This window comes from Polaribacter sp. Asnod1-A03 (assembly GCF_045063585.1).
Taxonomy (GTDB): Bacteria; Bacteroidota; Bacteroidia; order Flavobacteriales; family Flavobacteriaceae; genus Polaribacter.
This window is the reverse complement of sequence record NZ_JBEFOE010000009.1, coordinates 519,044-634,386: the sequence shown is the minus strand read 5'-3', so window position 1 is coordinate 634,386 and position 115,343 is coordinate 519,044. Positions and strand designations below refer to the sequence as shown.

The 115,343-nt window shown below is 28.2% G+C and carries 112 protein-coding genes and 1 tRNA gene (2 of these 113 running past the window's edge); 67 read left to right on the top strand and 46 right to left on the bottom strand.

Translation table 11 applies throughout. The annotated features are described in order from the left end of the window. The 5 genes from moeB to ACJJVY_RS03215 all read left to right on the top strand — a co-directional run. Positions 1 to 264, top strand: the 3' end of a protein-coding gene (gene moeB / locus ACJJVY_RS03235) for a molybdopterin-synthase adenylyltransferase MoeB (protein ID WP_405605079.1). The gene continues 792 nt to the left of window position 1, outside the view; only the last 264 of its 1,056 coding nucleotides appear in the window; its start codon lies beyond the left edge, outside the window; it ends in the stop codon at positions 262 to 264. Positions 265 to 388: 124 nt separating this feature from the next. Then, positions 389 to 2,158 carry a translational GTPase TypA gene (typA, locus tag ACJJVY_RS03230; RefSeq protein WP_405605077.1) on the top strand — a complete coding sequence of 590 codons (1,770 nt, stop codon included), beginning with the start codon at positions 389 to 391 and terminating at the stop codon, positions 2,156 to 2,158. A gap of 118 nt (positions 2,159 to 2,276) precedes the next feature. Continuing rightward, positions 2,277 to 3,053: a zinc-dependent peptidase gene (locus ACJJVY_RS03225; protein ID WP_405605075.1), complete on the top strand. Its 777-nt coding sequence runs from the start codon at positions 2,277 to 2,279 to the stop codon at positions 3,051 to 3,053. 38 nt (positions 3,054 to 3,091) lie between these two features. Further along, positions 3,092 to 3,469, top strand: coding sequence for a hypothetical protein (locus tag ACJJVY_RS03220; RefSeq protein ID WP_405605073.1), 378 nt, complete (start codon positions 3,092 to 3,094; stop codon positions 3,467 to 3,469). A gap of 208 nt (positions 3,470 to 3,677) precedes the next feature. Further along, positions 3,678 to 4,484 (top strand): SHOCT domain-containing protein, encoded by an 807-nt coding sequence (locus tag ACJJVY_RS03215; protein ID WP_405605071.1) that lies wholly within the window; start codon positions 3,678 to 3,680, stop codon positions 4,482 to 4,484. Between the two features lie 110 nt (positions 4,485 to 4,594). On the opposite strand, the gene eutB is transcribed toward ACJJVY_RS03215, so the two are convergent. The 8 genes from eutB to ACJJVY_RS03175 form a co-directional block, all read right to left on the bottom strand. Next, entirely contained in the window at positions 4,595 to 6,928 is a 2,334-nt protein-coding gene (gene eutB, locus ACJJVY_RS03210) for an ethanolamine ammonia-lyase subunit EutB (RefSeq protein WP_405605069.1), read from the bottom strand. Positions 6,929 to 7,037: 109 nt separating this feature from the next. Continuing rightward, positions 7,038 to 10,691 (bottom strand): AAA family ATPase, encoded by a 3,654-nt coding sequence (locus ACJJVY_RS03205; protein ID WP_405605066.1) that lies wholly within the window; start codon positions 10,689 to 10,691, stop codon positions 7,038 to 7,040. Positions 10,692 to 10,702: 11 nt separating this feature from the next. Continuing rightward, the gene (locus tag ACJJVY_RS03200; protein ID WP_405605064.1) at positions 10,703 to 11,905 is read right to left on the bottom strand and encodes an exonuclease SbcCD subunit D C-terminal domain-containing protein; all 1,203 of its coding nucleotides are present in this window, start codon (positions 11,903 to 11,905) and stop codon (positions 10,703 to 10,705) included. Between the two features lie 205 nt (positions 11,906 to 12,110). Further along, positions 12,111 to 13,211 (bottom strand): YHYH protein, encoded by a 1,101-nt coding sequence (locus tag ACJJVY_RS03195; protein ID WP_405605062.1) that lies wholly within the window; start codon positions 13,209 to 13,211, stop codon positions 12,111 to 12,113. Positions 13,212 to 13,298: 87 nt separating this feature from the next. Then, positions 13,299 to 13,877 (bottom strand): hypothetical protein, encoded by a 579-nt coding sequence (locus ACJJVY_RS03190; protein WP_405605060.1) that lies wholly within the window; start codon positions 13,875 to 13,877, stop codon positions 13,299 to 13,301. Between the two features lie 43 nt (positions 13,878 to 13,920). Then, positions 13,921 to 14,904 (bottom strand): YHYH protein, encoded by a 984-nt coding sequence (locus tag ACJJVY_RS03185; RefSeq protein WP_405605058.1) that lies wholly within the window; start codon positions 14,902 to 14,904, stop codon positions 13,921 to 13,923. A 90-nt stretch (positions 14,905 to 14,994) separates the two neighbouring features. After that, complete coding sequence (locus tag ACJJVY_RS03180) at positions 14,995 to 15,867, bottom strand: YkgJ family cysteine cluster protein (protein WP_405605056.1); 873 nt, start codon at positions 15,865 to 15,867, stop codon at positions 14,995 to 14,997. A gap of 125 nt (positions 15,868 to 15,992) precedes the next feature. After that, a complete protein-coding gene (locus tag ACJJVY_RS03175; RefSeq protein ID WP_405605054.1) occupies positions 15,993 to 16,379 on the bottom strand; it encodes a (deoxy)nucleoside triphosphate pyrophosphohydrolase in 387 nt (128 codons plus the stop codon). A 324-nt stretch (positions 16,380 to 16,703) separates the two neighbouring features. Here ACJJVY_RS03175 and ACJJVY_RS03170 point away from each other — a divergent pair, with 324 nt between their 5' ends. Beyond that, a complete protein-coding gene (locus ACJJVY_RS03170; RefSeq protein WP_405605051.1) occupies positions 16,704 to 17,132 on the top strand; it encodes a peptidylprolyl isomerase in 429 nt (142 codons plus the stop codon). 85 nt (positions 17,133 to 17,217) lie between these two features. Here the strand turns inward: ACJJVY_RS03170 and ACJJVY_RS03165 are convergent, their stop codons facing one another. From ACJJVY_RS03165 to ACJJVY_RS03110, 12 genes are all read right to left on the bottom strand, one after another. Then, positions 17,218 to 17,904, bottom strand: a complete 687-nt coding sequence (locus ACJJVY_RS03165; RefSeq protein ID WP_405605049.1) for a haloacid dehalogenase type II — start codon at positions 17,902 to 17,904, stop codon at positions 17,218 to 17,220. An 84-nt stretch (positions 17,905 to 17,988) separates the two neighbouring features. After that, positions 17,989 to 20,364: a PAS domain S-box protein gene (locus tag ACJJVY_RS03160; protein WP_405605047.1), complete on the bottom strand. Its 2,376-nt coding sequence runs from the start codon at positions 20,362 to 20,364 to the stop codon at positions 17,989 to 17,991. A 229-nt stretch (positions 20,365 to 20,593) separates the two neighbouring features. Beyond that, on the bottom strand, positions 20,594 to 21,136 hold the full coding sequence (locus ACJJVY_RS03155) for an ATP-binding protein (protein WP_405605045.1): 543 nt from the start codon (positions 21,134 to 21,136) through the stop codon (positions 20,594 to 20,596). Positions 21,137 to 21,231: 95 nt separating this feature from the next. After that, positions 21,232 to 21,888, bottom strand: a complete 657-nt coding sequence (locus ACJJVY_RS03150; protein ID WP_405605043.1) for a peroxiredoxin family protein — start codon at positions 21,886 to 21,888, stop codon at positions 21,232 to 21,234. Positions 21,889 to 21,919: 31 nt separating this feature from the next. Next, on the bottom strand, positions 21,920 to 22,576 hold the full coding sequence (locus tag ACJJVY_RS03145) for a DsbA family oxidoreductase (protein WP_405605041.1): 657 nt from the start codon (positions 22,574 to 22,576) through the stop codon (positions 21,920 to 21,922). 114 nt (positions 22,577 to 22,690) lie between these two features. Then, positions 22,691 to 23,242, bottom strand: a complete 552-nt coding sequence (locus tag ACJJVY_RS03140; protein ID WP_405605039.1) for a carboxymuconolactone decarboxylase family protein — start codon at positions 23,240 to 23,242, stop codon at positions 22,691 to 22,693. 69 nt (positions 23,243 to 23,311) lie between these two features. Then, on the bottom strand, positions 23,312 to 23,875 hold the full coding sequence (locus ACJJVY_RS03135; protein ID WP_405605037.1) for a TetR/AcrR family transcriptional regulator: 564 nt from the start codon (positions 23,873 to 23,875) through the stop codon (positions 23,312 to 23,314). Positions 23,876 to 23,966: 91 nt separating this feature from the next. Beyond that, on the bottom strand, positions 23,967 to 24,764 hold the full coding sequence (gene ttcA / locus ACJJVY_RS03130; protein WP_405605035.1) for a tRNA 2-thiocytidine(32) synthetase TtcA: 798 nt from the start codon (positions 24,762 to 24,764) through the stop codon (positions 23,967 to 23,969). 135 nt (positions 24,765 to 24,899) lie between these two features. After that, complete coding sequence (locus tag ACJJVY_RS03125) at positions 24,900 to 25,136, bottom strand: thioredoxin family protein (protein ID WP_405605033.1); 237 nt, start codon at positions 25,134 to 25,136, stop codon at positions 24,900 to 24,902. 118 nt (positions 25,137 to 25,254) lie between these two features. After that, positions 25,255 to 26,169 carry a helix-turn-helix domain-containing protein gene (locus tag ACJJVY_RS03120; RefSeq protein WP_405605031.1) on the bottom strand — a complete coding sequence of 305 codons (915 nt, stop codon included), beginning with the start codon at positions 26,167 to 26,169 and terminating at the stop codon, positions 25,255 to 25,257. A gap of 16 nt (positions 26,170 to 26,185) precedes the next feature. Continuing rightward, positions 26,186 to 27,292: an MBL fold metallo-hydrolase gene (locus ACJJVY_RS03115; protein ID WP_405605029.1), complete on the bottom strand. Its 1,107-nt coding sequence runs from the start codon at positions 27,290 to 27,292 to the stop codon at positions 26,186 to 26,188. Between the two features lie 28 nt (positions 27,293 to 27,320). Next, positions 27,321 to 28,139, bottom strand: coding sequence for an oxidoreductase (locus ACJJVY_RS03110; protein WP_405605027.1), 819 nt, complete (start codon positions 28,137 to 28,139; stop codon positions 27,321 to 27,323). A 429-nt stretch (positions 28,140 to 28,568) separates the two neighbouring features. Here ACJJVY_RS03110 and hisG point away from each other — a divergent pair, with 429 nt between their 5' ends. The 8 genes from hisG (at position 28,569) to hisIE (ending at position 36,144) form a co-directional block, all read left to right on the top strand. Continuing rightward, entirely contained in the window at positions 28,569 to 29,426 is an 858-nt protein-coding gene (gene hisG / locus ACJJVY_RS03105) for an ATP phosphoribosyltransferase (protein ID WP_405605025.1), read from the top strand. A 124-nt stretch (positions 29,427 to 29,550) separates the two neighbouring features. Beyond that, positions 29,551 to 30,831, top strand: a complete 1,281-nt coding sequence (hisD, locus tag ACJJVY_RS03100) for a histidinol dehydrogenase (protein ID WP_405605023.1) — start codon at positions 29,551 to 29,553, stop codon at positions 30,829 to 30,831. 35 nt (positions 30,832 to 30,866) lie between these two features. Further along, the gene (gene hisC / locus ACJJVY_RS03095) at positions 30,867 to 31,922 is read left to right on the top strand and encodes a histidinol-phosphate transaminase (RefSeq protein WP_405605021.1); all 1,056 of its coding nucleotides are present in this window, start codon (positions 30,867 to 30,869) and stop codon (positions 31,920 to 31,922) included. Positions 31,923 to 31,976: 54 nt separating this feature from the next. Beyond that, positions 31,977 to 33,116, top strand: a complete 1,140-nt coding sequence (gene hisB / locus ACJJVY_RS03090) for a bifunctional histidinol-phosphatase/imidazoleglycerol-phosphate dehydratase HisB (protein ID WP_405605019.1) — start codon at positions 31,977 to 31,979, stop codon at positions 33,114 to 33,116. Positions 33,117 to 33,190: 74 nt separating this feature from the next. After that, positions 33,191 to 33,772, top strand: a complete 582-nt coding sequence (gene hisH, locus ACJJVY_RS03085) for an imidazole glycerol phosphate synthase subunit HisH (protein ID WP_405605016.1) — start codon at positions 33,191 to 33,193, stop codon at positions 33,770 to 33,772. 129 nt (positions 33,773 to 33,901) lie between these two features. Beyond that, positions 33,902 to 34,639 (top strand): 1-(5-phosphoribosyl)-5-[(5-phosphoribosylamino)methylideneamino]imidazole-4-carboxamide isomerase, encoded by a 738-nt coding sequence (gene hisA / locus ACJJVY_RS03080; RefSeq protein WP_405605014.1) that lies wholly within the window; start codon positions 33,902 to 33,904, stop codon positions 34,637 to 34,639. A 65-nt stretch (positions 34,640 to 34,704) separates the two neighbouring features. After that, on the top strand, positions 34,705 to 35,460 hold the full coding sequence (gene hisF, locus ACJJVY_RS03075; protein ID WP_405605012.1) for an imidazole glycerol phosphate synthase subunit HisF: 756 nt from the start codon (positions 34,705 to 34,707) through the stop codon (positions 35,458 to 35,460). An 84-nt stretch (positions 35,461 to 35,544) separates the two neighbouring features. Then, on the top strand, positions 35,545 to 36,144 hold the full coding sequence (hisIE, locus tag ACJJVY_RS03070; protein WP_405605010.1) for a bifunctional phosphoribosyl-AMP cyclohydrolase/phosphoribosyl-ATP diphosphatase HisIE: 600 nt from the start codon (positions 35,545 to 35,547) through the stop codon (positions 36,142 to 36,144). A 1-nt stretch (position 36,145) separates the two neighbouring features. On the opposite strand, the gene ACJJVY_RS03065 is transcribed toward hisIE, so the two are convergent. From ACJJVY_RS03065 to ACJJVY_RS03050, 4 genes are all read right to left on the bottom strand, one after another. Next, a complete protein-coding gene (locus ACJJVY_RS03065) occupies positions 36,146 to 36,640 on the bottom strand; it encodes a hypothetical protein (RefSeq protein ID WP_405605008.1) in 495 nt (164 codons plus the stop codon). Between the two features lie 197 nt (positions 36,641 to 36,837). Then, positions 36,838 to 36,975, bottom strand: a complete 138-nt coding sequence (locus ACJJVY_RS03060) for a hypothetical protein (protein WP_405605006.1) — start codon at positions 36,973 to 36,975, stop codon at positions 36,838 to 36,840. 1 nt (position 36,976) lies between these two features. After that, a complete protein-coding gene (locus tag ACJJVY_RS03055) occupies positions 36,977 to 37,270 on the bottom strand; it encodes a hypothetical protein (protein WP_405605004.1) in 294 nt (97 codons plus the stop codon). Between the two features lie 7 nt (positions 37,271 to 37,277). Further along, a complete protein-coding gene (locus ACJJVY_RS03050) occupies positions 37,278 to 37,433 on the bottom strand; it encodes a YqaE/Pmp3 family membrane protein (RefSeq protein WP_405605002.1) in 156 nt (51 codons plus the stop codon). Between the two features lie 245 nt (positions 37,434 to 37,678). Here ACJJVY_RS03050 and ACJJVY_RS03045 point away from each other — a divergent pair, with 245 nt between their 5' ends. Both ACJJVY_RS03045 and ACJJVY_RS03040 read left to right on the top strand, forming a co-directional pair. Further along, entirely contained in the window at positions 37,679 to 38,560 is an 882-nt protein-coding gene (locus tag ACJJVY_RS03045) for a polysaccharide lyase family 7 protein (protein ID WP_405605000.1), read from the top strand. Positions 38,561 to 38,779: 219 nt separating this feature from the next. Next, on the top strand, positions 38,780 to 38,923 hold the full coding sequence (locus tag ACJJVY_RS03040) for a hypothetical protein (protein ID WP_405604998.1): 144 nt from the start codon (positions 38,780 to 38,782) through the stop codon (positions 38,921 to 38,923). A gap of 218 nt (positions 38,924 to 39,141) precedes the next feature. Here ACJJVY_RS03040 and ACJJVY_RS03035 read toward each other — a convergent pair whose 3' ends face one another. Next, positions 39,142 to 40,638 carry a hypothetical protein gene (locus ACJJVY_RS03035; protein WP_405604996.1) on the bottom strand — a complete coding sequence of 499 codons (1,497 nt, stop codon included), beginning with the start codon at positions 40,636 to 40,638 and terminating at the stop codon, positions 39,142 to 39,144. A 150-nt stretch (positions 40,639 to 40,788) separates the two neighbouring features. Here ACJJVY_RS03035 and yiaA point away from each other — a divergent pair, with 150 nt between their 5' ends. Next, positions 40,789 to 41,274, top strand: coding sequence for an inner membrane protein YiaA (gene yiaA / locus ACJJVY_RS03030; RefSeq protein ID WP_405604994.1), 486 nt, complete (start codon positions 40,789 to 40,791; stop codon positions 41,272 to 41,274). A 118-nt stretch (positions 41,275 to 41,392) separates the two neighbouring features. On the opposite strand, the gene ACJJVY_RS03025 is transcribed toward yiaA, so the two are convergent. Together ACJJVY_RS03025 and ACJJVY_RS03020 are read right to left on the bottom strand one after the other, a co-directional pair. Further along, entirely contained in the window at positions 41,393 to 42,625 is a 1,233-nt protein-coding gene (locus ACJJVY_RS03025) for a S41 family peptidase (RefSeq protein WP_405604992.1), read from the bottom strand. 96 nt (positions 42,626 to 42,721) lie between these two features. Further along, positions 42,722 to 43,525 carry a LytTR family DNA-binding domain-containing protein gene (locus ACJJVY_RS03020; protein WP_405604990.1) on the bottom strand — a complete coding sequence of 268 codons (804 nt, stop codon included), beginning with the start codon at positions 43,523 to 43,525 and terminating at the stop codon, positions 42,722 to 42,724. Positions 43,526 to 43,646: 121 nt separating this feature from the next. On the opposite strand from ACJJVY_RS03020, the gene ACJJVY_RS03015 reads away from it, so the two are divergent. The 4 genes from ACJJVY_RS03015 to ACJJVY_RS03000 all read left to right on the top strand — a co-directional run bounded on the left by ACJJVY_RS03015 (position 43,647) and on the right by ACJJVY_RS03000 (position 46,620). After that, on the top strand, positions 43,647 to 44,534 hold the full coding sequence (locus ACJJVY_RS03015; protein WP_405604988.1) for an EamA family transporter: 888 nt from the start codon (positions 43,647 to 43,649) through the stop codon (positions 44,532 to 44,534). 115 nt (positions 44,535 to 44,649) lie between these two features. After that, positions 44,650 to 44,952 carry a ribosome hibernation-promoting factor, HPF/YfiA family gene (gene hpf, locus ACJJVY_RS03010; protein WP_405604986.1) on the top strand — a complete coding sequence of 101 codons (303 nt, stop codon included), beginning with the start codon at positions 44,650 to 44,652 and terminating at the stop codon, positions 44,950 to 44,952. A 38-nt stretch (positions 44,953 to 44,990) separates the two neighbouring features. Further along, entirely contained in the window at positions 44,991 to 46,097 is a 1,107-nt protein-coding gene (locus tag ACJJVY_RS03005) for an alkene reductase (protein ID WP_405604984.1), read from the top strand. 13 nt (positions 46,098 to 46,110) lie between these two features. Beyond that, the gene (locus tag ACJJVY_RS03000) at positions 46,111 to 46,620 is read left to right on the top strand and encodes a redoxin domain-containing protein (RefSeq protein ID WP_405604982.1); all 510 of its coding nucleotides are present in this window, start codon (positions 46,111 to 46,113) and stop codon (positions 46,618 to 46,620) included. 161 nt (positions 46,621 to 46,781) lie between these two features. Here ACJJVY_RS03000 and ACJJVY_RS02995 read toward each other — a convergent pair whose 3' ends face one another. Genes ACJJVY_RS02995 through ACJJVY_RS02985 form a run of 3 tightly spaced genes read right to left on the bottom strand, consistent with a single transcriptional unit; the run spans position 46,782 to position 53,574 of the window. Then, positions 46,782 to 47,675 (bottom strand): transglutaminase domain-containing protein, encoded by an 894-nt coding sequence (locus tag ACJJVY_RS02995; protein WP_405604980.1) that lies wholly within the window; start codon positions 47,673 to 47,675, stop codon positions 46,782 to 46,784. Beyond that, entirely contained in the window at positions 47,675 to 50,212 is a 2,538-nt protein-coding gene (locus ACJJVY_RS02990) for a circularly permuted type 2 ATP-grasp protein (RefSeq protein ID WP_405604978.1), read from the bottom strand. Before ACJJVY_RS02990 ends, ACJJVY_RS02995 begins: the two co-directional genes overlap by 1 nt. 14 nt (positions 50,213 to 50,226) lie before the next feature. After that, a complete protein-coding gene (locus ACJJVY_RS02985; RefSeq protein WP_405604976.1) occupies positions 50,227 to 53,574 on the bottom strand; it encodes a DUF2126 domain-containing protein in 3,348 nt (1,115 codons plus the stop codon). Between the two features lie 317 nt (positions 53,575 to 53,891). Between ACJJVY_RS02985 and ACJJVY_RS02980 the strand changes: the two genes are divergently transcribed. The 7 genes from ACJJVY_RS02980 to ACJJVY_RS02950 all read left to right on the top strand — a co-directional run bounded on the left by ACJJVY_RS02980 (position 53,892) and on the right by ACJJVY_RS02950 (position 61,544). Further along, positions 53,892 to 55,358: a circularly permuted type 2 ATP-grasp protein gene (locus ACJJVY_RS02980; RefSeq protein WP_405604974.1), complete on the top strand. Its 1,467-nt coding sequence runs from the start codon at positions 53,892 to 53,894 to the stop codon at positions 55,356 to 55,358. A 9-nt stretch (positions 55,359 to 55,367) separates the two neighbouring features. Further along, entirely contained in the window at positions 55,368 to 56,318 is a 951-nt protein-coding gene (locus ACJJVY_RS02975) for an alpha-E domain-containing protein (protein WP_405604972.1), read from the top strand. A 291-nt stretch (positions 56,319 to 56,609) separates the two neighbouring features. Then, positions 56,610 to 58,481, top strand: a complete 1,872-nt coding sequence (locus ACJJVY_RS02970; RefSeq protein WP_405604970.1) for a VWA domain-containing protein — start codon at positions 56,610 to 56,612, stop codon at positions 58,479 to 58,481. 18 nt (positions 58,482 to 58,499) lie between these two features. Beyond that, complete coding sequence (locus ACJJVY_RS02965; protein ID WP_405604968.1) at positions 58,500 to 58,889, top strand: acyl-CoA thioesterase; 390 nt, start codon at positions 58,500 to 58,502, stop codon at positions 58,887 to 58,889. 161 nt (positions 58,890 to 59,050) lie between these two features. After that, a complete protein-coding gene (locus tag ACJJVY_RS02960) occupies positions 59,051 to 59,605 on the top strand; it encodes a hypothetical protein (RefSeq protein WP_405604966.1) in 555 nt (184 codons plus the stop codon). A 166-nt stretch (positions 59,606 to 59,771) separates the two neighbouring features. Then, a complete protein-coding gene (locus tag ACJJVY_RS02955; RefSeq protein WP_405604964.1) occupies positions 59,772 to 60,671 on the top strand; it encodes a cation diffusion facilitator family transporter in 900 nt (299 codons plus the stop codon). Positions 60,672 to 60,713: 42 nt separating this feature from the next. Next, complete coding sequence (locus ACJJVY_RS02950; protein ID WP_405604962.1) at positions 60,714 to 61,544, top strand: prohibitin family protein; 831 nt, start codon at positions 60,714 to 60,716, stop codon at positions 61,542 to 61,544. A 260-nt stretch (positions 61,545 to 61,804) separates the two neighbouring features. On the opposite strand, the gene ACJJVY_RS02945 is transcribed toward ACJJVY_RS02950, so the two are convergent. Both ACJJVY_RS02945 and ACJJVY_RS02940 read right to left on the bottom strand, forming a co-directional pair. After that, positions 61,805 to 62,608, bottom strand: coding sequence for a carboxypeptidase-like regulatory domain-containing protein (locus ACJJVY_RS02945; protein ID WP_405604960.1), 804 nt, complete (start codon positions 62,606 to 62,608; stop codon positions 61,805 to 61,807). Between the two features lie 233 nt (positions 62,609 to 62,841). Continuing rightward, entirely contained in the window at positions 62,842 to 63,696 is an 855-nt protein-coding gene (locus ACJJVY_RS02940) for a hypothetical protein (RefSeq protein ID WP_405604958.1), read from the bottom strand. Positions 63,697 to 63,886: 190 nt separating this feature from the next. Between ACJJVY_RS02940 and ACJJVY_RS02935 the strand changes: the two genes are divergently transcribed. After that, positions 63,887 to 64,897: an LLM class flavin-dependent oxidoreductase gene (locus ACJJVY_RS02935; RefSeq protein ID WP_405604956.1), complete on the top strand. Its 1,011-nt coding sequence runs from the start codon at positions 63,887 to 63,889 to the stop codon at positions 64,895 to 64,897. Positions 64,898 to 65,014: 117 nt separating this feature from the next. Here the strand turns inward: ACJJVY_RS02935 and ACJJVY_RS02930 are convergent, their stop codons facing one another. The 7 genes from ACJJVY_RS02930 to ACJJVY_RS02900 all read right to left on the bottom strand — a co-directional run bounded on the left by ACJJVY_RS02930 (position 65,015) and on the right by ACJJVY_RS02900 (position 69,770). Next, entirely contained in the window at positions 65,015 to 66,502 is a 1,488-nt protein-coding gene (locus ACJJVY_RS02930) for a cryptochrome/photolyase family protein (RefSeq protein ID WP_405604954.1), read from the bottom strand. A 2-nt stretch (positions 66,503 to 66,504) separates the two neighbouring features. Continuing rightward, the gene (locus ACJJVY_RS02925) at positions 66,505 to 66,630 is read right to left on the bottom strand and encodes a DUF2256 domain-containing protein (protein WP_405611575.1); all 126 of its coding nucleotides are present in this window, start codon (positions 66,628 to 66,630) and stop codon (positions 66,505 to 66,507) included. Continuing rightward, positions 66,611 to 68,077, bottom strand: coding sequence for a deoxyribodipyrimidine photo-lyase/cryptochrome family protein (locus ACJJVY_RS02920; protein ID WP_405604952.1), 1,467 nt, complete (start codon positions 68,075 to 68,077; stop codon positions 66,611 to 66,613). Before ACJJVY_RS02920 ends, ACJJVY_RS02925 begins: the two co-directional genes overlap by 20 nt. A 72-nt stretch (positions 68,078 to 68,149) precedes the next feature. After that, positions 68,150 to 68,440 (bottom strand): TIGR03643 family protein, encoded by a 291-nt coding sequence (locus ACJJVY_RS02915; protein WP_405604950.1) that lies wholly within the window; start codon positions 68,438 to 68,440, stop codon positions 68,150 to 68,152. A 1-nt stretch (position 68,441) separates the two neighbouring features. After that, positions 68,442 to 68,843, bottom strand: a complete 402-nt coding sequence (locus ACJJVY_RS02910; protein WP_405604948.1) for a DUF2452 domain-containing protein — start codon at positions 68,841 to 68,843, stop codon at positions 68,442 to 68,444. 17 nt (positions 68,844 to 68,860) lie between these two features. Further along, positions 68,861 to 69,022 (bottom strand): Lacal_2735 family protein, encoded by a 162-nt coding sequence (locus ACJJVY_RS02905; RefSeq protein ID WP_405604946.1) that lies wholly within the window; start codon positions 69,020 to 69,022, stop codon positions 68,861 to 68,863. 364 nt (positions 69,023 to 69,386) lie between these two features. Continuing rightward, positions 69,387 to 69,770, bottom strand: a complete 384-nt coding sequence (locus ACJJVY_RS02900) for a Fur family transcriptional regulator (RefSeq protein WP_405604944.1) — start codon at positions 69,768 to 69,770, stop codon at positions 69,387 to 69,389. Between the two features lie 81 nt (positions 69,771 to 69,851). Between ACJJVY_RS02900 and ACJJVY_RS02895 the strand changes: the two genes are divergently transcribed. The 22 genes from ACJJVY_RS02895 (at position 69,852) to ACJJVY_RS02790 (ending at position 95,329) form a co-directional block, all read left to right on the top strand. Next, a complete protein-coding gene (locus ACJJVY_RS02895) occupies positions 69,852 to 70,256 on the top strand; it encodes a MerC domain-containing protein (protein ID WP_405604942.1) in 405 nt (134 codons plus the stop codon). Beyond that, the gene (gene folE, locus ACJJVY_RS02890; RefSeq protein ID WP_405604940.1) at positions 70,246 to 70,911 is read left to right on the top strand and encodes a GTP cyclohydrolase I FolE; all 666 of its coding nucleotides are present in this window, start codon (positions 70,246 to 70,248) and stop codon (positions 70,909 to 70,911) included. The genes ACJJVY_RS02895 and folE overlap by 11 nt, the downstream gene beginning before the upstream one ends. Positions 70,912 to 70,952: 41 nt before the next feature. Continuing rightward, positions 70,953 to 72,626 (top strand): PhoX family protein, encoded by a 1,674-nt coding sequence (locus ACJJVY_RS02885; RefSeq protein ID WP_405604938.1) that lies wholly within the window; start codon positions 70,953 to 70,955, stop codon positions 72,624 to 72,626. A 23-nt stretch (positions 72,627 to 72,649) separates the two neighbouring features. Beyond that, positions 72,650 to 72,733, top strand: a complete 84-nt coding sequence (locus ACJJVY_RS02880) for a GTP-binding protein (protein WP_405611572.1) — start codon at positions 72,650 to 72,652, stop codon at positions 72,731 to 72,733. 49 nt (positions 72,734 to 72,782) lie between these two features. Then, positions 72,783 to 73,544, top strand: a complete 762-nt coding sequence (locus ACJJVY_RS02875; protein ID WP_405604936.1) for a GTP-binding protein — start codon at positions 72,783 to 72,785, stop codon at positions 73,542 to 73,544. Between the two features lie 238 nt (positions 73,545 to 73,782). Continuing rightward, positions 73,783 to 74,025, top strand: a complete 243-nt coding sequence (locus tag ACJJVY_RS02870) for a hypothetical protein (protein WP_405604934.1) — start codon at positions 73,783 to 73,785, stop codon at positions 74,023 to 74,025. A gap of 210 nt (positions 74,026 to 74,235) precedes the next feature. Next, positions 74,236 to 76,608 carry a TonB-dependent receptor gene (locus ACJJVY_RS02865; protein ID WP_405604932.1) on the top strand — a complete coding sequence of 791 codons (2,373 nt, stop codon included), beginning with the start codon at positions 74,236 to 74,238 and terminating at the stop codon, positions 76,606 to 76,608. 46 nt (positions 76,609 to 76,654) lie between these two features. Then, positions 76,655 to 77,470 (top strand): DUF4625 domain-containing protein, encoded by an 816-nt coding sequence (locus ACJJVY_RS02860; protein WP_405604930.1) that lies wholly within the window; start codon positions 76,655 to 76,657, stop codon positions 77,468 to 77,470. A 58-nt stretch (positions 77,471 to 77,528) separates the two neighbouring features. Continuing rightward, the gene (locus ACJJVY_RS02855) at positions 77,529 to 78,008 is read left to right on the top strand and encodes a DUF4625 domain-containing protein (protein ID WP_405604928.1); all 480 of its coding nucleotides are present in this window, start codon (positions 77,529 to 77,531) and stop codon (positions 78,006 to 78,008) included. A 142-nt stretch (positions 78,009 to 78,150) separates the two neighbouring features. Then, on the top strand, positions 78,151 to 79,119 hold the full coding sequence (locus tag ACJJVY_RS02850) for a DUF4625 domain-containing protein (RefSeq protein WP_405604926.1): 969 nt from the start codon (positions 78,151 to 78,153) through the stop codon (positions 79,117 to 79,119). Between the two features lie 105 nt (positions 79,120 to 79,224). Next, positions 79,225 to 80,424, top strand: coding sequence for a GTP-binding protein (locus tag ACJJVY_RS02845; RefSeq protein ID WP_405604924.1), 1,200 nt, complete (start codon positions 79,225 to 79,227; stop codon positions 80,422 to 80,424). Positions 80,425 to 80,451: 27 nt separating this feature from the next. After that, entirely contained in the window at positions 80,452 to 81,171 is a 720-nt protein-coding gene (locus ACJJVY_RS02840) for an ABC transporter ATP-binding protein (protein ID WP_405604922.1), read from the top strand. Then, entirely contained in the window at positions 81,164 to 82,573 is a 1,410-nt protein-coding gene (locus ACJJVY_RS02835; RefSeq protein ID WP_405604920.1) for an ABC transporter permease subunit, read from the top strand. Before ACJJVY_RS02840 ends, ACJJVY_RS02835 begins: the two co-directional genes overlap by 8 nt. 6 nt (positions 82,574 to 82,579) lie before the next feature. Beyond that, complete coding sequence (locus ACJJVY_RS02830) at positions 82,580 to 84,007, top strand: DUF3526 domain-containing protein (protein ID WP_405604918.1); 1,428 nt, start codon at positions 82,580 to 82,582, stop codon at positions 84,005 to 84,007. A gap of 57 nt (positions 84,008 to 84,064) precedes the next feature. After that, positions 84,065 to 84,694, top strand: coding sequence for an ABC transporter ATP-binding protein (locus ACJJVY_RS02825; protein ID WP_405604915.1), 630 nt, complete (start codon positions 84,065 to 84,067; stop codon positions 84,692 to 84,694). Further along, complete coding sequence (locus tag ACJJVY_RS02820) at positions 84,691 to 85,902, top strand: ABC transporter permease (protein WP_405604912.1); 1,212 nt, start codon at positions 84,691 to 84,693, stop codon at positions 85,900 to 85,902. Before ACJJVY_RS02825 ends, ACJJVY_RS02820 begins: the two co-directional genes overlap by 4 nt. Continuing rightward, a complete protein-coding gene (locus ACJJVY_RS02815) occupies positions 85,892 to 86,329 on the top strand; it encodes a hypothetical protein (protein ID WP_405604910.1) in 438 nt (145 codons plus the stop codon). The genes ACJJVY_RS02820 and ACJJVY_RS02815 overlap by 11 nt, the downstream gene beginning before the upstream one ends. Before the next feature lie 51 nt (positions 86,330 to 86,380). Then, entirely contained in the window at positions 86,381 to 87,127 is a 747-nt protein-coding gene (locus ACJJVY_RS02810) for a 5'-nucleotidase C-terminal domain-containing protein (protein WP_405604908.1), read from the top strand. Position 87,128: 1 nt separating this feature from the next. Then, complete coding sequence (locus tag ACJJVY_RS02805; RefSeq protein WP_405604906.1) at positions 87,129 to 88,046, top strand: bifunctional metallophosphatase/5'-nucleotidase; 918 nt, start codon at positions 87,129 to 87,131, stop codon at positions 88,044 to 88,046. 139 nt (positions 88,047 to 88,185) lie between these two features. Then, positions 88,186 to 88,689, top strand: a complete 504-nt coding sequence (locus ACJJVY_RS02800; RefSeq protein ID WP_405604904.1) for a dual specificity protein phosphatase family protein — start codon at positions 88,186 to 88,188, stop codon at positions 88,687 to 88,689. A gap of 848 nt (positions 88,690 to 89,537) precedes the next feature. Beyond that, entirely contained in the window at positions 89,538 to 92,339 is a 2,802-nt protein-coding gene (locus ACJJVY_RS02795) for an alpha/beta hydrolase family protein (protein ID WP_405604902.1), read from the top strand. A gap of 8 nt (positions 92,340 to 92,347) precedes the next feature. Beyond that, on the top strand, positions 92,348 to 95,329 hold the full coding sequence (locus tag ACJJVY_RS02790; RefSeq protein WP_405604900.1) for a WD40/YVTN/BNR-like repeat-containing protein: 2,982 nt from the start codon (positions 92,348 to 92,350) through the stop codon (positions 95,327 to 95,329). A 141-nt stretch (positions 95,330 to 95,470) separates the two neighbouring features. Here the strand turns inward: ACJJVY_RS02790 and ACJJVY_RS02785 are convergent, their stop codons facing one another. Genes ACJJVY_RS02785 through ACJJVY_RS02775 form a run of 3 tightly spaced genes read right to left on the bottom strand, consistent with a single transcriptional unit; the run spans position 95,471 to position 97,447 of the window. After that, positions 95,471 to 96,136 carry an SCO family protein gene (locus ACJJVY_RS02785; RefSeq protein ID WP_405604898.1) on the bottom strand — a complete coding sequence of 222 codons (666 nt, stop codon included), beginning with the start codon at positions 96,134 to 96,136 and terminating at the stop codon, positions 95,471 to 95,473. Beyond that, positions 96,105 to 96,692 carry a toxin-antitoxin system YwqK family antitoxin gene (locus ACJJVY_RS02780; RefSeq protein WP_405604896.1) on the bottom strand — a complete coding sequence of 196 codons (588 nt, stop codon included), beginning with the start codon at positions 96,690 to 96,692 and terminating at the stop codon, positions 96,105 to 96,107. Before ACJJVY_RS02780 ends, ACJJVY_RS02785 begins: the two co-directional genes overlap by 32 nt. Beyond that, entirely contained in the window at positions 96,692 to 97,447 is a 756-nt protein-coding gene (locus ACJJVY_RS02775; protein WP_405604894.1) for a YHYH protein, read from the bottom strand. Before ACJJVY_RS02775 ends, ACJJVY_RS02780 begins: the two co-directional genes overlap by 1 nt. A 142-nt stretch (positions 97,448 to 97,589) precedes the next feature. Between ACJJVY_RS02775 and ACJJVY_RS02770 the strand changes: the two genes are divergently transcribed. Then, positions 97,590 to 97,766 carry an adenylosuccinate synthetase gene (locus tag ACJJVY_RS02770; protein WP_405604892.1) on the top strand — a complete coding sequence of 59 codons (177 nt, stop codon included), beginning with the start codon at positions 97,590 to 97,592 and terminating at the stop codon, positions 97,764 to 97,766. Positions 97,767 to 97,768: 2 nt separating this feature from the next. Here the strand turns inward: ACJJVY_RS02770 and ACJJVY_RS02765 are convergent, their stop codons facing one another. Next, complete coding sequence (locus ACJJVY_RS02765) at positions 97,769 to 97,987, bottom strand: hypothetical protein (protein WP_405604890.1); 219 nt, start codon at positions 97,985 to 97,987, stop codon at positions 97,769 to 97,771. A 363-nt stretch (positions 97,988 to 98,350) separates the two neighbouring features. Between ACJJVY_RS02765 and ACJJVY_RS02760 the strand changes: the two genes are divergently transcribed. The 4 genes from ACJJVY_RS02760 to ACJJVY_RS02745 all read left to right on the top strand — a co-directional run bounded on the left by ACJJVY_RS02760 (position 98,351) and on the right by ACJJVY_RS02745 (position 103,155). Further along, positions 98,351 to 98,432: transfer RNA gene (locus tag ACJJVY_RS02760), tRNA-Tyr, on the top strand. Positions 98,433 to 98,999: 567 nt separating this feature from the next. Continuing rightward, positions 99,000 to 100,433, top strand: coding sequence for an antiviral reverse transcriptase Drt3a (drt3a, locus tag ACJJVY_RS02755; RefSeq protein WP_405604888.1), 1,434 nt, complete (start codon positions 99,000 to 99,002; stop codon positions 100,431 to 100,433). Position 100,434: 1 nt separating this feature from the next. After that, complete coding sequence (gene drt3b, locus ACJJVY_RS02750; RefSeq protein WP_405604886.1) at positions 100,435 to 102,666, top strand: antiviral reverse transcriptase Drt3b; 2,232 nt, start codon at positions 100,435 to 100,437, stop codon at positions 102,664 to 102,666. 246 nt (positions 102,667 to 102,912) lie between these two features. Next, a complete protein-coding gene (locus ACJJVY_RS02745) occupies positions 102,913 to 103,155 on the top strand; it encodes a hypothetical protein (RefSeq protein ID WP_405604884.1) in 243 nt (80 codons plus the stop codon). A gap of 92 nt (positions 103,156 to 103,247) precedes the next feature. On the opposite strand, the gene ACJJVY_RS02740 is transcribed toward ACJJVY_RS02745, so the two are convergent. Next, on the bottom strand, positions 103,248 to 104,060 hold the full coding sequence (locus ACJJVY_RS02740) for an RDD family protein (RefSeq protein ID WP_405604882.1): 813 nt from the start codon (positions 104,058 to 104,060) through the stop codon (positions 103,248 to 103,250). A 22-nt stretch (positions 104,061 to 104,082) separates the two neighbouring features. Between ACJJVY_RS02740 and ACJJVY_RS02735 the strand changes: the two genes are divergently transcribed. From ACJJVY_RS02735 to ACJJVY_RS02700, 8 genes are all read left to right on the top strand, one after another. Then, complete coding sequence (locus ACJJVY_RS02735; protein ID WP_405604880.1) at positions 104,083 to 105,048, top strand: stage II sporulation protein M; 966 nt, start codon at positions 104,083 to 104,085, stop codon at positions 105,046 to 105,048. Continuing rightward, positions 105,048 to 105,761, top strand: a complete 714-nt coding sequence (locus ACJJVY_RS02730; protein ID WP_405604878.1) for a hypothetical protein — start codon at positions 105,048 to 105,050, stop codon at positions 105,759 to 105,761. The genes ACJJVY_RS02735 and ACJJVY_RS02730 overlap by 1 nt, the downstream gene beginning before the upstream one ends. An 11-nt stretch (positions 105,762 to 105,772) precedes the next feature. Further along, positions 105,773 to 106,969, top strand: a complete 1,197-nt coding sequence (locus ACJJVY_RS02725; RefSeq protein WP_405604876.1) for a hypothetical protein — start codon at positions 105,773 to 105,775, stop codon at positions 106,967 to 106,969. A gap of 7 nt (positions 106,970 to 106,976) precedes the next feature. Then, the gene (locus tag ACJJVY_RS02720; RefSeq protein ID WP_405604874.1) at positions 106,977 to 107,981 is read left to right on the top strand and encodes an AAA family ATPase; all 1,005 of its coding nucleotides are present in this window, start codon (positions 106,977 to 106,979) and stop codon (positions 107,979 to 107,981) included. A 148-nt stretch (positions 107,982 to 108,129) separates the two neighbouring features. After that, a complete protein-coding gene (locus tag ACJJVY_RS02715; RefSeq protein WP_405604872.1) occupies positions 108,130 to 109,464 on the top strand; it encodes a DUF58 domain-containing protein in 1,335 nt (444 codons plus the stop codon). A 40-nt stretch (positions 109,465 to 109,504) separates the two neighbouring features. Next, entirely contained in the window at positions 109,505 to 109,897 is a 393-nt protein-coding gene (locus ACJJVY_RS02710; RefSeq protein ID WP_405604870.1) for a DUF805 domain-containing protein, read from the top strand. A gap of 106 nt (positions 109,898 to 110,003) precedes the next feature. After that, the gene (locus ACJJVY_RS02705) at positions 110,004 to 111,239 is read left to right on the top strand and encodes a multidrug effflux MFS transporter (RefSeq protein WP_405604869.1); all 1,236 of its coding nucleotides are present in this window, start codon (positions 110,004 to 110,006) and stop codon (positions 111,237 to 111,239) included. Between the two features lie 4 nt (positions 111,240 to 111,243). Continuing rightward, positions 111,244 to 111,948, top strand: a complete 705-nt coding sequence (locus ACJJVY_RS02700) for a pseudouridine synthase (RefSeq protein WP_405604867.1) — start codon at positions 111,244 to 111,246, stop codon at positions 111,946 to 111,948. Positions 111,949 to 112,022: 74 nt separating this feature from the next. Here ACJJVY_RS02700 and ACJJVY_RS02695 read toward each other — a convergent pair whose 3' ends face one another. Further along, on the bottom strand, positions 112,023 to 112,502 hold the full coding sequence (locus tag ACJJVY_RS02695) for an Lrp/AsnC family transcriptional regulator (RefSeq protein WP_405604865.1): 480 nt from the start codon (positions 112,500 to 112,502) through the stop codon (positions 112,023 to 112,025). An 88-nt stretch (positions 112,503 to 112,590) separates the two neighbouring features. Further along, positions 112,591 to 113,637, bottom strand: coding sequence for a M14 family zinc carboxypeptidase (locus ACJJVY_RS02690; protein ID WP_405604863.1), 1,047 nt, complete (start codon positions 113,635 to 113,637; stop codon positions 112,591 to 112,593). A 430-nt stretch (positions 113,638 to 114,067) separates the two neighbouring features. On the opposite strand from ACJJVY_RS02690, the gene ACJJVY_RS02685 reads away from it, so the two are divergent. The 3 genes in view from ACJJVY_RS02685 to ACJJVY_RS02675 are tightly spaced (at most 55 nt apart) and all read left to right on the top strand, a layout consistent with a single transcriptional unit that may run on beyond the window. Beyond that, the gene (locus ACJJVY_RS02685) at positions 114,068 to 114,388 is read left to right on the top strand and encodes a helix-turn-helix domain-containing protein (RefSeq protein WP_405604861.1); all 321 of its coding nucleotides are present in this window, start codon (positions 114,068 to 114,070) and stop codon (positions 114,386 to 114,388) included. Between the two features lie 55 nt (positions 114,389 to 114,443). Then, complete coding sequence (locus ACJJVY_RS02680; protein ID WP_405604859.1) at positions 114,444 to 115,223, top strand: HipA family kinase; 780 nt, start codon at positions 114,444 to 114,446, stop codon at positions 115,221 to 115,223. Beyond that, on the top strand, positions 115,213 to 115,343 hold the beginning of the coding sequence (locus tag ACJJVY_RS02675) for a DUF3037 domain-containing protein (RefSeq protein WP_405604857.1). Its footprint extends 253 nt past the window's final position; 131 of the gene's 384 nt are visible here — the first part of the coding sequence; its start codon is at positions 115,213 to 115,215; its stop codon lies off the right edge, out of view. Before ACJJVY_RS02680 ends, ACJJVY_RS02675 begins: the two co-directional genes overlap by 11 nt.

Below are 115,343 nucleotides of genomic sequence, written 5' to 3'. Positions count from 1 at the left end.
GAAATTACTTTAGATGAGGTTGAAAAAAATATAGAATCATATAGTTTATTAGATGTTCGAGAAATATATGAACATGAAGATTATAATATTGGAGGAAAAAATATTCCTTTAGATGAATTAGAAAATCGATTGCATGAGGTAGATTTTTCTAAGCCACTGGTAGTGTATTGTGCTTCTGGTATTAGAAGCAAAAAAGCAATTGATATTTTAATAAAAAATAAGACTAAAACTAAATTATTAAACTTAAAAGGAGGTTGTTTTTAAATTTTTGTGTAATCATTTGCTACTATTTTTAAGAATAAAGTGATAACAACATAAAAATAACATGTAGAATAGTAATAAATTACATTTAATCAACTACTTTTGCACGAAATTTAAGAAATTAAGCATGCAAATCAGAAACATCGCTATTATAGCTCACGTTGATCACGGTAAGACAACATTAGTAGATAAAATTATAGATCAAGCAAAAATTCTTGACGAACGTAAAGAACGTACAGACTTATTGTTAGATAATAATGACTTAGAACGTGAAAGAGGAATTACAATTCTTTCTAAGAATGTTTCCGTTCAATATAAAGGAACAAAAATTAACGTAATTGATACTCCTGGTCACGCCGATTTTGGTGGAGAAGTAGAGCGTGTATTAAAAATGGCTGATGGTGTTTTATTATTAGTGGATGCATTTGAAGGGCCAATGCCACAAACTCGTTTTGTATTAGGTAAAGCCTTAGAATTAGGATTAACTCCTATCGTTGTAGTAAACAAAGTAGATAAAGAAAACTGTACTCCTGATATCGTTCATGAAAAAGTTTTTGACTTAATGTTTGCTTTAGAAGCTACAGAAGAGCAATTAGACTTTACTACAATTTATGGTTCTGCAAAGAACAACTGGATGTCTACAGATTGGCAAAACCAAACGGAAGATATTGTTCCTTTATTAGATGCTGTATTAGAATCTATTCCTGCTACTAAATACAATGAAGGTACTGCACAAATGCAAATTACTTCTTTAGATTTTTCTAAATTTACAGGAAGAATTGCAATTGGACGTATTTTTAGAGGAGATTTAGAAGTTGGTAAAGATTACATGTTGTGTAAAGCTGACGGTTCTACTAAAAAAGTAAGAATTAAAGAATTACACGTATTCGAAGGAATGGGTAAAGTTCAAGTAGAAAAAGTACCTTGTGGAGATATTTGTGCAATTACAGGTGTTGAAGGTTTTGAAATTGGTGATACAATTGCTGATTTAGAAAACCCAGAAGCATTACCAAGAACAGAAATAGATCAACCTACAATGAGTATGTTGTTTACAATTAACAACTCTCCTTTCTTTGGTAAAGAAGGTAAATTTGTAACATCTCGTCACTTAAGAGATCGTTTATTTAAAGAATTAGAAAAAAACCTTGCATTAAAAGTAGAAACTACGGACAGTGAAGATAAATTTAACGTTTTTGGACGTGGAGTTTTACACTTATCTGTATTGATTGAAACAATGCGTAGAGAAGGTTATGAGTTACAAGTGGGAAGACCACAAGTAATTATTAAAGAAATAGATGGTAAAAAACATGAGCCAATGGAAACATTGTCTATTGATGTACCAGAAGAAATGGCTTCTAAAGCAATTAACTTAGTTTCTCTTAGAAAAGGAGATATGTTAGTGATGGAACCAAAAGGAGATTTACAACATTTAGAATTTTCAATTCCTTCTAGAGGTTTAATTGGTTTAAGAAATAAAATTTTAACTGCTACTGGTGGTACAGCTATTATTAACCATAGATTTAGTGAATATGGTCCTTATAAAGGAGACTTTACTGAAGAAGTAAAAGGAGCAATTGTTTCTTCTGCAGCTGGTAAAGCAACAGCTTATGCATTAAACCGTTTACAAGATAGAGGTGTTTTCTTTATTGATATCAACCAAGAAATTTATGTTGGTCAGGTTATTGGAGAAAACTCTAAATCAGACGATATGGCTGTAAACTTAATTAAAGGAAAGCAATTAACAAACATGCGTAAATCTGGTACAGATGATGCTATGAAAATTGCTCCGAAAGTAGATTTCTCTTTAGAAGAAAATATGGAATACATTAAAGCTGATGAGTATTTAGAAGTTACTCCAGAAAGCTTACGTATGCGTAAAATTACTTTTAAAGCATAATTATAAATTCTGAACTTGGTTTCGGTATTTTAATTAATAATATTTTAAAAAGCTCAAGTTTATAAACTTGAGTTTTTTTTATGTTTAAAATGCATAATTTTCACTTTTAAAAATAAGAATGATTCATATTATTTTAACAGTTTTAATTCTCGTTGTTTTATATTTCATTTTAAAACCAAAAAGAAAAACTAAAGCATCAATATTAGAAAAAGCCATAATTCCAGAACATTGGCATAATTTACTAATAGAAAATGTATTATTTTATAAAAAACTAACAGTAAGAGAGCAAAAGGTTTTTTGTGATAAAATGTCTGCTTTTTTAAGCAGAACAACTATTAAAGCCATTCATTTTGATTTAGAAGAATTAGATATACTTTTAATTGCCTCTAGCGCTGTAATTCCTGTTTTTAGATTTACTAATTGGCATTATACAAACTTATCAACTGTTTTAATTTATCCAGATTATTTTGATAAAGATTTACAGTTTGATAAAAAAACAAAAAATAGAAATATTGCTGGATTAGTTGGTTCTGGAAGATTCGAAAATCAAATGATTTTATCAAGAAAAGCGTTACATCATGGTTTTAACAATAAAACAGATAAAGGTAATACAGCAATTCATGAATTTATTCACCTATTAGACAAAGCAGATGGAGTTGTTGATGGAATTCCGTCTGCGTTACTAGATAAACAATATATTATCCCTTGGTTACAATTAATGCATCAAAAAATAGAAGAGATTAACAATAATAAATCGGATATTAGAAGTTATGGAGGAACATCAGAAATTGAGTTTTTAGCAGTTGCTGGTGAATATTTTTTTGAAAGACCAAAATTATTTAAAAGAAAGCATCCAGAATTATATAAAATGTTACAAGCATGTTTTGTTAAGTAATTTTACGTTTAATAATTTGTTATTTCTATTTTTGCAGTATGAGCGATTTTAAAGTCCTTTTTGAAACATTACAAGAGAGTTTAGTAAATGATGATTTTGTAAAGTTAACACTAAGTAAACCTATGCGAAAAAGTGAAGGTTTATTAAATGTTTATGCACGTTTATTTAAAATTGATGGTAAAAATATTTTTGAATTAAAATATCGTTTTACAGAAGAAAATGAGTTTAAGCAATTTTCTTTTGATGAATTAACTTTAGAACTAGAAAAATTACTAATAGAAACTTTTAGAACCGGAACTTTGTTTACTCTAAATGAAGATTTAATCGTATTAGTTTCTAAAAAGAAGTTAGTTTCTTACAGAGATAATGCACCTAGTTTTAAAAATAAATTACCAGAAATCCCTTTACAATCATAATTTCATATTGATTCTTCTGTTTTACTACATTATCTGCTTTAAAGTGTATTTTTGAGAGTTAACATATTTATTGTCATATAAATAACTATTTTTTATTAATAAAAATTTCATATAAAAAAGTGATTTTTAGAAATACTATAGTCTACCTTTGTACAAAAATTTTAAGTTAAATATCTTTATTAAATTAAAGAATTAAAACATAAATAAAATGAATGCAATATTCACAGATGCAAGTTTTCAAAACATGCTAAACGTTGCAAATAGATACGGAATAAGTTCAAATGCTGTTACAGATTTAACGCATTGTCTTATGAATAGTAATGGATCTATGGCACAATTTAATATTCCAGAATTAGGTGGTGGTGGCCAATGGATGTTAGGTGGAATGACTATGGTTGGAGACATGTTTAACAACCAACTTAAATACACTGTTGATGGACTTTGTAATGATTTATCTAACTTAATTCAGCAAGGTGCTATCCAATACAAACCATTACCACAATTAAAAAATCAACAAGGTGGTTTTTCTACTAATTGGTGGGGAGATTTAGGTTTTCCTAATTCTACTGGAAGTCAAAACGGAACAAGCTATGCTATTTTTAATAATATAAATCGTTTGGCGATTCAAGAAAATGGTAAAGTAACTATTTTTGATACTTTAGATAATAATATAGGTGGAGTAGGGCAACAGCAAGGAGGGAATTATTCTGTAACTTTTACAAGCCAATACGGAACGGTAAACTTAAATTCTTTACCTATTGTTTCTGGTGGAGAAAATAACCAACCTCAAGAAATAGTTCCTCAACAACAAGGTTTTCAAAATACTATTGTAGAGGAAGCTCCTTTTGCACCAGTAATTAATAATGAACCTGTACAAGAGTTTGTAGAACAGACAAGTGCTGTAGAAGAAGATATTTTTGCTAAAATAGAAAAATTAGCAGGTTTAAAAGATAAAGGAATTCTTTCTAATGTAGAATTTGATAATAAAAAAACAGATTTATTAAGCAGATTGTAAGTTTTTAGAATCATGTCCTAATAGTAAAAAAGCTCTTGTATATATACTTGAGCTTTTTTTATTATGACAGTTTTTATTCTAATATAATTTTTTCTCTGTTTGAGGAATTTTTATGCTATAATGTTATCATGATTTAGATTCATTAAGAAAAGCTCTTTTAAAATAGTTGATGTATCTGTAATTGCATCTTTAAGATTTAGAGAAGTATCAGAAATACCTGAAACAACTCTAGAAATATCATGATCTACATTGCCTTTTTTACTCCATGTAGAAGAATTAGCTACTGTTAAATAAGCTGAAAAATTATGATGACCAGATCCAGGACGTTCTCCTATTATATGTATAATAGCATGGTTAGATGAAGTTGTGTTTTGTCCAAAAAGAATTTCTCCACATTCATAGCCAGCTCTTACACGACCATTTTTTATAACAATATGTTGATTACTTGTTGTGTAATTTTGTTCTTTTAATTTATCCATTAAACCATCTAAAAAAGGTAATACATGGCCTTGATCCATCAAAGCTTTGGCATTTAAACCATCAGAAATAATGATTTGAATATCTGGTATTCGCTTTTTCCAATTATTTTTTATGTGACCGATTTTATTTACAGCTATTTCTTCTAGATTTTCTCCAGATTCTGGATGATACACATAATCTTTTCTATCTTTGGATAATGTTGTAATTGAAATAGAAGAAGGGATTGTTTCTATAAAAGTTGTGTCAATTTCAGTCCATAAACTAACTTTTGCATCATCATATAAATATTGCACATTTTTAGCAAGTTCCGGTTTTAAATCCCAATAATTATCTCCGTAACCTTGAGCAATTGGTACTCCACGTTTTTCTATACGGCTAATGACTTCTTTTCCTTCTTTATAAATTTCAGCTAAAGAACGTTTATCGTTTTTTGCTTTTAAATATTTAGAATATACCCAAATAGGATCACCAAAATGTTCGGTAGGATTACCATCTCTATCAATTATTTCTAATTTTTTAAAGAATTCCCACATAGCATCGTTTACTTTATAATCAAATTGCTCTCTAACTTTTACATGATTATTAAATGCGGTTGTTAAGTAACTCAGCATTGGGTCATTCTTAGTTGGCAACGCCATTAAATAAGCAGGATTTGCAGGCATAACTTGCTCTATACACCAATCTAAATCTTCTAAATTTACATCCATATGTAATGTAGAACAAATGTCTAAACCAATAGTTAGACCATGTAGTTTCCCCATAACAGTATCTTCTAAACAGCAACGAACTAATTGTTCTTTTGTTCTAAAAACTTCTGGACCAATAAAACCGGCAACATCATTTACATGAATCCAAGAATTATTTTTCTTTTTAAGAGCATTCATTTTTTGCTTTAAAACTCTTAAAAAACCATATTTTCTAGATTCATGCATTACCATATCAAAACCTTCTGCATGCCCGTTAGTTAAATCTGCGCCTTGCCCTGTTTCTGCATAAAAACCAAAATGGCCATTTCTTTCGGCTGTGTATTGTAACATTTTATCAATAGTTAAATCAAAAGTTTTGTTAGCATTAACTGTACCAGCAATACTTTGAAACCAAATACCTGTATTTGCTAATTTTTGTCTTTCTACTTCAGCTTGAACATCAACATGAGAAAGCACACAATTAGGAATTGTTTCTTCTAAATTAAATGTAGAAATAATATCAAACAATGCATTTTCTACTTTGGCAACGGATTTTATTTCACTAGAAACAGGATTTGTTCCTAATACAACATCACCCACGGCATAAGACCAAGCATCAAAAACTTGCCAAGAAATATCTTCTATATTGTCTGTTGGTGAATTGGGTTGTACTCTTGCTCCCATATAACCTTTGCTTCCTATTTTACTATTTGGTAATGGGTTAAAAACTTTTTTACCAATAGAAATTAACTCTTCATTATTCATTAATTTAACTAAGCAAGCAATAATATCACTACTAATACTAGGCATAATTTCTTTAATTTCTTCTTCTGTTTTTGTTAGCGTAAAGTCTTTTAATTCTTGTAGAGTCCAGTTGTTTATTTCTTCGTTTGGTATTATATAACTCTCAATCAGTTCTAAAATTCCATCTTCATAAACAATATGTTTATTTAAATCTTTAATTTTTGTATTACTTAATAGTGTTCTTGCGTAAGATCTAGAAGTATTATCGTAAGCAGCAATTTTAAGGGTTTTATCACCTTCTTTAAATTCATTAGCAGCCCCTAAAATTTGCTTATAAAGCGTGTTACTAAATGTACCATTTTCTCTTTTTATGTAAGAAAAAATATCTTCTTTAGGAATTGGTTTTTTAAGAATAACATCTGTTATCTTAACGCTTTCTATTTTTTGTTTTGAAGAAAAAAAATTACAACCATTTAATAATAAAATAGCAGAACCAGTAATGCCTGTTTGTTTTATAAAGTCTTTTCTAGTCATTGCTTTTCTATTTATTATTAATAAATTAATTAAGGCTAATTTACTTTTTAAAATTAAAAAAAACAAAAACTAATCAATTGTTTTATAGTGTTTTGTATGTTTAGATAATTTAAACGATTGCCACAGAACTAATGCCATTACTTTTTTTAGTAATCTGTATTTGTGTAGTAATGCGTTCTTTTAAGTTTTCTACGTGAGATATAATTCCAATCATTTTTCCTTGAGATTGCAGTGTTTCTAGGGTAGAAATTACAGTTTCTAAAGTATTACCATCCAAAGTACCAAAGCCTTCATCAATAAATAAGGAATCTATTTTTACATTTTTACTCGCCAAATCAGACAAACCTAAAGCTAAAGCCAAACTGATAATAAATTTTTCTCCACCACTAGAAGTATCTACCAATCTTACTTGATCTGTTTGATAATGGTCTATCAAATTAAAGTTTAATTCTTCTTTTGGTTTGTAATTTTCTTCCATTTGCAAAGAATAACGTTTGTTTAATTTATACAAATGAACATTGGCAAGATCTAACAAATGCTTTAAAGTTAAGCGCTGTACGTATACATTAAAGGCATCTTTAGAATTACCAATAAGTTTAAAAAGTTCTCGCCAAACAGCACAAGTTTTATCTTGTGTGTCTATCTTCTTATAAGTTTCTAGATTTCTGTCTTTTATTTCTTTATCTTTTCTAAATGCCTCAGCAATTTTACCTTTTGCAGTTAATAATGTATCTTTTTTAGATTTTAAAAGCTCTAAATTTTGTTTACTTTCAGGTTCTGAAGTTGTAAAATTTTTACTTTCACTTAATTGTTTAAAAGCTTTTAAATTCTCTTCTTTTAATGTTTTTATTTTAAGTTGATTTTCTTTAATTCGATCTCTATACTTGCTATAAGCAATACTGTTTTCTTCGGATAATAATGCTGTTTCAATATTTTCTTTTGATTTAAAATCACTGATTTTTAATTTATTATCCAGTGTTTTTACAAAGTCATATTTTTTTGTAGATAATCCCTTTAAATCCTTTGTGTTATTGATTTGTAAAGTTTCTTGTTTTGCTTTTGCTTCAAGTAAATTTTGTAAAGCTTTTGCACTTAATTTTGCTTTTTCTGAAAAATCATTTTTTGTTTTTTGTAAGTTATTTCTTTTACTTTCTACAGAAAGGTCAATAGGTAAAAGTGCAATTCTTTTGATAGTTAAACTTTGATATTCTTTAGAGGAATTTTCAATTGCTTTTATAAGTTCTGTTTTGTTTTTAGAATGATTTTCTAATTGAATATTAAGATTCTCTAATTTTGTGTTTACAATTTTATTTTCCGATTTTAAGATTTCTAGATTTTTTTCAGTTTTATTAAATTCAGCAATACTTTCATCAATTTCTTTTAAAAACGGATTTATTTCCGAAAGAATAGGAAGTTTATATTCATATTTAGCCAATTTTGTTTTTAAATGGCTTTCTAAATCAGTAAAAAGTTTATTTAGTTCTTTAATTGATTTTTCTTCCTGAGAAATAACATCATTTGCATTTTTATTTTTTTCTTCTAGCGTAGCAATATTTGTTTTTAAATGACTGATGGTATCATTTTCTGTTTTACTTTCTTCAGCTAATTTGTCTTTTTCTACTTGTAATTCTTGAGCTTTTTTTAAACTTTTATTGATTGTAATTAGTTGTTTTTCCTTAGAAATTAATTCCATTTCAATTTTATCAAAATCAGTTAATCCGCAAATAATTGGTATTGCATCTATCTTATCTTTAATACAAATTATTTCTTTTGAGTTAGTTATAAGTTGCTCTAATACACTTTCAATACGAGTTTGTAATGCCGTTTTTTGATTTTGAAATTTAGCCTTTTCTTCGTTTAACTTTTGTAATTCTTTTGTTCTTTTTGTTAGTTCTATTTCAGATTCAGAGATATTAATAGCTATCAAATTTTCCGTAAAAGGATGCTGTATAGAACCACATAAACCACAAGGTTCTCCGTGTTTTAAATGTTTTCTATCGTGTTCATATTTTGCAACGCTTCGTTCTAAATCTAATATTTTAGAAGCATCTTTTACTAATTTTTCTTGATTTTCAACCTCTTTTTGTAAAGTAATTATTTTTTCATAAATGTCTTTTAAATGCTTTGTGTGATTGCTTTCTTCAGATTTTAAATCAGTTTTAATGTTTAGTAATTTTTGATGCTGAACAGCAAAATCTTTAAATTGTTTCCATTGCTGTTCTGATTTGCTACAAGTTTCTTTTTGTAATAATAAATTAGTAAGATTATTCTTTTCTAATTGTATATTTATCGCAGAAATTTTAGTTTCAATTGTTTTTATTTTTACTGATTTTTCTTGATAAACTTTGATGTTTTCTGTTAGAGAATCAGATGTTTTTAAAATTTCCTGTTTTTTGTTTTTAACTAATAAAATACTTTTTTCTAAGGATAATTTATGTGTTTTTAAAGTAGAAAAATCTGTTCTCCAATTTGTTATTTCTGAAGAAACGGATTTTAAAAATGCATTTTTTTGTAAGTAAGTAGTCTTCAAAGCTATCAGTTTTATGTTTTCACTAAAACTGGTTGTTAAGCTTTTTTCTTCTTTTGTTATTGAATCTATTTCTGATGTAACTTTAGTAAGACTCTCTGTAGTTTTATCCTTGGTAAGAAGTTCATTTTTTAAGGCAGTATCTAAATTGTTAATAATATCAAACTTTGGTAACCATGCAATAAATTCTTTTTCGGAAACTTCTACTTTATTGGCATCTTCTTGGTTTTGTTTTTCTAGTTGATTTATTTTTGGTTTTAAATCATTTAAAATCTTTGTTATTTCTGCTTGTTGATTTTCTTTTAAAATAATCTCTTTTTTAGTTCTGTTTAAATCAGTAATTAATTCTTTAAAAGGCAAAGCTTTTTCATGTAAGATTAATGTATCTAAAGCTGGCTGATGTTTTTGTATAAAATTATCAATACTTTTTGCAGCTTCTTCATGTTGCTTACTTTCGTTTGTCAACTTTGTAAAACTTTGATGCCAATCCACAACTTTTTGTGCGGATTTTATATCAGTTTCAGTGGTTTTAATATTAATATCTAAAGTTTTATCTTCAGTAATTAAATCAGTTTTAGTATCTTCATTTAAAATATCATCTGAATTAATTTTAGCTTCAATTTCTTTTAATTTTTTTTCTTCTTCAGATTTTCGATCTAATATACCTTGCCCAATTTTTTTATAAATTTCTTCACCTGTAATTTGTTCTAATAATTTGCCTTTTTCTGGACCTTTTGCGGTTAAAAAAGAAGCAAATTCACCTTGAGCTAAAAGTACAGAACGTAAAAACTGATTATAATCTAATTGAGTTACCTTGTTAACTTCCGTAATTAATTGTCTTTTTTGAGTCGCTAAAATTGTTTCTGTACTTAAATTCTTTAAACTGACTTCTTCTTTCGCATTTTTATACTTTTTGCCTTTTTTATCAGCAATTCTTACTCCCCAAAAAGCTTCGTAATTAATATTATTATTACTAAAAGTAACTCTACTATAAGCATCGTTTGCACCATGGCTTACCACATCTAATAAGGTTCCTTTTGTTCCATTAAAGCGAGGTACGTTATGGTACAAAGCAATGGTAATAGCATCTAAAATAGTGGTTTTACCAGCACCTGTAGAACCTGTTATGGCGTATAAACCTACATCTTTAAATTGCTCATTTTCAAAATTAATAAGAATAGGCGTATCCGATTTTAACGAATTGATATTTTGTAATTCTATTTTTAAAATTTTCATAACAAATAACCTTATTGATTTTTAACAGTCTGTAAAACTTCATTAAAAGCATCCCAAATTGCAGGGTTTTTTTCTAAATCAAAACTCATTTCTTTACATTTAAGTTTAAAAACTTCTGTAGGTTGTAGTTCTTTTATCGATTTTGTATTTTCTAAAAGTTCTTCAATACCTTTAACTTTGCGTTCGTTTTTTAAGCCTATTTTTAAAATATCAAAAGCATATTTTTCTGCTTCTTTTTTTAATAAATCAGTATTTACGGTATTGTTTTCTTTTAAGGCAATTTCTACCCAAGGAGTTAATCCGTAATCGGTAGTTTTAATATTAGCAAAAGAATCAATACATTCATTTAGAGTACCAGTAAGTTTGTAAAAAGATCTAAAATTTGGCACAATTTCATCATCAATTGTAACAATTTTATCATCCTTAAGTGTTAAAATCAATACTTTTTTATCATAATTAACTTCGCTAAAGCTTAAAATATTGGGAGATCCTGAATATCGAACTTTATCATTATCACCAATTATTTGTGGTCTGTGTAAATGGCCTAAAGCGACATAATTAAAATACGGATTAAAATCTTCTGCACCAATATGTCCTAAAGTTCCTACATAAATATTTTGTTCGCTATCAGAAACAGAACCTCCTGTGGCAAACAAATGCCCCATAGCAATAACAGGTACATTATTGGTATTTATCTTTTTGCATTGTTCTGCGGCATCATTATAATGATTGATTAACGCCGTTTTATATTTATCAGTTAATTCATCAAAAGATTCACCAGCAACAGCACGTCTAATATCTCCATCTCTTAAATAAGGAACAGCAGCAATAATTACTTTTTCGTTATTGATTTCTACTTTAAAAACTTCGTCTTCTATATGTTCGGTAGCTTTACCAACTACTTTTATAGACAAAGCACCTAAAATATGTTTTGGTGCATTTAAAGTTCCTGGAGAATCATGATTTCCTCCCGTAATTATAATCGATTTACAACAAGTTCCTCTTAACTTTACTAAGAAACTATAGTACATTTCTAAACTTTGGTTAGAAGGAGAACCGGTGTCAAAAACATCACCAGAAATTAATAATACATCAATCTTATTGATTATAATGTAGCTTTCTAACCAATTTAAAAACAAACTTTGTTCTTCGTATTGAGATTGTTCATGCAATCTATGGCCTAAATGCCAATCGGCTGTATGTAGTATTTTCATTTTGTAATTCTTGTAGTAAAAAGGAAAAGAGTTTTCTGTTTTTAGAAAGAAGCTAAATTAACTTTTTTGATTAAAACGGCATCAATCAAATATATTTTTTGTTTTTAAAACAAATTGACTAATGATAAAATAAAAAGCTCAAGTAGTAAATATACACTTGAGCTTTTTTTATTTTTGAAATTGTAAGTTTGATTATTATATCACTTTATAAAGCATATTCTCCTCGTAAACCATTAATAAAATTATTATTTCCTGCTTTATCTACATGGTAATGATAACCTCTAATATCATCATAATGACCTCTAGATTCATCTAAATCTGTAGCTTCATTTCCGTCTGCACCTGTATTTTCATAAATAGCATAACCATCAAAAGCATAACCAATCATAGCCGCATGATTGTCTGGTTGTTTAATTTTAGTAGAAACACCTGTTGCTGCGTGATAATGATAACCTTCATTTAAATTTATATGTCCACCAGCATCATCAAAAGGAGCTAAAGTGTAAGCGCCTAAAATATTATCTACAGGAGCAGGCGCATTAAAAACTACTCCATTAAATGCAACACCTCTATTAGAAGGCATTGTAGAAGTACCTTCTGGACGCCCACCTTCAGGTCGTTCTGGTCTTTCAGGTCTTTCGTTACCTTCTGGTCTCTCTCCATTTTCTGGTCGTTCTGGTCTTTTATGTCCGTCTGGAGGACCACCTGCACCTGGACCTGCACCACCAGGTCCTCTAGAAAATGTATAAGCAGTTTTTGCTTTTTTAGGAGTTATAGGTATGTAATAAGTATGCGTTATATCTTCTATATAAGAAGGTAAACATTCTACACAATAATTTTGATATTCTTCTCCAACATTAGGGTTTGCAGCATCTTCACATTCTTGTTTTGTTTTTGTTTTTGTGATTTCTCCAGTTTCACTGTCATATAACATCCAAGTATCATCTTCATAAAAAGTAGCTAAATTTTTAACAAAAGTACCATCTACATCATAAACTTCTCCGTCTTGTAACCATATACCCCCAGCAGAAGCATCATCAGAAATGTTATCTGGACACCAAGGTCCCATTTCATGATCAGTAGGAGTTGCTGTAACTACTATTTTATAACAATCTGCAGTAGAACCATTAGAAAGAGTTCTGCTAACAACAGAAATTGGTTCCGCTAAACCTGCAGCTAAAAAGTTTTCTTTTTTTACAGGAATAATTATTTCATCATTTGTAGTACTTTTTGTATTGGTTTTGCACGAAGCAAAGACTAAAATTAGTAGTACTGCTGCTATTGGTTTAAAAAATTGTTTTTTCATTGTAAATTGTCTTTTGAACATATTTATGGCTTAAATTAAAATAATATTTTGAATAAACAAAATGTACCATAAATAGTTTATGGTATTTTATCGTTTAAATTTTCTATTAACTAATAAATAAATTATTAAAACAAGCACTAATAAACTACCTAAAAAAGCTAAGTAATTTGGATTACTATCAATAATTGATTTTTGAGAATTAACCCAATTACCATTTCTTAAAGCGATATTTATTTCTTGTTGATTATCTGTATTTAAAGTAAATTTTTCTTTAGGAAAACCATCCAATAAGAAAATAACAACAGATTGATTTCGATGTATATCTTTAAATAATTCGTTTTTTAGTTGAATTGAGTTTATACTATCTGGTAACCCAGTTATTTCTGCGACTAGCTTTGTTTCATGACCTAGAAATACCTTTGGATTCTTAAATTGTAATGTATCATTTCCGTTTATAATCATAGAAAAACTAGTATTAAAATGTTTAATAACTAAGTTTCTAAAATCTTCTGGAGATTTATAAACACCTTGCCCATTTATAAAATTAACTTCTTGTTGAAAAGCTGTTAAAGAACTATTTATTTGTAAAATGACTTGACCATTATCCGTTTTGGATATAATAATATTAGATAAGTCTGGATTATGAGCAAAAGCTATTTTGCTCATAATCATAAATAATAGTAAAAAGAAAAATTTTATGATTTTTATTTTATAAAGCATATTCTCCTCTTAAACCATTTATAAAGTTATTATTACCAGCGTTATCAACATGATAATGATATCCTCTAGTTTCATCATAATGCCCTCTAGAGCTATCTAAATCTGTGGCTTCGTTTCCGTCTGCATCTGTATTTGCATAAATAGCATATCCATCAAAAGCATAACCTATCATAGCTGCATGACCATCTGATTGTTCTATTGTAGATGAAATGCCTGTTGCTGCGTGATAATGATAACCAGCTGCTAAATTTATATGTCCACCAGCATCATCAAAAGGAGCTAAAGTATAAGCTCCTAAAATATTGTCTACAGGAGCAGGAGCATCAAAAACAACACCGTTAAAAGCCAATCCTCTACTAGAAGGTACTGTACTTGCACCACCAAGTCCTGTTGAAAAAGAATAAGGAGTATCTGCTTTTTTAGGAGTTACAGGTATATAATAAGTATGTGTTAATCCTTCTACGTAAGAAGGTAAACACTCTACACAATAGTTTTCGTATTCTTCTCCTACATTTGGGTTTGCAGCTTCATCACATTCTGTTTCTGTAGATGTTTTTGTAATTTCTCCTGTTGTACTGTTATACAACATCCAAGTATCATCATTATAAAAAGTGGCTAAATTTTTAACAAAATCACCATCAACATCGTATACATTACCATCTTCTAGCCAAATACCACCAGCACTTGCATCATCAGAAATATTATCAGGACACCAAGGTCCCATTTCGTGGTCTGTAGGTGTTCCTGTAACCACTATTTTATAACAATCTGCTGTAGTTCCATCAGAAAGAGTTCTACTTTCAATTGTAATTGATTCAGATAATCCACCTGATAAAAAGTTACTACTTTCTACAGAAATTGTTACTTCATCATCATCTTCTTCCTCATCTGTTATAGAATCATCACTACTACAAGCTGAAAACGCAATAAATAAAAGCCCAAATGCTATTGTTTTTAATTGATCTGTTATCATAAATATTTAATTTTTGGTTGTTATTATTAATTGATTGTAATTATTAAGATGCTTTTTTCTTTAATAACTTGTGTTATAATCAACTATTTGTTAGAAAGACTCTTTAGCTCCATTATTTTTTGCAATATCTACCCAATGTTCTGCAATTTCTTTTGGGTTTGCACCTAAACCTCTTGCTAAATGCAATGCAATACTAATCATTAAAACAGAAGCTTCTTTCAGTTCTGTAAATGTTGTTATGCTACCAAAACTTTCTTGTGCTTTTAAAAGTAATAAATCGTTATGTTGTTGTGCAAAATCAATAGGATTTTCTGTGTCATTAGTTATATTTGGTATCATTAGAATACTTAACCAATCATCCCCAATTTTATCAGCTAGTATTTTTGCAGATTTATTTCCTGCTAATCTCCATAGAGATAAAGTTTCTGTATCACCAGATTCAGATAAACCTGAATCTAATAGTAACTCAAAACCAATATCTGCAATATTCTGCATTACTTGCAAATAGGCGTCTTGTGCTTGTTCAAAAGGAGTTGCTCCTTGGCCTTGTAAATAATCTTCTACACTTAGTTTTGGTAAATCTAAAACTTCTGCACAATCAGTTAAACAAGGAAACTGATTTCCTTCGTAAATATATTGCGCTTTATCAAACTGTATTTGTCTACCTAAAGGATATAATCGGCAGGCGAGAGGTCTGCCTAAATGTACGCTACAACCAAAATTATCTATGTATTGGCTACAAGCTTTTTGACCTTTTTTATCTTCTTTTCCGTTAAAAGTCAATTGAATTCCGCCAAAATCTGTATATAAATCTCTAAATTCTTTTTGTGTTAATTTTTTTTCGATACTAAAACATAATAATTCCCACGGGTTTAACATTACCGCTTTACCAAAACAGCAAGTTCCAGAACGAGAGCAGGTAAGTGGTAAAATACTTTTAGGAGTTAATTTTGTTGTTTGCATTTGTCTTTCTAAATTGTTATTTAGTTTGGGTGTAAAGGTATTATTTTGATATTAGTTTATTAATAATTTATCCGACAGAAAGTTTAGTTGCAGTTTTCATGTTAATTCTTCTTAAATTCCCTGATTCATAATGCTAAAAATTCTTTTAAAATAGGTAAGTCTGCTGCAGCCCAATCTAATTTAAGCAATTCTTCTTTATTAGCTAAAACAAAATCAGAATGCTCTTTTAGTATAAATTCTCCAGAGATATATCTGGCAGTAAAAGGTATCAATTTAATTTTAAAATCTAGATATTGATGAATTATAGGAGTTAATTTTTCTTTTACTTCTATGTTAATATTTAACTCTTCTAAAACTTCTCGTTTTACACAGTCAATTTCTGTTTCTTCATCTTCAATTTTTCCTCCTGGAAACTCCCATTTTAAAGGAAGTTTCATTTTATTACTTCTTTGAACAGCTAAAATTTTGTCATTAAAATAAATAATAGCACAAGTAACAAGTATTGCTTTCATATAATTTTTAATAACAAATTTAACTATTTAGATTAAAAATTTTATTTAAAATGAATAATCTAAAATCAATTACAGAATTGTCATAAATCTTGTTTTACTGACAAAGTTACTGATGTTTCATTTTTCGAATTAGTATTTTAATATCTTATTTGAGTAGGAAACTTAGGAATAATAAGGCTTTTATGTTTTAAAATTAATTAAATAGAAAACTATTTTTTTATTTAAAACTTTGGCTTGGTTTTAGTGGCTAATTAAATATAATTTAAAATAAAATAGTGATTACATAAAAGTTGTGTAATTACATTTTAAAAATGAAACTTTAATATGAGTCAAGTAAAAGAGAACAACACAGTAAAAGTAAATTATACAGGTAAATTATCTGACGGACAAATTTTTGATACATCAGAAGGTAAAGAGCCTATAGAAGTTACTTTAGGGCAAGGACAATTAATTCCTGGTTTTGAACAAGGTTTAATTGATATGAAATTAAATGAAAAAAAGACAATTTCTATAACAAAAGATGAAGCATATGGAGATGTAAATGAAGCTTTAATACAAGAAGTTGATAAAGCAAATTTACCACAAGACATGGAGCCAAAAGTAGGTATGGGCTTAGTTTCTAAAACTCCTGATGGTCAAGAAATGAACTTAATGATAGTAGAAGTAAAAGAAGAAAGTGTTGTTATAGATGGTAACCATCCATTAGCAGGTAGAGATCTTGTATTTGATTTAGAAGTTGTAGAGATTAAATAACTTAATCAAAAAAAATAAATTTATTTCTAAAAAGAAACAGTCTTAATTTATATTAAGACTGTTTCTTTGTTTTATCAACTTGATACTATTTATATTTTATTAAAATATCTGCAACTTTCTGTAAGTCTGATGCCACAATTTCTGTTTCTGGTGCTAAAGGAAATAATTGCTGACCAGGTCTGCTAACAAATGCAGCTCTAAAACCTGCCCAAAGTGCTCCTGCAACATCCCAACCATGTGCTGCTATTAACATACAATCTTCTGGTTTAGTATTCATTTTATTGGCTCCCCAAAGATAAGCGTTTGTAAAAGGCTTAAATTTCCCTGAATTTTCTACACTTAAAGCATCATCAAAATAAGGAGTTAATCCTGCATTTTTAAATTGATTTTCTAAACCATTATTAGATGAATTTGTAAGAGCAACTAATTTATAACCGGCTTTTTTTAATGAAATTAAAGCTTCTTTTACTTCTGGGTGAGGAGGTAAGTTCTGCATAGCTTGGGTAACTGTTTTTCTAGCCTCATCTTCGGTTAATTTAATATTATTATTTGCAGCTACCATTTGTAGTGCAGCTGCACCAATATGTCCGAAAGGTTTGTATTGCTCACTGGCAGAAACTACCAAAGAATAATGTAGCATGGTTGAAAACCATAATGATAGTAAATCTTCATTACCACCTAAAGCTTTACCAACTTCTTTTTTTACAGACGTTAAATCTAATAATGTTTCATTTACATCAAAAAATAATATTTTAGGTTTATGGTTACTCATTGTATATTTTGTTATTTTACTTAAATACTAAAGTTAAGAAATAGGTGTTAAATTTTTTCTTATTTAATAAGGTTTTTAAGTTGTTTAAAGATTATGCTCCTCTAAGTTTTTGGGAAGTGTAAAATAAAAAGTAGTTCCTTTATCAACTATACTTTCAAGCCAAATATTTCCGTTATAAAATTGGATTACTTTTTTAACAATTGATAATCCCATTCCTAAATTTTTATCATTATCATCTATACTTTGAAAAAGTTCAAAGATTTTTTTAAAGTATTTTTTATCAATACCTTTTCCGTTGTCTTTAATAAAAAACTCCCAAAAATTATCTCTTTCTTCTACTCCAATTTCTATAATTCCTGTTTTATCTACAATACTTTTAATAGCATTTTCCAATAAATTTTGAAATACTTGATTCATTCTAAATTTATTACTTACAATTATAGGTAGGTTTTGATCAATTTTAATCTCAATAGATTTTGGTATTGCCATTAGTTTTATAATATCGTTTACTAAATCTAAAGTATTAATATTATACTCTTGCATTTTGCTTTGATCTAATTTAGAGTAATTTAAAATTCCACCAATTAAAGATTCCATTTTTTCTAAATTATCTAAAATTAATTGAGTGTACATTTTACCTTCTTCGGTTAATGTATTATCAGAATCTTCTTCTATCCAGTTAAACAACGTATAAATACTCCTTAAAGGTGTTTTTAAATCGTGAGAAACAATGTGGGCATAATTGTTTAACTCTTCGTTTTTATATTCTAAATTTTTTAAAAGTTCTTCTCGCTCTTTATTTGCATTTAAAATATCCTCAGACTGTTCTTCTATATATTCAACCAGATTTACAGATTCATTAATTTCAGAAACATTATCTACAGATTTTATATTTAAAACCTTAGCAATGTAACTAAGACTCTTAATTATTCGTTTAAGATTTTTAGTTTCTTTTTGTGCATCTTTAAGGTTTGTTATTTCATTAACTACAGCAATTGTATTAATAATATTATTGTTTTCATCTTTTAATAAGGATACAAATATATTTACCCAAATAATAACACCATCTTTTCTGATATAACGCTTTTCTATACTAAAGGATTTTATTTCTTGGCTTAATAATTGTTTAAATAAATCTATATTAGAATCTACATCATCTGGATGTGTAAAATCTTTAAATTTCATTTTAACAATTTCTTCTTTAGTATAACCTATAGTGTTGTTAAATTTTTTATTAGAAAATACAGGTACTCCATTTAAATCTGTAAGAGCAATACCAATTGCTGCATTATTAAAAATAGAGTAAAATTTTCTTTCGGTTAGTTTTAATTCATCGAGTTTAGTGTTTAATGTTTCTTGAATTTTGTTTTTAAGTATATTTAGTTTATTGTTTGAACCGTGTAACTTTTTATTTTGATTTATTAGTTTTTGATTAAAGCTTTGAATAGCCAAAATACATATCAAGATAATTACACTTAACAGAAAGAAGACTCCCCATTTGTAAATTAAATAAACAAAATTGCTTTGATTTATTTTCTCTAAATCTATTTTATTAATTAGGTATAAAGTTTTAGAACTATTATAATTATCGTAGTCCGTACTTTTACCATCAATAATTAATTTTTTAAAAACATATAAATTGTTTTTATCAGTATAATTACCAATGGGCTTATTTTGTATTTTATCCCATAATTGTTTGTTTGTGTTAGCTAAAGACAAGCTATCGGTTTTGTTAATAAGATGATTAAAGTTTTTAGTTTCGCTATCAGAAATTAAATGGTTTCCTTTTTCATTTGTTAGTTCAAAAGTTGTAAATTCTGTATTACCTTGTTCTTTAATTTTAGAAAATAAATCTTTCATTAAATAAGTAACTACCACAATACCAGTCCATTCTTTTTCTTGGTTATAAGTCTTTTTTACAACTCTAACTACTGGTTTGTATGGGTATTCTATAATACCAAAATCCATATGTAAATCTATGTTAGAAAAATAGATTTCGTTATTTTCTAATTTTTTACTTTCTATAAAATAATAACGACCGCTCTTGTCTTGTAGTTTATCTGTTTGAATAACTTTAGTAGAACGATTATTAACATCAAAATCTACACGAATAATCTCATAACCAGAGGTATTCATAAATCTAACTTGACGAAAGTTTTTTTGTAGGTCTATAAATATTCGTAAAAATTCTTCTAATTCTTTTTGGCCAGTGTTTTTAGAAGTATTAAAATCTTTATTATACTCCCAATTAATAATATCAATATCAGAAGTTAAAGATTTAAATTTTTCATTAATTAAAATGGATTTAGCATTAAGATCATTAGCAGCACTTGTTTTTATAACTTCTAATTGATTATCGTTAATTACATTGTAATAGTGGTTAATACCTAAGTAAGTGAAAGCTACTAAAGGAATATAAAAAATTAAAAGGTACTTAACGTTTATAAACTTTAACTTCATAAATAACTATATACTTAAAAACATCTATAATTTTAAAAAAATTAGACAACTATTTGTTTACAAAAACTATATTAAGTTGATAATTAGATGTTTTTATTAATATTATTGAATTTATGATAAATTTAATCGAATTATATGAATTTTTAAATATTATGTTGTTTTTTCTTCTTTTTTTAACATTATAATATTAATTTACTAAAGAAGTAAAAGACATAATGTTATTATGAATTTAAGCTTTAGAGGTTTTTTTTGGTATTGTAAAATAAAAAGTTGTTCCTTTAGAAACTTCACTTTCAAGCCAGATTTTTCCATTATAAAATTGAATGACTTTTTTAACTAGAGATAAACCTATTCCTAAATTTTTATCACAATTATTAATAGACTGAAAAAGTTCAAAGATTTTATGGAAGTGTTTTTTATCAATTCCTTTACCATTATCTTTAATATAAAACTCCCAAGAATCTTTATTTTCTGTTGTACCAATTTCTATAATGCCTTTTTCTTTATCGATACTTCTAATAGCATTTTCTAACAAGTTTTGGAATACTTGATTAATTCTATATTTATTAGCAACAATAGTGGGCAGGTTTTGGTTTACTTTAATTTCTATAGACTCTGGTAAAGGCATAAGTTTTATAATATCGTTTACTAAATCTAAAGTATTAATATTATACTCTTGCATTTTGTTTTGGTCTAGATTAGAGTAACTTAATATACCACTAATTAAAGATTCCATTTTTTCTAAATTTTCTAAAATTAGTTGAGTATACATTTTACTCACTTGTGTAAATTTTGTTAAACCAGGCAATAACATTTTAAACCTAAAACTCCTGTTAATATTTTTACAGATTTTTCATTCAAAATTTATTAAAGTTTTTTTAAAACTGATATTATTTCTGAAGGTTCTGCTCTTTTTCTATAGTCAGCGTCTAAAAAAGCATATTTAATAATTCCGTTTGTATCAATCACATAAGTTGCAGCCAATGGTAGCTCGTTGTCTTTATTTCCGTTTTTATTACTTAACCCAAAACCAGCTTCATAAATAGCGGCTACTTCATCAGTTAATTTAAAAACAACCTTATATTCTTTACCAACTAAATTATCAACATCACTTAAAACGGTAAATTCTAAATTATTTTTTTCAACAGTGTTTAAAGAATTATCAGGTAATTCTGGAGTTAAAGCCAATAAAGTTGCGCCTTCTTTTTTAAATTCTGGTAACTTTTCTTGTAGATAATGTAAAGTAATATTACAATATGGGCACCATCCACCTCTGTACCAAGTTAAAATTACGGGGCCGTTTTTTAGTTCGTTATATAAAGAAACTGGTTTGTTTAAAGCATTTTTTAAAGTGAAATTAGGTGCTTTATCTCCTATATTATAAGCTTTATTTACAATATTAGAAGCTACAACACTTTTAAGTCCATCAGCATAAATCTGATTCTTTTCTTTACTAAATTTAGCAATACCTTCTTTTTGCTTTGTGGCTAATAAGTCTTTTAATTCTGCTTTATTTGTTTCCATATTTTATTTTTTAACTCTGTTAATTTAAGTGCTAAACTAATTGTTGTTTTTTAATTAATTCGGATAAAACTTGTTTAAAAGTAGCTATTGGTTGTGCACCAGTAATAGCGCTTTCTTTATTAAAAACGATAGTAGGTACAGAATTTACTCCTAAATTTTTCCAATAATTTTGCTTAGTTCTTATCTCATTTCGTGAATTTTCATTCTGTAATTTAATTAAAGCTTCTTCTGCATTTAAGCCAACATCTAATAAAGCTTGTTTTAAAATATCTTTTTTAGAAATGTCTTTTCTTTCACTAAAAAAAGCAGTCATTAAACACATTTTTAATTCAGTTTGTTTGTTAAAGTCTTTTGCATATTCTAATAAAATGTGTGCATCAAAGGTATTTACCATGCGCATTTCATCAAAATAATCAAATTTAAAATCTAATTCCTCTCCAATTTCTGTCATTTGTTGTTGAGAATTTTTTTGTTGTTCTAACGTAGCTCCATATTTTTCAGAAATATGTTCTTTAACATTTTGGCCTTCTATAGGCATATTGGGGTTTAACTCAAATGGTTGCCATTCTATTTCTATTTGATCTTTAATACCTAGTTCTACTATAGCTTTTTCTAATCGTTTATAGCCTATTATACACCAAGGACAAACAATATCAGATACAATATCTATTTTTAGTTTTTTAGTCATTTTGTACTATTTAGTTTCCTTTAAAGGAAAATGATTCTATTAATTGTTTATTAACATTAAAACCTTCCGCTATTAAACAGAAGGTTTTTTAATATAATAATTATTAATTAATAATTATTTTTTTTCCCAAGCAAATCCTTGAAAAGGTGCATCTACAGGTGTATTGGCAATATGATTTGTATAGTTACTAATTACTTTTTGAGATAACCCTAAAATAATTTCTAATACTTGTTGTTCTCCGTATCCTGCTGCATAAAAAGCATCTAAATCTTCTTGAGATACATGACCACGGTTTTTAGTAATTGTTAAAGTCATTTTTCTTAATGCTTCTAATTTAGCATCTGCTAAAGGAGTCTCATTACGTAAAGCTTCAGTAATTGTATCATCTACTTTCATCATTTTTGCAATACCTGTATGAGCTGGTACACAATAATGACATGCGTGTTCTACGTTTATAGCTTGCCAAACAACCGTTAATTCTTCTGAATTAAAAGAAGTTTCTGTAAATAATTGGTGTAATGTTTGGTACGCTTCAAATGTTTTTGGAGCAGAAGCTAAAACACCATGTAAACCAGGAATCATTCCGAATCCTTTTTGAGATTTTTCTAATAAACCTTTAGATTCTTCTGGTGCAGTTTCGATGTTGTGTACTTTTAAAGTTGTCATAATTATTTTATTCTTATTTAATTTATTTATATTTCTAAACAATCGTTTAGTTTTAGGTTAAAAAAAAGTTTATAAACTTTTAAATGTCATTTCTATATAATCTTCAATTTCTTTTTTACTGTTAACTCTAGCAGCAGCAGCTAAACCATGCTTAGCTAAAAGTAAAAAGTTAGCTTGTTTTAAGATAGTTTCTTCACTTTTAGAAGTATCCATTCTTAATTTTTCTATGAATAATTTTTTTAGATTATCCATAAATTCTGCCATGTGTTTTTTTATAATAGGATCATCATTTTCAGAAAACTCATTATAAGTATTTGTTACAAGGCAACCTTTAATATTGTCGTCTTTAAAATTAGAACTTACAGAATCAGAGAAAAATTTCTTAATATCTTCTATACCATTATTTGATTCTTCAAACTTTTTAAAAATAGTATTTATCTGAGCTTTGTAATATTTAATACTTTCTAAAAAAAGTCCGTGCTTGTTTCCAAAACTAGCATATATAGAAAACTTGTTAATGCCCATTTCTTTTTCAAGCATTTGCATAGAGGTAGTTTCATAACCATTCTTCCAAAAAAGATTCATTGCTTTTTCTACTACTTCAGTTTCGTTATATTGTTTTTTACGTGCCATTATTTTAATTACAATGCAAAACTAAACAATCGGTTAGTAATAAAAAAATATTTTCTAACTTATTTTAAATTAGTTAAAAAAATATAATCTTTTAGTTAGGGGTTGTAGGGGTTTCTATTTTAGATTCTAAGTTTTTAAAATCATATAGATTATGATCTAATAAATGAGAAGGAAATACGTTTTGTAATGCATTCATCATAATAGCATTTCTGTTAGGGAAATCTGTTTCCCAATCTGCAATCATTTGTTTTACTTTTTTTCGCTGTAGGTTTTCTTGAGATCCACATAAATTACAAGGAATTATTGGGAATTGCATATAATTAGAATACACTTCAATATCACTTTCTTTACAGAAAGCTAAGGGTCTTAAAACAATTAAATCGCCAGCATCATTTTTAAATTTTGGAGGCATAGTTTCCATTTTTCCTGCAAAGAAAAAATTTAAGAAAAAAGTTTCAATAATGTCATTTCTATGATGTCCTAAAGCTAATTTGTTACAGTTTAAATCTTTTGCAGCTTCGTATAAAGTTCCTCTTCGTAAACGAGAACATAAGCTACAAGTTGTTTTACCTTCTGGAGTTTTATCCATTACAATTTTATAGGTATTCTTTTCAATTATTTTATAATCAACTTTTAAATTACTTAAATAATTAGGTAAAACTTCTTCAGGAAAACCAGGTTGTTTTTGATCTAAATTAACAGCAATAATATCAAAAGTAATTGGTGCTACTTTTTGAAAATGCATTAACATATTTAACATTGCATAACTATCTTTTCCGCCAGAAAGGCATACCATAATTCGGTCTCTTTCTTCAATCATAGAAAATTGTTGAATAGCTTCTGCAACCGAACGTTGTAACTTTTTAGTAACTTGTTTCTGTGTTTCCATAGCTACAAAAGTAGTGGTTTGTGTAATAAGTGTAAAAACTATTTTGCAAAAAATAATCCTTAATTACTATTACATAATTAAGGATTTACTGCTAAATAATTTCTGCTAAGAATAGTTAATTGTTTTAATGTATTGTTATGCAACCAACATTGTTAATATTTCTTCTTTTGATGGAAAATTCTTTTTTGTAGCAATTATATTATCTATTGCTAATGCAGGTATTGCCATAATATTATACTCCATTATCATGATATAATCCTCTACTTTTTCGATTGTAACTTTAAGATTGTTTTCTTTAACAACCTCTGTTACCATTTTTGTTAGTGCGTTATACTTTTCACATCCATCTCCTAATACTTTAATGTTTTTCATGATAAATGGTTTTTTATTGGTTATCACAAATTTATGAGCTTAATAAGTTTTGTAATATGATATTGGTCATAATTAACCTGTTTTATGTAATTGTTTGATTGGATTGTTAATCAAACAATTAATTTAAATGCTGTCTAAAAGCATTTGGCGTCATGCTTGTTTTCTTTTTGAATATTTTACTAAAGTATTGCGGGTACTCAAAACCCAAAGAATATGCAATTTCACTTGCACTTTCTTTAGAATTTAACAATCTGTTTTTAGCTTTTTCAATAATGTATTTATGAATATGATCTTGCGTACTTTGTCCTGTTTCTTTTTTTAATAAATCGCTTAAATATTTAGGAGACATATTCATAGCATTGCCACAATATTGAACAGAAGGTAAATCCAATTCTAGTTGTTTGTTTTCTTGATAATAGTCCTTTAACAATTTTTGAAACTGACTAGCGATATCTTTATTTAAATTGGTTCTTGTGTAAAACTGACGGTCGTAAAAACGGACACAATAGTTCAATAACAACTCTAAATTAGAGATAATTAAGGTGTGGCTATGCGCATCCATATTGTTATGAAACTCTTTTTTTATTTTTTCTGTAATATGGGTTACGGTTTTACGTTCATCTTCAGAAAGATGCAGTGCTTCATTAGAAGTGTATTCAAAAAAAGAAAATTGGTCTATTCTTTTTCCTAGTTCAGACTTTCTAATCAAATCTGGATGAAAAACAATACTCCATCCTGTATCTTCTTTGTTAATTTGTTGTTTTTCGAACTCTATTACTTGGTTTGGTGCTACAAAAATCATAGACCCTTCATGAAAGTCATAAGAATTTCTTCCATACTTAGAAATAGTGTATGCACAATGGTCTTTTAAACTAATGTGGTATAATCCTAAAGAATATTTAAAGTTTTCAAGACCAACAGCATCCATTTCTTTGGGGATTCTAAGAATAGAGATTAACGGATGCTTGGGTTTTTCTAATCCTAAAAAATTATGAACCTCTGTAATGCTATTGATGTTTATTATGTCTTTCATCGCTATAAAGATAAGGTTAAAGTGTTTTCCACCATTGCGTATAATTATTTTTAGCGTCTTTTACTATAATTTCTTCGCCAATTCTTGGTGTAATTACGTTTAAGTTTAATGTTTTGGCTTTTTTATTTATACGTTCTATAGGATCGGTCCATTCGTGCAAAGCTAATTTAAACCCTGCCCAATGTATTGGCATTATCTTATTAGCTTTTATGTCGATGCCAGCTAAAGCGGTTTCTTCTGGCATCATGTGTATATCAGACCACATTTCGTCGTATTGCCCACATTCCATCAAAGCCAAATCAAAAGGGCCGTATTTATCACCAATTTCTTTAAAATGGTTGGCATAACCACTGTCTCCGCTAAAGTAAATGTTTTCATTTTTAGATTGAATTACCCAAGAGCTCCACAAAGTGCTTTGTCCGTTGTTTAATTTTCTACCAGAGAAATGTTGTGCCGGTGTACAAACTAAATTTAAAGCATCTAATTGTACATCTTGCCACCAATCGAGTTCTGTTATTTTATTTGAAGGAACATCCCATGCTTTTAAGTGAGAGCCAACGCCCAACGGAACATAAAAATGAGTGGTTTTATCTTTAATTTTTAAAATGGATTCATAATCTAAATGATCGTAATGATCATGAGAGAAAATAACGGCATCTATTTTAGGTAATTTGTCTATGGCTATAGGAAACTCTTCATTAAAACGATTTGCGCCTAACAGCGGATGTGGTGCAGCAACTTTGCTAAACATTGGGTCTAATAAAATGGTTTTTCCATCAATTTGTAATAAGAATGATGAATGTCCAAACCAAATCATTCTAGCTTTACCGATATAATTTACAATATTTAAAGAATCGATACCAATTGGTTTTAAATCTTCTTTCGGTCTTGCATTCGGAACTTTTTTGGTAAAAAAAGTATACATCAATTGTACATTTTCTTTAAAACTTAAATCTTTAGGAACCGGATTTGTATTTTGAAACTTACCATTTTTAAATTGCTGAGATGTTTTGTAGACTTCTTGTTGCTGTTTAGTAAGATCACCACCAAAACTTGGGTAATAATTTGTAAAAACAAAGTACGTTACTACTAAAAGACCAATTATAATAAGAGTTGTAATCATGATGCGTTTTAATACCTTTTTAATCATTCTATTTAAATTGACTCATTATGATTTTATCATAAATTCGATCACCTAACCATTTACGAACCGTTACAGTGGTTTTTGCCATGTAGCCTTTTAGGTATCTTATTTTCGGTTTTTTACCGGTAGCAGCTTTGGCAATAACAGCACCAAGAACATCAACCTCTGTAAACGTATTGGTCGAATTCATTTTCTCTAATCCGTCTGCAACTTTATTAGCAAAAGTAGCATAAGCACCTGTACCCGATGTTTTTCTTAGGTTATCTGCCGCAATGTTTCCCCAAGAAGTTTTAATTCCGCCAGGTTCTACAATGGCAACGTCAATTCCAAAAGGTTTTACCTCTAAACGCAAACAATCACTCCAACCTTCTAAAGCGTGTTTTGTGGCAAAGTACCAAGCGCCAAGTGGCATGTAAATTTTTCCTCCCATAGAAGAGATGTTTACAATTCTTCCGTAATTATTTGCTCTCATATTTGGTAAGATTAACTGTGTAATTCTTGCCAAACCAAAAATATTTACTTCAAACTGTCTTTTGGCTTCCTCAATAGAAACATCTTCTACGGTTCCGTAAGAACCATAACCAGCATTATTGATTAATACATCAATACGGCCTTCTTTTTCTATAATCGTGTTTACACAATTTACAATAGATTCGTCTTTTGTTAAATCTAAAGAAATTATTGACATGCCTTTGTTTTGTAAATCTTTCATTTCGTGCATTCGCCTTGCTGCACCATATACTTTATAACCTTTTTTATGAAGAATATTTGCAGTAGATTTCCCCATTCCAGAAGAAGCGCCTGTTATCAATATTATTTTATTCATTGTGATTTTTTTAAATGATATTATGATACAAAATTATAATAAGATGTACGTTTATATGTATGCAAATTACTAATTGTTGTATGCTAATTACAGTATGTTTTACATTTGTTATAATTTATTAATAATTAAAAAGAGATAGATAGTTGTAAAATCTAACAAAAAACCAAAAATTGATAAATATTATCATTAAAATAAATTTTTATAAGAATACATTATAATATTAGAAATAAAATTTTGATATTTGCAGTAATTAAAATAAGACATGACTTTTATTCAAGCACATCATCATCATTTTTTCAATTGCTTTCAAGCGATTTAAAAATGTATTGAATAAAAAAATCAAGATATTTCTAAACCCGTTTGAGCAAATCAAACGGGTTTTTTCAATTTTAAAAACCAATTTGCTCAGGCATTAAACTAAAAACAAAAATGAGTAACTTAAGAATTGCAGTACAAAAATCAGGAAGATTAAATGAAGATTCAATGAGAATCTTAAAAGATATTGGTATTTCTATAGATAATGGTAAAGATCAATTAAAAGCTTCTGCTACAGATTTTCCTATAGAAGTTTTTTATCTTAGAAATGGTGATATTCCTCAATATTTAAGAGATGGAGTAGTAGATGCAGCCATTATTGGAGAAAATGTTTTAATAGAAAAAGGAAACGATTTAGAATTTGTAGAACGTTTAGGGTTTTCTAAATGTAAAGTTTCTATTGCTGTGCCAAAAGAGTCTGAAGCAAGTTCTTTAAAAGATTTAAACGGAAAAAGAATTGCAACTTCGTATCCAGAAACGGTTAAAAAGTTTTTAAAAGAACAAAATATAGATGCACAATTACACCAAATTAACGGTTCTGTAGAAATTGCACCAAATATTGGTTTGGCAGACGGAATTTGTGATATTGTTTCTAGTGGTTCTACTTTATTTAAAAACGGATTAAAAGAAATTGAAGTACTTTTAAAATCGGAAGCAGTTTTAGCAGTTTCACCTGCAATCTCAGAAGAAAGAAGGGCTATTTTACAAAAAATTCAGTTTAGAATTCAGTCTGTTTTAAAAGGTAGACAATCTAAATATGTGTTGTTAAATGCACCTAATGATAAATTAGATGCTATTTTAGAATTATTACCAGGTATGAGAAGTCCTACGGTTTTACCTTTGGCAGAAAAAGGTTGGAGTTCTGTACACACTGTAATTTCTAAAAATGAGTTTTGGGAAATTATAGACGAATTAAAAGCAAACGGAGCAGAAGGTATTTTAGTTTGTCCAATAGAAAAAATGGTACTTTAATATTTTTTTTAGGGGCGTTTTAACGGGCTTTTCGCACTCGCTTTTTTTCTGAAAAAGAAAAAAGAGCTCAAACAAATGCTACAATCCCTAACGTAAAAAGCTAATTTATAAGAGATAGTAAATTATGAATACAATTATAAATCCATCTAAAAAAGATTGGGCTCAAATTTTAGAAAGACCTACAAAAACCGTTGATGATATTGAAGGTGTTGTAAACGAGGTTTTTGTTGACATTCAAGAAAATGGAGATGCAGCTGTAAATAAATACACAGCAAAGTTTGATGGAGTTTCATTAGAAAATAATATTGTTTCTTTAGATGAAATTAACGAGGCTATTGATTTAGTTTCTAAAGAATTAAAAGAAGCCATACAATTAGCAAAAGAAAATATTACCAATTTTCATAAAGCACAAAAAACCGATAGAGTTTTTGTAGAAACAACAAAAGGAGTTTCTTGTTGGCAAGAAAAAAGACCAATTACAAAAGTTGGTTTATATATTCCTGGAGGAACGGCACCATTATTTTCTACCGTTTTAATGTTGGCAATTCCTGCACAAATTGCAGGATGTAAAGAAATTGTATTGTGTTCTCCACCAAATAAAGAAGGAAAAATTCATCCCGCTATTTTATATGCTGCAAATCTTTGTGGTGTTACAAAAATTATAAAAGTTGGCGGAATTCAGGCAATTGCAGGTTATACATTTGGTACAGAAAGTATTCCTAAAGTTTATAAAATATTTGGCCCTGGAAATCAGTTTGTTACCATTGCGAAGCAATTATCTACAAAGTATGGCGTTGCAATTGATATGCCTGCTGGTCCAAGTGAATTATTGGTTGTTGCAGATGATTCTGCAAACGCAAGTTATGTAGCATCAGATTTATTAAGTCAAGCAGAACATGGTGAAGACAGTCAGGTTATTTTAGTATCAATATCCAAAGAAATGATTGCAGAAGTTTCTAAAGAAGTAGAAAAACAACTATTAGAATTACCAAGAAAGGAAATAGCATCAAAAGCAATTGCAAATTCTAAATCTATTTTTGTAGAAAATGATGCAGTTGCTTTAGATTTAATTAACGAATATGGACCAGAACATTTTATTGTTTGTACCAATAATAACGATTTTTATATAGATAATATAGAAAATGCCGGTTCTGTTTTTATTGGTAATTATACACCAGAAAGTGCGGGAGATTATGCATCAGGAACAAACCATACATTGCCAACAAACGGATTTTCTAAATCGTATTCTGGTGTAAATTTAGATAGTTTTACAAAAAGTATTACTTTTCAAAAAATATCAGCAAAAGGAATACAAAATATTGGTAAATCAATAGAATTAATGGCAGAAGCAGAAGGATTGCAAGCGCATAAAAATGCAGTTTCAATTCGTTTAAAAGATTTATAAATTAAATATTTCCTAGAGCTTAAAGGGCTTTTATTATGAAAACAGATTTTAACATCAATAATCTAATTAGAGAAAACATAAAGTCTCTAAAGCCATATTCTTCTGCTAGAGATGAATATAAAGATGCATCCATAAGTGAAATGATTTTTTTAGATGCTAATGAAAATCCCTTTGAAAATGGTGTAAATCGGTATCCAGATCCTCAACAAAATGATGTGAAAGATTTACTTGCAGAGATTAAAAATGTATCTAAAGAAAATATTTTATTAGGTAACGGAAGTGATGAAGTTTTAGATTTAATTTTTAGAGCTTTTTGTGAGCCAAAGGAAGACAACATAATTACTTTACCGCCAACTTACGGTATGTACAATGTATTGGCTAATGTAAATGATATAGCTATTAAAGAAGTTTTATTATCGGAAGATTTTCAACCAAAAGTAGATAAGATTTTAAAAGAAGCAGATGCTAATAGTAAAATTTTATTTTTATGCTCACCAAATAATCCAACAGGAAATAGTTTTACAGAGAAAAGTGTAGAAAAATTATTGAAGAAGTTTAAAGGTTTAGTAGTTATAGATGAAGCTTATATAGATTTTTCTGATAAAGAAAGTTGGTTAAAAAAAATAAATAAATATCCTAATTTAATTATAACTCAAACTTTATCAAAAGCTTTTGGTTTAGCAGGTATTCGTTTAGGTATTTGTTATGCGTCTAAAGAAATTATAAAAGTTTTAAACACCATAAAACCGCCTTATAATATTAACGAATTAACACAACAAAGAGCTATTGAACGTTTGCAACAAATAGATGAAATTAAAAATGAAGTTGCACAGTTAATTAGCGAAAGAAATCGTTTAAAGAAAGAGTTAGAAGGTTGTGATGGTTATATAGAAAAAGTATATCCTTCCGATGGAAATTTTCTTTTATTAAAAGTTGATGATGCGAATAAACGTTATCAGCAATTAATCGATTATGGAGTTGTCATCAGAAATAGGACCAATCAACCTTTATGCGAAAATTGCATACGTGTTAGTGTTGGTATTTGCGAAGAGAATCAGCGATTATTAAGAGCTTTAAAAGCCATTAAATAGAAAATATATTAATCTTGAAAGATTTTAAAATCAATCAAGAAAGAAAATAAAAGTATGAGTAAAAAAGTATTGTTTATAGATAGAGACGGAACTTTAGTTTTAGAGCCACCTGTAGATTATCAATTAGATAGTTTAGAAAAGTTAGAATTTTACCCAAAAGTATTTCAATACATGGCAAAAATTGCTAGTGAATTGGATTACGAATTGGTAATGGTAACCAATCAAGATGGATTGGGAACAGATTCTTTTCCAGAAGATACTTTCTGGCCTGCTCAAAATAAAGTGATGAATGCTTTCGAAAAAGAAGGTGTTGTTTTCTCTGAAGTTTGTATTGATAAAACCTTTCCGCATGAAAATGCTGAAACTCGTAAGCCAAGAACAGGTTTGTTAACCAAATATTTTTCTGAGGAATATGATTTAGAAAACTCGTTTGTTTTAGGTGATAGAATTACCGACATGGAGTTGGCAAAAAATTTAGGAGCAAAAGGAATCTTTTTATCAGAAAATCCAGAATTAGGAGCAGATGAAATAGAAACTTCTAAACAAGAAATTTTAGATTGTATTGCTTTAACTTCTACAGATTGGAAAGCAATTTATGAGTTTTTAAAGCTAGAGGATAGAGTTTTTGAAATTACTAGAAATACTAACGAAACCAAGATTTATATCAAATTAAATTTAGATGGTTCTGGTAAAAATGACATTTCTACAGGAGTCAAGTTTTTCGATCACATGTTAGATCAAATTGGTCGTCACGGTGCTATGGATTTAACTGTAAAAGTGGATGGAGATTTAGAGGTTGATGAGCATCACACAATAGAAGATACCATGATTGCTTTAGGAGAATTATTCCACAAAGCATTAGGAAATAAATTAGGAATAGAACGATACGGATTTTGTTTGCCAATGGATGATTGTTTGGCACAAGCTGCAGTAGATTTTGGAGGAAGACCTTGGTTAGTTTGGGATGCAGATTTTAAACGTGAAATGATTGGAGATATGCCAACAGAAATGTTTTTACACTTGTTTAAATCTTTTACAGATGGCGCAAAATGTAATTTAAACATTAAAGCAGAAGGAAATAATGAACATCATAAGATAGAAGGAATTTTTAAAGCTTTTGCAAAAGCAATGAAAATGGCTGTAAAAAGAGATGCAAATAAAATGTTTTTACCGTCAACAAAAGGAGTACTTTAAAAGTGTTGAGTTATAAATTTTTAGTTTTGAGTAATTTTCACTTAAAACTAAACACTAAAAATTAAAAACTAATTATGAATGTCATAATTATAGATTACGGAGCCGGAAACATAAAAAGTATTCAGTTTGCGTTTAAACGTTTGGGTATAGATGCTGTTTTATCGAATAATATTGATGAGATTAAAGCTGCTGATAAAGTGATTTTTCCTGGAGTTGGTGAAGCAAGTTCTGCGATGAAAATGTTACAAGAAAGCGGATTGGATAAAGTGATTCCTATGTTAAAACAGCCTGTTTTAGGTATTTGTTTAGGGATGCAGTTAATGTGCAATCATTCAGAAGAAGGAAACACTAAAGGTTTGGGGATTTTTAATGTTGAAATTAAGAAATTTTCGAAAGCTGTAAAAGTTCCGCAAATGGGTTGGAATGTTATTTACAATTTAAAATCGTCTTTATTTACAGATGTGCAAGAGAAAGATTTTATGTATTTAGTGCATAGTTTTTATGCCGAAAATTGTAAAGAAGCTATTGCAACAACAGATTATGAAATTGAATATGCTTCTGCTTTGCAAAAAGATAATTTTTACGGAACACAGTTTCACCCAGAGAAATCATCTAAAGCAGGAGAACAAATTTTGAAGAATTTTCTAAACTTATAAATATACTGTCAGTTTGTGTGATTTTTTAGGAATGAAAAAAATATATCGAGAACATTTATAACATCTCGATACAATTTCGATGAAAAATCGAAATCACTCGATGTGACAAGAATTAAAACAAAAACTATTGTGAGAATAATACCAGCCATAGATATAATTGACGGAAAATGTGTTCGTTTAACTAAAGGAGATTACGATACAAAGAAAATTTACAATGAAAATCCGTTAGAAGTTGCTAAAGAATTTGAAGCAGCAGGTATCGAATATTTGCACGTTGTAGATTTAGACGGAGCAAAAGCAAGTCAGATTATAAACTATAAAGTATTAGAGCAAATAGCTTCTAAAACCAATTTAAAAATTGATTTTGGTGGTGGATTAAAATCTGATAAAGATTTAGAAATTGCTTTTAATTCTGGTGCAAACCAAATTACAGGTGGAAGTATTGCAGTAAAAAATCCACAAATTTTTGAAAGTTGGATTGCTAAATATGGTTCAGAGAAAATAATTTTAGGAGCCGATTTTTATCCTGATAATTCAGGAGGAAAAATTGCAACCAATGGTTGGCAAGAAGAAAGTTCTTTAGAATTGATTCCGTTTATTTCTGATTATCAACAAAAAGGAATTCAGTATGTAATTTGTACAGATATCTCTAAAGATGGAATGTTACAAGGACCAAGTTTTGATGTTTATAAAGAAGTTTTATCAGAAGTAAAACCTTTAAAACTTATCGCTTCTGGAGGAATTTCAACATTCGATGAATTGCCAAAACTAGCAGAAAATGGTTGCGAAGGTGTAATCATAGGGAAAGCGATTTATGAAAATAAAATCAGCTTAAAACAATTAGAGAATTTTATAATAAAAAAATAGCCATTTGTTTTTAGCAGTTTGCTATTTGCGAACAGCCAAAAGCCAAGAGCCAAAAGCTATAAAAAATGTTAACAAAAAGAATAGTACCTTGTTTAGATATTAAAAACGGAAGAACTGTAAAAGGGGTAAATTTCGTTAATTTAATTGATGCTGGAGATCCTGTAGTTTTAGCAAAACAATATGCTGAATTAGGTGCAGATGAATTGGTTTTTTTAGATATTGCTGCCACTTTAGAAAATAGAGGTACAACTTTAGATATGGTTTTAAAGGTTGCGGAACAAGTAAACATTCCATTTACAGTTGGTGGTGGAATTTCTTCTGTAGAACATGTAGATAAATTATTAAAATGTGGAGCAGATAAAGTTTCTATCAACTCATCTGCGGTAAAAAGACCAGATTTGGTAAATGAATTGGCAGAAAAATTCGGGAGTCAATGTGTTGTTGTTGCAATTGATGCAAAACAAATTGATGGAGAATGGTTTGTACATTTAGCAGGCGGTACAATTCCTACAGAAATTAAATTATTTAATTGGGCAAAAGAAGTTGAAGAAAGAGGAGCAGGAGAAATTTTGTTTACTTCTATGAATCATGACGGAACAAAAGGAGGTTTTGCAAATGAAGCTTTGGCACATTTATCAGAATTACTAAATATACCAATTATTGCTTCTGGTGGAGCAGGAACAATTCAGCATTTTGCAGATACATTTACAAAAGGAAAATCTGATGCAGCTTTGGCAGCAAGCGTTTTTCATTTTGGAGAAATTCCTATTTTAGAGTTAAAACAAGCATTAAAAGAACAAAATATTCCAGTAAGACTTTAGTAAAATGTTATTTCGAGTAAAATCGAGAAATCTTATATTTTATAGATTTCTCTATTACAGTAGAAAAGACAAAAAATATAGATTATGAACATAGATTTCAATAAAAATAACGACGGATTAGTACCCGCAATCATTCAAGATGCAACAACAAAAAACGTGTTGATGTTAGGTTATATGAATGAAGAAGCTTTTGCAAAAACCAAAGAAACAAAGTTGGTTACTTTCTTTTCTAGAACTAAAAACCGTTTGTGGACCAAAGGGGAAGAGAGTGGAAATGTCTTGAATTTAGTGGATATAAAACTAGATTGTGATAATGATACTTTGTTGATTTTTGTAAATCCAAAAGGGCCAACTTGCCATACGGGTACAGATACTTGTTGGAATGGAGAAAACAACCAAAATTATGGTTTCTTTTCTACTTTAGAAGATGTTATTACAGAAAGAGTAGCAAATAAAGACACTAAAAAATCTTATGTAGCAAACTTATTTGCAAAAGGGATAAACAAAGTTGCGCAAAAAGTAGGTGAGGAGGCTGTAGAAACAGTTATTGAGGCTATGGATAATAATGATGAATTGTTTTTATACGAATCTGCAGATTTATTATTCCATTATTTAATGTTACTACAAGCAAAAGGGTTTACTTTAAAAGATATTGAGGCTGAACTAATCAGTAGACATAAATAGATTAGTTTGTTGCTGTAAGAATTAAGGTTTGGCTGTAATTTCCTTTATCACCAGCAGCAAAAACCATTTTGTTTTCTGTTAATTCTTCAAGTTCTAGAATTGTAAGGCGTGTTTTAAAATCATCATTTAAAGACTCACCTCTACTAATATTTATAAAAATACGTCCTTCCAATTCATTAAAAGAATAGGTTAAAGTAGCAGCTTGTTCTGTTGGGTTATTAAAAAAACAACTTATAGCACCTAAATCTGCTTCAGCTTCATTATTATCTTTATAGAAAGTAAATGAATCGTCTGTATAGCAATCATTAAATTCGCTTAAAATATTAGAGTTGTAATTACTGTAAAAACTATCTACTTGCCAAGTTTTGGAACTGTTATTATCTATTTTTTGTAAATCATATATTGTAAACCTAACATCTAACTCATCATCATCTTTATTACAGTTGTATAAAAGTAAAGTTGATAAAGTTAAAATTAATAAATAGATGTGTTTCATTAGATAAGTTTTTAGTTTCTTTAAATGTGATTTAGCAATTATTATGCCACCATTTAAAATATAACTTTTAACTTTAAATAATACTGATGTTAAATTAAAAAGCAGACATAAATAGAAATTTATATTTTTTGAAGAAAACAAAACCTAACAAGTATTTTACTTGTTAGGTTTTATTTTTTTTCTAAGATTTTAATAGTTTATTCTATTTCCTTATCAGGAATGTAGTTAATCCCTGTTCTGTTGTTTGAAATGGCGTTACCATCATCATTGAAATTTAAGGTTAAATTCTTTTTTTTAGTTATTTTGCTTAGTGTAACATCTTCTTTATTCATCATGTTATTTAGTGTTTTTAATTGTATCTATCTCTAAATTTTCATTTTCCTCACTCCCAATACTATATAATTGGTTCTCTTCATCTTTTAATGTTTCTTTCGTTTTATTTTTTGGTAATTTTCTACCAGGTACATCTAACGCTTGTCCACTAAAATCAGGTTCATTTACTTTGTTTTTTAAAAGTTCGTCATCCGCATTATCATTTCTAAGATTTCCAGCTTTGTCTCCTAAAGCTTGTAAATCTTCTTTTGTAATATCTGAATTATATGTATTCTTCTCTGTTTTCTTTGTTTCCATAATTAAATTATTTATTATTTACATAAAGTGCATGTACAACTCCTGGTAACCATCCTAAAATAGTTAATAAAATACTTAGTAAAAATTGCGTTCCAATTCCATGTTTTAAAAAAACGGCTAAAGGGGGTAGTAATACACTTATTATTATTGTTAAAATTGACATAGTTCTTTTGGTTTGTTTATGCTGCAATTTACATACACAAAAAGTTTTGAATGATCGTTATAGCTATTTTTATTAACTCATAAACTAATTATAATAGACGATAAATTATCTATCATAGTTTTAAAAGTAACATTATTAGCGTATTACTGATTAATTAAATTGAATAAAAATGGAAAGATATTATGCCTATAAATAATTAGTATATTTATGGGCCTTTTTACTAGTTAAAAATAAACCTTGTTATTATGTTTCAAATTAAAAATGGATATTATTTTATCTTACTTTTTCTTATTTTAAGTAACTGTACAAGTAGTTCTTCTAAAGAGGGAGAGATTATAGAAGATGATGAAATAGAAGATATTGATGATGTAGTTGAAGTTAGTAATTTTGTTTGGAAAAACTGGTATTTATCAGTGCCAATTGATAGGGCAGATGGCTCTAAAAAAGCAACTTCTATATATTCTGATGATATTCTTGCAGATAATTTAACATCCGAAGAGAAAAAATATTTCTATAAAAATGATGATGGAAGCTATACTTTTTATACACAATTTACAGGATTTACAACCTCTGGTGGAGCAGATTTAGATGCTGGAAAATATTGTAGAACAGAATTAAGAGAGTACTGGAAAGGTGTAAATGATACTGATGATAATTGGTATATGGATTCTGGAACACATGAAATGGAATCTACACTACAGGTTAATTTTTGTGAAGGAAATGGACAAACTTACGTAGCTCAAATCCATGGAAAAGCTAGTACAACTTTATCTGGTTCTCCTGCAACTGTAAAAGTTCAGTGGAAAAATGGTGATATTGTTATCGAATATTATGTAAAACCAGACAATGGAGTTTGGACAAGTAATTATGATGAAAAAATAACGATTGCTAAAGTAGATAATGAGAAGTTTACTATAAAACTGCGTGTTGTTAATGGTGTTTTACAATATGCGTTAATTTGTGAATCTAAAAGTATAAATCAAGAATATACCGATTTATATGATTATAACAGTAATGGTTATAATTTTGATAATTATTTTAAAACAGGGAATTATTTTAAATGGAACGAAGATTATACCGAAGCTGCTGAAGTAGTTTTATATAGTGTTATAACCAATCATTATTAATTTAGATTGTTAAAAAGTATTTACTCTATTTTAAAGAATAAAATTGAAAATTTTGCAAAATTAATTGGTATATGTATAAAACTTTTGCTCATATAAGATTCATTTTAATCCATATAAAATTTTAACTTTTATAGTTTAATCTTAACAATTATTAACAATATATTATTTTATAACAAGCTGTTTTTATGTAATTTAGATTCGAATTTAAAATTAATGAAGATGAGTACAATTAAAGAAAGTAGAAAATTTAAAAGAACAAAGACGCAAGATAACCCTATGAGTTTAGAAGGGGTTAAAGACAAAAAAAACAAACAATTTAGTATTGATAATGATACTATTATTGAAGAAAAAGATAAGTCATAAAATTACGAGACTCTTAAATAACACCTCTTTAGAAACTCTTCTAAAGGGGTGTTATTTGTTTGAAATAAATATTTAATCCATTCATTAAATTACTTTTAATTTTAGGTAATTTTAGGTAATTTTATTTCAATTATTTCTCTAAATCAATTAAAAAAACATTTGATACATGGTATACAGAAATTGTATTATACAGTGTAAAATAAATAATATTTAATCTTTTAGTTGTTAATCATATTTAAAGTGACCGTATAAATATCTTGTTTTGTCATTTTTGATTTTAACCAAGCAAAGAAACTTATTAAAAAAATATCTTCTTTTTTAATAATTACCCAATTAAATGATTTTTCTACTTTATTATAAAACTCTTCAGAAGTTACTATAGCTGGATTTTTGTAATAAATTTCAACCAATTTTAAAAATATAATTACCCGTTCTTGGTTAATTTTAGATAAATTGATAAAGTAATTTCTTTTAAAACTTTTTAATCTAGAATCTACCAAATCAACATTACTCATGTCTATTTGAAGTAAAATATCAATTAAACTCTTTTTTATGGTCCAAACAATACCTGCTTTTTCAATATATTTTTTATCCGTAAGATAAAATTTTGCCATTATTTTTTGCGCTTTTTCTAATTGATTATTCTGAAAATAAAAGACGACTAAACAAAGTAAAAGGTCTAGTTGATGTATAATGTCTACATTTTTTCTATCAATATAAGGTGCTAATAGATTAATTGCTTCTTTAGATTTATTACTATAATTAAAGTTTAGGGCAAGTATTAAATGGTATTTAGGTAAAAAAACATTGTAATATTTTTGTTTTTTCCCTTTCATGTGCAAAAACATGATATCTAAATACTTTATAGATTCTTCAAACTTTTTATTTCTAAAAAGTACATTTGCAATAAGATATAAAATTTTTAAATGATAAAAATGCTGCTTGTCCTTAGAGTTATGATTTTTAATAATATTATAAGTATTAATAATAAATTGTTCAACATTCCAATAATCAAAATATTGAGCAGACGAAATACTTGTAATTTGAATTATTTGATACAAAGATTTAAAAGATAATGCATTTGAAATTACAATATTTTGCTCTTTTAAAGTGTTTTCAATTAAAGTTTTAATATCTAAAGTACTTTTTTTTTGATGATATTTAGCCAGAGAAGTTCTAATTTTAGCATACACAATGTTTAAATTATCTTCCATTAATAAATGTTGCTGATTTTCTTTAAATTCTAGTACTAAGCTTTCTAAATTAATAGATTTAACTAAGTGTGCATATTGAATTTTAGTATGAAAAATTTCATTTAAAATGGTAAATAATTGATGCTCTTTAGCAATTATAGATGTTTTATCTAAAATTTGATAACCAATTTTAATCTGTCCCTTTTGTAAAAAGTTTCTTGCAGAGAGTATGTATTTTATTAACTGCATATCTATAGAATTTTCTTCTTTGATACTTAAATTGGCTGTAAAATCTATTAAAGATTTGAACAAACGCTTTCTTAAAGCATGTAAAGCAGCTTTATTTTGTTTTCCGTATAATTTTTCTGAAACTTCTACAGAAGATAAATTATCAATTAATAAAAGTTTTACTAATTGCACGTTTTTTGTGTCTTTTCTTTTATTTTTTTTAATCAAAAAAGCTATAAAATCTTGTTGTTGTTGTTGTGGAAATGTGGTTAATATTTCTTTTATATTTATCATTATATCGTCAGTAAAATATCTATAAATATACTAAATAATAATATTTTAAATTATTTAGTAGTTTTTATATCGTCAGTAAATATTAAAAATTGAATTTTACAAACTTTAAAAGTGTCGCAAATTTATATCATAATTATTAAACTAAATATTATGAATTATCAAACAAAATCTTCTTTTAACGAAGAAACTAAAAAACAAAGTAAAAAGAGTAAAATAGTTAACCAACTAAACTCAAAACCAACTTCTGCTTATATTGGTGCATCTTGGGGAGTTTTATCTATTGGTTTAGTAACTTACTGCATTGGTTTATGGAATGCAGGTATGGAATTAAATGAAAAAGGATATTATTTTGCCATACTTTTAATGGGAATTTATGCAGTAATTTCTTTACAAAAAGCTGTTAGAGATAAAGCAGAAGATATTAAAGTAAGTGAAATGTATTATGGAATAAGTTGGGTTATTGTTATTTTGTCAATCCTTCTATTGATAATAGGGTTAAGAAATGCCGATTTACTATTAAGTGAAAAAGGTTTCTACGGAATTTCTTTTTTACTAAGTCTATTTGGTGCAATTACAGTTCAGAAAAACATTAGAGATATAGAATTTATCAATAACAAAGAAGAAGAAAAGAGCTAGTTTAGTAATGATTTTTAAAGAACCAAAACTTCATAAGTTTAGACTTATAAAGTTTAAAATTTAAAAAGCTCATAATTAATATGAGCTTTTTTTAATAAAGAATATTATTTTAGAAAGTTTAATACTCATTTATTTTAATCATATCTAAAGTTTGGTCAATCCAATCTTTAGTGTAATCTAATTTTATATCTGGTGTAACACCCTTACTTTCATATTTATAATATTTATGAAAATTCATATCTGTTGGCATTATGGTAAATTTATTAGTGGGAGTTGTATAGCTTCTACCGTAATTTATCCCATAAGCGATAACACCAAAAGTAGTTTGCCCTAAATGTTTTGTCTTTTTAAGTTTTTTTAATTTTAATGTAAATTGTTCTCCATTACTACCTGTTAAGAAATTTGTAATTACATAAACATTTTTATTTTTTAAATATTTTAAAAAATTATCTGAATATTTTTTATTACCACCACTATTAGATCTTAAGTCGATAATTATGTTTTCTGCAGTTAATTTGTCTTTTGTGTTATTAAAAAAAGCTAAAAGCGCTTTCTTTTTACTATTGCTAAAATTTGCAAAATATAAATATTGAGTGTTTTCATTTAGCTGTTTAAATTCAAACTCTTTTTGATCGGTTTTTGGTAGTTCAAAATTAAATTCATTTCCTTCTTTTTTATAACTTAATATTCTACCATTATTAAAACTTAAACTTTTTATCAATCTTGGTGTTTTATTACTTAATCGATATTGATACATATTATATTTAGCGTCATTAATTTTTGTAGCATAAAAACTAATATCTCCAACTTCCCAATTTTTTAAATCATTTTCTAAAACTACACCAATTAAATCTTTTTTATTTGTATCAAAATAGATACCAATTTTTTGTTTACCATAGTTAAAAATACCTTCTAAAGAATTTAAAGGTTGTGTTGCCAAATTGGTTTTTAAATCTGTAATATTTTTAGTTGTCTTTGGATGATTTTTATAAGTGGCTGTTAATTTAAAATCTGCTAATTTTTTATCATCATTTAAAATTTCTTTTGGTAAAAAAGCATCGTTAATTGTTAAACTAGAATGAGAATCGTTAACTAAAGTCATTTGTTTTAATAATAATTGATAACACTTTTCTATTGAAATAGGATTAGTCATTTCTTTAGAGATAACATTATAAGTGTTATTAAAATCATCTAACTTTTCTTCCTTAATTTGTTTTTTAAAAGAAGGCATTTTTTTTATTTTACTAACGATAAAATCTAAATCGATTTTACAATTACAAGTTTCTACTTGAGCATTAAAAGTGCTGGTAGTAAATAATAAAAAAATGGATAAAGTGGTTAAAATTTTCATGAGTTTGTTTTTTAAATTGATTAAACTTTCTAATACAAATTTAGAAAGTAATTGGTTTTAAACTCAATATATATAGGTGTTTGGGGTGAATTGTAGCTATTCTGTGGTAGAATTTATAACAGATTTAACTTCATCTTGATAGGTTTTAGAAACAGGTACTTCTATGTGGTGAAATAAGATAACAAAGAGTTTATTTTTTTCTGTTTTCCATTGTAAAAAATGAAATGGATTGATTACATAAGAACGATGTGTTCTTAAAAGAGTAGGAAACTCATCAGCAATAACAGATAACTTATTTCTGATTAAATTCTTTTTTAATTTTAATTCTCCTCTAGAAAGGTAAAATACTTCAATATAATTATCTGAAGATTTAATGCAAACTATATCATTAAAAAATAAACGCAAGCCCTCATAATTTCCTTGGCCTTTAATTTCTATTTTTTTAGATTCAGTTTTTTTATTTTTATATTTTCCAAAAGCAAAACGACCAAAAATAATTATAGGTAGAATAGTAAGTAGAGCAGGTAAAAAAATGCTTTCTAGCATATATCTAAATTCATAAGGATTTCTGTCATTTGCCATTACTACGTACAAATAGAAGAAGCGTGCAAATATTATTGTACTAATACTTAAAGTGATTAAAAAAAGTATTTCGCTTAAAAGAGTCCAGTTTTTATCTTTTTTCTTGAAGATAAAATATTGAAATGGTAAAAAAATAATGTAACAGAAACCTCCAATTAATCCATATCCTAATAAAAAAAGAGGTTTATCTCTAGAATTTAATTCAGATACATCTAAAGGTTCAGTAAAATATAAGAATATAAAAATCCAAATTACAATACTAAATGCAATTATAAAGTGATGTTTTAATGAAGGATCAAAAGGATATTTTTTATTCAAGGTTAAACTTTTTAATGTTTTATAGCAATTTTTCAAATATAACATTTATCAACTTAGATAGTTAAAAAAAAGTGTATCACAATATTTAGTTCTATTTTTGTTTAGCCTAATAATCTTACAATTGAAAAATAATAAACTCCTTATTATTGCTGCATTTTTCTCTATTTATTTTATTTGGGGATCTACTTATGTTTTTAATAAAATTGCAGTAACTGAGTTACCTCCATTTTTTTTAGTTGCTTTACGCTTTTTAACAGCTGGAGTTTTAATGATTTTTTTAGCATTTTTATTAAAACATGATTTATCTATCAAAAAAAAAGAATTATTAAATTCAGCTATTGCAGGTTTTTTCTTTCTGGTTTACGGTAACGGTGTTTTTGTTTGGGCTTTAAAATATGTAGATAGTGGTTTTGGTGCTTTATTAGCATCTACACAACCGCTATTTGTATTGTTTTTATTACGGTTGATTGATAGGAAGCCTTTGCAAAAAAAATCTATGATTGGTGTTGCTTTAGGTATTGTTGGTATGTACCTATTAGTAAGTCAGCAAGAATTAACAACATCCAAAGGAAGCTTATTAGGTATTTTTATGATATTAACTTGTGTACTAAGTTGGAGTTATGGTAGTGTTTTTGTCTCTAAAGCAGTATTACCAAAAAGCCATTTAGTAAGTACAGGTTACCAAATGCTATGTGCTGGTACAATTTTAGTAATTGCAAGTTTTATTTTTAAAGAAGAATGGGTTTCTCCTTTAGCTTGGAGTACTAATGTACAAATATCAATGTTTATATTAATTGTTTTTGGTGGTATTGTAGCTTTTACAGCATTTAATTTTCTATTAAAAAATGTAGCAACAGAAAAAGTATCAACTTCTGCATATGTAAATCCTGTTATTGCTTTATTTATGGGATGGTTTTTTTTAAATGAAAAATTATCTACACAATCTCTTATTGCATCTGGTATTTTGCTTACTGGTGTTTACTTTATTACTTCAAGAAAAAGAAAATAACGACTCTTAAAATTCTGTTAACTGTTTAAATGAGTTAAACATAATTGCATTTAAGCAAACCCTCATCTTAGTTTTATAATAGTTTTATATCATTATTAATTTAAAATAGAAAAAGATGATTATTAATTTTGAATACCATGATGTGGATGCTAGTAAAAGACTAGAAGAATATGCTAAAGAGAAGTTAGAGAAATTATATAATAAATTTCAAATGATTGTAAGAGCAGATGTGTTTTTTAAAACAGAAAATACATCATCAGATACTACAGGTATGATTTGCAATATTAGAGTAAGTGTACCAGGACCACGTTTATTTGCAGAAGCAAGTCATGATAATTTTATAAGTTCTATTAATGAATCTATACAAGAATTAGACAAGCAACTTACCAAAAAGAAAGATAAAATGGCAACTTACTAATCAGTATAAAATCATTTTAATCTTAAAAACAAATAAACATGACGAAACAATTTTTATTACAAAATTTTAACAATATAACAGGTTTACCACTCAGTAATAGAGTAGTAATGGCTCCAATGACTAGAAGTAGAGCAAATAATAAGGGTAATATACCCACAAGTGATTTACATGGTCTGTATTATGAGCAGAGAGCTTCTGCTGGTTTAATTATTACAGAAGGCTCACAGGTTTCAGAAAAAGCTGTTGGTTACATAAACACTCCAGGAATTCATTCTGAAGAACAAGTTGAGGGTTGGAAGAAAGTTACAGAAAGAGTACATGCAAAAGGAGGTAAAATTTTTATTCAACTTTGGCATGTAGGTAGAATTTCTCATCCAGATTTTCATAATGGAGATTTACCTTTAGCACCATCCGCAATAAATGCAAACGAAACAGTTTTTACACCTGATGGTAAAAAAGAAACTGTAGCGCCTAAAGAAATGTCTAAAAATGACATTAAGCAAACCATAGACGATTTTAAAAATGCTGCTAAAAATGCTATAAAAGCTGGTTTTGATGGTGTAGAAATTCATTCTTCTAATGGTTATTTATTTCATCAATTCTTTAATAAAACGTCTAATATTAGAACAGATGAATATGGAGGAAGTATAGAAAACAGAGCACGTTTCTTTTTTGAAACTTTAGATGCTATTAAAGAAGTTGTTCCAGAAAATAAGATAGGTGCAAGATTTAATCCATCATTAAATGGGATTTTTGGAATGGAAATGGATGATGAAACCATACCAACTTTTGAATATATCTTAAAAAAATTAAACGATTACAATTTAGCTTATGTGCACTTATCAGAACCTTTTAACGATGTTTCTGATATCCCTTATGCAATAGAAAATATTGCCGAACATTCTAGACCAATTTATAATGGAACAATCATTATAAATGCTGGTTTTGATAAAAAATCTGGTAATAAAGTTTTAGAGGACGGTAATGCAGATTTAGTAGCATTTGGAAAATTATATATTTCAAATCCAGATTTAACTGAAAGATTTGAAAAAAATCAAGAATTAGCAGATTGGAATAATGATACTTTTTATACCCCAGGTGCTGAAGGATATACAGATTATAAAAAATTAGAAAATAACAAATAAAAAAATAAATACGATGATAAAGCCAAGAGTAGAAACACCAGAATTAACAATTGATTTAGTAAACGGAACAAAATGGAGTTTGCATGAGCAAAAGCCAGAAAATTTTACGATGATTATTTTTTACAGAGGGTTACATTGCCCAGTTTGTAAAAAACAATTAGAGCAATTAAAAAAGAAGATGAACGACTTTAATGAGAGGGGAGTAAATGTAATTGCAATTAGTGCAGATTCTGAAGAAAGAGCTAAAAAAGCTTATGATGAATGGGATATTGAATCTGTACCACTAGGATATAATTTACCTGTTGAAGAAGGTAGAAAATGGGGATTATTTGTATCTAAAGCTATTAGTGATAAAGAACCAAAAGAATTTTTAGAACCTGGTTTGTTTTTAATTGATAATGAAAACAAAGTGTATTGGGAATCTATACAATCTATGCCATTTGGTAGACCAGAATTTAAAGATGTTTTAAACGGAATAGATTATATTTTAAAAGAAGGGTACCCAGCAAGAGGAGAAGCATAATTATCGCAAATTAGTATTATAATATTAAACTATGTAAGTTTAAAAAAGCTCATGATTGAATTTATTCAATCATGAGCTTTTTAGTTTTTATCTACTGTAAAAGTTAAGTTATTGTCTTAAACTTAAAACTTAAAACTTAAAAGATAATTTTTTTAAGTTTTTTATATAACTGCAGGTCTAATATCTACAGATACTTTCATTTTACTATTACCAGAACCATAAAGTACACCTTTTAAAGGTGGAACATCAAAATAATCTCTACCATAAGAAGTAATTATATGTTGATTTTTTGGTATTTGATCATTTGTAGGGTCAAAATCGACCCATCCAAATTGAGGAATGTACACTGAAAACCATGCATGAGAAGCATCAGTACCAACTAACTTTTCTTTTCCTGGAGGTGGTAAAGTTTCTATATAACCACTTACATATCTTGCAGGTAACCCAACAGATCTTAAACATGCAATACCAATTTGTGCAAAATCTTGACAAACACCTTTTTTAGCTTTCATAACCTCTTCTAAAGGAGTAGCAATGGTACTAAATTGAGAATCAAAAGTAAAATCTTTAAAAATTCTTTGCATTAGTTCATTTGTAGCTTCAAAAACATTTCTATCTGGTTGCAAAGAAACTTCTGCATATTCTTTAATCTTTGGAGAAATATTTTTAATAAAATAAGAATCTAATGTAAATTCATGAACAGATAACATTTCTTCTGTTCCTTTTTTTAATTCATTTATAACGTCTTGTACTGTTGTTTTTTTACAAATTAAAGACGTGTAAATATCTGGTTGTAAATTAAAATTACGCTCAATAATACTTGTGGAATTTACAATTAATTTTTTATGAGGCTGATCTATAGAAAATCTACAAATAGTATTTTTAAAAAAATCTTTGCCCTCTTCTAAATAAGAAGGTAAAGGTGATATTTCTAAAGAATAATCTACCAATTTTTGACCTAAAAACTCTATAGGTTTAAGGTTTGCAATATTATGGCAATGCGTAATTGCCTCATCATAATCATATGCAGTTATATGTATAACTTTAAATAACATTACAGGGATTGTTTTTGATGAATTAATTGTCTTTGTTGTTGATCTGAATGATTGAAATATGTATTTGTAACCGATAAAGATGTTTGGTGTATTAAAGTACTTAATTTAGCTAAAAATTCATCTAAATTAACTCTTGTAAATTCAGTATCATCCATTAAAATGAAACTATCTACATCTATATTTTCTATAAGATCACACGCTTCTTTTATTAACAAGTAAGAATTTGATAATTTAATATCTTGATTCTTATTTGGTAATCTAGAAATATCTCTTCTAATTCTATTTAATTGATATTTTAAAGAACGAGAATATGATTTATCTAAAAGAATTAAATTAATTACGTTTTTTACATTTAAATAAGACCTAAAACTATATCTATAAATGTTTAAACTCTCATGACTGTCTAATAACGACTCTAAAATTTCATACTCGGTTTGTTCATCATATTTAGAAACTAAGAGCGCTCTAGATTTATCTATACTCATCATTGCTTGTTCAGTTTGTAAACCGATAAAGTAGAGTAGAAGACCTTGTTCTACCAAAATACTTTCTTCAATTAAACACATAAAAGCAATTAGTTTAGTAATAATACTATCTAATAATTTTATAACTTTCTTTAAATCAGTATGGTTTTCTGGACTAAATTCGTTCCAAGATTTTGTCGTAGCATCAAAAACCCTCCACATATCTTTAGACCATAAATTTCTTAAAGAGTAATAGGAATTGGAAAAAGCTTGTATAGAATTGGCTAAACTACCTTGTTTATCTTTATCAAATAAAACAATGGCTATTTCTTTTAAAGGGTCTTTAAAAGCAGCTTCTTCATTTGCACCTGTAAATCCAGGGAAAATAGATGTTAAATGAGTTATAGATTTTAATAAAACATGTAAGCTTTTAGAATCAGAATCTACTAGTTCATTCAATACCATTCTTATGTATCTAGCAGTAACTAATGTTCTTGCTAAATATCTACCAGACCAAAATAAATTTTCTGCTGTGTTACTTGGTAAATTATCAATACCAGCTAAAGTATTAGTGTTGTTGTTATGCCAATGATAACGTTGTTTAGAAGATGGTGCTGTTTTAACGGAGTTTGTAACCCAAAAATCTTTACTAGTTCCTCCTCTTTGATTAGAAACACGTAATTTTTCTTTATCTGCAGCAACTCTAACTAATCCACCAGGCATTACACTATAGGAGTTGTCTTTAGCGACAGAAAAAGTTCTACAAACAACTTTTCTTGGTTCTAAGCCTTTATCTGTAAAGTTTGGGGCAGTTGAAAAGGAAATTTTTTCTTGCGCAACAAATCTATATGGTTCTTCTAAAATTTGACTTTTAAGTTCTTCTAATTCTGTCTTACTTAAAAGTTCACAAAAATAAATATGTTCCCTGTTGGTTCTATCTATAGGTTTTACTACAAATTTAGTAAGGTTTTCTAAAACAAAATTCCTTTCTTTTTCCTGACCACACCACCAAGAAGCTATCTGTGGAAGTATTAAATCTTCTTTAAAAAAGTATTTACAGATGGAGTTCATAAAAGGAATTAAACCAGGGTTTTCTAAAACACCACTTCCTATTGGGTTTATAATACTTACGTTCTTTTTTCTAACAGCATTTAATAATCCTGCTACTCCTAAAAATGAATTTCCCTTTAATTCTAAAGGATCTGTATAAGCACCATCTACACGTCTTAAAATAACATCAACCTGAATTAATTCTTTTAATGTTTTAATGTATACTTTATTGTTTCTTACAACTAAATCATTTCCTTTTACTAAAGGATATCCTAAATATGATGATAAATAGGCATGCTCAAAATAAGTTTCATTATGAGGACCAGGGGTAAGAATAACAATTGTTGTATTGTCTTTTTTTACAGGAGCAGAATCTATTAATAATTGATGATAATCTTTAAAAAAAGAAAAAGGTTGTTCTACATGTATATTTCTAGATAAATCTGGTGCAGAACGTCTTATAGAAAATCTATTTTCTAAAGAATACCCCATACCAGAAGGTGCTTCTGTACGATCATTAACCACCCACATTCTACCATCTGGCCCACGAGCCAAATCAGCAGAATGTATAAGTAAGTTTTTAGAAGTATTATATTGTATTTGATCGCAGTTTCTTAAAAAACCACGATGAGCATAGACCACCTCTGGTGGTATAATTTTATTTTTTATAAGTTCTCTTTTACCATAAATATCGTCTAAAATTAAATTTAATAATTCAGCACGTTGTTTTAACCCTTTTTCTATTGATACCCATTCTTTCTGTTCAATAATAAAAGGGATGATATTTAAATTCCAAGGTCTATTTAATCCTTTAGGATCGTTATAAACATTATAAGTTACTCCATTTTCAGCTAATAGCCAATCTATTTGTTTTTGTTTATCTTTAAGCTCTTCTTGTCCTATTGTAGAAAAATTATTTAGTAATTTTTCCCAATTAGGGTTTATCGTCATGTCAGATTTTAAAACTTCATCATAGTCTTCAAAATCATTGAAATATTTTTCAAACAAATTCTTATTAGGCATAAATATTTAGAAAATTATTTTTTCAATCTCAAATCTAAAGTATTAGGGAATTCTGGGTTTTTAGGTATTTCTTGATATCTAAAATGTTTAGAACTTCCTTGTTCTTTTACATTTGTCTCTCTTTCGGTTTGTTCTTCTTTGTTTCTATTTTCTTCTTCATCTATAGTTTCAACTTCTCCTTGAGAGTGGTTAAAATCCCAAAAACGATTAATTCTTCTTGATTCTGCTTCAAAGCTATTAATAGGGTAAGTCTCATAAGAACGTCCTCCTGGGTGTGTTACATAATAAGTACATCCACCAATAGAACGCTTGTTCCAAGTATCAACTATATCAAAAACTAAAGGTGTATCGGCATCAATTGTAGGGTGTAGGGCAGAATAAGGGTTCCAGGCTTTATAACGCACACCTGCAACAAATTCTCCTTTTATTCCTGTGTTTTCAACATTTACTTTTACACCGTTGCAAGTTAAGACAAATCTTTCTTCTGTGAAATTATTTAACTTAACTTGTAGTCTTTCTACAGATGAATCAACATATCTTGCTGTTCCACCGCCTGTCATTTCTTCTCCTAAAACATTCCAAGGTTCTATACCTGCTCTTAATTCTATATCAATATTATTGATTTGCACCATTCCATGTAATGGAAAACGGAATTCGAAAAATGGGTTAAACCATTCTTCATCAAAAGCATAACCTTCTTTGTTTAATTGAGATACAATATCTTTAATATCTTCTCTTACATAATGTTCTAATAAATACTTATCATGTAAACTCGTTCCCCAACGAACTAATTTGTGTTCGTATGGTTTTTTCCAAAACCAAGAAACTAATGTTCTTACTAGTAAATTTTGAAGTAAACTCATTTGAGCATGCGGAGGCATATCAAAACCTCTTAACTCTAATATACCTAATCTTCCTGTAGAAGAGTCTGGGGAATATAGTTTATCGATACAAAACTCTGCTCTGTGCGTATTACCTGTTAAATCTGTTAATAAGTGTCTAAACAATCTATCTGTTAACCAAAAAGGAACTTCTCCATCTTTAGGTATTTGACTAAAAGCAATTTCTAATTCATATAAATTATCTTGTCTAGCTTCATCAACTCTAGGAGCTTGACTTGTAGGGCCAATAAAAGCACCAGAAAATAAGTAAGAAAGCCCTGGGTGATGTTGCCAAAAAGTTAATAAACTTCTTAATAAACTAGGTTTTCTAAGTAAAGGACTGTCTTTAGGGCTAACTCCTCCTAATGTTACATGGTTTCCTCCACCTGTTCCAGTGTGTTTACCATCAATCATAAATTTTTCTGTACCTAATCTTGCTTTTTTTGCTTGATTATAAATTGTAAAAGTATTATCTATTAATTGTTGCCAATTATGAGATGGATGTATATTTACTTCGATTACTCCTGGATCTGGAGTAATTTTCATTGATTCTAATCTGTTATCATGTGGTGGCCCGTAACCTTCTAAAACAACAGGAATATTTAATTCTTTTGCAGTAGCTTCAATAGATGCTAATAAATCTAAATAATTAGCGGCATCATCTAGGGGAGGTAAAAATAGATATAATTTGTCTTCTCTAACTTCTGCACATAATGCAGTTCTAACAAAATAATTTGGTAGATTATTATTAATCCCTTCTAATGAAACTTTTTCTTTTCTTTTAGCCACCATTCGTCTAAAACTTGGTAAACGTTTCTTTTTATCAAAAAGATTTGGTTCGTAAATAGGAAAAATTTCATGTTCTGGTTCTGACTCTAAGGAGTTTAAAGGTAATCTTAAACCTAAAGGAGAATTACCTGGAGTTAAATAAATGTAATTCCTTCTAAATTTCCAAGAACTTGTAAACCAACTACCTTCTGTTTTGTTTAAAGGCAATACATATCCAACAGGAGTAGAAGTACCATTTTCTAAAATTTCTTTTAATTTCTTTTCTGCGATTGAGCTATCTTTATCTTCACCAGGATTAAAATCTACTGGCAATTGTCCTTGTTCCCAAAGAAAATAAAAGGCATCTTCATAGGTAGGTGTAATATGTTTATCGCTAACGTCTAAGTATGTTGTTAAGGTTTCTAAAAATAATTTTTCAGTACCTTTTTCTATTTTAGGAGAACCGCCAACAGCAGTTAATAATTCTGGATTAAACCATATTTTTCTACCATCTTTTCTCCAACATAATTCTGTAGACCATCTAGGTAATGGCTCACCAGGATACCATTTTCCTTGAGCGTGATGTAAAAAACCTCCTTTACCAATTGTATTTAAAAGTCTGTTAGATAAATCTGCAGCACGTTCTCTCTTTTCTGGTCCGTCTGCATCTGTATTCCATTGAGCAGATTCCATATCATCAATAGAAACAAAAGTAGGTTCTCCACCCATTGTAAGGCGAACATCATTTTTTTGTAGTTCTTTTTCTACTTTATGACCTAGTTTTTCAATAGATTTCCATTGTCTGTCTGTATAAGGTTTTGTAACCCTTGGAGATTCAAAAATTCTTTCTACAGAATTTTCAAATTCAAAGGTAGTTTCACACTTATCAGATAATCCAAAAACAGGAGCAGCACTTTCAAAAGTAGGAGTACATGCTAGAGGAATATGACCTTCTCCGGCTAATAAACCAGAAGTAGCATCAAAACCAATCCAACCAGCACCAGGAATATAAACTTCTGCCCAAGCATGTAAATCTGTAAAATCTTCTTCTGGTCCAGAAGGTCCGTCTAACGATTTTTCATCAGATTTTAACTGTACTAAATATCCAGAAACAAAACGAGCACCAAACCCTAAATGACGTAACGTTTGTACAAATAACCAAGCAAAATCTCTACAAGAACCTGTCTTTTTTCCTAATGTTTCTTCACAGGTTTGTACACCTGGTTCCATACGAATGTTGTAATTTAAAAACTCGTATATTTTTTGGTTAATATCAATTAAAAAGTAGATTGTTTTTCTTGGTGTAAAGTCTATGGTCTTAATAAACTCATCAATTAACTTTCCTTTTTCTGTAACTTCTAAATATGGAATTAATTCTTTTTTAAGAACATCAGAATATTCAAAAGGAAATTCTTCTGCGGATTCTTCTACAAAAAAATCAAAAGGATTAATTGTTTTTAAATCTGCTATAATTTCTACTTCTACAGATAGTTCTGTTGTTTTTTCAGGAAAAACTACACGTGCTAAATAATTACCAAAAGGATCTTGCTGCCAATTAAAAAAATGTTCTTTTGGCTCAATGTTTAAAGAATAAGATTCTATAGGCGTTCTGCTATGTGGAGCAGGTCTTAATCTAAAAATATGAGGAGAAAGATTTACAGAACGATCATATATATATTTTGTTTTATGAGATATTACAACTTTTAGTGCCATAGTTTATTTTGTAGGGTTAAATCTAAATGTGAAAGTAATTAAAATGAATTAGAAAAAGGTTATAAATGTTTACGTTATTTAATTTTAAGGTTGTATTTTGAACACGTAAAAAAAAATTAAACTATAACATTTTGTAATTAATAATCTTAAAAATAAAAACATATATAATTTTTGTTTTATGCAAATTATTGATAATTCAAAGTAATTGTAAATATATGTTATATAGTTTAATGTTTAGGAATTTTTTCTAAAAATAATTTAACAAAAGTTGCGGTTTATATAAGAATTTTATTAGTTTTACATTAAAAGTTTATAATTTGAAAACATATAATAAATTACCTATTTTTTCTGCCTATGAATTTGATTCAAGGTTTTATGATGAAATATTTACAGAAGATAAACAAGTGCGAGATGTTTATCAAACATTGTTTAAATTATTTAGTGAGTACTCTGTTAATGATTTTGTTTCATTAAATAATAAAGCAAAAGATGCTTTTTTTAATCAAGGAATAACATTTCAAGTTTATGGAGATAAAGAAACAAAAGAAAAGATTTTTCCTTTTGATTTATTTCCTAGAATTATCGGTAATGATGAATGGTTAAAACTAGAAGCAGGAGCATTACAAAGAAGTAAAGCTCTTAATCTTTTTCTTTGGGATTTATATCATGATCAAAAAATTATTAAACAAGGAATTGTTCCTATAGAGTTAATAAATTCTTCTGCTAGTTACTTAAAGGAAATGAAAGGCTTTAATCCTCCTGGAGGAATTTATAACCACGTTTCTGGTACAGATTTAATTAAACATTCTGATGGTGATTATTACGTACTCGAAGATAATATAAGATGTCCTTCTGGTGTTAGTTATGTTGTTGGTAATAGAGAAGCTTTAAAAAGAACATTATTTGGTGTTTTTGACCATTATAAATCTCATAATGTTTCTGATTATGGGCAAAATTTATTAGAAATTATAGAATCTGTAAAACCAAAAGGAGTAGATTCTCCTAAGTGTGTTGTTTTAACACCAGGTGTTTACAATTCAGCATATTACGAGCATTCTTTCTTAGCAAAACAAATGGGTGTTGAGTTAGTAGAAGGAAGAGATTTGTTTATTGAAAATGATTTTGTTTACATGAAAACTATAAAAGGTTTAGAAAGAGTAGACGTTATTTATAGACGAATAGATGATGAGTTTATAGATCCTTCAGTTTTTAACCCAGATTCTGTTTTAGGTGTTAAAGGTCTTTTTAAATCTTACTTAAAAGGTAAGGTTTGTTTAGTGAATGCACCTGGTACTGGTGTTGCTGATGATAAAGCTATTTACACTTATATGCCACAAATTATTAAGTATTATTTAGATGAAGAACCTATTCTTAATAACGTACATACTTATCATTGCAGTAGACCAGACGAACTTAAATATGTTTTAGAAAACGTTGATAAATTAGTTGTTAAACCTGTTGATGAGTCTGGTGGTTATGGTATTTCTATCGGAAATAAATTAACTAAAGAGGAAATAGAGAAAGTAAAAGCAACAATTAAAGAGAGTCCAAGAAAATATATTGCTCAACCTATTATGTCTCTTTCTACACATGCAACTTATATAGAAGAAGAAAATTCTTTTGAATCTAGGCATGTAGATTTAAGAACATTTACATTATTAGGTAAGGATAAGGATTTTGTACTAAAAGGAGGTTTAACAAGAGTAGCACTTAAAAGAGGTAACTTAATTGTAAATTCATCTCAAGGTGGTGGTTCTAAAGATACTTGGGTTTTAAAAAAATAAAATATATATATGTTAGCAAGAGTAGCCAATAACCTTTTTTGGATGGGACGTTATTTAGAACGTTCTGAGCATATAGCAAGGTATTTAAATGTAAACTATTTTTCTTCTTTAGACGCACCGAGTGAACTTGCTCAGTCTAGAGACTTTGTTTTACGTTCTATGTTGTTTGTAGCGGATGAAGAGGAGTTAAAATTAAATAAAATATTAAACGAAAGAGACGTATTATATGATATAGGTCTTAATCCAGATAAACACTATTCTATTTATAGTTCTATAGGTTATGCACAACAAAATGCAAACGGAGCTAGAGATTTAATATCAACAGAATTGTATGAGTCTATTAATACACTTAACAGAACTGTAAAAAATTATTCTTCAGAACGTTTTGTTAAACACGGTTTGTTTGAGTTTACCAACCTTATAAAATCTAATATTGCTTCTTTAAGAACTAAAATTAGAGCAACCTTATTGCATGATGAAGTATATGCGATTATTATGTTGGGTGTTTATATAGAAAGAGCAAATCAGGTAATTAGAATTATTAATTCTAAATATAATGATGCATTAATAGAGAGTGTTGATTTTGATACGCCCGTAAAGACTAGTTATGAGTGGACAACTTTATTAAAATGTGTAGAAACTTATGATATGATGAGAGGTCATTATAGAAAAACACCTTCTAGCCATAATGTTTTAGAGTTTTTAATATTAAACCCACATTGTCCTAGGTCTATAATGAATTCTTTAAATAGTATTCATTATTATATGAGTTTTTTAATAAAAGAAGAACATCCGCATAAGGATTCTGCAGCTTTTTTAATCGGTAAATTAATGTGTGAATACCGTTATAAATGTATTGAGGATTTTCAAGAAGATTTAAAGGGATTTATAGAAAATTTAGTTGATGATTTGTCTTTGGTAGGAGAGAGGATGGATGCAGATTATTTTAGTCTATACTAAAAAATAAAATTTTAGAAAAAGAGCACATTTATGTGCTCTTTTTTGTTTTATTTATAAACCAATTTATAAATAATTTAGTATTTTTTTACGTAGTTAATTAATCGTTCTTTTTAACTTGCACATAAATAAAAATCATTGCAAAACATTACTCTATTTTATATTTTTTTAGCGTTTGTATTTAGTCTTTCTATGGCTTTTTTTCAATATTTTTATAAAGAAAAAAAGAAATCTAAGTTACATGTATTCTTATTTTCATTAAAAACTTTAAGTCTTTTTTTGATAGTATTATTGTTGATTAATCCTAAGATAAAAACAATAAACTTAGAGAATTCTAAACCAATCTTAAGTATTTTGGTTGATAATTCTAAATCAATTCCATTTTTTAAAGAAGAAAATAACTTAAATAGCTTTGTAAATAGTATTAATATTGATAAAAGTTTACAAGAAAAATTTGAAATCAACACTTTTTCTTTTGGGAAAACTTTATCTCAACTAGATTCTTTTACTTTTAATGAGAACGAAACCAATATATTTAAAGCAATTACTTCTGTAAATGAATTAAATAAAAATAAAATTGCGCCTATAATATTGTTGTCAGACGGAAATCAAACAATAGGTTCTGATTATGAATTTATTAATTCTAAGCAAAAAATTTTTCCGATAGTATTTGGTGATACAATTAAATATAAGGATTTAAAAATAAGTCAATTAAATGTTAATAAATATAGCTTTGTAAAGAATAAGTTTCCGGTAGAAGTTTTATTGAATTACGAAGGAGAAGAGTCTGTTAATTCTTTATTTTCTATTTATAAAAATGGTAAAAAAGTTTTTACCAAAAACATATCATTTTCATCAGAAAGTAGTTCAAAAACTATTACAACAAACTTAACTTCTGATAAAAAAGGATTGCAATATTATACAGCAACAATTCAGAAAATTGCAGATGAAAAAAATACAAAGAATAATTCTAAAAACTTTTCTGTAGAAGTAATTGATCAACAAACAAAAGTATTGATTTTAACGTCTGTTTTACACCCAGATTTAGGTGTTTTAAAAAAATCTATAGAAAGTAATAAACAACGTTCTTTAGAAGTTCAGTTAATTGATGATTTTAATAATCAAATAAAAGATTTTCAATTAGTTATCTTAAATCAACCAAATAATAAGTTTAACACTGTTTTAAATCAATTAAAATCTAAAAATAGTAACTATTTCTTGATTACTGGAAAGAATACAGATTGGAGTTTTATAAATAACCAAGAGTTAGGTTTTTCAAAAAATTACATCAATCAAATAGAAGATTATCAAGCTGTTTACAATGATTCTTTTTTACCTTTTTATCAAAATGATATTAATTTTAATCAATTTCCTCCCTTAGAAGATTCTTATGGAGAAATCAGTATTTATAAAGAACATCAGGTATTATTACTTCAAAGTATTAACGGATTACAAACTGAACAACCATTATTGGCAAGTATAGAAGAGGATAATCAAAAAGTAGGAATTCTGTTTGGTGAAGGTATTTGGAAATGGAGATCTACAAGTTTTTTAAATTCTAATTCGTTTTATGATTTTGATGAATTTATAAGCAATTTGGTTCAGTATTTAGCAACTAATAAAAAAAGAAGTCGATTAGAAGTAAATGTAGAAAATTTATATTCAGCTAATTCAATCATCAATATATCTGCCATTTATACAGATAAAAATTATCAATTTGATACAAGAGCAGATTTAGAAATTACATTAACCAATACAGACACTAGAGAAGTAGTTAAGCTACCATTTTCTTTAATTAATAACTCTTACCAAGTTGATGTTGAAAACCTTACTTCAGGAAAGTATATTTATAGAGCAAGTGTAAAAGGACAAAATATAAGTAAGACAGGAGAATTTAAAATTACAGATTATCAAATAGAAGAGCAGTTTACAAATGCCAATGATAAAAAATTAAAGAAGTTAGCAAATAGTTCTGGAGGAAAACAGTTTTACAAAAATCAGTTTAAAGATTTAAAAGAAGAATTATTAAAAAATAAATCTTTTTACACAACTCAAAAATCAACAATAAAAGAACAAAACCTAATAGATTGGCAATGGATATTGTTTATTGTAATTGGCTTATTAACAGTAGAGTGGTTTGTTAGAAAATATTACGGTAAAACATAAAAATTAAAAAAAGAGTATATGAGATTTCACACAAGAAAATGGATTAAACCAGAAGATTTAAACCCAAACGGCACTTTATTTGGTGGTAGATTATTGCAATTTATAGACGAAGAAGTTGCTATTTATGCAATTATTCAACTAGAAGTAGATAGAACGGTTACAAAATACATGTCTGAAATAGATTTTGTGAGTTCTGCTAAGAAAGGAGATATTATTGAAATAGGAATTGATGTTGTAAAGTATGGTAGAACTTCTATAACTTTAACTTGTAATGTTAGAAATAAACTAACTAGAAAAACAATTATTGAAATTGATAAAATTGTAATGGTGTCTTTAGATGAAGAGGGCAACCCTAAAGAACATGGTAAAACAGAAATTGAATACGTTAAAAATAGATTGAAACTGTAAATAGAAGTTTTTTTTGTCAATTTATAATTTAAAAAAACTTGGAACACAAATTTTATATAAAAAGTAAAAAGGAACAAAATAAGATTTTAGCAATTATAGCTATTTGTGCAATTTTATTAATAATTTTTTCAATAATTGTATCAATAAAACTCAATTTTTATTTGATAAGTATTTTAACTTTTGCTATTACTTTATCAATAATTGCTCCTTTTTTTGATATGCCTTCACTTAAAAAGAGTGGGAAAATGGTATATTATTCACCATTATTTATAACTGAAAAGCCTAAAAATAGAGTAATTAAAATACACGGAGGAACTTTGTTTGATTATTATTTTGTGATTGATAAGAAATTGAACGGAAAACAACGAACAGATTTTATAATTCAGCAATACTTACAAGGATTATTATCTCTGATAGATAAATATGGCAATGAAAGTGAAATGAAACTTGAAGGAACAAGTTATATTTTAAACAAAAGAACAGCAAAAAAAATAGGTTTTAAAATTGTAGAAACAGACTTTTTGCAAAAAGTAATTTTGATTTATAATTACTTTAATATCCTAATTTCAAACTCAATCTCAAAAAATAAACTTTCTTTCCCAAATTTAAAAGAAACAAAAACATTTGAGGCTAATTTTAAAGATTTGGCTCAAAGAAAAGATTATATAGAAAAGTTAAATAATGCTTTAAAGAATACAATTACTAAAACAGATTAAGTTTATATTTTTGTAATTTTTTTTTAAAAAGTTTTTTTTAAAATTTAGTGTAAATCTTTTTGTTACACCAAATTAAAACTGATTTAATAAGCTGAAACTTTAATTAATATTATAGTGTAAACTATGCATCTTTTCTTAAATTTATTGGTCTATTAAATAAAATTTTATGTGTAGCCATCATAGTCATCACCATCATAATCATAATTCTACAGAAAATATAAGTGTAGCATTTTTTCTAAACTTATTTTTTTCAATAATAGAATTTATTGGAGGTATTTATACCAATAGTTTAGCTATTACATCCGATGCAATTCATGATTTAGGAGATAGTATTAGTTTGGGTTTAGCTTGGTATTTTCAAAAAATGTCAAATAAAAAACCGACTAAAAAGTATACTTACGGTTTTAAAAGATTCTCATTATTAGGAGCCATTATAAATTCTATCATTTTATTAATAGGATCTATTTTTATAATAATAAATGCAATACCTAGAATAATAAATCCTGAAGCATCTGATGCAAAAGGAATGATGTGGTTTGCAATTTTAGGAATTATTGTAAACGGAGCAGCTGTATTAAAATTAAGAAAAGGTTCTACAATTAACGAACGTGTAGTTTCCTTACATATGTTAGAAGATGTATTAGGTTGGGTAGCTGTTTTAATAACAAGTATTGTAATGCAATTTTGGAACCTTCCTTTTTTAGATCCTCTATTATCTTTATTAATTGCTGCATTTATATTGTATAATGTTTTTAAAAACGGAAATGAAAGTATCCGTATTATTTTACAAGGAACTCCAAAGAAAATTTCTATTGATAATATAAAAGCAAAGGTTTTAACTTTTGATGAAATAAAAGATATTCATGATTGTCATTTATGGACAATGGACGGTCAATATAACATTTTAACAATGCATTTGGTGGTTGAAGAGAAAATGGACTGGCAAAAAGTAAATGAGCTTAAAAAAGCTATTAAAACAATGTTACATGATGATTTTAATTTAGAGCATGTTACCTTAGAAACAGAAGTATTTAATGAAGATTGTGCTTATATAAATTGTGTTTGATAATTTAAGTCGTAAATTTGAAAGAATTTTAAAATAACAAAAATGGCAAGTAATCAAGTTGATATTAAGTTTCCTAAAGGAGGCGTTTTTTTAATAGTAATAGCAGTAATTGTGTTAATATTATTTTCTAAATCTACAGTAACTATAGGTCCTGGTGAAGGTGGTGTGATATTTGAAACTTTAGGTAATGGTATCAACACAGAAAAAACTTATGGAGAAGGTTTCCATGTTGTTCTTCCTTGGAATAGAATGATTGTTAGAAAAGTACGTCAGCAATCTATTTCTGATGAAATGAATGTACTTTCTGTAAACGGATTGGAAGTTAAAGTAAATGGGACAATTTGGTATGAGCCAGAATTTACCAACTTAGGTAAATTGATAAAAACAAAAGGAGAGGATTATGAACACGAGTTATTAGATCCCGCAATTAATGCAGCAGCAAGAAGTGTTGTTGGTCGTTATACACCAGAGCAATTATATTCTAGTAAAAGAGATGTAATAGAACAAGAAATTTTAGATGAAATTAAGATTGTTTTAAAAGATCAATTTTTAATTGTTAAACGTGTTTTAGTGGAAGATGTTAAATTACCAAATACTATTAGAACTGCAATTGAAACAAAGTTAAAACAAGAACAAGAATCTTTAGAATATGAGTTTAGAATAGCAAAAGCAGAAAAAGAAGCAGAAAGACAAAAAATTGATGCAGAAGGTAAAGCGGTAGCAAACAAAATTTTAAGCGCTTCTTTAACAGATAAAATTTTACAAGAAAAAGGGATTAGCGCAACTTTAGAGCTTTCTAAATCTACTAATAGTAAAGTAATTGTTATTGGTTCTGGAGAGTCTGGAATGCCTATTATATTGGGGAATCAATAAGGATATAACACATAATTTGTAAATAAAAATCCAGCTTATTAAGCTGGATTTTTTGTTTTAATTCTCATAATTTAATTCGTTTTTAAAATTGATATAAAACCTTGAAAACTTAATTTTATGTTAAAACACTATTATTATGTAACTTATTTAAGAATTGTGTGTCTTATAAGTAGAAATAATAGTTAATCATTATTTTAGTTAGTTTTAATAGTTGATGAAAAGGGTCAAAAGTAATTTACTTTTGACCCTTTTCTATTTTATTAGTTTTTAACAGGAATTTTATCTCTATCTATTTTTCCCTTTTTTAGGGCTTTATAATTCTCATAGCAATCCAATACAGCTTCAATCATCTGTAGATCGGATGCTTTTTTGATAAAATATTCAGAATAATTACAATCCGTTAAAAGTTCAGAAAGCTCTTGTCTATCCATTTGCAAGTATTCCATCATTACTTCTCTATCAAATTTACCTGCTAACATTTTACGTAAATCGTCTTCTTTTTTAAGTTTTTGCAGTTTTTCTAACTGCTTTGGTTTTTTTCCAAAAAGTGTGTATAGAAAATCTACAGGTTGAAATAATGCTGCAATAGGAGAGGAGAAGTCTTTTCCTTTAGGTTTACCTACCTCGTAAGTTTGTGGCAATCCATTAATTTTAATTCTTGTAAATCGGTCTTTAGGTACTTGTTTAATATCAATCTCTAAAACACCAATTAATTTTGTAGATTTTATAACTACTTCTTTAACTTCTTCAGGTTTTTCATATAAACCAATTAACAATTCATTTCCATGTAATAAATCGTTTGTAATTTTTAACTTAATAGAAGCATAACCAAGATAAGATACTAAAATAGTATCGTTAGCTTTGGTAGGTATTTCAAAAAAACCTCTATCATCTGTAATTGTTCCATTTACAGAGTTTAAGTTTAATATATGGGCTGCACTCAATGCTTTTTTAGATTCAGCATGAATAATCTGTCCTTTTAAATATGATACACGTAGCGTATCCTTCTGAGAAAAAGTGCTTATAGATACCAATAAGCACAAAATAAATAGTATTCTTTGCATATTGCAATATTAGTGATAAAAGCTTTTGAAAAAGTTAATTTTTTGTAAAACAATACTATTTTTATGAAATAATAGAAGTTTTACAGTTAAAATTCTGACTATTCTATTTTATATGAGATAAATGAATTTTAATAATTAAAAAATAAGAACAGTAAGGAGTACTTTTAAGCAAAAAAAAGTCCATTAAAATGAATAATTTTAATGGACTTTAAATTTTAAAAGGTTTTTTTCTTTTAGCCTTTAAATTTATAAATGATACCAAAATTGATACCAAATGATGAATAAGGTACTTTTTGAGATAATTCCTTAGAAACATCTGTTGCAGCATCAACATGTGATAAATTATCTACATAAGTAGTTTTTTTTACGAAACCATCAGGTAAATTATCTAAAGAATAAAAACCAGCCACAGCTAGCGTACCATTAGAAGTAAAAACATCTGTGTTAAATGATGCTAATTCAGAATCTTTTCTTTTTAAGCTAATTCCGTAGTATTCACCTTCAATAAAAAGACTAAAATGTTTATCCAACTCAAATGTATAACCCAATGCAGCTACAAAACCTAAAGGTAAATGCCCGTGAAAATCTTCTACATAATCTGTTTGTGTATAAGAGCCACTATCTAAACCAAGAGCAGTTGCTTCTGCATCAGAAAAAACAGATTTACTAGATACAATAGCTTCTGTTTTACCACCAATTTTAATTAAAGCACCAAAACGTCCATAAATATTATCTGTAAATTTATAAACTATGGCAAGAGAAGCTCCAAAAGCACGAGCTCTTGCAATTGCATCTACTTCTGTAGTTGGTAAAGTTACTTCAGATACTGTTTGGTCTGCTCCGTTTAAATATCCTAAAGCTAAATCTGCTCCAATTTTATTATTAAAAAAATACGTTCCTCTTAACTGAAAATTTAAACCTTCTCCATAACTACCATAAGTGTTTTCTGTACTTGTTGTATTTATTTTTTCTCCTAATTTCATTCCTGCACTTCCTATTGCATATCCAGTACTTGCTGAAACTTGAAATTGTCCATAAGTAATTGTACTAGTTAAAATAATTGCTAATACTGTAATTAATTGTTTCATAATTGATTGTTTTATAAAAATAATGATTAAAAATATGGTATTACCATAAAAAATAAAATCGACGGCAAATATACCTTTTTTATAATAATTGAATTAAAAATCATTTAATATTAATAAAATGAACTATTAATTATAATAGAACGTTTACTTTTATATCAAATTTAAGTTCCTTTTAATTTACAATTTTTTTATGAAAAAAACTAAGATTTTATATTCCATATTAGATCTAGCTTTAGTTTCTAAAGACAGTACTTTACAAAAAACGTATGCAAATGTATTGAGTTTAGCACAACACGCAGAAAAATATGGATACACCCGTTATTGGTTAGCAGAGCATCATAATTCACCAAATATTGGTAGTAGTGCAACTTCTGTATTAATTGGCTATGTTGCTTCTGGCACAAAAACGCTTCGTATTGGTTCTGGTGGAATTATGTTGCCAAATCACTCTCCTTTAATTGTAGCAGAACAATTTGGTACGTTGGCAACTTTATATCCTAATAGAATTGATTTAGGTTTAGGTAGAGCACCTGGTACAGATAGAGAAACGGCACAAGCTATTCGATCTGATTTTATGGAAGCAGCACAATCTTTTCCTGTAGAAATAGAAAAAATACAACAATATTTTTCTATGGATAATATAAGTGCCAAAATAAGAGTGCCAGTAGCAGAAAGTGTTGATGTACCTTTATATATTTTAGGTTCTAGCACAGATAGTGCACATTTGTCAGCCAAAAAAGGATTGCCTTATGCTTTTGCAAGTCATTTTGCTACTACGCACTTAATGGATGCAATTTCTATTTATCGTAAGGAATTTAAAGCTTCTAAAGAGCTAAAGAAACCCTATGTAATGGCAGGCGTAAATATTATAATTGCTGATACTGATGAATATGCACAAAGTTTAGCAACTTCTTTAATACGTATGATTGTGGGAATTTTTACAGGAAAACGAGATAAGGTACAACCACCAACACAAATGACAGATGAGTATAGGGAAGTGATGAAAAATCCGCAAGTACATCAAATGTTAAAATACTCTTTTATAGGAAGTAAAGCTACTGTAAAAAAGCAAGTAAAAGAATTTTTAAATCAAACCCAAGCAGATGAATTAATTGCTGTAACAAATATTTATGATGGAAAAGATAGAATCCGCTCTTACGAATTGTTTGCAGAAATTATGAAAGAATTAAATGCTATTTAATTATTCAAAATATTTCTTTAAAAAAGGAGAGAAGTTAAATTGATAAAAAAGAAGTAAATAATTTATTTACTTCTTTTTTAGTTTATAAGTTAATTTATTTAAAAAACTTAAGTTATGTTATTTAACAAATGTTAGTAGATAATCTTCACTTTTTTTAAGGTGTTTTTTTTGTTTATCAATAGACATTTTATCAAACATTTTTACCAACATACCTAAACGAGGATTTGATAAAAAGAAATCTCTATGTGTGTGCATAAATCGCCAAAAAAGCCCGTCCCAAGTTGCTTGCCATTCTCCTTTTTTATAATTACTCATTTTTATTAAGTAATTACTACCACTTATATATGGCTTCGTAGCCATTAAGCCTCCATCAGCAAATTGACTCATTCCGTAAATATTAGTTACCATAACCCAATCGTATGCATCAATAAATAGCTCCATAAACCATTTATATACTTCATCAGGGTCAAATTCACACAACATCATAAAATTACCTAATATCATTAAACGCTCTATGTGATTGCAATATCCTGTTTTTAGAACTTTTTTAATCGTTTTATCAATAGGTGTTATTCCCGTAGTTCCATTATAAAAAGATGCGGGAATTTTTTTTGTAAACTTCCAAAAATTTGTGGTACGTTCTTCACTTCCTCTAGATTCATAAATACCTCGTATAAATTCTCGCCATCCTATAATTTGGCGAATAAAACCTTCTGTAGAATTGATAGGAATGGCATTTTTATCAGCATAAATTAAACACGCATCAATAATTTCTTTAGGAGTAATTAAACCTACATTAAGCATTGGTGTTAATATACTATGATTTAATATAGAATTTTCTGCAACAATAGCATCTTCATAAACTCCAAACTCCATAAAGCGTTGTTCAAAAAATTGTTGTAGCCACTCTTTAGTACTTTTAAAATTTGTTGGGTATAAAGCGTAATCGGTTAAACTTCCTAAATTATTAGAAAAGTTGTTTTCTACATATTCTTTAGCTTCTTTAAAATAAACATCTACATCAGGAAACTGAATTGATGGTGGTGTTTTTTTAGCAGGATATTTTTTTCGGTTTTCAGTATCAAAAGTCCATTTATCTCCTGTGGGCTTTCCGTCTGGATTTATAAGTATGTTTCTCTTTTTACGTTGTTCTTTATAAAAAGTAGTTTGATGATATTTTTTTTTATCACTTTTAAAAAAAGGATATAAATCTTCTTTAGAATTTAAAAATAAAGGTGATTTGTATATAGTTGTAGAAATATTATTTTCTAAACAGCCTTTCTCTATCCTTTTTTGAAGCCAATTATCAGTTGGATCTATATAGTTTATGTGTTCAACTCCTTTCTTTTTTAATTCAGGAAGTAATAATCTAATATCTGAAGTTGATGTAATAGCATCAATATAATGTACACCTATACTTTTTTCTTCTGAAAGAAAATCAGCATACTGTTTCATTGTAGCCCTATGAAAAGCTATTTTTTGTTTATGAAAAGAATACTGCTTAAAAAACAAAAATTCTTCTACTAAATATACAGGAGCATTTACTTTAAAAATAGGAGAGTCTTGAAATAATTGATGCGGAAATATTAGGTTAATTGTTTTCATTTTTACTTATTTCTTTTACAGCGTTCACTACAATATTTTACATCATTCCAATTCTTTTCCCATTTTTTTCGCCATGTAAATGGTCGTTTGCAAACCACACATGTTTTTTCATTTTCTTCGATTTTTATTTACATGTGTATTTAAGATTTTATTTTTTTCACTTTGCACTGCAGGATGTTTTTTATGTTCCCATATTTTATCTCTAGCTAATTTGGAGCTTTCTTGCAAATCAACAATCGGTAATGGATAATTTTCTCCGATAATTGTTTCGCAAAAAGCTTGTTGCATTACAGTCATTTTCCAGGGTTCATGAATATTTGTTATTGGTACATTTACTAATTCAGGAATCCATTTTTTTATAAAAACACCTTCTGGATCATATTCTTGAGAATTCTTTATAGGATTGTATAACCGAACTGTATTAATACCTGTAGTACCTGCTTGCATTTGAAATTGTGGATAATGAATACCTGGATCATAATCTAAAAATTGACGAGCTAAATGATAAGTACCATCTCGCCAATCTTGATCTAGATTAAAAGTAAAAAAAGAAACAACCATGGCTCTCATTCTAAAATTAATCCAACCTGTTTGCTCAACAGCACGCATACAAGCATCAATTAAAGGGTAGCCTGTATTACCAGTTTTCCAAGCTTTTATAAATGTCTCGTTTTTAGCATGTTTTAAGAGTTCATAGCCTTGGTTAATACAATGAGTTTCGTAGCTACATTCTACTTCAAACTTCTGAATAAAATGACAATGCCAATGTAAACGTGTAAGCATTGCGGAAAAAGCTTTGTCATTTTTAGTTCCGTTTGGGTGTGTTCCTACAAACTGAAATACTTGTTTAATACTAATATTTCCCCAAGCAAGATAAGGAGATAATCTACTGCAAGATATTCTGCTTTCTGTAGGTTTAGAAATATGTTTTTGATAATTAGCACCTCTTTTATTTGTAAAAGATCTTAAATAACGCCATGCATTTTGTTCTCCTGCTGGTTGAAATTGTTTTGGGTAATCTTCTAAATCTTTTTTAAATTTTTCTGGTAATATAAAAGTATGTTCAAAATCTTCTAATTCAGATATTTTATAGGTGTTTTTAATAACAGGAGTGTGCATTTTTAGATGCCACTGATTATTCCAATTATCTCTGTTTTTTATCCCTCGTAAAATACCATCTCGTTGAAATTCTTGCCAAATAATATTATTATGTTTACAAAATAAATTTATTTTTTTATCTCGTTGCCAAGTAGTTTGAGTTCCACTTTCTTGATAACTAAAAAGATTCTTTGTATTAAAATTTTGTTGAAGATATTCAAAAATAGATAATGCTTCTCCGTAGAATACTTCTACTTTTTTATTGAAAGGTTCTAAACTACTATTTAATGCTTTTATTGAGTGATATATAAATTTTAAATGCCTTGGGCTTGTATCTGGATATCCAATAATTTCAGGTTCAAACAAATAAATAATTAAATAAGGAATATCGGCTTGTTCTGCTTGAAACAAAGGTTCGTGGTCTTGCGAACGAAGATCTCTTTTTAACCAAACAATATTTATAGTATTTTTCTTCAAAACATTAACTAATTATACTTTTACAAAAAAATAATGCGTAAAAATAAAAGCTTTATTCTTTTACAATTAGGTTTAACGCTTACTTATTCTATTACCAGATATTGCTTTTTGTCGAGAGCACTTAAAACGATTAATATCTTTGTTACGTTTTTTTAAATGTTTTAAGCTAACACCACTATTTACTCGTTTGCGCCAGCGTTTAAAACTAGATTCTTTTAAATTATTGCGCATTAATTTAATTACCTCTTTCTCTGGTAATCCAAATTGAAATACGATAGCCTCAAAAGGGGTTCTATCTTCCCAAGCCATTTCTATAATACGATCTAGCTCTCTTTCTGTAAATTCTTTTGTGTTTATTACCATATTAAGCTTTTTCCCAAATTAGATCTGTATTTAAATAGAAGCTACCTAAAGAGTGAAACTTGCATTGATTTGGTGCTATTAAAGATAAAAAATTATCGTCATTTTCTCTTTTATATAGGTGGTATATTTCTCCTGTAATGGGTTCAAATGAAAATTTAGCTTCAAAAATCAGCTTGTTATATTCAAACTCTTGCATCATTTTCTCGTATTCCACTTTTAGTTCTAAAAATTTTGAATTTACTTTATGATTTACTTTATTAATACTTCTATTTTTCCAAGCTACAGTATCTATCGATGTAATTACAGGCGCTCCTAAAGATGTTGCGTATGGCCTTAAAGCTGCATCATATTTTTTAGTTTTTTCATTAAAAACTATATTATCTGGTTTTTTTGAGGATTTCATTTCTTTCAATATTTTATTTAAAGCTGTTGTATTTTATTCATTATTACTTCTGCTTCAAATATTTTTTGATCACTCTTTTTTCTATCTATAGATGAAAAGTGGTGAGCCTCTTTTAAAAGATTTTTATATTGAATTTGTAGTTTTTCTTTTTCTGTTTTCTTTTTAAATAAACCAAACATATCTTTATTTTTTTAAATTTTAAAAACAATAAAATTTTATTAATATTTTGTAAAGATATAAAATGTTTAACTTTATTGTAAAAAAGATAAACAAAATTATTTTTAAGAAATTTTTGATGTATTTATATTCATAGAATTTTAGCTAAAAATTCATAGTATATTAAATATAAATAGCTTAGATATTGTTAATTATTTTATTGTTATAACAACAAAAAACAGATTAAAACTAAGTAGGAGTTACAATTAATTTAATAATTTTAGGGGTAAAAAATATTGAAGAATTAAAATTATAATATAATTAGAAGTCCAACTAAATTAGAAATATATAATATTTTTAATCTGTAAATAGTAAAATTATATGCTATTATTCATCAAAGCATTTTTCACATTTACCTTGAATTAAAACTTGAGAAACTTCTACTTTTCTATTTTCTATTTTAGGAACAGCAACTGTAACAGACAAACAATCTACTCTACCGCAACTTAAACACTGAAAATGAGGGTGAACATCTTTATGCACTGTTGCAGAACAATCTTTACATTTTGCATACCATTTAAGACCTTCTTTACCTAAAAAAGAATGTAATACACCATCATCTTCTAATTTATCTAATACACGGTAAATGGTTGTTTTATTAAATGTTTTGTTTAATTGGCTAATTAATTGCTTGGCAGAAATAGCTTCTTTGCTATTATTAAACGTATTAAGTAGTACTTCTACAGCTTTTGTTTTTCTAATAATACCCATGCAACAAATATAACGCAACTTAGTTGTACTAACAAGTTTTTAATTTATATTTGCAACTCAGTTGTATTAATAATAATTTAAATGATATTTACAGAACAAAAATCAGACAGTATAGGTGCTATCTCTAGTATACTTTGTCTAATCCATTGCGTTTCTACTCCTTTTATTTTTTTAGCTCAAAGTAGCTTATTAAATTGCTGTAACGAAGTACCAAGTTGGTGGAAATTGATTGATTATTTTTTCTTAGTAATTTCTTTTATTGCTATATTTCGATCAACAAAAACAACTTCTAAAAGTTGGATTAAACCAGCTCTTTGGGTTAGTTGGGGGGTATTATTTGTAGTAATCATCAACGAAAAAATAGAATTACTTTCTCTTAGTGAAAATATAATATATATACCTGCATTTTCATTAATTGGATTGCATTTATATAATAGAAAATATTGTCAATGTAACACAGATAAATGTTGTACTCATGAAGGATAAAGAACAAATTATATTAGAAGGTGATGCTCATTTTTCTACAAGTATAAAAACACCATTGCGTGCAGATGCTTTTGATAAATCTGATGATGAAAAAATTAAAACCATTCAGCATCATTTTAAAATGATTATGGAAGAAATGGGGTTAGATTTAACTGATGACAGTTTGTCTGGCACACCATATCGAGTAGCCAAAATGTATATAAAAGAATTATTTTACGGTTTAAACCCTACAAATAAGCCTAAACTATCAACTTTTGATAATAAATATAATTATCAAAAAATGTTAGTAGAACAAAACATTACTATTGATTCTGCATGCGAGCATCATTTTTTACCAATTGTAGGTTTTGCAAATGTTGCTTATATTCCCAAAAAAAAGGTGATTGGGCTTTCAAAAATTAATCGTTTAGTAGATTATTATGCACGTCGTCCTCAGGTGCAAGAAAGGTTAGTTTTACAAATTTTAAATGATTTACAAGAAGTTTTAGAAACAAAAGATGTTATTGTTTCTGTTACTGCAAAGCATTTATGTGTATCCTCTAGAGGTATTAAAGATCAAAGTAGTTTTACCACTACTTTAGAGTACGGAGGTTGTTTTTCTGAATCAGAAAAAAGAAATGAATTTTTAAAAATAATTACACAAGAAAAAATATAATAAACACTTTAATAAAATTTAAAAATTTTAAATAAAATAAGATGGATTATAATAGAAGAAAATTTATTTCCTTTATGGGTAAAGCAGGTTTAGCATCACTTGTGTTACCTCAATTTTTAATGAGTTGTGGTAATACAGCGACCCCTATAAAAGGTTTTAATAATATTTCTGATGAAAGATTACAAGAACTTAAAAATTTGATTTTAGAAGGAATTTCTGCTTCTGATAAAGATGATTTATTATTGGCTGATGGATTAGATTATCATACTATATTAAAATGGGGAGATAAAATTAGTGATACAGATACTTTTGGTTTTAATAATGATTATACGTGTTTTATTCCGTTTAGTGATGATAATCCTAAAGATGGTTTGTTATGGGTAAATCACGAATATATAAATCCTTTATTTGTTTCTGATTTTAATGATGCTGATGAAAATGTACAACCTAAAACAAAAGAACAGGTAGATAAAGAAATGTACAATGTTGGTGGAACTATTGTACGTATAAAAGAAGAAAATGGAGTTTGGAAAGTTGTAAAAAACGACCCACATAACAGAAGAATAACTGCACAAACAGACATCGCTTTAAATTGGGATTATCCAATAAAAGGGCAAAGTTATGTAAAAGGAACGCTTGCCAATTGTTCTGGAGGAATTACACCATGGAAAACCTTTATTACTTGCGAAGAAAATTACGATGGTTTTTGGGGAGAAACTGTTTATGATGAAAATAATGTAGAAAGCCATGTAAATAGTGGTTATGGTTGGGAAAATTTTTATGAATATCCGCCAGAACATTATGGTTGGGTTGTAGAAGTAAATCCTAAAGATGGTAAAGCACAAAAACACATAGCATTAGGTAGATTTGCACATGAATGCTGTACTTTATATGAATTAGAAGATAAAAGAGTTGTTGCCTACACTGGTGATGATCATAATGATGAGCATTTGTATAAGTTTGTTTCTTCTAAACCAGGTTCTTTAAAAGAAGGAACTTTGTATGTTGCAGATACTATTAACGGAAAATGGTTGGCTTTAGATTGGGAGAATCAACCGATATTAAAAACTAAGTTTAAAAATCAAACAGAAGTTTTAATTAGAGCAAGAGAATCATCAAAATTAATTGGGGCAACTCCGTTAAACAGACCAGAAGATATAGAAATTGATCCTATTACAGGAAATGTTTTTATCACCTTAACAAATAACAAGCCTAAAGGAGATTTTCATGGTTCTATTTTAAAAATTGAAGAAACCAATGGCGCTTTTGATGCTTTAACTTTTAAAGCATCCACTTACATAGCTGGTGGAGAAGAAAATGGGTTTTCTTGTCCGGATAATTTAACTTTTGATATGTCTGGTAATTTATGGATAACTACAGATATGTCTGGTAGTGCTATGAACAGAGAAGATAAACCTTATATGCCTTTTAAAAATAATAGTCTTTTTGTAATATCAAGACATGGTAAAGAAGCAGGAAAAGTAATTAGAGTTGCTTCTGCACCCAAAGATGCAGAACTTACAGGTCCTTGGTTTTCTCCGGATGGTAAAACATTGTTTTTAAGTGTGCAACACCCTGGTGAGCAAACAAAAAATTTAAAAAAACCAACAAGTACTTGGCCTTTTGATGCAGATAATATTCCTAAACCTGCAGTAGTTGCTATTACGGGAGATTTAATTGAAAAAATGAATAGATTAAACTTAATAGAAGTTTAATTTAGTTATATATTTCTTACAAGATGGAAGCAATTATTACCATTGTTGGTTTTTTAGGATCTGGAAAAACAACCTTATTAAAGTACTTAATAAATCGTTTTTTCTGAAAAAGAATGGAATCCTTTTGTTATTTTAAATGATTATGAAAATGCCAATATGGATATACAACAGTTTCTAGACAAAATAGACAGCAAACATGTAAAAGCCTTAACAGGCAGTTGTATTTGCTGTAGTGGAATTAATGAACTTAGAAATTATGTAAATGGAATTCCTGAAAGAAAAAACGGAATTACGTTAATAGAAGCTAACGGAACATCAGATGCTTGTTCTTTAATGGAATTTTTAGGTGTAGGATTAAACGATCGTTTTTTACCACCGATTCAAATATCTGTTGTAGATGTTAAAAATTGGCAAACAAGAGAAGAACATAATGATCTTGAATTTAATCAAGTACAAGTATCTTCTTTAATTGTACTTACACATTTAGAAAAAGCATCAGAAAATAGAAGAGACTTAGTAATTAATGAACTGAAAAAAGTGAATCCTTTTGCCAAAATTATAACCTTAGATGCTCTTGATGTAGATTTATTACCAGAACTCTCTCCTTCTAAAAATATTGCAGAAAGATTAGAGCATCAAGAGGCACATTGGGCTTCTTGTTCTGTAGATTTACCTGTTTTACCTAATATTGGTTGTATTGATATAATTTGTAGGAATATTCCTAAAAGTATTTTAAGAGTTAAGGGTTGCACTAAAATAGCTGATGATGAGAATTATACTTATTTTGAGAGAACACCAGATGGTAAAGTGTTTATAAGGCCTTTTAGGGGCGTACCTATTACAGGTACAAAACTCTTAACAATAGGACCAGGAAGTTTACCTGAAGTTTTAGAAAAAATTATTAAAACAATAATTTAAATCAAAAAAAAAAATCTTTTTTCTTAGTTTTTATACCCATAAAAATTAATTTGATTTTAATTAAAATATACATTGCAACTCTGTTGCATTATTGAAAAAAAATAATACATTTGTACAATAAATAGATACAATTATTTGTAATAGTTTATTAAAATTAGCATCGTATTTTATACTTTTAATGAAACACAGTCGTTTAAAAAATAACATCACTTTTTTGTTTCTTGTCTTTTTTCTATCAATGAAAATGACAGGGATGCATTCTTTGTCTCATACGGATGAGAACGAAGAAATTTGTGTTGTTTGTGATTTTGCGATTGAAAATAATTTAATACCAACACTTACTCCGGATGTTAATGATTTCGAAATAGAAAATATCGAATTTATTATTCAGAAAGAAGTTGCTATTTATTACAATTACACTATTATAAGTAATAGTATTCCAAGAGAACTCTTTTCTCGTCCACCACCTTTCTTAGTATAAGTTTCTATACATTTTATTCTTTACAAGTATAATGAAGTAGTTAATATTGCTTTTTATGATTTCCTTTAGTAGGTTATTATAAATAATTTTAACGCTTAATATCTTGTAAATGTGGTAAATAAACTATTGATATCTATATCAATAGGTGTATAGGTTTTATCCTAGTTCTTTTTTAAGAACAATTATTAAAATCTTATTGTATTCTAAATTATGTTTCAAAAAGCACTATTAAGTGTATGGTTATTTTTTAGCCTTTGCACTATTTCTTTTGGTCAAGATCTATATCAAATAAAAGGATCTGTACTAAATGTTACTACTTTACAACCTATAGAAGGTATCAATATTGTTGGCCATAAACGTTATGCAATTTCTTCTAAAACAGGAGAATTCACTATAAATAATATGGCAAATGGTACATATACTTTTAAAGTATCTCATATTGGTTTTGATTCTAAAACAGTAACAGTTGTTGTAGCATCTGCATCAGTAACACTACCAATTTATTTAAAAGAATCTTCTACAAAATTAGATGAGGTTAAAGTTTTAGGTAAATCTAAGAAGAGAATTCTTAAAGAAATACCGATAGTTTCTCAGACTGTTTCTAAAGAATTTTTAGAGAATAATAGAGAAAATAGTTTAATGCAAACCCTAAGTAAAATACCAGGAGTAAGTACCATAAATATTGGTTCTGGACAATCTAAACCTGTAATTAGAGGTTTGGGTTTTAATAGAGTTGCTGTTGTACAGAACGGAATAAAACACGAAGCACAACAATGGGGAAATGATCATGGTTTAGAAATAGATCAGCAAGGAATAGAAAACATACAGATTATAAAAGGACCAGCTTCTTTGTTATATGGTTCGGATGCTATTGCAGGTGTTGTAGACATTCAGCCAAATAAAATTCCATCAAAAAATTCTTTTAATGGAGAAGTAAATATTTTAGGAGAAACAAATAATGATTTAGTAGGAATTTCTGCCGGAATTACATCAAGAAAAGATAAATGGTTTTACAGAAGTAGACTAACATATAGAGATTATGCAGATTATAAAGTGCCAACAGATAAAATTAATTACGAAAATTATGTTTTTGATTTATATGATAATAATTTAAGAAATACCGCAGGTAAAGAAGCAGATGCTAGTGTAAGTATTGGTTATGATACAAATAATATTACAACAGAAACCACCTTTAGTAACGTAAATGCTAAAAACGGATTTTTTGCAAATGCGCATGGTTTAGAAGTAAGAACTTCTAGTATTGATTATGATAGTTCTAATAGAGATATAGATTTGCCTTACCATAAAGTAAATCATTTTAAAATTACTAATAATACTTCTATAAAGACTGATAATCATAAATTGTATTTCGATTTTGGTTTTCAAAATAATGTTAGAGAAGAACATTCAGAACCTGTACCACATGGTTATATGCCAAAACCAGAAAATAGCAAAGAAAGAGTATTTAAAAAAAACACCTATTCTATTAATGCAAGAGATGCTTTTAAACCGGATAACAGACACGATATGGTTGTTGGTTTAAACATGGAATATCAAGATAATAATATTGGCGGATGGGGATTTTTGATTCCAGAATACGATCGTTTTACAGCAGGAATATTTGGTTATGATCAATTTGAAGTCAACTCTAATTTACACATTTTAGCAGGGGTTCGTTATGATTATGGATTGGTAGATACAAAAGCATATTACGATTGGTTTCAATCGACCATAAATAATGATGACGATTCTACCTCTTATGTATATTTACAAAGATCGCAAGATAGAACACTTAATTTTGGTAACATTAGTGCTTCTTTAGGGGTAAGTTACATCAATAATAAAACCACTTACAAAGTAAATATAGGTAGAAGTTTTAGAATGCCTCTATCTAATGAATTAGCTTCTGATGGTGTAAATTATCACATGTATCGTTATGAGAGAGGAAATATAGATTTAGATCCAGAAATATCATATCAATTAGATGTTGATGTAGACCATACAACAAATTCTTTTAGCGTTGGATTGAGTCCATTTGTAAATATATTTGAAAACTATATTTATTTAAATCCGACTTCTAGTTATTACGAAACTTTACAAATTTACGAATACACACAAGCCAAGGTTTTTAGAGTAGGAGGCGAATTTAGAGCAAATACATCAATATCTAATAACTTGCAATTAGATGCTTCTGTAGAATATGTGTATTCTATACAAACAAGTGGTGCAAAAGAAGGATTTACCTTACCATTTTCGCCACCATTATCTGCATTGTTTTCTGCAAATTATAAATTTAAAGATGTTTCATTTTTTAAGAATCCGCAATTGGTAGCAGATTTTAGAATAACTGCAGCGCAAGAAGAAATTGTACCACCAGAAGAAATTACAGAAGGCTATCAGTTATTAAATATGTCTTTTTTATCAGAATTAAATGTATTTAAAAATAATACTCCTATAGAAATACGAGTAAAATTGAATAACGTTTTCGATACAAAATACTTTAATCATACTAGTTTTTACAGGTTGATAGATGTACCCGAAGCTGGTAAAAATTTATCCTTATCTGTAACGATACCTTTTTAAAAATTAATCAATAAATAATTCAGTAATCAAATTAAAATTAACACAAATGAAAACAAAAATTAACAAATCAAAGTTTAAAATTTTAGCAGTAATTGCTTTTTTCGCCTTGTCATTTCAATCTTGTAGTAGTGATGATGATCCTGTAAATTTAGCAGCACCAGTAATTTCTGATTTCGAGTATGGAGAAGGACATCATGACCATGATGATGATGATCATGATGAGGAGGAAGAAGCTTATGCTTACAAAGGATCTGACCTACATTTAGAAGCCGAAATTTACGCAGAAGCAATTGTAAGTAGTATAGAAATTTCTATTCATGCACACGATTTAGAAGTAGGTGATAACGAAGAAGAATGGGATTTTGAACAAGTATATACAGATGCAAATTACTTAGTGATTAATGCAAGTTTTCACGAGCATATTGATATTCCGGCTACTGCACCTGCAGGAGAATACCATATAGAATTAATAGTTACAGATGAGTTAGGAAATGTGACAGAAGTAGAAGGACATATTGATATTTTAGATGTAATTACTTTAAGCGACATTTCTATAGACAGTGAAGTTGTTAGAGGAGATGATTTTCATACAGAATTTATGATTGATGCAGTAAACGGTATACATAGTATTAGTGTTGATGTTCATGCACACGATATAACACCTGCAGACGGAGAAGTAGAGTGGGATTTTGAAGAAGAATTTTTAGAAGGTTATCACGAAGAAACTGAAGTAGAATTCCATGAACATATCGATGTTCCGGCTACAGCACCAGCAGGAGAATACCACATTACTTTTACAGTAGAAGATGAAGATGGTAACACAAAAGAGTATGAAACTCATATAGATGTTACGGCTTCTTAATTAAAGAAAATAATACCACATTGTAAAGTTATATACAATGTGGTTTAAAAAGTACAGAATGAAATTTACATTAAAATATTTTTATTTCCTATCCATTTTAACACTTATAACTGCTTGTTCGGGTAGTGATAATATTGAAATAGATGAAGAAAAACCAACTATTAGCGTTGATTATACAGAAGGATTCCCTCAAGGTTGTACATCATTAACAAGAGGAGAAACGTATGATTTTAGAGCAATGGTTACAGATAATCAAGAACTAGCTTCTTATAGTATTGATATTCATCATAATTTTGATCATCATACCCATGATGATCAAACCGCTGTTTGTAGTTTAGAAGACATAAAAAATGCTATAAATCCATTAATTTTTATAGAAAATTATTCTATTGAAGGAAGTTTAATGAATTATGAAATTAATGTTTCTATTACAATACCAGAAGATATAGATACAGGTGATTATCATTGTGCGTTTTCTGTAACAGACGCAACAGGTTGGCAATCTAGAACATCTGTAGATATAAAAATTATAGAATAAGAATTTAAAAATAAATAGTTTACAACATCATGTTTGAATTTATGGATTAGTTTGTTGATGTTGTTAATGGTGTCAGAAATTATTTTCTGGCACCGTTTTTTAAATTACCACTAAAAATTTTAAAATAAATATAGAAATTAGGATGACTTTAAAATTAAAATATAATTTTCAGTTTTTATTATTACCATCATTTTTTTTAATATTAATATTTGCTGCGTGTAGCAATGATAAAGAAGACGTTATTTTACCGATACCATCTATTTCTGAAGTAGAAATTGGTTTACACCATAATCAAATAGGTGTACTTGACGAAGATTTCCATTTTAATGCAGAAGTTTTAGCCGGAGATTTACTTGAAAATGTTCAAATAAATATAGTACAAAAAGCAGATGAGACTTATTCTCATGATTGGTCTTTTGAAATTGTTTTTACAGAAAGAATTGAAGGACTTAAAAATGCTAGCCTACACAGGCATTTTGATATACCTGCAGATGCAGCCAAAGGAATATATGATTTTATAATAACCGCTAATGATCAAAACGGAACAAGTTTAGAAGAGATTGGAGAAATTACTTTAATCGATGCAGACGATTATCCTGAAGTAAATCCTTATGTAAGCGTATTCGGAATAGATAAAATAGATGTAGATGGAACATCTGGGTTTAATAGTTTTTACAATAATGGTGAATTCAAAAATTCTGAGGAAACATTTTTTAGTAAAGATGAATCTATTTGGTCAGCAATGCAAATAGGAAGTGTAAAAGGAGATGGAATTATGTATGGCTTATTGATAAAGAAAAGTTATAATCACAAACCAGAAACTATAGAAGCTATTGATTTTTCTAAAGCTATTGTTACAGAATATATAGAGCATTCTGCAGAAGAAGAAGAAGTTTTTATTTTAAAAAACAATAGAGATACAGGTCATTGGCTTTATGGACCTATTCTTAAAATAGGAGCAGAAGAAGACAATAATTTACCAGATTCTTATGCTATAACCGATGGTAAAGCTTGGGAGAATGGAACGTATTATTATGGTGTTGTTTATACTAATATTACGTATAACAGAAGTACATTTAAATATATAGAGTTTGAAATAAATGGATTTTAGAGTATAAAATCGTTCTAAAAAAATATTAGAAGTTCTTTTAAAAACCTTCTTATTGAGTAATTCTGTTTAATCAATATGAAGGTTTTTATACAAAACTATTAACCTATGAAAAAATTACCTGTAACCGTTTTAAGTGGCTTTTTAGGAGCTGGAAAAACTACATTATTAAATCATATTTTACATAACAAAGAAGGTTTAAAAGTCGCTGTTATTGTAAATGATATGAGCGAAGTTAATGTGGATGCTCAGTTTATTGAAAATGAAAATACACTTTCTAGAACCGAAGAGAAATTGGTAGAAATGTCTAACGGATGTATTTGCTGTACACTTAGAGAAGATTTAATGGTAGAAGTAGAAAAACTCGCTGCACAAAACAAATTTGATTATTTGTTGATAGAAAGCACCGGAATTAGTGAACCTATACCCGTAGCACAAACGTTTTCTTTTGAAAGTGAAGATGGAAAAATAGATTTAAGTAAGTTTAGTTTCATAGACACTATGGTAACAGTGGTAGATGCTTTTAACTTTTTAAAAGATTTCTCTAGTTCAGATTATTTGACTACAAGAGAACTTACCGATATTGAAGGTGACAATAGAACCATTGTAAATTTGTTAACGGATCAAATAGAATTTGCTAATGTTATTATCCTTAACAAAATAGATTTGGTCACAAAAAATGAAATAGAAACACTACGTGCTATCATCCAAAAATTAAACCCAGATGCAAGCATTATTACTACGGAAAAATCTAAGGTGGTTTTACAAAGTGTAATAAACACAGGTTTGTTTGATTATGAAAAAGCAGAAGCTTCTGCTGGTTGGTTAAAAGAATTAGAAAATGAGCATGTGCCAGAAACAGAAGAATACGGAATTAATTCTTTTGTTTTTAGAACTAAAAAACCATTTCATCCTAATCGTTTTTTAAACTATTTAAATACAGAATTCCCTCAAAACATTATACGTAGTAAAGGCTTATTTTGGTTAGCATCCAGATCAGACCAAGCATTATTATGGAGTTCTGCTGGTGGTTCTTGTAAAGCAGATGCAGCAGGAGTTTGGTGGGCTTCTATGTCTTTTGGAGAACGTATTGGTTCTGCTGTTTTTATGGAGAATAAAGAGGAAATAGAACAAGATTGGAGTATTGAATACGGAGATAGAAAAATCGAGTTGGTTTTTATAGGCCAATATCTAGAAAAAGAAAAAATGATAGCCCAATTAAATAACTGTTTACTAACAGAAGCAGAGGAAGAAATATGGAAAAACAACTCTTTTCCAAAAGAGGATCAATGGCCAATAACTAGTTAATAAAAGTATAATTAAAAAATAAATCAAATGATTAAAATAGAAAAACTAACAAAAAAATATGATGATTTTGTTGCTTTAGATCAATTATCCTTACATGTTAAATCAGGAGAGATTTATTGTCTTTTAGGAGCTAATGGTGCAGGAAAATCTACAACAATTAATTTACTACTTGGGTTTTTAAAAGCAACTTCAGGTTCCGCTTTTATTAATGGTAAAAATGTAGATAAAAAGAACCTAGAAACAAAAAAAGATATTGCTTATATCCCAGAAAATTTAATGCTATATCCAACACTTACTGCCATGGAAAATCTTGATTATTTTTCTGGTATTGGTGGTCAAAATTTAAAAAAGGAAGCGTTAGAAACCCTTTTATCTCAAGCGGGTTTACAGTCTGATGCTTTTTACAAACGTACAAATGCTTTTTCTAAAGGAATGCGACAAAAAGTAGGTATTGCTATCGCACTAGCTAAACAAGCCAAAGTATTATTATTAGATGAACCTACATCTGGTTTAGATCCTAAAGCAAGTAATGAGTTTGGATTGTTATTACAAAACCTTAAAAAGAATAATGTTGCCATATTAATGGCTACGCACGATCTTTTTAGAGCCAAAGAAATAGCAACAAATATCGGAATTATGAAAAACGGAAAATTATTAGAGCAATTTGTTTCTAAAGACATTTCTCTTTCAGAATTAGAGCAAGTATATCTTAAAACCATGATTGTAAAGAGCTTTAATCATGATTAAAAAAACATTTAAAAAAGAAATCAAAGAACTCTTTAGAGATGGACGTATAAAAATTTCTGGAGTTATTGTATTGTTGTTATTGATTGTTTCTGTTTGGATAAGTAATAATCAATATAAAAAATCGATAGAAGAAGTTGATGCAGCAAAAACAGAAGAACGAGCTGTATGGGAAAATCAAGGAGAAAAAAATCCGCATTCTGCTGCACATTATGGTACGTATGTTTTTAAGCCAAAATATCCTCTTTCTTTACTAGATCAAGGTGTAAACACATATACGGGAACTTCTATCTTTTTAGAAGCACATAAACGTAATGAAGCACAATACAGTAGTGTTGCAGATCAAACAGGATTGGCACGTTTTGGGGTGCTTTCACCAGATTTTATTTTACTTTTTATCATTCCTCTTTTAATCATTTTAATAGGATATAATAGCGTTACCAAAGAAAGAGAAATGGAAACAATGGCTTTATTAAAAAGCCAAGGTGTTGTATTTTGGAAACTAATAGCAGGTAAATGGATCGCTATTTTCTTACCAATATTTATTATTACAACATTTTTATTTGGTATTTCTGGACTTTTACTTTCTTCAATTGAAGGTTATACAGCTTTTAGCTTGTCTTCTTTGTTATTATTACTTTTAGTGTACTTAATATATTATTCAGTATTTATCAATATTGTACTTTTTATTTCTAAACAGGTCAAAAAATCTGGAGTTTCATTGGTAATATCTTTAGGTATTTGGATTGTTTCTTGCCTAATAACACCTAAAGTTGCAAGTAATTTTGCAGAATCTAAATATCCATATCCAACGCATCAAGAGTTTGCTACACATATTTTAGAAGCTAAAAAAGAAGGGTTGGACGGCCACAATCCTTGGAATGAAGAAGCCAAAAAACTAGAAAAAGAGGTTTTAGATAAATACGGTGTAGATAGTTTGCACAAATTACCTTTTAATTATGATGCTTATCGTATGCAAAAGGGAGAAGAATATCAAGCCAAAATATATAAAAATAATTATCAGATATTAAAAAAACAGTTTCAAAAGCAAGCAGATACCTATAATACGCTTGCTATTATTTCTCCGTTTTTACCAGCACGTTTTTTATCAATGGGTATTGCACGTACAGATTATTATGCACATTGGGATTTTGCTGATGCCTCAGAAGATTATAGAATTTTAAGTCAAAAGTTTTTAAACGATAATTTTGCGAATAACTCAAAACTAGGAGAGTGGAACTATTTAGCAAAATCAGATACTTGGAAAAAATTATCAAAATTTAAATATCAACCTATTAAGTTAGCTACTGTTTTACAACAACAGAAAACAAGTGTGCTTGTTTTATTGGCTTGGGTAATTTTTACCACTGGTTTATTATTCTTTTTTAAACATAAAAAATATTAAAATCATATGTTATACTATAATTTTAAATATGAACTAAAAATACTCTTACGTAGTCGTTGGGTTCAACTAATTAGTTTGCTTTTATTAGGGTTATTTGTTTTTGCAGCCTTTAATGGTGAGCTTAAAATAGCAAAAAGAAAAGCACAAATTGTACAAGCAAGAGAAATTGAAAAAGCTTCAGACAAGAAAATAATTGCTCTTTTAGATTCCATAGAAAATGGAATGGCAGTAAATGTTTCTCGTTGGAAAAACCCAACAAGTCCTATTGCAATAGGTAATTATTATCCTAGAGTTGCAGCGATGGATCCTAGTAATATGGGGTTTTTAGCTGTAGGGCAAAGTGATATTTTTACGCATTATGTAACACCTACTGTTTCTGGAGATGATTTTGCGTTGAATTATACAGAAATGACAAGTCCGATACAGTTACTTTTTGGAAGTTTTGATCTAATGTTTGTTATTGTGTATCTTCTTCCGTTAATTATCATTGCTTTTTCGTATAATGTTTTATCTGAAGAAAAAGAAAGAGGTACTTTACGTTTGTTAGCCTCTCAACCCATATCTATTAGAAAATGGGTATTGCAAAAATTGATACTTCGTTTCTTTTGCATGTCTTTAATAATTATGGTGGTTTCTGCAATTGTATTTGTTTTGTATGCTACTGTACCTTTGGTTAGTTTTTTATCCTTTTTAGGATTGGTGTTTTGCTACATGCTATTTTGGTTTAGTTTGGCTTTTGTAATTAATATTAACAGTGCCAAATCAGCTAAAAATGCTTTATCTCTATTAGGGTTATGGATTGTTTTTGTACTGTTAATTCCTTCTGTGATCAGTCAAACAGGAGATGTTTTTTATCCAATTCCGCCAAGAACAGAAATGATAAATGAATTACGAGAACACAAAGCCGAAGCAACTAAAAAGCAAGATGAAATACTTAATAATTTTTTAAGAGATCATCCAGAATATGCTATAAACGATAGTACTCAATCTCGCACCTATTGGCACAAGTATATTGCATCACAAAAATTAATTAAAGAAGAATTAGAACCTCTTTTAACTAATTATGAAGAAAAGTTAGCACAACAACAAGCTTGGGTTTCTAAATTTCAGTGGATTTCTCCTGCAATTATTACCCAAAGTGCATTAGGTACTATGGCGGGTACCACAAAACAAGACTATACTAATTATCAAAATCAGGTAACTGCTTTTGCAGAAGATTGGCGAACTTATTTTGTTCCTTTATTGTATAATAATAAAACATTTAAAAAGAGCATGTATAAAGAATTACCAAGCTTTACTTATGCTGCCAATACAACAAATCATTTATTATCATCTATGTTTATTTTACTCATAGTTTCTTTAATATTTATACTATTAGCAATGCTTAATTATAAAATTAAAGTAAAAAGAAAAGGAATGGTTTTATTACAATAATGCTCTTTTACAAACCTTATTTTAAAAATATAGAAAAAGTAAATAAATATTTTAACAATGCTAAAAACAAGTAGTCTTACCTTTAAATACACTAAAAAAACGCCTGTTTTTAGTTTTCCGGACATTACTTTACAACAACAAGAAAACTTGTTAATCGTAGGGAAATCAGGAATTGGTAAAACTACTTTGTTGCATTTATTAGCGGGTTTGTTGCAACCCGTAAAAGGAAATGTTGTTATTAGTGATATTGATATCAATAAATTATCTCAGTCAAAATTAGATACTTTTAGAGGAGAACATATTGGATTGGTTTTTCAGAAAAAACATGCAATACAATCTTTAAATGTTTTAGAAAACTTAAAAGCACGTCTTTATTTTGGTAAAAAGAAAGTTAGTAATAAAGAAATTGAAACTCTATTAGAGCAATTAGAGTTATCTGCATGTAAAAACAAGAAAATAAACACCCTTAGTGAAGGGCAATTACAACGTTTAGGCATTGCTTTAGCAGTCATACACAAACCAAAAATTATTTTAGCAGATGAACCAACGTCTAGTTTAGACGACGAAAACTGTAAAATTGTTATGGATTTACTGATACAACAAGCAGTAAAAACCAACGCGAATTTAATTGTTATTACGCATGACCATAGAGTAAAACCTTTCTTTAAAAATTCCATTAAATTATGAGAATTTGGAGAATTAGTTTAAAAAACATCAAGTCTAAACCCTTATATACTTTTTTAAGTGTATTTATATTAACACTAAGTATAGCGCTTTTATTAGGTATACAACAATTAAAAGCTTCTTTTAAAAATCAAATAGAAAACAATATAAGTAACATAGATTTAGTTATAGGGGCAAAGGGAAGTCCGTTGCAATTGGTCTTAGCATCGGTATTGCATTTGGACAATCCTACAGGAAATATCTCTTATGAAGAAGCGAACAAAATAAGTAAAAACCCGATGATTAAATCGGTGATTCCTATTTCTTATGGTGATAATTATAAAGGTTTTAGAATTGTAGGAACCATCAAAGAATATTTAAATATTTACAATGCAGGGCTACAAAAAGGTAGGTTTGTAAATAAAACGATGGAAGTTGTGTTGGGAGCCAATGTTGCAAAACAACTGCATTTAAATATTGGCGATACTTTTTTAAGTGCTCATGGATTGATAGAAAATAGTATAGATGTTCATACAGATAAATTAACGGTAGTTGGTATTTTAAAACCTACAGAAAAAGTAATAGACCGTTTAATAATTACCAATTTAGAAAGCATTTGGGACGTACATCATCACGAAGAAGAAAAAATACATACTGATCACGCTCATGAAAACCATGATGAAGACAAAGAAATAACTTCTTTATTAATTACTTTTAAAAGTAAAAGAGCACTTTTAAGCTTGCCTAGAAAAATTAATGAAAGTACCAATCTGCAAGCGGCTTTACCAATCTACGAGTTAAATAAATTATACGATTATATAAGTATAGGTTTTGAGACCGTTAATTGGATTGCCTATTTAATTCTAATCATTTCTTGCTTAACAATTTTTACAAGTTTATATAAAATGGTAAAAGAACGTACTTTCGATTTAGCAATCTTACGTACTTACGGAGCAAGCAATTTTCAGTTGATTAAAATGGTTTTTTACGAAGGTATGTTTATTGTTTTTGTTGCTTTTTTACTAGGTGTTACTTTTATTAAACTAGGTTTTTATTTTGTAATAAACTCTGTTAAAACTAATTATCAACAAAATATATTACAGCAATTACCTTTTAATGATTTCTTAGAAATAGTTATTCTGATTTTTACAATGGTCATTGTAGCTGTTTTATTGGCAATCTACCCGATTATAAAGATGAACATCTCCACAATTTTAAGTAATGAGAAATAAACTTTTATTCTTAGTATTTTTTATATTTAGTTACTGTATTTTTAGTCAGCAAATAGTTACTTGGCAAGATTTGGCAAAAGTGACCTTTACAGACAAATATTTTGTAGCTTATGACGATACGTTTATGTATCCTACTTTTTTGGCTCCCGTAAAAGCCTTAGAAGGAAAAACGATTACGGTTAAAGGGTATTTTTTAAACATTGCTCCAGAACAAAAAATATATATTTTATCAAAAGGACCAATGTCTTCTTGTTTTTTCTGCGGACAAGGAGGTCCAGAAACTGCAATTGAACTCCATTTTATAGAAAAACCTAATTTTAAAACAGACGATATTATTGCAGTAACAGGTGTTTTAAAATTGAATCAAGATGATGTAGAACATTTCAATTATATTTTAACAGATTGTAAAGCAATTTTAGTTGAATAAAATAAGTCTATTATTTTTAAAATTATTAGCTTTCCCACAAATATGAATTCCATGAAAATATCACATTTTATTTGCTGTTTAATTTTACTAACTTCTTGTAAAAAAGCAAATAACCAGCTAACAAAAATAACAGCAAAAAATATTGGTATTGATAGTTTGCTTGTGCCATCAAAATCCATAGACAATATGATTGCGCCTTACAAAGAAGAACTTACTGCAGACATGCAAGAGGCTTTGTCGTATTCTACTATTAGTTTTACCAAAAAAGCAACGAATAGACAAAGTAATTTGGGTAATTTATTAGCAGATTTATGTGTGGAAGTTGCCAATCCTATTTTTAACAAAAAAACAAATACAAATATTGATTTTTCGATGTTTAATAGTGGTGGAATTCGTGCAACACTTCCGTCAGGAAACATCACAAAAGAACACGCTTTTAAGTTAATGCCTTTTGATAATGAGTTGGTTGTTGTAGAACTTACTGGTAATAAAATAACGGAATTGGTTACTTATTTTATTAAAAATAAAGCAGCGCACCCTTTATCAAAAAATATAAACTTAACTATTTCTGATGAAGATTATAAGTTAAAAATTAATGGAGAAACTTTTGATAAAGATAGAACTTATAATGTATTAACTACCGATTATTTGCAAGGTGGTGGAGATAAAATGAATTTCTTTAAAAATCCTATAAAACTAACTACTTTAGACTATAAGATGAGAGATGCCATAATTGATTATTTTAAAAAAGTAGATACTTTACAAAGTACAATTGATAACCGTGTAATTATTAAATAAAATGAAAAGAAGAAGTTTTATAAAACAAACCGGAGCAGTTTCTACATTGGCTTTAGTAGGTGGTTTAACAATGCCATCGTTTACAGCTAAAAAACAAAAACATATTACCATTTTACACACTAATGATACGCATAGTCATATAGAACCTTTTAAAGCAAATGATACTCGATTTCCTAACAGAGGAGGAGTTGCCAGACGTGCCACTTTGATAGAACAAATAAGGCAAGAAAACAAAAACACGCTGCTTTTAGATGCTGGAGATATTTTTCAGGGAACTCCTTATTTTAATTATTTTGGAGGAGAACTGGAGTTTAAGTTGATGAGTACTTTAAAATATGATGTTGCTACTATTGGTAATCATGATTTTGATAATTCTATAGAAGGTTTATACAAACAATTGCCAAATGCAAAATTCGATTTTGTTTCTGCAAATTACGATTTTAAAAACACGGTTTTAGATACGCATGTAAAACCTTATAAAGTGCTGTTTAAAGATGATATTAAAATCGGAATTTTTGGTTTAGGTATTGAGTTAGAAGGTTTGGTTGGAAAAAAAATGTACAAAGAAACAGGCTATTTAGATCCTGTAGAAATTACACAAGACATTACAAATCAATTAAAAAATATAGAAAAATGCGATTTAATTATCTGCCTATCGCATTTAGGATATTATTATAAAAATAATCCAGATAAAATATCTGATTTAAATTTAGCAAAAGCGACAAAAGATATCGATTTAATTATTGGTGGACATACACATACATTTTTACCAAAACCAACAATTGTAAAAAACAGTGAAGGAAAAAATACGTTGGTAAATCAAGTTGGAGCTTATGGTGTAAATTTAGGTCGTATTGATTTTTATTTTGATGAAGAAGATGCTACTAAATCATCTAAAGGAACTACTATTTTGGTATAATTTTTACACAAGTTTAAAGTGAAAATTACTTTAACAAATTATTAGCTTTAATTTAAAGTGTTTAGTATCATTTTTGAGTCTTTTAGAGAAAAACAAACAAATGAAAATTTATAGCTTATTTATTGTATTCTGCTTTTCAATGATACAAGTAACAAATGCACAAGGTACTGATTACGAAAAAGTACCCTCTAAATATTTTAAAAATTTATATAAAATGAACGATGTTTTATATAGAGCAGAGCAACCTAGCAAAAAAGGTTTTAAAGAATTAGAATCTATGGGCATAAAAACCATCTTAAATTTAAGAAGGTTAAGAAATGATAATAAAAAAGCCAAAGGAACCGATTTAAAATTAGAATATATTTCTACAAAAACTAAAAAGATGGATGAAAAAACAATCATTCAATCTTTAAAAATTATTAAAGAAGCAAAACAACCTGTTTTAGTACATTGTTGGCATGGATCAGACAGAACAGGAACAGTTATTGCGGCTTACAGAATTGTAATAGAAAATTGGTCTAAAGAAGATGCTATAGCAGAATTTAAATATAGACCTTTTGGTTATCATCAAAAGATGTATCCTAATTTATTAGTATTACTGCAAAATTTAGATGTAGACTACATTAGAAAGCAATTAGAATAATACTTTTTAAAAGGTAACACAAATATAAGTACTTGATAAATAATATTTTAATGTGTTTATTTTTACATTTTAAAATGTATATTTATATCTTAGACTCTTATTAATTAAAGAGTTAAGCGTATTAATTTAAAACAAATCCATCAGATAAAGATTACGACTCTTTTTATTATCTCTATTTTACAATTTGGAGAAAAGTAAATATAGATAGTTCTCAACATTGTACGGAATTAGAACATTCTTATATCGAATATATTTATTGCCATACTTGTAATACTACAGGTAAAGTTACTTGTCTTAGTTGCGGTGGATCTGGAAGTAGACCAACTTATAGATCTAATACAGAACAATGTAAATCATGTAATGGATTTGGGTATAAAACTTGCCAAACTAATATTAACATGCCTAAAAACTATATTTTAGAAGCATTCCCTATTAAATAATAGGGATGAAAAATCTCCCAATAAAATTTATATTTTTTATTGGGAGATTTTTATGTTAAAGTATTCTTTAAAAAGCGTTAAAATTAACAGTATAACCTTAATTAACAGTACTAATTAGTTAAAAACTACTTAAATTGGTGGTAATTAATTTATTCAAAACTACCAACTTATGCAAACAACTTTACTTCAATTATTTCCACTTAATTTTACTAGAAACCTACAATTCCATAAGGTAAAAATATAGTAAAAAGTACTTTCACCAATATTGATAATCGATTACTAAAAAAATCTTTCTTTTTTGAAACAATGTTTATTTTAAATGAACATTAGTATCATTACAGCTAAGATTTTTTACCAGTAAAATAAATATTCAATTAACTTCAAACTCAAATCAAAATAATATAGTTTATGAGAATTTTGTCAACAATTTTATTATTTTTTGTAGCAGTTTCTATACATGCACAAAAGAAAATAATGGAACATAATGATAAGGCATTATGGAATCAAATTAAAAATGTAAGCATATCCAATTCTGGGGATTATGTTTTATACGGATTAAACAAAGCTGAAAAAGATGAAACCTTACATCTAAAAAGTACAAAAGGAAATCAAATAATGTCTCATAACAGAACTAAGGGAGGCAAGTTTACTTTCGATTCTAAGTTTGTTCTTTTTTCTGTAAATGCATGGAAAGATAGCATTACAGAATTAAAACGTAAAAAGATTAAAAAGAAAGATTTCCCGAAAGACACTTTAGTTATTTTTAATATCAGTAAAGAAAAAGTAAAGAAAATTGCTAATGTAAAATCTTATAGCATTCCAGAAAAATGGTCTGGAATTGTAGCGTATCAATTAGAAGAAGAAACACCAAAAAAAGGCAAAAAAGAAAAGCCTAAAACGAGTACTAAAAAGAAAAAAACAAAAGCAAAAAAGGTTTCGAGTAAAAACGGATATCATTTGGTCATACGTCAGCTAGAAAGTGGCATAGAAGATACTTTAAAATTTGTAACCAAACACGCCATTTCTAAAGAAGGTAAAGTAATTACCTACGCAACTACAGGTATTAAAAACAAAATTAAAAGCGGTGTATACCAATACAATGTAAAAGACGGCGCTTCTAAATTGATTTTTGAGAGTCATGCCAAAACCCAATACCCACAAATGGGTATCTCTGATTCTGGTAATCGCATCGGTTTTGTGGTAGATGCAGATTCTACCAAAAGTTTGATTAAAAAACCAATTTTATTAGGTTGGCAAAAAGGAGAAACCAAAGCAAAAGAACTGGTGGTTTCAGAAAGTAATTCAGCAAAATTATTAGTGTCACCTGATCAAAAATTACAGTTTTCTAAAAATGAAGAACGTTTGTTTTTTGGTTTAAGAAAACCTCCAATTGTTAAAGATACTACCTTAATAGAGGACGAAATTGTGAACGTAGAAGTTTGGACTTATAATGAGCCAAGGTTGTATACAGTGCAAGAAATGCAAGTAAAAAGAGATCAGAAAAAAGCATTTTTGTCTTTATATGATTTTACCACAAATAAAATGGTACAAATTGCAAATCCTGAGTTTGATGTAGTACGTTATGCAGAAGAAGGAAATTCTAATTATGCGGTAATTGCTAATGATACTCCTTATAAATTAGAAAGCCAATGGACAGGTCAAACTGCAATGGATGTAATGCGAGTTGATTTATCTACGGGAGAAAAAACAATGTTAGGTAAAAAGGTGTATGGAGCAAATGGAATAAGCCCAAAAGGGAACTATTTGTACGGATATTCTAGAAAAGATTCAACTTGGTTTACTTATAATCTTAAAACATTAAAATATAAAGATTTAACAAAAGGAAAACAGTTCTATAATGAGTTACATGATTATCCGGATGATCCTAGAAGTTACAGAGCAATGGGGTGGACAGAAAATGATGACAAATTATTAATTTACGACCGTTATGATATTTGGGCTTTTGATCCTGATTCTGGTGCGTCTAAAAAATTGACAAACGGTAGAGATAAGAATACGAACTATCGTTATGTAAAATTAGATGATGAAGAAAAATCAATCTCAAATACAAACAATTGGTTTTTAAGAACTTTTAATGAGGAGACTAAATTTGGCGGAATTGCAACATATAATCCAAAGCAAAATAAAGTAACACAATTGGTAGAAAGTGGTCATACTTATGGTGGCTTTAAAATGGCACAACAAGATCGTAAAAAGAGGTTGTTGTATACACAAGAAAACTTTACTGATTTTCCAAATTACTGGATAACAAATACAAGCTTAAAATCTCCTAAACAAATTACAGATGCAAATTCGCAGCAAAAAGAATACAATTGGGGAACAGTAGAAATGGTAGAATGGACGTCTTTAGATGGAAAACCACTAAAAGGAATGTTAATTAAACCAGAAGATTTTGATCCTAACAAAAAATACCCAATGATTGTGAATTTCTATGAAAGAAATTCTGATGGGGTATACAAATATAAAGCGCCTTCTTACGGTAGGTCTACAATTAACTATCCTTTTTATGCGAGTCGTGGTTATTTAATTTTTAATCCAGATATTTCTTATAGAGATGGTTATCCTGGAGAAAGTGCCTTAAATTGTGTACTACCTGGTATTACCGCACAAATTGCCAAAGGATTTGTAGATAAAGACAATATTGGTGTGCAAGGGCATAGTTGGGGTGGTTACCAAATAGCGTATTTAGTAACCAAAACCAATATTTTTAAAGCGGCAGAATCTGGTGCTCCGGTTCCTAATATGATTAGTGCTTACGGTGGTATTCGTTGGTGGACAGGTTTAAGCAGACAATTTCAATACGAACATACACAAAGTAGATTAGGAGGTACGCCTTGGGAATATCCGCAACGTTATATCGAAAACTCACCTATTTTTAATATTGATAAAATTAATACGCCTTTATTAATCATGCACAATGATGCAGACGGACATGTGCCATGGTATCAGGGAATAGAATTTTTTATGAGTTTACGTCGTTTAGGTAAACCTTCTTGGTTACTAAATTATAACGGAGAACCACATTGGCCATTAAAAATGCAAAACAGAGTTGATTTTAACATCCGTATGGCACAATTTTTTGATTATTATTTAAAAGGTGCACAAAAACCGATGTGGATGGAACGTGGTGTACCCGCTATAGAAAAAGGAATCAATCAAGGATATGAGTTAATTAAAGAAGACAAATAACAGATAGTATGAAATTTAAAACGATAAAAATTAGTCTTCTTTTTGTAATGATGGCATTGGGCAGTAAAGCTCAAGATTTTGATGCTTTTCAATACAGAACGGTAGGGCCAGAAAGAGGAGGAAGAGTAACGACAGTAACAGGAACTCCACAAATAGCAGGTACTTTTTATTTAGGTGCTTCTGGTGGTGGAGTTTGGAAAACAGAAGATTATGGGGTGTCTTGGCACAACGTATCCGATGGGTATTTTGATTCACCTTCTATTGGTGCTATAGAAGTAGCCGTAAACGATGCCAACATAATTTATGTGGGTACGGGGTCAGACGGATTAAGAAGCAATGTTATTGCGGGTAAAGGCGTGTACAAATCGATTGATGCGGGTAAAACTTGGGAAGACATCGGCTTAAAAGATGCGGGCCAAATTGGGGCAGTAGAAATAGACCCTACCAATCATAACATTGTATGGGTCGCTGCTATTGGTAATGCCTTTAAAGCCAACAGCCAAAGAGGTATTTTTAAAACCACAGACGGAGGTAAGCACTGGGAAAAGGTTTTGTTTATTTCTGATAAAGTAGGTTTTTCTGATTTAGAAATACTACCCAGCAATCCAGAGATTGTATATGCTGCTGCTTGGAAAGCAGAACGCAAACCTTGGACCATCATTTCGGGTGGAGAAAATAAGGAAGGCGGAATCTACAAATCCATTAACGGAGGGAAAGATTGGGTAAAACTAGAAAACGGATTGCCGAAAGGTTTGATCGGTAAAATAGATTTAGCGGTTTCGCCTGTAGATTCAAGTATTTTGTATGCTGTTATCGAAGCACCGGGTAAAGAAGGCGGTTTATATAAATCGGTAGATCAAGGAAAGTCTTTTAAACACGTATCTAACAATAGTGGTTTGGTCAACAGACCTTTCTATTATATCAATATCGAATTAGATCCTACCAATCCAGACATTGTGTTTTCTAATGCCAATCCCTTATTAAAATCAACAGATGGCGGAAAAAATTGGGAAAAAATGAGTGTCCCTCATGGAGATAATCATGATATATGGTTAAACCCAAACGACCCAAATTTATTAATACAAGCCAATGATGGTGGGGCAAACATATCTCATAATGGTGGTAAAACGTGGTCTACGCAATTTAATCAACCTACGGCAGAATTATATCAAGTAGAGGTAGACGATCAATATCCTTATTGGTTGTACGCAGGTCAACAAGACAATAGTAGCACTATTTCTGTACCTAGTTTTCCACCGAGTGCCATTCAGTATCCTGGAGTAGGATGGATTATGAATACAGGAGGTTGCGAAACCGGACCAGCAGTACCTAAACCAGGAAATTCAAACATTGTATATGCCAATTGTAAAGGTCGATTTTTTGTGTTTGATAAAACAACTGGTACAGAAAAAAGTTACTATGTTGGTGCATCAAATATTTACGGACACAATCCTAAAGATTTAAAATACCGTTTTCAGCGTGTGGCTCCTATACATGTTTCTCCACATAATCCTGATGTAGTATATCATGGATCTCAATATTTACACAAAACAATGACTGATGGAGAAATTTGGGAAACCATCTCGCCTGATTTAACGGCTTTTGAAGAAGACAAACAAGTAATTTCTGGAGGTCCGATTACAAGAGATATCACAGGAGAAGAATATTATAGTACTTTATATTCTATTAGAGAATCTAAATTAAAAGAAGGTTTAATCTGGACAGGTTCTAATGACGGTGTAATTTCTGTTACTAAAGATGGAGGAAAAACTTGGAAAAATGTAACGCCTAAAAAAATGCCAAAAGGTGGACGAGTAGAATCTGTAGAACCTTCACAGTATAATCCTGCAAAAGCTTATATTGTTGTAGAAAGACATTTATTGGGTGATGCAAAACCTTATATCTACAAAACTTTAAATTATGGTGAATCTTGGGAATTGATTTCTACGGAAACAAACGGAATTCCGGATGATTATTATACAAGAGTGTTAAGAGAAGACCCTATTAGAGAAGGTTTATTATATGCGGGTACTGAATACGGAATGTTTGTATCTTTTGATGACGGTAAAAATTGGGAATCTTTTCAGCAAAATTTACCGGTAACACCAATTACTGATATTAAAATATTTAGAGGAGATTTGGTGTTAAGTACTATGGGACGTTCTTTTTGGATTTTAGATAACATTACAGCGCTAAGAGATCTTAAAATAAACGAACTAAATGATACACCTGTTTTATTTAAACCAGATAATACAATTCGTTATCGTTATCCTAAAGTAGGTAGAACTAAAGGTGTAGCACAATATCCAAGAACAAGTGTTATCATCGATTATTATTTACCAAAAGATAACAAAGCACCTATCGAATTAGAAATTTTAGATGCTAATAAAAATATTGTAACAAGTATTATTAGTGATAAAAAACTAATTCCTAAAGTAGAGGAGGTAGAAGATATGAATTTAAGTCAGGTATTTAGGTATGTAGATACAAAACTAGAAACCAAAGCAGGCATTAATCGTTTTAATTGGGATTTGCGTCAAAAAGGTGCTTGGTCTAGCAACAAAAGAAGAAGTTTTAAAAGAGGCCCTTTAGTTGCACCAGGAATGTATACAGTAAAATTAAAGGTTGATGAACAAACTTTTGAACATGATTTTGAAATTAAAATGGATCCGAGAGTTGAAGCAAACGGACTTACAAAAACAGATTTGGTAAATCAAATTGCTTTTCAACAAAAAGTAACCGATTTATTATCGGAAGCAAATAAACTACAAGCAAAATTAGAAAAAGAAAAGTCTGACAAAGCTAAAAAAGTTTTAAAATTATTAAAGAATGATAAAGTAATTTATCCTCAACAAATGTTTGTTGCACAAGTATCTTACTTATTAAATATGATTAGTAATGCAGATCAAAAACCTGGACAAGAAGCAGAAAACAGATATAAAGAGTTAGTAAAACAATTACAAAAACTAAAACAAGAAGCTACCGACTAATTACATATAGTAACAGTTTTCAATAATTTATGGCATTATTACTTTTTATAAAGTAGTAATGCCTTTTTTTATGTACTTAAAATATTAAATTACAAATGCACCCAAATAATAGTATAACTACAAATTGTATAATACTTAAAATTACTTTTCACCTTGTAAAGTACGTATATCATTTACAAGAGCCTCCATATCTAAAGCTACTGTACCATTATAAATACCTCTAATTCTTTTAGTTTTATCAACTAAAATTAGGTGTTCTGTATGTAGAAACTCGGTACTATCTTTACTAAAACCAATATCTTCTTCGGCATAATAAGACTGTCTTGCCAATGTATAAATACCACTTTTAGATCCTGTTAAAAACTGCCAATTGTTATTGTTAATACCGCGATTTTTCTTGTAAGTGTTTAAAACATTAGGGGTATCTATCCAAGGAGTAACAGAAAATGATAAAAAAACAAGATCTTTATCATTTTGCAAACGATCGTTTACAATCTTTAAATGATCTGTCATAATAGGGCAAATACTACCACAAGTAGTAAAAATAAAACTAGCAATGTGTATTTTATTTTTAATAATGTCTTGATTTACAAGAACACTATCCTGATTTAAAAACTCAAAATCAGCTATTGTATGTGTAATTTCTTCTTTAACTTTAGAAGTATCTTTTATAAAAAGAGGTGTAAAGGTTGGGTCGTTATAATAAGGTAACGCAATAGTGTTTTTCTTTAAATTACCCTGATTACTTTTTACATTACAACCAATTAATAAACCACTACTTATCAGTAAAAATACGATCCGATACATTTACACAATTTTTAGTTCCTAATAAGCCATACCTTTTACCATCTATAATAACGTAATTTGCTCTAATTTTACCATTATCATACCATAATTTTTGAGCACCTTCTTCTTGTCCGTTTCTATAATGTGCCAAATGAATCAATTTTCCATTCATATTCCATTCTTTAAATTCACCTTCATAAGCATCTTTTTTTGCCGTATAATCAAATCTCTTACTGCCATTTTCCCAGAACGCAACTTGCTTACCGTTTTTTTGTCCCGAAGAATAGTAACGAGTTTCCATTAGTTGATTATTAGCATACCATTTTTTTGAAACTCCTTCTTTTAATCCGTTGTAATAACCTGATATTAAAAGTGTATCTGCGGTAACTGAATTTAGTTGATACACAAAGCCAGAATAGATTTTATCTGCAACATAAAGTAAATTGTTTTTAGCATTTGTTTTCGATTTTAAAACAAAAAAACTGGGTACTTGATTTTTTAAAACAGGTGTTGCAAGCTTTTCTTTTTGACAAGAAAATAAAGAAGCAAACAATAAAATTAAAAAAAAAGGTTTCATTATTGAGTTACAGTTCCCGGTGTTCCATAATAACCATTTCCATTTATATAAGGATCTGTATTGGTAATATGATAATGATAAATTCCATCTGGATAGTCTTCTGTAACATGTGTATGCCCATGATAAGCATCTAACCCCGTAACATCTTCACCATTTTCTTCAGGACCATAAACAGGAAAACCATCTAATAAAAAACCAAGAAGGGCAGACTTACTTGCAGTTACGGTTGTTAAATAAAGTGGTTCTATATGATAATGAAAATTACCATTTCCAGTTGGATGTCCCCAGTATTGATCAAAACTTTTAAATTCATCTGTAAGTGGTTGATTTGGCCCCGCATATTGATTATATAGAGGAACACCATTTAAAGAAACACCAATAGCTCCCAATGGAGTAGCAGCATGATTAGTTGCGACTTGTGGGTTTAAAGGAATTTTAAATGTATAATCAAATGAAATAATGTTGTTAGGATTTTTTACAAAAGTATAACCTTCAAAAGTAATTCCACTAAATTCTTCGTACAACTCATTTGTTTGTTGGTAATACACACTTTTATGATCGGGTGTACCATTGGTTTTAATAGTGATATAAGTACCATCATTGGTTATACTTGTTGCTCCATAAATTTTAGAATACACAGTAGGCACTTCAAAAGTTTCATTAGTCTCTGTTGGTAATTCTTCAGTTTCGCTACAATAAATAAAACCGAAAGCCATTATAAGTAGAGAGTAGGCTTTTAAATATTTAAAATTCATACAAAATTAATTTACGCTATTAAGACTTACAATTGTTTATATGGTTTAAAATAATTATTCTTTTAAATTCAAAACACTTTTCTTTCTAACAAATATATGTTAACTTAGTCTAAAACATAATTATTAATCTTAAATTATAAGAATGAATATATTATACAAATTGCCTTTTTTACAACTACCTATGGGAACACCTAACCCTGATGATAATAAACCATTAGATACTTCAGATCCATTTGAAGTGATTGTTTTTATGGTGCTACCTGTTGTTGTTATTATACTTTATTTTTTATGGAAAAAGCAAAAAAACAAAAAGAAATAGATTTATTTTTCTTTTCCGTAATCGGTATCTAATTCAATATTTTCTATAGGTTCTTTTTCTGATTTTTTATCATGTTTTATTTGATCTAAATCTCTGTCATTGGTTAAAGGCCTTGCATTTCTAGCTCCAGGAATATCTAAATTTTCTTTGGCACTTTTTGGTTCGTTTTTACTCTTTTTAAGTGTTTCTTCAGGTTTGAAATTCTTATTATTTTCTTTCATAATTATATGTTTTATAGCTTATTATTATAAACAACAAATAAGCTAGATTAAATAAATACTCAAATTTAGAAATAAGTGTTTTTTAAGTTTAACTTAAATCAATAAGATTTTGATGCTATTCATAAAAAAAAAAGATATTAATATAAAAGATCAATCATTTTGATGTAAGTACTTATTGTATAAAATATTAGAATTGTATTTCTTTTAAGTTTTACAGTCTCTAATAATAGATGTTAAAAAAAATATACAATATTTTTTAGGTGGTTTATCATAATTTTATATATTCGCAAACCTTTAGAAAACATGCCTAAAAAACATGAATTACGATTGTAATTTTTATGTTCATTGAAATAGTAAATTAGAGGGGAGATACTCAAGCGGCCAACGAGGACGGACTGTAACTCCGTTGACTACGTCTTCGCAGGTTCGAATCCTGCTCTCCCCACAAGTTACATATTTTCCTACGCCTTCTTTAGCTTTTTTATCATTTGATTTTTAAAAGCAATATTATTTCTTAATGACATTATTTTTATAAAAATAGCAAGTAAGCTTTATTTATTAATGATTCATATTAATTTATTATGTTAAATAAAAATGACTGAATTATTTAACATGAATAATCGTTTGATAATTAATGATTAAACTCCTCCATAAACACCGAGAATCATCCACGGAATAATCTTAATTAAAAATGTACTATAATGTTCTGCGTTATGTAACTTGAGCTTTGGTTAAAAGCGAAAGTTCTTACTACAGTTTCTTCAAAAAGTTTCTTTTGCAATGTTAATGGAACACTTTTTATGCGACTACTTAGGAGGTAAGCATAATGTGTGTGGAATGGAAATTTGTGTTAAAAACTTTTATTATTTTACGGATTTCCCTCAGAACTATTCCTACAAATTTCACTATATTTAAGCTCTCCCTTTGTATTGTTAATTAACAAATTTCTAACTGGATTTTTCTTGTTATAACAAATCCTTTTTATATAAACTAAAAGATATTAAAAACTTATATGCTCGATCAATCATTCTCGTTAGAAAATTTTAATAAAATATTTGAAATAGAAAACCGCAAAGGAAACTTTGAAAAAGAATATTATTCTGATAAATTCCACGCCCTTTCCAATGAATTAAAGAAGCAAAGAAATATTATTAAAGTATATAAAAGTACAGGAGATAAAGAAAAAGACGACGAACATCTTTTAAAGCTCTATGAAGAAAAGCTAGATATAGAAGAGAGTAAAAAAAATGAATTAGAAATTAGTTTACAAGAATATGTCGAAAATGTAAATAGTAAAGGGTTTAAGTTTGTGTTTTCTAAATTTTTACACGAAGCAAGTGGGAAGTATGTTTATCCGATAGGGAAAGATGCATCTTCATATTTTGCTATGAAACAATTACAGTTTAATATAAATCGAACTTTTAAAGTAAAACAAGGGAATCGCTATTTAATTTCTAAACAACTGCAAAGTTTGTTAAAAGATGATTACCCAAAAATCTTATTAAGAACAGATATAAGAGGCTTTTACGAAAGTGTTCTACAAGAGAAATTGTTAAGTATGATAAACAATAATCAATTGTTAAGCCCGAAATCTAAAACCTTAATAAACAGTCTGCTTTACAGTTATAATGAAATTACTGACCAATTGGGTTTGCCAAAAGAAGAGAGAAGAGGTATACCAAGAGGTGCAGGTATAAGTGCATATTTAGCAGAGCTATTTATGCGAGAAGTCGATAATAAAATTAAAAGAATAAATAATGTTAATTATTATGCAAGATATGTAGATGACATTGTAATTGTTTATGTACCTAATTGGGAAATTTCTGAAGCAGATTATTTAGTGCAAGTGAGAAAGATTGTTGAACAATACGGGTTGGCTTTAAATGAGAGAACAGATAAGACAAAAATGATTGACACAAGGAAGAATGATTTATTCGAGGTAGTGTTCTTGGGTTATATTTTTAAAATTGAAAATAAAAAATATATTGAAACTTCACTCTCTCAAAATAAAAAGAATAAGTATGTTAGTCGGATTGAAAAAACTATAGACACGTATCTATTTCAAAAAGAATTTTCACAAAATGAAGCTTCTAAATTATTGATACACAGAATCAATTATTTAACTAAAAACACTCGTTTGCATAAACCAAAAAAAGGATTAGTTGGGATATATTATTCCAATAGTTTAATTGAAAATGATTGTTTGGATTTGGATTTTCTTGACAATGAATTAATAAGAATAGTTGATGAAAAATTACCTATCGCCACATATTCTAAATTAAATAACAAACTAAAGACTTATAGCTTTAAAGATGGCTTTATAAATAAATCTTTTTTCAATATTAATTCAAAACGGAAGAACATTGCCGATTTGAGGCCATTTGGATTAAAAGAATTAAAGAAGCTTGATAATAATTTTGAACGAGTAATTTCAATTTGGAAATAATATGAGAAAAAGCAAATTAAAATTACCTATCAAATATTCAATAGAAAGAGCTATTTTGAGCGATGTTCTTCCTTATGAAACACCAATTATATTATCTAATAGGCATTTTTATGAGTTTTTGGTGAAGTTTAAAGTGAAATTTGATTTTGAAAACAATTCTTTTAGCTGGGTTGATTGTAAAGATGAAAATAGTTTACAAAAAGTATTTAAGATTCTATTCGACGCTAATGGGAATACTGAAAAAAATACTCGTAAGCTAAATTCCAAAAAGAAAGAATTTAGGAAAATTGCTTTCAACTATAAAATAACACATAAAGAAAAAGATTTTAGAGATTTAGCAATTCCACATCCTAAAAGTCAAATTGAGCTAGTATCATTCTATGAACGCTACAAGGAATTAATCCTTTACTATTCAAAGGAAAGTCCATATTCAATAAGAAAACCTGATAATATAGCAAAATTTGTTTTTTCAAACGATAATACATATGTTCAGAATAGAGGAGATGAAGATGATTTTATCGAGGAAAGCGGAAAAGAATATAAAAGTTTAAAAACGTTTTTCACTTACAAGAGGTTTTCAAATATTTATAAGTTTTACGAACATTATGCTTACCATCGTGCTGAAAAAAAGTACGATAAAATGATAAAGTTTGATATAGCAAAATGCTTCGATAGTATATATACTCATTCACTTTCTTGGGCTTTGACAGATAAAGAGTTTGTGAAGGAAAATAACGATGGTAAAACTTTTGCAGGTCAGTTTGATAAATTTATGCAGAATACAAATTATGGAGAAACTAATGGGATAATTATTGGTCCTGAATTTTCAAGAATTTTTGCTGAACTTATTTTACAAAGTATAGATAAGAAAATTGAACAGATTTTACGTAATAAAGGTATTTATCATAAAGTAGATTATGAAATATATCGATATGTTGATGATTTTTTTGTTTTCTACAACAAAGAAAAAACAAGAAATGAAATTTTAGATAATTATAAAATCACTTTAAAAGATTATAAATTATCATTAAACAATTCAAAAACGATACTTTATGAAAAACCATTAATTACTGAAATAACTATAGCTAAAAACAAAGTTATTAATCTTTTAAAGGAAGGGATTAAATTTAAAATTATCAAAGAAAACGAAAAGGAAGACAAAGAAATTCCTGAAGAAAAGAAAAGTGATGAAGACTATATTCCTAGAAAAAAAATAAAGGTTAGTGATGTCGATATTAGATGTGATTCAAATAAACTAATTACAGAATTTAAAACAATTGTAGTAGTTTCAAATGTTGCTTATAAAGATATTATGAACTATACTTTAGCAATATTCAAGAGTAGTTTATTACGAAATGTCAAAAAGTATGAAGAGCATAAAAAAAGACTAGATAAAGATAAGTTTAAAGGATTACTTACTAAAGAGGAAGAAAAGAAATTAATTAAACAAGAAGCAAATTTCACAAACTATATTGTTGAAATGCTTGATTTCGTCTTTTTCCTTTATGGAGTTTCTCCAAAAGTTAATTCTACTATTAAACTAGTTAGTATCCTATCCTTTATTATTAAATCTTTCAGGAAGAGATATAAATTTCAGTTTGATGAACCAAAAGATGGTAAGACATATGCCTTGAAAAATCAATTTAATAAGCTGAATCAAGAGGTTGTATTTAAAAAAATATTGGATGAAGTAATTTTGATACTTGATAAAAGTAAAATTGATGAACATTTACAAATTGAGACACTATACTTATTGATTGTATTAAAAGAATTAGGTAAAGAATATAGACTAACAAGAAATCAACTTGTTAAATATTTGAACCTGAATATTATTAAAAAAGATGATGATAGTTTAGATTATGAATTTAAAAATAAGATAAACTATTTTGTAATAACTGTTTTACTTTTTTATTTTAAGGATATTAAACAATATTCTTTGTTAAAGGAAGCCGTAAAAAAAGCAATAATTATAAAAATAACAGGTATTGAAGAAAATAAGCGAACTAAACATTCAGAATTGGTACTTTTATTTTTTGATTTAATATCTTGTCCATATCTAAATGAAGAAGATTTTAAATTTAAACGACAAGTATTGACACTTTTTAGTGTTAAAACAGAAAAATTAGAATTTATTAAATTTGTCGTAAAGCAAAAGTATTGGTTTACAAAATGGGATAATTTTAATTTATTAGAAGAAATGAATGCCAAAAGCTCATTAGAACCATATTCTTAATAATAAAAAGGACGCACCAGATAAAATTTGCAATTTCGATTGCCACACACAAGCGTTCTATTATGTCCGTAAAAAGACAATCACAAAGTTAGTTTTTTCTGGGACTAACTTTTTTTATTAATATTAATGAAAAGATATTTATAAAAATCAAGGTTTAAATTAGGTCTTGAATGTCCAACCAAACTTTACTATTCTAATAATAAGGAATATGCTAATCAAAAAAAAGAAGATGATTTCCTAGAAGCATTGGCACAAGGTGGTTTTCAAGTTGAAGAATTGGCAAGATTAGAATATGAAGGAGGAATACTTGTTGAAGGAAATCCTTGGGATTATGATTTGGCTGTTGAGAAAACAAATGAATTATTAAAACAAGACAATGTTACTATTTATGAACCAGCATTTTTGTTTAATAATTGCTTTATCCGTGTTGATATTTTGGTAAAACGTGGCGATATTGTTGAGCTAATAGAAGTTAAAGTCAAATCATGAGTAAATCGCCTGAAAAGCGGCTATACAACAACTATTATGCGAATGCACTATAATTTATATTATGTTAAATAGAATATTTTAAATCACATACTCTACATGTTTTGTGTATAATAATTATAATCTTTTAAAACGGTATCTATAAACTCAGTATCACTCTTATGCACAGAAGTAATTTTAGTAACCTCTAAAATTTTATTACGCAGTTTAATCAAGGTGTTATGATCGTTAAACTTTTTAGCAGATAAAAAAGTATTTTTTATTATTCTGGCATCATTATCAGATAATTTTATCACATTCGGATAAGTTGGTACATATTTAGTAGAAATGTTTTCTAAAATAGTATCAGAAAATTTTACGTCATCTTTTAAATAAATAACAACAGTATTTGCAATAATATCTCCAAATCGTTGCTGCTTATTAGTAAATAAAATCAAAAAGAAACCAATCATTTTACCAATCGCAAATAACATAATCAATAAAGCTACTTCACTATCTAACCCTAAAGATGAAACATAAATAAACAACAATGTAAATAAATTAAAATCGATAATTCTTAAAAACCAACGGATTACAAAATCTGTTGCAGAGGGTTTAAACCCCTCAATATTAATTACTTTTAAATGTAATAACTTCTTACCAAGTGTTTGCCCATCTAACAATAATTCTGTGTATAGAGAGTAAAATGTTACGGGTAAAAAGAGTAAAACATCATAAGCTTTTACAGACCAACTATCTCCATTTATGGCAGTATCAAAGAGTTCTAAGCTAAAAAAAGAGATGGCAAAATAGATATAAGTAAACTTAATAATATTGTCTATAACAAAAGCAAATAACCGTTGCCCAACGTTTGCTAGGGAAAAATGGATATTTACATTTTGTGCTGTTTTTATTTGGAGTCTTTTCATTCAATATGTAAATTCGCTCTTAATGAGAGAAGTCGCTTTTATAAAGCAAAATAAAGAAAAATGGCTCGAATTTGAACAAGTTATTTCAAATAAAGAAAAAAAATCTCCAGATGATACGGCCAACTTGCATATAAAAATCATGAATGATTTGGTATATGCGCAAACATATTACCCAAAAAGTAAAGTTACGCAGTATCTAAATAAGCTAGCAAAATCAAGCTTCGACAAGGTTTATCATACAAAAAGAAGCAGAAAAAATGTATTGTTATATTTCTTTTTTGATAAAGTGCCATTACTCTCCTATCAATACAGAAAATTTATTTATTTATCATTTATTGTCTTTTTTGCTTTCTTTTTAATTGGTTTATTATCCACATTTAATGATGATTCTTTTGCAAGACAAGTTTTAGGAGACAGTTATGTAAACAATACCTTAGAAAACATAGAAAGTGGAGATGCCATGGCAGTTTACAAAGGCGGTAGCAATTGGGGAACTTTTATAGGTATTTACGATAATAACCAACGTGTGGGACTTAATATGTTTCTTTCTGGATTATTTTTTGGCTTAGGTACAGGTGTTTACGTGGTGTATAATGCCATTATGGTAGCTGTTTTTCAGGCATTTTTCTATCAGAATAATAGTTTTTTCGATAGCATAAAAGGTATTTGGATTCACGGAACCTATGAGATTTTCGGGATGATTATAGAAGCAGCTGCAGGTTATATTATTGGTGCAAGTATTTTATTTCCTGGAGCTTATAAAAGATTAACCTCATTTAAAAGGGGTGTAAAATCTGCATTTTATATTTTTATTAGCACCATTCCGTTTACTATTTTAGCGGCATTTTTAGAAGGATATATTACAAGATATGCCAATATAATGCCTACATTTTTAAGTTTTACAATTATTGGGTTTAGCTTAGTTACTATTAGTTATTATTATTTAATTCTTCCTTTTAAGGTAGCTAATAAACACAATTTACGTTAATGAAAAAGCTTTTATATATTCTATGTATTTGCTCAGCTACATTTTGTTTTGGTGCTGATTTACAAAAAGATTCCCTTGTAGTTAAAGAAGAGATTACAACTAAAAATATAGATTTTATTCATCAAAGAACTTTTAAAGAGGATTTAAATGAAAAATACAACGACAAAGATTTTATTTATACCGAAGAGGAAGATGAACCAGAAGAAGAAACACAAAGTGATTCTTTTTTCGGACAAGCATTTATAGCTGCTTTTCTGTTTTTTATTACAAATATATTTCCATATTTATTGGGTGCCTTTTTCATTTTTATCATTGTAAAAACCATTTTAGGTTCCGAAGTTAATTTCTGGAACTTTAAACGTTCTAAAAAGAAGGTTGCTAAAAAATTAATTTACGAAGATGAAGACATTAATGAAACAGATATTGACGTTTTATTACAAAAAGCCATCTATAATAAAGAATACAGGTTGGCTATTCGTTATTATTATTTATCCGTTTTAAAAACTTTGTCTAATAAGAAACTAATTGATTATCATAAAGATAAAACCAACTCAGAATATCTTTTAGAAATAGAAAATACAAGTACTAGAAAAGAGTTTTCTTATTTATCTTATGTATATTCCTATGTTTGGTATGGAGAGTTCTCTATAGATGAAAGCCAATTTAAGTTGGTCGAAAACAAATATCAATCTTTTAAAAAATCTTTAAAATAATGGTATTTAGGTTGATAAAAAACTACGCTCCTCTCCTGCTCTTATTGATATTAGTAGGTTGTAATAAAACAGATTGGGAAGAAAATTTTAAAGAAAAAGAAAAAAGTCCGTTTGGTAATTACATCATTTATAACGAAGCTTCTCAACTTTTAGGTAAAAGCCATGTTACTTTATTAAAGCAAAATATTTATGATTATCTAGTGATAAATTCAGTAATAGATAGTCTAGAAACTAAAAATTACGTTTCTATAAAAAATGCAGGTTATAAATATCCTGTAGAAGTGGTGCCAGAATTTTTAGACTTTGTAGCAAAAGGGAATAATGTATTTTTAGCTTTCAACCAATTTAAAGACACCTTAAAATCTGCTTTACATTTTTCTACAAATAATTTAGATGACAACGTTTTTTCTATTTCTAGGTTAAAAAAGTTAAAAGGAGAATTATCTTTTAAAAATACACAGTTTTCTAAGTCATCTTTTAATTTTGATAGAAACCTTAGAAGAAATTATTTTTTAGAATATGATGAAAATACAACAACCGTTTTAGGAACCATAAAAGTGGATGGAGAAAGTGTTCCGAATTTTATCAGAATAAATCATGGTAAAGGTGCTTTTTTCCTAAACTTGCATCCTATTGCGTTTACAAACTATAATTTATTAAATGGTAAAGAAGTTTATGCAGCAAATGCACTTTCTTATTTACCCAACAAAAAGCGCACTCTTTGGGATCCGCAGATAAAATCGAGTAAATATGTCAACCAAAAAGAAGATGATAATAATATCTTTAAATTCTTTTTAGAACACCCAACATTAAAATGGTTTTTGTTTGTTTCTTTAATAGGTTTATTATTGTTCTTGCTTTTTAATGCAAGAAGAAAACAACGCCCAATCCCGGTAATTGAACCGTTAAAAAATAGTACCGTTGCTTTTACACAAACCATTGCCAACTTGTACTTAAAAGAAGAAGATCATAAAAATTTAGTAGATAAAAAAATAGCCTATTTTCTAGAAAAGGTACGCACAAAATATTTATTAAACACCAGTAATTTAAATAATGATTTTATAGATAAATTGGCATCTAAATCTGGTAACGATATACAAAAAACTAAATATTTAGTAAATACAATTATCACTTTAAATAAGAAGATAGAATGCTCTAAGGAACAGTTAATTGTATTACATAAAATGATTGAAAAATTTCTTAAATAGATAAGATATGGAAACACCAAATAATGAACAAGTACCTAACAATTTAGAGTTTGAAAGTAGACTCGATTTATCGGAATTACAAGAGTGTGTTTTACAGATAAAAAAAGAACTACAAAAAGTAATTGTAGGACAAAAAGACATGATGGATTTGCTAATTGTTGCACTACTTTCTGATGGTCATGTTTTAATTGAAGGTGTACCAGGAGTTGCAAAAACAATTACAGCTAAATTGTTGGCAAGAACTATTGATGTTGGTTTTAGCAGAATACAATTTACACCAGATTTAATGCCTTCGGATATTTTAGGAACTTCTGTTTTTAATGTAAAAACAACTGAGTTTGAATTTAAAAAAGGACCTATTTTTTCGAATATGATTCTTATTGACGAGATTAATAGAGCGCCAGCAAAAACCCAAGCGGCTTTATTTGAGGTGATGGAAGAAAAGCAAATTACAATTGATGGTACAACCTTTAAACTAGAAGCGCCTTTTGTAGTTTTGGCTACACAAAATCCTATTGAACAAGAAGGAACTTACAGATTGCCAGAAGCACAATTGGATCGTTTTTTATTTAAGATAAATGTAGAATACCCAAATGCTGCCGAAGAATTACAGATTTTATTAAAAGAACAGGCTTTAGAAAATACCACCAAGGCAAGTAAAATAGAAACGGTAATTAGTGGTGATAAAATTGTAGCATTCAGAAACTTAGTCAATCAAATTAAAATAGAAGAAAACCTGTTAACTTACATTGCAAATATTGTAGTGAATACGCGTTCTAATTCCTTTTTATATTTAGGCGCTTCACCAAGAGCAAGTATTGCAATTTTAGGCGCCTCTAAAGCATTTGCCGCAATTAATGGTAGAGATTTTGTAACACCAGAAGATATTAAAAAAGCTACAATTCCGGTTTTACAACACAGAGTTATTGTAACACCAGAAAGAGAAATGGAAGGTTTATCTAGCAAACAAATTATAGAGCAAATTATAGAAGCAGTAGAAATACCTAGATAAATTTTAGTCTTATTATTCCGAAAATGATAAGGAAATTTGTCATCTGGAAATAAAGAAAGATTGAGAGATCTCATAATAAAAAAATAAATGCTTTTACCTTTAGTATTTCAATAAAAGCTAAAGGCCAAAAAGTTAAAAGCAAATAACATTGAAACATTTTTACAACACTTTATTTTTAAACAATCGTTTTTTCTATTACTTAGGAGGAATTGCATTGTTTTTTATAGTTGGGTTTTTTATTCCACTATTTTTTGAAGTTACTAAAGTGGTACTTTTTATGTTAAGTATTTTGGTTTTAATTGATATCTTAATTCTTTACAGAGCAAAAGAAGCAATTACTGTAAATCGTTATTTACCAGAACGATTGTCTAACGGAGATGTTAACAAAATTTCTATGCAATTAAAGAGTTTCTATAATTTTAAGTCGCATTTATCCATTATCGAAGAGCTTCCATATCAATTTCAAAAAAGAGATTTTATCTTCAATTTAAAATTATCTAACAAAGAAGAAAAAACAATTTATTACGACTTAAACCCAACAGAAAGAGGAACTTATTTATTTGGTAATGTAAATGTATATGTAAGTTCTCCTTTACAATTGGCAACCAGAAAATACATTTTAGGCAAAGAAAAAGAAATAAAATGTTATCCTTCATTTTTAAAATTAAGAGAATTCGATTTTAGAGCTTTTAATAATGACGCTATTTCTTATGGATCAAAAAAAATAAGAAGAATAGGCCACTCCTTAGAATTTGAACAAATTAAAGAATATGTTTCTGGCGATGATATTCGTTCTTTAAACTGGAAAGCGACTGCAAAGAGAAATCAGTTAATGATCAATCAATATGTAGAAGAAAAATCGCAACCAGTTTATTCGATAATAGACAAAGGGCGCGCAATGCAAATGCATTTTAATAATTTAAGTTTATTAGATTATGCTATAAATGCAACATTAGCAATTAGTAATGTAGTACTTAGAAAACATGACAAAGCAGGTATGCTATCTTTTTCTAAAAATCTAGAAGATTTAGTTGTTGCAGAAAAAAGAAACTCTCAAATGAGTTTAATTTCTGAAGCCTTATACAATATAAAAACAGATTTTTCAGAATCTGATTTTAGTACTTTGTATACTGTTGTTAAAAGAAAAATAACACAAAGAAGTTTGTTAATCTTATATACAAACTTTGAAACTATGGACGGATTAAATAGACAACTTCCCTATTTAAGAGCCTTAGCAAAAAACCATTTGGTTTTAATTATTTTCTTTGAAAATACAGAGTTAGAAGCATTAACAACTTCTAAAAAAGATGATATTTTAAGTATTTATGATAGTATTATTGCAGAAAAGTTTCTGTTTGAAAAGAAAAGTATTGTAAAAGAATTAAAAAAATACGGAATTCAGTCTGTATTAACAAAGCCAGAAAATTTATCAGGAGATACAATCAACAAATATTTAGAGTTAAAATCTAGAGGACTTTTTTAAATATAAATTAGATTTGCTCTCATAATTAAAAATAAAAAAAATGAATTGGTATTTAAAAGTTTTAAAAGAACATTACGCAGATTTTAGCGGAAGAGCTAGAAGAAAAGAATATTGGATGTTTGTTTTGATAAATGCACTGATTACTTGGGGACTTCAGATAACTATTTTTCTTTTAAATATTGATACTCTTTTTGTACTATTATTATTGTATTATTTAGCGATTTTTATTCCTAGTTTGTCGGTAACTGTTAGAAGGTTACATGATGTTAGTAAAAGTGGTTGGTATATTTTAATTTCTATGATTCCATTAATCGGACAAATTTGGCTACTAGTACTTTTATGTACAGATAGCGAAAACGGTACAAATAAATGGGGAGAAAATCCTAAAGGTTTTGGTAATAATTCGGCAATAGACCAAATTGGTACAGAATAAAAGATACTTTTTACACATAAAAAAAAAGGTTGCTATATATGCAACCTTTTTATTTTTTAACAAGTTTAAGTTTTATTAAAAACTAAATACAACTACTTTTGTTTTCATGGAAATAAAACAAAAATCAGAACTTGAATTTATTGCTATCATGGCATCTTTAATGTCTTTGGTAGCACTAGCAATTGATGCTTTATTACCTGCTATAGAAGATATTAGTGCTTCATTAAATGTAGTTGATCAACAGAATAATCAATTATTAATTACAATGATTTTCTTAGGATTAGGTTGTGGACAATTAATTTCTGGACCACTTTCTGATAGCCTTGGTAGAAAACCTGTTATTTATTTAGGTTTTATTGTTTTTGTAATAGCTAGTTTAATTTGTGTTTTTGCACCTAGTCTAGAGGTAATGATTATTGGTAGAATTTTACAAGGTATCGGTATTTCTGCACCAAGAACCATTAGTATTGCTATGGTAAGAGACCGTTTTGAAGGTAATTATATGGCAAAAATAATGTCTTTTGTAGTCGCTATTTTTATATTAGTTCCTGTAGTTGCACCTGCTTTGGGTAAAATACTATTAGATTTATATGGGTGGAAAGCAATTTTTTACGGACAAATGTTTCTTGGTCTTTTAATTATGACATGGCTTTGGCGTAGACAACCAGAAACTTTAAAACCAAAGGATAAGAAAAAAATAAAGCTTTCTCTTTTTATAGATGGAACAAAAGAATTTTTAAAACATAAAAATGCAGTAATTTTTACAGTTTTTTCAGGATTTATAACGGGTTCTTTTATGGTTTATTTAAGTGCGAGTCAGCATATTTTTGAACAACAATATGGTTTAAAAGAAGAGTTTCCATTTATTTTTGCTGGTTTAGCTATGGGTATTGGTTTATCTACTTTTTTTAACGGAACCTTAGTTGTTAAATTCGGAATGTTAAAATTAGTAAGAATTTTTACCATTATTTTTACAATTAATCCTTTGGTTTACATTTTGTTATTTTCTCAAACTCAAAACCCAAGTATTTATATTCTCATTATTTTCTTTTGGATTCAATTTTTTGCCTTAGGATTTCTATTTGGTAATACAAGAGCTTTGGCTATGGAACCAATTGGTCATATTGCAGGAGTTGGTGCTGCTGTAAATGGTTTTGTTTCAACAATGATGGCTGTACCAATTGCATCTTTAATTGGTAGTTTTTTAGACAAAAAAGCTTTGCCTCTATTTGTTGGCTTTTTTGTTTGCGGTGCAATTTCTTATCTTTTAATTATTTATTTAAAACAATACAATAAGAAAAAAAGTATAAAAACTGGAGTTCCTGTTTTTGACAATAATTAACATTATGAGTTTAGAAATAATTTTTGAAGACACATATCTTCTTTGTGTAAATAAACCAAATAATATGTTGGTGCATCACGCACATCATTCTAGAAATGTTATAGAAGAAACTTCTCTACTACAATTAATTTTAGAAGAAAAAGGAATTAAAGTTTTTCCTATACATCGATTAGACAGAAAAACGTCTGGAATAATTTTATTAGCAAAAGAAACACAATATGTTTCTAAGTTTCAAGAATTGTTTACAAACAACGAGATACAAAAAACTTATTTTGGTATTGTTAGAGGATTTTCGCCTGAATCAAAAAAAATAGATTCTCCTGTTAAAGGAAGGGATGCTAATGTGCACAAAGAGGCTTTAACATTTTTAAAAACCTTAGAGAATATTACTTTAGAAATTCCTGTAAAACCCTACGATTCCTCTCGTTATAGTTTAATTGAATTGTTACCCAAAACAGGAAGAATGCATCAATTAAGAGTGCACGCAAATAAAATTAGTCATCCATTAATTGGAGACCCAAAATATGGAGATAAAAATCATAATATAATGTTCGAGGAAAATTTTAATTGTAAGAACCTATTTTTACATGCAGGTCAATTAGAATTTATACATCCTTTTTCTAGTGAATCATTAATTTTAAAAGCCACTTTTCCTAAAGATTGGAATATTATATTCGATAAATTCTCGTGGAAGAATCCTTTAAATTAAAACTTGGAACATAGAACTAAAAAAAAACCTTATCTTTTTACAGATAAGGTTTTTTAGTATATGATTAATATTTTTTATAAATCTTGAAAGATGGCATGCATCATTCTCTTTTTATCATTAATGCTTTCTTCTAAAGCAATCATTGTTTCTGTTCTTTTTACACCAGGAACATCGTCTATTCTATAAATAATGTCTTTAGCATCATTTGTACCTTTTGCTCTAACTTTACAAAAGATATTGTATTTGCCAGCAGTTACATATGCTACAGTAACATTTGCAATCTTTCTTAAATCTTCTATAACACTTTGTGTCATAGATGTTTTTTCTAAGTACACACCAACATGAGCTATAAAAGAATATCCCATTTTCTCGTAATTTAATGTAAGTGTAGAACCCTGAATAATTCCTTCATCTTCCATTTTTTTAACACGAACGTGAATTGTACCTGCAGAAACTAACAATTGTTTTGCAATATCAGTAAACGGAGTTCTAGCGTTTTCTATTAAAATATCTAAGATTTGATGATCGATTTCGTCTAGTATAAATTTTTTCATTTTTTTAAGCATTATTCAAATTACTATGCAAATTTATGAATTTAATTTAATTAATTACTAATTAAACTAATAAATACTTAACATTTTTTTACTCGAAAACGATTTCGGAGTGTCCGATTTTAGATTTTAAACTATTTTCTTCTACTTTGTTTAATTTTGATACAAGCTGATTATCAATGATTAAATCTTGATATTGGTAAGCTATATCTTTTTTACTATCTGAGTATCTGTGTATTATATCATAGAAGATAGTATCATTATTCGGAATTTCAAAATATTCTTCATAATTGTTAAATGAATTAGAGTTTGCTATATGATGAATTCCTTGAAGAATAGAGAAAAAAGTATATTTTCTAGTTTCTTCTCTTACATAATCATCAGGATAATGTCCTGATTCTATTAATATAGTATTGTAACCTAATTTCTGAAAGTTATCACCAGTAGCTGTTGGATAAAACTCATCTGTATATCTACCAACAAAATTAGGTATTATGTTTTGTAGCATTTTATTCATACTAACAATAACATCCATCGTTTCAATTCTTCCCCTAGTTAACATTCTGCTTACTTCTTCCGAAGGAGCTAAAAATGAGATTGTAGCTGGGTTTTTAGTTCCTTCTACATTAAAAATGGTTCTTTGGTCATGTAAGTTAAAACAAAATTGCGGATTAAATTCTTCTAAAATACTACGTAAAAGTTTACTTTCTTTTGCCGCTCTATCTACAGCGTCTCTATTTAAATCTACTTTATTGGCATTAACTCTTGTATAGGCTTGTGCTCCATCAGGATTTAACATCGGTATAAAAACCAAAGTACATTTCTTTAAAATATCTTCGAAAATTGTTTCTGATGAATTTAATAAACAATTAAAAAGATCAAATAAAGCTCTTGTACCTGTACTTTCGTTTCCATGCATTTGAGACCAAAGTAAAATTCTTTTAGAACCAGTTCCTATTTCTAATTTATTAATAGGTCTATTTTCTTCTGATGTACCAATCTGAGTTCTTAAAAATTTAGATTCGAATTTTGTAATTAAATTTTCTATGTCTTTATATGTAATCCATTTTCCATGCAAACTTTCTTCTTTGTGTTTAGCGTAGATGTTCTCTATAAAATCTGGTTGTAAGGTATTCATTTAAAAAATTAATATTTTGTCAAAAGTAAAGAATTTCTTAAAGCAACTTACAATTTAAATTGTCTTATAAATCAATTTGTTTACAAATGTCAATTATTGCTAATTCACATTTGTAACATAGGATTAGTTTACAATTGTAATACTGTTCTTTGTTTTGTAAGTTAGATTTGTAAACTACATACAGGTCTAATATATAGTAATTAATATAGAGAGTAAATCACTATAAATAGTAATTATATTACAAATTAAAACCTTTATTATAAGTTAGTTATGTTGTTTAATTAAATAATCACTTTACTGTTTAATTTAGGTGTATTTTTTAATTCATTTAAATTGTTTTGTAAAGTAAATTACTTTTGTTACATTTGTAAATAATAAATATTTTACAATTGTGAATAACTCAGATTTTATTATAAGACTTAAAAAAATAATGGAATTTTATCAACTGTCAGGGTCTTTATTTGCAGATCAAGTAGGTGTACAACGTTCAAGTATATCTCATATTTTATCAGGCAGAAATAAACCAAGCTTAGATTTTGTATTAAAAATAACATCAGAGTTTAAAGATGTAGATATTAATTGGCTCTTACACGGCAAAGGTATTTTTCCTAAAAAAGAAGAAATAAAAAAAACAGAAACTTCTGCTCCTACTTTATTTTCTTCAAATACAGAAATGATTTCTACTGATAAAAAGATTCAAAGAATCGTTGTTTTTTACAATGATGGTACTTTTGATGAATATCTAAAATAACTGAATTCCGCTTTTTTCTATTTTTAACTTATATAATTGCTTTAATTTTGCTGTTATGGATATAATTGATATTAGAACCGTAAATGTTGTTCAATACCTTCAGCCTTTACGAGAAGGTGGGTCTTTACCTGCTATTGTAAAAGGAGATGATGGCTTTTTGTATGTGCTTAAATTTAGAGGAGCAGGACAAGGTAAAAAGGCTTTAATATCTGAATTTATTGGAGGAGAATTAGCTAGAGTTATCGGTTTAAATGTACCAGAATTGGTGTTTATGAACTTAGATGACTCATTTAGTAAAACGGAGCCAGATGAAGAAATTCAAGATTTATTAAAATTTAGTATAGGTTTAAATTTAGGTTTACATTTTTTGTCTAGTGCTATAACTTACGATCCATTAGTCTCTAAAGTGGATGCTTTAACGGCTTCTAAAGTGGTAATTTTAGACAGTTTAATCAGTAATATTGATAGAACAGCTAAAAATACTAATTTATTGAATTGGAAAAATGAACTTTGGATTATTGATAATGGAGCGAGTTTTTATTTTCATCACAACTGGCAAACATGGGAAAATCACCTAACAAGAACCTTTCCTTTAATTAAAGACCATGTTCTTTTACCAAAAGCTACACAATTACAAAAGGCATCGGAAGAAATACAATTAACTATAAATACTAATATTATTAGTAAAGTCGTAAAAAGTATTCCGGAAGACTGGTTATTAAATGAGGGAGATTTATTTAATCCTGATGAAATGAGAGTTGCATATATTAAATTTTTAAATGCAAAAATTTCTATGATAGATTCACTTGTAAAGGAAGCTGAAGATGCAAGATAAAGTTACGTTTGAATATGCAATTATAAGAGTTGTGCCCAAAGTAGAACGCGAAGAGTTTTTTAATGTTGGTGTAATTCTCTTTTCTAAACGAAAAAGGTTTTTAGGGATAAAGTACCATGT

What these genes read in the sequence shown, in the direction of transcription:
- ACJJVY_RS03115 (WP_405605029.1), bottom strand. Translation starts at nt 27,292, where the DNA reads ATGATTACAACTCTTATTATAATTGGTCTTTTAGTAGTAACGTACTTT.
- folE (WP_405604940.1), top strand. Translation starts at nt 70,246, where the DNA reads ATGAAGGATAAAGAACAAATTATATTAGAAGGTGATGCTCATTTTTCT.
- ACJJVY_RS02885 (WP_405604938.1), top strand. Translation starts at nt 70,953, where the DNA reads ATGGATTATAATAGAAGAAAATTTATTTCCTTTATGGGTAAAGCAGGT.
- ACJJVY_RS02690 (WP_405604863.1), bottom strand. Translation starts at nt 113,637, where the DNA reads ATGAATACCTTACAACCAGATTTTATAGAGAACATCTACGCTAAACAC.
- ACJJVY_RS02775 (WP_405604894.1), bottom strand. Translation starts at nt 97,447, where the DNA reads ATGAATTTTAAATATTTAAAAGCCTACTCTCTACTTATAATGGCTTTC.
- ACJJVY_RS03040 (WP_405604998.1), top strand. Translation starts at nt 38,780, where the DNA reads ATGAGTACAATTAAAGAAAGTAGAAAATTTAAAAGAACAAAGACGCAA.
- ACJJVY_RS02700 (WP_405604867.1), top strand. Translation starts at nt 111,244, where the DNA reads ATGAGTTTAGAAATAATTTTTGAAGACACATATCTTCTTTGTGTAAAT.
- hisG (WP_405605025.1), top strand. Translation starts at nt 28,569, where the DNA reads ATGAGTAACTTAAGAATTGCAGTACAAAAATCAGGAAGATTAAATGAA.
- hisF (WP_405605012.1), top strand. Translation starts at nt 34,705, where the DNA reads ATGTTAACAAAAAGAATAGTACCTTGTTTAGATATTAAAAACGGAAGA.
- ACJJVY_RS02795 (WP_405604902.1), top strand. Translation starts at nt 89,538, where the DNA reads ATGAGAATTTTGTCAACAATTTTATTATTTTTTGTAGCAGTTTCTATA.
- drt3b (WP_405604886.1), top strand. Translation starts at nt 100,435, where the DNA reads ATGAGAAAAAGCAAATTAAAATTACCTATCAAATATTCAATAGAAAGA.
- ACJJVY_RS02880 (WP_405611572.1), top strand. Translation starts at nt 72,650, where the DNA reads ATGGAAGCAATTATTACCATTGTTGGTTTTTTAGGATCTGGAAAAACA.
- ACJJVY_RS02965 (WP_405604968.1), top strand. Translation starts at nt 58,500, where the DNA reads ATGAGATTTCACACAAGAAAATGGATTAAACCAGAAGATTTAAACCCA.
- ACJJVY_RS02800 (WP_405604904.1), top strand. Translation starts at nt 88,186, where the DNA reads ATGATACAAGTAACAAATGCACAAGGTACTGATTACGAAAAAGTACCC.
- ACJJVY_RS02870 (WP_405604934.1), top strand. Translation starts at nt 73,783, where the DNA reads ATGAAAATGACAGGGATGCATTCTTTGTCTCATACGGATGAGAACGAA.
- ACJJVY_RS02900 (WP_405604944.1), bottom strand. Translation starts at nt 69,770, where the DNA reads ATGGGTATTATTAGAAAAACAAAAGCTGTAGAAGTACTACTTAATACG.
- ACJJVY_RS02815 (WP_405604910.1), top strand. Translation starts at nt 85,892, where the DNA reads ATGAGAAATAAACTTTTATTCTTAGTATTTTTTATATTTAGTTACTGT.
- ACJJVY_RS03175 (WP_405605054.1), bottom strand. Translation starts at nt 16,379, where the DNA reads ATGAAAGCAATACTTGTTACTTGTGCTATTATTTATTTTAATGACAAA.
- ACJJVY_RS03190 (WP_405605060.1), bottom strand. Translation starts at nt 13,877, where the DNA reads ATGAGCAAAATAGCTTTTGCTCATAATCCAGACTTATCTAATATTATT.
- ACJJVY_RS03200 (WP_405605064.1), bottom strand. Translation starts at nt 11,905, where the DNA reads ATGAAAATACTACATACAGCCGATTGGCATTTAGGCCATAGATTGCAT.
- ACJJVY_RS02875 (WP_405604936.1), top strand. Translation starts at nt 72,783, where the DNA reads ATGGATATACAACAGTTTCTAGACAAAATAGACAGCAAACATGTAAAA.
- ACJJVY_RS02845 (WP_405604924.1), top strand. Translation starts at nt 79,225, where the DNA reads ATGAAAAAATTACCTGTAACCGTTTTAAGTGGCTTTTTAGGAGCTGGA.
- ACJJVY_RS02905 (WP_405604946.1), bottom strand. Translation starts at nt 69,022, where the DNA reads ATGTTTGGTTTATTTAAAAAGAAAACAGAAAAAGAAAAACTACAAATT.
- ACJJVY_RS02695 (WP_405604865.1), bottom strand. Translation starts at nt 112,502, where the DNA reads ATGAAAAAATTTATACTAGACGAAATCGATCATCAAATCTTAGATATT.
- ACJJVY_RS02830 (WP_405604918.1), top strand. Translation starts at nt 82,580, where the DNA reads ATGTTATACTATAATTTTAAATATGAACTAAAAATACTCTTACGTAGT.
- ACJJVY_RS02930 (WP_405604954.1), bottom strand. Translation starts at nt 66,502, where the DNA reads ATGAAAACAATTAACCTAATATTTCCGCATCAATTATTTCAAGACTCT.
- ACJJVY_RS03120 (WP_405605031.1), bottom strand. Translation starts at nt 26,169, where the DNA reads ATGAAAGACATAATAAACATCAATAGCATTACAGAGGTTCATAATTTT.
- ACJJVY_RS02955 (WP_405604964.1), top strand. Translation starts at nt 59,772, where the DNA reads ATGTGTAGCCATCATAGTCATCACCATCATAATCATAATTCTACAGAA.
- ACJJVY_RS02805 (WP_405604906.1), top strand. Translation starts at nt 87,129, where the DNA reads ATGAAAAGAAGAAGTTTTATAAAACAAACCGGAGCAGTTTCTACATTG.
- ACJJVY_RS03125 (WP_405605033.1), bottom strand. Translation starts at nt 25,136, where the DNA reads ATGAAAAACATTAAAGTATTAGGAGATGGATGTGAAAAGTATAACGCA.
- drt3a (WP_405604888.1), top strand. Translation starts at nt 99,000, where the DNA reads ATGCTCGATCAATCATTCTCGTTAGAAAATTTTAATAAAATATTTGAA.
- ttcA (WP_405605035.1), bottom strand. Translation starts at nt 24,764, where the DNA reads ATGGAAACACAGAAACAAGTTACTAAAAAGTTACAACGTTCGGTTGCA.
- ACJJVY_RS03055 (WP_405605004.1), bottom strand. Translation starts at nt 37,270, where the DNA reads ATGGAAACAAAGAAAACAGAGAAGAATACATATAATTCAGATATTACA.
- ACJJVY_RS03025 (WP_405604992.1), bottom strand. Translation starts at nt 42,625, where the DNA reads ATGAAAATTTTAACCACTTTATCCATTTTTTTATTATTTACTACCAGC.
- ACJJVY_RS03205 (WP_405605066.1), bottom strand. Translation starts at nt 10,691, where the DNA reads ATGAAAATTTTAAAAATAGAATTACAAAATATCAATTCGTTAAAATCG.
- ACJJVY_RS02820 (WP_405604912.1), top strand. Translation starts at nt 84,691, where the DNA reads ATGAGAATTTGGAGAATTAGTTTAAAAAACATCAAGTCTAAACCCTTA.
- ACJJVY_RS02765 (WP_405604890.1), bottom strand. Translation starts at nt 97,987, where the DNA reads ATGAAAGAAAATAATAAGAATTTCAAACCTGAAGAAACACTTAAAAAG.
- ACJJVY_RS02910 (WP_405604948.1), bottom strand. Translation starts at nt 68,843, where the DNA reads ATGAAATCCTCAAAAAAACCAGATAATATAGTTTTTAATGAAAAAACT.
- ACJJVY_RS03000 (WP_405604982.1), top strand. Translation starts at nt 46,111, where the DNA reads ATGATAAAGCCAAGAGTAGAAACACCAGAATTAACAATTGATTTAGTA.
- ACJJVY_RS03225 (WP_405605075.1), top strand. Translation starts at nt 2,277, where the DNA reads ATGATTCATATTATTTTAACAGTTTTAATTCTCGTTGTTTTATATTTC.
- hisB (WP_405605019.1), top strand. Translation starts at nt 31,977, where the DNA reads ATGAGTAAAAAAGTATTGTTTATAGATAGAGACGGAACTTTAGTTTTA.
- ACJJVY_RS02850 (WP_405604926.1), top strand. Translation starts at nt 78,151, where the DNA reads ATGACTTTAAAATTAAAATATAATTTTCAGTTTTTATTATTACCATCA.
- ACJJVY_RS03215 (WP_405605071.1), top strand. Translation starts at nt 3,678, where the DNA reads ATGAATGCAATATTCACAGATGCAAGTTTTCAAAACATGCTAAACGTT.
- ACJJVY_RS03180 (WP_405605056.1), bottom strand. Translation starts at nt 15,867, where the DNA reads ATGCAAACAACAAAATTAACTCCTAAAAGTATTTTACCACTTACCTGC.
- ACJJVY_RS03165 (WP_405605049.1), bottom strand. Translation starts at nt 17,904, where the DNA reads ATGAGTAACCATAAACCTAAAATATTATTTTTTGATGTAAATGAAACA.
- ACJJVY_RS02995 (WP_405604980.1), bottom strand. Translation starts at nt 47,675, where the DNA reads ATGTTATTTAAAGTTATACATATAACTGCATATGATTATGATGAGGCA.
- ACJJVY_RS03035 (WP_405604996.1), bottom strand. Translation starts at nt 40,638, where the DNA reads ATGATAAATATAAAAGAAATATTAACCACATTTCCACAACAACAACAA.
- ACJJVY_RS02720 (WP_405604874.1), top strand. Translation starts at nt 106,977, where the DNA reads ATGGAAACACCAAATAATGAACAAGTACCTAACAATTTAGAGTTTGAA.
- typA (WP_405605077.1), top strand. Translation starts at nt 389, where the DNA reads ATGCAAATCAGAAACATCGCTATTATAGCTCACGTTGATCACGGTAAG.
- ACJJVY_RS03135 (WP_405605037.1), bottom strand. Translation starts at nt 23,875, where the DNA reads ATGGCACGTAAAAAACAATATAACGAAACTGAAGTAGTAGAAAAAGCA.
- ACJJVY_RS02685 (WP_405604861.1), top strand. Translation starts at nt 114,068, where the DNA reads ATGGAATTTTATCAACTGTCAGGGTCTTTATTTGCAGATCAAGTAGGT.
- ACJJVY_RS02915 (WP_405604950.1), bottom strand. Translation starts at nt 68,440, where the DNA reads ATGGTAATAAACACAAAAGAATTTACAGAAAGAGAGCTAGATCGTATT.
- ACJJVY_RS02950 (WP_405604962.1), top strand. Translation starts at nt 60,714, where the DNA reads ATGGCAAGTAATCAAGTTGATATTAAGTTTCCTAAAGGAGGCGTTTTT.
- ACJJVY_RS02855 (WP_405604928.1), top strand. Translation starts at nt 77,529, where the DNA reads ATGAAATTTACATTAAAATATTTTTATTTCCTATCCATTTTAACACTT.
- ACJJVY_RS03065 (WP_405605008.1), bottom strand. Translation starts at nt 36,640, where the DNA reads ATGAAACACATCTATTTATTAATTTTAACTTTATCAACTTTACTTTTA.
- ACJJVY_RS03185 (WP_405605058.1), bottom strand. Translation starts at nt 14,904, where the DNA reads ATGATAACAGATCAATTAAAAACAATAGCATTTGGGCTTTTATTTATT.
- ACJJVY_RS03005 (WP_405604984.1), top strand. Translation starts at nt 44,991, where the DNA reads ATGACGAAACAATTTTTATTACAAAATTTTAACAATATAACAGGTTTA.
- ACJJVY_RS02975 (WP_405604972.1), top strand. Translation starts at nt 55,368, where the DNA reads ATGTTAGCAAGAGTAGCCAATAACCTTTTTTGGATGGGACGTTATTTA.
- ACJJVY_RS02865 (WP_405604932.1), top strand. Translation starts at nt 74,236, where the DNA reads ATGTTTCAAAAAGCACTATTAAGTGTATGGTTATTTTTTAGCCTTTGC.
- ACJJVY_RS02780 (WP_405604896.1), bottom strand. Translation starts at nt 96,692, where the DNA reads ATGAAACCTTTTTTTTTAATTTTATTGTTTGCTTCTTTATTTTCTTGT.
- ACJJVY_RS02705 (WP_405604869.1), top strand. Translation starts at nt 110,004, where the DNA reads ATGGAAATAAAACAAAAATCAGAACTTGAATTTATTGCTATCATGGCA.
- hisH (WP_405605016.1), top strand. Translation starts at nt 33,191, where the DNA reads ATGAATGTCATAATTATAGATTACGGAGCCGGAAACATAAAAAGTATT.
- ACJJVY_RS02680 (WP_405604859.1), top strand. Translation starts at nt 114,444, where the DNA reads ATGGATATAATTGATATTAGAACCGTAAATGTTGTTCAATACCTTCAG.
- ACJJVY_RS03145 (WP_405605041.1), bottom strand. Translation starts at nt 22,576, where the DNA reads ATGACTAAAAAACTAAAAATAGATATTGTATCTGATATTGTTTGTCCT.
- ACJJVY_RS02935 (WP_405604956.1), top strand. Translation starts at nt 63,887, where the DNA reads ATGAAAAAAACTAAGATTTTATATTCCATATTAGATCTAGCTTTAGTT.
- ACJJVY_RS02735 (WP_405604880.1), top strand. Translation starts at nt 104,083, where the DNA reads ATGAGAGAAGTCGCTTTTATAAAGCAAAATAAAGAAAAATGGCTCGAA.
- hisIE (WP_405605010.1), top strand. Translation starts at nt 35,545, where the DNA reads ATGAACATAGATTTCAATAAAAATAACGACGGATTAGTACCCGCAATC.
- ACJJVY_RS03060 (WP_405605006.1), bottom strand. Translation starts at nt 36,975, where the DNA reads ATGATGAATAAAGAAGATGTTACACTAAGCAAAATAACTAAAAAAAAG.
- ACJJVY_RS02810 (WP_405604908.1), top strand. Translation starts at nt 86,381, where the DNA reads ATGAAAATATCACATTTTATTTGCTGTTTAATTTTACTAACTTCTTGT.
- ACJJVY_RS03160 (WP_405605047.1), bottom strand. Translation starts at nt 20,364, where the DNA reads ATGAAGTTAAAGTTTATAAACGTTAAGTACCTTTTAATTTTTTATATT.
- ACJJVY_RS02860 (WP_405604930.1), top strand. Translation starts at nt 76,655, where the DNA reads ATGAAAACAAAAATTAACAAATCAAAGTTTAAAATTTTAGCAGTAATT.
- ACJJVY_RS02790 (WP_405604900.1), top strand. Translation starts at nt 92,348, where the DNA reads ATGAAATTTAAAACGATAAAAATTAGTCTTCTTTTTGTAATGATGGCA.
- ACJJVY_RS03150 (WP_405605043.1), bottom strand. Translation starts at nt 21,888, where the DNA reads ATGGAAACAAATAAAGCAGAATTAAAAGACTTATTAGCCACAAAGCAA.
- ACJJVY_RS03050 (WP_405605002.1), bottom strand. Translation starts at nt 37,433, where the DNA reads ATGTCAATTTTAACAATAATAATAAGTGTATTACTACCCCCTTTAGCC.
- ACJJVY_RS02895 (WP_405604942.1), top strand. Translation starts at nt 69,852, where the DNA reads ATGATATTTACAGAACAAAAATCAGACAGTATAGGTGCTATCTCTAGT.
- hisD (WP_405605023.1), top strand. Translation starts at nt 29,551, where the DNA reads ATGAATACAATTATAAATCCATCTAAAAAAGATTGGGCTCAAATTTTA.
- ACJJVY_RS03195 (WP_405605062.1), bottom strand. Translation starts at nt 13,211, where the DNA reads ATGAAAAAACAATTTTTTAAACCAATAGCAGCAGTACTACTAATTTTA.
- ACJJVY_RS03170 (WP_405605051.1), top strand. Translation starts at nt 16,704, where the DNA reads ATGAGTCAAGTAAAAGAGAACAACACAGTAAAAGTAAATTATACAGGT.
- ACJJVY_RS03140 (WP_405605039.1), bottom strand. Translation starts at nt 23,242, where the DNA reads ATGACAACTTTAAAAGTACACAACATCGAAACTGCACCAGAAGAATCT.
- eutB (WP_405605069.1), bottom strand. Translation starts at nt 6,928, where the DNA reads ATGACTAGAAAAGACTTTATAAAACAAACAGGCATTACTGGTTCTGCT.
- ACJJVY_RS02825 (WP_405604915.1), top strand. Translation starts at nt 84,065, where the DNA reads ATGCTAAAAACAAGTAGTCTTACCTTTAAATACACTAAAAAAACGCCT.
- ACJJVY_RS02770 (WP_405604892.1), top strand. Translation starts at nt 97,590, where the DNA reads ATGAATATATTATACAAATTGCCTTTTTTACAACTACCTATGGGAACA.
- ACJJVY_RS02730 (WP_405604878.1), top strand. Translation starts at nt 105,048, where the DNA reads ATGAAAAAGCTTTTATATATTCTATGTATTTGCTCAGCTACATTTTGT.
- ACJJVY_RS02945 (WP_405604960.1), bottom strand. Translation starts at nt 62,608, where the DNA reads ATGCAAAGAATACTATTTATTTTGTGCTTATTGGTATCTATAAGCACT.
- ACJJVY_RS02940 (WP_405604958.1), bottom strand. Translation starts at nt 63,696, where the DNA reads ATGAAACAATTAATTACAGTATTAGCAATTATTTTAACTAGTACAATT.
- hpf (WP_405604986.1), top strand. Translation starts at nt 44,650, where the DNA reads ATGATTATTAATTTTGAATACCATGATGTGGATGCTAGTAAAAGACTA.
- ACJJVY_RS02840 (WP_405604922.1), top strand. Translation starts at nt 80,452, where the DNA reads ATGATTAAAATAGAAAAACTAACAAAAAAATATGATGATTTTGTTGCT.
- ACJJVY_RS03155 (WP_405605045.1), bottom strand. Translation starts at nt 21,136, where the DNA reads ATGTATACTCAACTAATTTTAGAAAATTTAGAAAAAATGGAATCTTTA.
- ACJJVY_RS03220 (WP_405605073.1), top strand. Translation starts at nt 3,092, where the DNA reads ATGAGCGATTTTAAAGTCCTTTTTGAAACATTACAAGAGAGTTTAGTA.
- ACJJVY_RS02785 (WP_405604898.1), bottom strand. Translation starts at nt 96,136, where the DNA reads ATGTATCGGATCGTATTTTTACTGATAAGTAGTGGTTTATTAATTGGT.
- ACJJVY_RS03110 (WP_405605027.1), bottom strand. Translation starts at nt 28,139, where the DNA reads ATGAATAAAATAATATTGATAACAGGCGCTTCTTCTGGAATGGGGAAA.
- ACJJVY_RS02835 (WP_405604920.1), top strand. Translation starts at nt 81,164, where the DNA reads ATGATTAAAAAAACATTTAAAAAAGAAATCAAAGAACTCTTTAGAGAT.
- ACJJVY_RS02985 (WP_405604976.1), bottom strand. Translation starts at nt 53,574, where the DNA reads ATGGCACTAAAAGTTGTAATATCTCATAAAACAAAATATATATATGAT.
- ACJJVY_RS02710 (WP_405604870.1), top strand. Translation starts at nt 109,505, where the DNA reads ATGAATTGGTATTTAAAAGTTTTAAAAGAACATTACGCAGATTTTAGC.
- ACJJVY_RS02740 (WP_405604882.1), bottom strand. Translation starts at nt 104,060, where the DNA reads ATGAAAAGACTCCAAATAAAAACAGCACAAAATGTAAATATCCATTTT.
- hisC (WP_405605021.1), top strand. Translation starts at nt 30,867, where the DNA reads ATGAAAACAGATTTTAACATCAATAATCTAATTAGAGAAAACATAAAG.
- ACJJVY_RS02990 (WP_405604978.1), bottom strand. Translation starts at nt 50,212, where the DNA reads ATGCCTAATAAGAATTTGTTTGAAAAATATTTCAATGATTTTGAAGAC.
- yiaA (WP_405604994.1), top strand. Translation starts at nt 40,789, where the DNA reads ATGAATTATCAAACAAAATCTTCTTTTAACGAAGAAACTAAAAAACAA.
- ACJJVY_RS03045 (WP_405605000.1), top strand. Translation starts at nt 37,679, where the DNA reads ATGTTTCAAATTAAAAATGGATATTATTTTATCTTACTTTTTCTTATT.